This window comes from Streptomyces sp. NPDC090077 (assembly GCF_044747545.1).
GTDB lineage: Bacteria > Actinomycetota > Actinomycetes > Streptomycetales > Streptomycetaceae > Streptomyces.
On the sequence record NZ_JBIVEG010000003.1, the window covers coordinates 287,059 to 400,242 of the forward strand.

Consider the following 113,184-nt stretch of genomic DNA (forward strand, 5'->3'; position numbering starts at 1 on the left):
CGGCCAGCGTGTCGCGCAGGGCGGCGGGCAGTTCCGGATGGGCGGCCAGTGCTTCCCGGACGTCCTCGTCGGGGTCGGCGGCGAGTTCCGCCGCGGTGTCCGGTGCCAGGTGGAGGAAGGGGACGATCCGGCTGCGGACGGCCGGGTCGGCGAACAGCACGCGGTGCAGGTCGTCCGGCGGCCGGTGGCGGCGGCAGGCGGTGGCCCGCACCTCGGCGTCGGGGTCGGTCAGGAGCGTCCGCAGGACGTCCTCCTCCGGTGTCTGCCGCCGCTGCGCCAGCGTCTGGCGCACCGTCCGGTCGCCGTCCGCCGCCAGTACGGCGGCCTGCTCCGGGGCGAGCCGGGGGTTGTCGGCGAGGCCGATGCGGACGGCGGGCTCCGGGTCACGGGCGAACAGCGCGTGCCGCCCGGCTTTCGGCCCTTCCTCCTGCGCCCGCCGGGCCCGGACCTCCGGATCGGGGTGCGCCGCCAGCCGCGCGGCGATCCCGTCCGGGAGCACGGGTGCGTGGGCCAGCTCCAGGGCCCTGCCATCGGCCAGGAACGCCTCGCACAGCGTCGTGCCCGGCCCGGTGCCGGCGCGCAGGACGAGCCGGATGGCGGACATCAGGTGGGGGAGCAGGTCCACGGCCAGGTCCTGGCCCAGGGCGGGGTTCCCGCTGAGGCCTCTGAGTACCGACCTGAGGTGGCGGATCGGCGGGAGCGGTACGACATCCATGCGGCGCAGCCTAGACGGCCGTGCCAACTCCCCTGCAGAGGCGGTGATTTGGACACGGCTGGATAACAGCGGCGGCAACCTCTTGTCAGTACAATTTCACATTACTATGTTACCGGTCACATCCTAAAGCGCGGCCCTTCACTGGAGTGACCCATGACCAAGCGCACCCAGCTCACCCTCGCCACCGCCCTGGTGGCGACGCTCGTACTCGGCGCCTCGGGCTGCTCCGACCCCAAGAAGGGCCCCGCCGCCGGCGGCGCCTCCAACCCCGCCGCCGCCAACGACGGGAAGGTCCTCGGCGGCACCCCGGCCAGGGGCGGCACCCTCACCGTCCTGTCCAACCAGGACTTCGCCCACCTCGACCCGGCCCGCAACTGGACGCTGCCGACCATCGACTTCGGCACCCGGCTGCTCTACCGCACGCTCGTCACCTTCAAGGCCGAGCCCGGCAAGGCCGGCAGCGAACTGGTCCCCGACCTCGCCACCGACCTCGGCACCTCCTCCAACGGCGGCCGCACCTGGACCTTCACCCTCAAGGAGGGCCTCAAGTACGAGGACGGCAGCCCCATCAGGGCCCAGGACGTCAAGTACAACGTCGAGCGCTCCTTCGCGCCCGACCTCACCGGCGGCCCCGACTACGCCGCCCAGTACCTGGCCGGCGCCGACGGCTACAAGGGCCCCCTCCAGGGGCAGCACCTCGACTCCGTCAAGACCCCAGACGACCGGACGATCGTCTTCGAACTCAAGCGCCCCGTCGCCGAGTTCTCCGCGACCGCCACCCTGCCGACCTTCGCGCCCGTCCCGCAGTCCCAGGAGAAGGGCACCCAGTACGACGCCCGCCCCTTCTCCTCCGGCCCCTACAAGATCGAGACGTACGACCGCGACAAGAAGCTCGTCCTCGTCCGCAACGAGCACTGGGACCCGAAGACCGACACCGTCCGCAAGGCCTACCCGGACCGGTTCGTGGTCGTCATGGGCCTCAAGGGCGGCCAGGTCGACGACCGGATCATCGCCTCCGACGGCGCCGACGCCTCCGCCGTCGAGTACCAGGACATGCGCCCCGAGAGCGCCCCCAAGGTGCTGCCCAAGCCCGACATCAAGGCACGCCTGCTCGCCGAGTCCCAGGGCTGTACCGAGATGCTCCACCTCAACAACTCCCGCGCCCCCTTCGACGACCCCAAGGTCCGCGAGGCCATGCAGTACGCCGTCGACAAGGAGGCCGTGGTCACCGCCGGCGGCGGACCCGCCCTCAACGAGGTCGCCACCGCCTACCTGCCCCCGGCCCTGACGGGCGGCAAGCAGGCCGACACCCTGGGGATCGCCCCGTCCGGCGACCCCGCCAAGGCCAGGGAACTCCTCAAGGCCGCCGGCAAGGAGAACCTGAAGGTCTCCCTGTCCGTCTCCACCGGCGACAAGGGCAAGGCCGAGGCCGTCCAGCAGGGCCTGTCCCGCGCCGGAGTGCAGGTCGTCATCGACACCGTCGACCCCGGCGCCTACTACGACGTCATCGGCGACCTCTCCACCACGCCCGACATGACTCTCACCGGCTGGTGCCCCGACTACCCCTCCGGATCCACCTGGATCCCCTTCGTCTTCGACGGACGCACCATCAAGGACAAGGGCAACCAGGGCAACTATTCCCAGTTCCGCGACGAGGCCACCATGAAGCGGATCGACGAGATCAACGCCATGGCCGACGCCAAGCAGGCCAACCAGGCCTGGATCGACCTCGACGCCGAGATCATGAAGAAGTCCCCCTCCGTCCCGGTCCTGCTGGAGCGCAAGCCGCTGCTCATCGGCACCAACATCGCCGGCGCCTACGGCCACCCCGTCTGGACCGGCACCATCGACTACGGGACGGTCGGCCTCAAGGACCCGTCGAAGAGCCAGGGCTGAGGAAGCCCGGGGCCCCGACACCATGACCACCACCGCACCGGGCGCCGCCCCCGCGCCCGCCGCCGCGCCCGAACCGCCCGCGGCGGCCCCCGGCAGCAGCCCCTGGCAGCTCGCCCGGCGGGAACTGCGCCGCCGCCCCGCCGTCCGCGTCAGCGCCGCCGTCGTCCTCCTCTTCGTCCTGATGGCCGCCACCGCCCCCTGGCTCGGCGCCCTCGGCGGCTGGTCCCCCGAGGAGTTCGACAAGAGCGCCGTCGACCCCTACCTCGGCGGCCTCCCGCTCGGCCCCCTCGGCGGGATCGGCCCCGAGCACTGGCTCGGCGTCGAACCCGTCACCGGCCGCGACCTGTTCGCCCGCGTCGTCCACGGAGCCCAGGTCTCCCTGCTCATCGCCTTCGCCGCCACCGCCATCGTCGTCCTCGCCGGAACCGCCGCCGGCATCGCGGCCGGCTACTTCGGCGGGCGCACCGACGCCGTCCTGTCCCGGCTGATGGACCTCACCATGTCCTTTCCCTCGCTGATCTTCATGATCGCGATGCTGTCCGTGGCCAAGGACGTCAACCGCATCCTCCTGATGACCGCCGTCATCGGCCTCTTCGGCTGGCCCGGCGTCGCCCGCGTCGTCCGCGGCCAGACCCTCTCCCTCAAGCACCGCGAGTACGTCGACGCCGCCCGCGTCGGCGGGGCGAGCGCCTGGCGCATCCTGACCCGCGACATCCTCCCGGGCGTCTCCGGCCCGGTCATCGCCTACACCACCCTGCTCATCCCCGGCATGATCAGCACCGAGGCCGCCCTCAGCTACCTCGGCGTCGGGGTCCGCCCGCCCACCCCGTCCTGGGGCCAGATGATCGCCGAGTCCGTGGCCTTCTACGAGACCGACCCCATGTACTTCGTCATCCCGAGCGTCTTCCTCTTCCTCGCCGTCCTCGCCTTCACCCTCCTCGGCGACGCCCTGCGCGACATCCTCGACCCGAGGGGCGGCCGCAGTTGATCCTCTACCTGCTGCGCCGCCTGCTCGCCCTGGCCGGCGTGCTCCTCGCCATCGCGGCCGTCACCTTCCTCATCTTCTACGTCCTGCCCACCGACCCGGCCGCCGCGGCCTGCGGCAAGACCTGCAGCGCCGAACGGCTGGCCGACGTACGCGCCTACCTCGGCCTCGACCAGCCCCTGTGGCGGCAGTTCACCGACTTCCTCACCGGCATCTTCACCGGCCGCACCCTCGGCTCCGGCCAGTACGCCGTCCAGTGCGACTTCCCCTGCCTGGGCTACTCGTACGAGAACTCCCTGCCCGTCTGGGACCTGCTGATGGACCGGCTCCCCGTCTCCGCCTCCCTCGCCGTCGGCGCCGCCGCCCTCTGGCTCCTGCTGGGCCTCGGCGCCGGAGTCACCGCCGCCCTGCGCAAGGACACCGCCACCGACAAGGCCCTCATGGTCGGCGCCGTCGCCGCCGCCTCCCTGCCCGTCTACTTCACCTCCGTCATGCTCATCTACGGAGTCATCCGCACCGCCGGACTGCTGCCCTACCCCAGCTACCGGGCCCTCACCGACGACCCCCTCGGCTGGGCCTCCAACCTGCTCCTGCCCTGGACCGCGCTCGCCCTGCTCTACGCCGCCATGTACGCGCGCCAGAGCCGCGGCTCCATGATCGAGGCGATGGCCGAGCCGTACATCCGCACCGCCCGCGCCAAGGGCATGCCCGAACGGACCGTCGTCGTCAAACACGGGCTCCGCTCCGGCATGACCCCCATCCTCACCATCTTCGGCATGGACCTCGGCGGACTGCTCGCCGGCGCCGTCATCACCGAGTCCATCTTCGGACTCCCCGGCATCGGCAGGCTCTTCTACGGAGCCCTCGTCAGCTCCGACCAGCCCGTGGTCCTCGGGGTCACCCTGCTCGCCGCCTTCTTCATCGTCGTCGCGAACCTCGCCGTCGACCTCCTCTACGCCGTCATCGACCCGAGGGTGAGGTACTGATGACCACCCCGCTGCTCGAAGTGCGCGACCTGCACGTCACGTTCAGCACCCCGCGCGGGACCGTACGCGCCGTCGACTCCCTCGGCTTCACCGTCGAAGCGGGCCGCACCCTCGGCATCGTCGGCGAATCCGGATCCGGGAAGTCCGTCACCTCCCTCGCCGTCATGGGCCTGCACCGCACCGGCGCCGAGGTCACCGGCTCCGTCACCCTCGCCGGACAGGAACTGAACGGCCTGCCCGAGAAGGAACTCGCCAAGGTCCGCGGCCGCAGGATGGCCATGATCTTCCAGGACCCGCTGTCCAGCCTCCACCCCTACTACACCGTCGGCGAGCAGATCGCCGAGCACTACCGGGTGCACTTCCGGGCCGGCCGCGCCGCCGCCCGCAAACGCGCCGTCGACATGCTCGGCGAGGTCGGCATCCCCGAACCGGCCCGCCGGGCGGGGGAGTACCCCCACCAGTTCTCCGGCGGCATGCGCCAGCGCGCCATGATCGCCATGGCCCTCGCCTGCGAACCCGACCTGCTCATCGCCGACGAGCCCACCACCGCCCTCGACGTCACCGTCCAGGCCCAGATCCTCGAACTGATCGCCCGCCTCCAGGAGGAACGCGGACTCGGCGTCGTGATGATCACCCACGACCTGGGGGTGGTGGCCCGCGTCGCCCACGAGGTCCTCGTCATGTACGGCGGCCGCGCCGCCGAACAGGCCCCCGCAGACGCCCTGTTCACCGACCCCGCCCACCCCTACACCCGGGGCCTGCTCGACTCCCTGCCCCGCCTCGACACCGCCGACGACGTCCCGCTGCCCTCCATCCCCGGCTCCCCGCCCTCCCTGCTGAACCGGGCCCCGGGCTGCGCCTTCGCCCCCCGCTGCCCGCACGCCGCCACCGGCCCCGGGCCGGACCGGGAGCGCTGCACCGGCGAACGGCCCGAACTGCGCCCGTACGGCTCCCCGGACCGGACCGCCGCCTGCCACTTCCCCGGCCCCGCCCCCGCCCCCGTCACCGTCCCGACCCCGGAGGTGTCCCGATGACCGCCCCGGCCACCCGCCAGGACCGGGCCGCCCGGCCGGAGGCCCCGGCCGGGCCCCTGCTCTCCGTACGCGACCTGACCATGACCTTCCCCGGCAAGCGGTCGCTGACCGGGCGCCGGGCCGCGCCCGTCCGGGCCGTCGACGGGATCTCCTTCGACCTGGAACCCGGCCGCACCCTCGGCCTCGTCGGCGAGTCCGGCTGCGGCAAGTCCACCACCGGCCGGATGCTGGTCAGGCTGCTGGAACCCACCTCCGGCAGCATCACGTTCGACGGCCGGGACATCAGCCGGCTGTCCCAGGGGGCGCTGCGCCCCCTGCGCCGCGACATCCAGATGGTCTTCCAGGACCCGCACTCCTCCCTCAACCCCCGCCAGACGGTCGCCCGGATCATCTCCGACCCGCTGCTGGTGCAGGGCTGGACCGCGGCGGACGCCCGCCGCCGGGCCGCCGAGCTGATGGAGCTGACCGGGCTGATCCCCGAGCACATCGACCGCTACCCGCACGAGTTCTCCGGCGGCCAGGCCCAGCGCATCGGCATCGCCCGCTCGCTGGCCACCAGCCCCCGGCTGGTGATCGCCGACGAGCCGGTCTCCGCCCTCGACGTGTCCGTCCAGGCGCAGATCGTCAACCTGATGGAGCGGCTGCGCGCCGAACTGGGCCTGGCCTACGTGTTCATCGCCCACGACCTCTCGGTGGTCAAGCGGGTCAGCGACCGCGTGGCCGTCATGTACCTCGGCCGGATCGTCGAGACCGGGGACAAGAAGTCCCTCTACGAGAACCCGCAGCACCCCTACACCAAGGCGCTGCTGTCCGCCGTACCGCTGCCCGACCCGGCGGCGGAGCGGCGGCGGGAGCGGATCGTGCTGCTCGGCGACCCGCCGAGCCCGGCCGCCCCGCCTCCGGGCTGCACCTTCCACCCGCGCTGCCCCTTGGCGCAGGAGGTCTGCCGCACCGAGCGGCCGCTGCTGCGGCCCGTCGCCTCGCGGGAGGTGGCCTGTCACTTCCCGGGTGACTGACGGGGATCACGGGAAGCAGGGAGGGCCTCGCGGACGACGGTGTCCGCGAGGCCCTCCCGCCGTGCGGGGGTGTCAGAGGCCCAGCTCGCGGCGGAAGAACTCCAGCTCCAGCGCCATGACCTTCTCCCGGGTCCCGCCCGGGGTCATGTGCGTGACCCCGGGCAGCGCCAGCAGCTGGTGCGGGCGGCCCGCGTCGGTGAGGGCCTGCGACAGCCGCAGGGTGTGGGAGGGGTGGACGTTGTCGTCGGCCAGGCCCGTGACCAGCAGCAGCGGCCGGGTCAGCCGGGGCGCGTCCGGGATCAGCGAGTCCCGCTCGTACACCTCGGGGTGCTCCCCGGGGAGCCCGAGGTAGCGCTCGGTGTACGCGGTGTCGTAGTGCCGGAAGTCGGTCGGCGCGGCCCCGGCGGCCGCGGCGTGGAAGACGTCCGGCCGGCGCAGCACCGCCATCGCGGACAGGTAGCCGCCGTAGGACCAGCCGCGGATCCCGACCCGGCCGAGGTCGAGGTCGCGGTGGCGTTCGCCGAGCGCCCGCAGGGCCGCGACCTGGTCCTCCAGGGTGACCTCGGAGAAGCCCCGGTACACGGCGTGGGTGAAGGCGGGCGAGACGTAAGGGGTGCCCCGGTTGTCGACAGTCACCACGGCGAAACCCTGGTCGGCCCACCACTGGCGGGGCTGCCAGCGGCGCGGCTCGGCGGACACGTCCTGGAAGCCGGGGCCGCCGTAGCAGTCCATCAGCACCGGCAGCCGCCGCCCCGGTACGTGCCCGCGCGGCAGCACCACGGAGGTGGGGATCCCGAGCTCGGTGACCCGTTCCAGGACCGGCTCCACGCGGTACGGCAGCGGGGCGGACAGGTCGGCGGGGCTGAACGCGCGGCCGTCCGGGGTGCGTACGGTACGCCGGATCCCGTCGGCGTCGGCGCTGGTCAGCAGCAGGGTCCCGGCCGATGCCGACACGCCGTGCACCCCGGGCCCGTCGGCGAGCGGGGTCAGCCCACCGCTGTCGGGGTCCAGCAGCAGCACCTGCTGCTCCGCGGGGTCGCGCCGTCCGGCCTCGACGAGCAGCCGGCCCTCGTGGAGGCCGGCCACCCGGCGGACCTGTATCCCCTCGCCGGTGAGGGGCTTCCCGTCGAGGGCGAGGCCGCGCGCGGTGCCGTGCGGGGTGTCGGCGGCGGTGAGCATCCGCCCGTCGGGCAGCCGTGCCGGGGTTCCGGGCAGGAGGGGGTCCACCCACTGGGGGTGGCTGGTGCGGGACAGCTCCTCGGTGCGGCCGGTGACCGGGTCGGCGCCGAGCAGGAGCACGTTCCGCTGGAGCCGGTCCTGGACGGTCAGCAGGATCTCCGTCGCGGACTCCCAGCCGGCGTCGGAGACGTAGGGGTAGGCCCCGGCGTCCCAGTCGAGCCGTACCCGGCCGCCGTCCGGCCCGAGCACCCACAGCTGCACGTCGGCGTTGGGGCCGCCCGCCTCGGGGTACGCGAAGTCCTCGGCCGGGAGCTCCGGGTGCGCCGGGTCGGCGAAGTGGCGGCGCGGGAGGGCGCTCTCGTCGACGCGGGCTGCGAGCAGGGTGACCCCGTCGGGGGACCACCAGTGGCCCCGGGCGCGGCCGAGTTCCTCGGCGGCGGCGAACTCCGCGAGGCCCCAGCGGGCTCCGTCGGCGGGGCTGATCCGGCCGCCGGGGTGGACGTACAGGGCGTCGTCGCAGACGTAGGCGGTGCGCGAGCCGTCGCTGTTGGGGCGCGGGTCCAGGGCCGGGCCGACGGCCGGGAGCTCCTCGGGCACGCCGGTGCTGTCGCAGGTGACCGCGTACAGCCTCCCGTAGAGCGGGAAGACGGCGCTGCGGCCGTCGCCGGAGAGGGCGTACGAGCCGATCCCGGCGGCGACGAGCCGGGTGCGCTCGCGCAGCCGGCGCTCGGCGGCGGGGAGTTCGCCGGGTTCGGGGGAGAGCGCGCGCGGGTCGGCGAGCCGGGTCTCGGTGCCGGTGGCGGTGTCGAGGACCCAGAGGCTTTCGAGGGCGTCGGTGGGCCCCGTGGAGCGCAGGAACCACAGGAGGCGTCCGTCGTCGCCGAACGAGAAGGCCCTGGGCGAGCCGTGGGTGAACCGGGCCGTGGCGGCGGAGAGTCCGAGGAATTCGTCCATGATCTTATTGTGGCATGTGCAATATCACATAGCATAGGCCATTCGAGTGGTGCCCTCCGGTCCGCGGGCTTAGCGTCGACTGGTGGACCCGAACGCACTGCCGCACGACAACGGGACCGACGGCAAGGTCCGCGGGAGCGGAAACGGGCTGGCCCTGTTCGTGATCGCCTCCTGCCAGCTCATGGTGGTACTCGACATCACCATCGTGAACATCGCGCTACCACACATCCAGACGGACCTCGACTTCTCCACCGAGAGCCTGTCCTGGGTGGTCAACGCCTACACCCTGACCTTCGGCGGCCTGCTCCTGCTCGGCGGCCGCACCGGCGACATCCTCGGCCGCAAGCGCGTCTTCATCTTCGGCGTCCTGCTCTTCGGCCTGGCCTCCCTGCTCGGCGGACTCGCCCAGAACGCGGGCCAGCTGATGGCCGCCCGGGCCCTCCAGGGCGTCGGCGGAGCCATCGCCTCCCCGACCTCGCTCGCGCTGATCACCACCACCTTCCGCGAAGGCCCGGCCCGCAACCGGGCCTTCGGCGTGTTCGCCGCCGTCTCCGCCGGCGGCGGTGCGATCGGACTCCTCGCGGGCGGCGTACTGGTCGAATGGCTCGACTGGCGCTGGGTGCTCTTCGTCAACGTCCCGATCGCCCTGCTGATCGCCGTACTGGCCGCCCGGGTCCTGCACGAGTCCGAACGCCACCCCGGACACTTCGACCTGGCCGGCGCGCTGCTGGGCACCTGCGGCATGGTCGCCCTCGTCTACGGCTTCATCCGCGCCTCCCAGGAGGGCTGGCGCGACGGGATCACCCTCGGCTCCTTCGCCGCCGCCGTGGTCCTGCTGGTCCTGTTCGTCCTCAACGAGCGGCGCTCGCCGCAGCCCATCACACCGCTCCACATGTTCGCCGACCGCAACCGCGCCGGAACCTACGGGATCATGCTCTTCCTCGCCTGCGCGATCTTCGGCATGTTCTTCTTCCTGACCCTGTTCGTGCAGAACGTCCTCGGCTTCAGCCCGCTGCGGGCCGGACTCGCCTTCCTGCCGGTCAGCGTGATGGTCGCGCTGGCCGCCGGCGCCACCTCGCAACTGCTGCCGAGGTACGGGCCCAAGCCCTTCATGGTGACCGGCGCACTGTGCTGCGCGGCCGGGCTGGGCTGGCTGACCCTGATCGACGTCCACTCCACCTACCTCGGGAGCGTCCTCGGCCCGATCATGGTGTTCGCCACCGGCATGGGACTCCAGTTCGTCTCCCTCACCCTGATGGCGCTGTCCGACGTCGCCGACCGGGAGTCCGGCGCCGCCTCCGGGCTGCTCAACACCATGCAGCAGATCGGCGGATCGCTCGGACTCTCGATCCTGGTCACCGTCTTCGGTACGGCCAGCCGCAACGAGGCCAAGGAGCAGGTGCCGGCCTTCCTCGGCTCGGCGAGCCCCGTGCAGAAGGCCCTCTTCGCCCGTACCGGAGAACTCCCCAAACCCTGGGCCGACCAGGTGCTGACCTCCGGGGTCGGCGCGGCCTTCGTCGCGGCCTCGCTGTTCACCCTCGTCGGCGCGGTCATCGCGGTCTTCGCGATCCAGGTCCGGCCCTCCGACCTGGAACGACTGAAGGGCAACCACACCCCTGCGGGCGTTCCCGGCGAGGGCGGCGGGTAGGCTCTGGCGATCATCGCAAACCGGGGGGAAATTCCGATGTTCCGATCGACCCTGCGCACGGCCGCCGCCGCAGCGCTGACCGTGGGCCTCGCGGCCTTCACCGTCTCCTGCGGGAGCGGCACCGAGCCGAAGCCCAAGGCCCCGTCGCCCGCCGCGCCCGCCACCTCCGCGCCGGTCCCCGGCACCGCCGCGTCCCCGAGCGCGGGCACCACCGCCACGGGCGCGCCCACGCCGGCCGCGACGCCGACCGGCCGGCCTCCGGTGAGCGCCCAGCCCTCCGCGAGCGGCCTGCCCTCGACCCCGCCCGAGCTGGTCCGGGACGCCTTCGCCGGACTCCAGGCCACCCTGAACGACTCCTGCACCCCGGGGAACTGCGCCTACTTCCTCGGCCGGGTGTACGACGAGCTCCACCGCCTGGACCGCGCGATGAAGGCCGACGCGAAGGGCCCCGGCCACTTCCCGGAGCCGATCGCCCTCATCGCCAAGCTCGACAAGGAACTCGGCGGCGACCGCACCTTCGAGAACCTGAAGAAGCACCAGAGCGCGCTCATCGGCACCCGGGACCAGATCAACACCTGGATGCAGGACCACCCGGACGACTACCGCTGACGCGGGACGGGACGCTAACCCTCCAGGCGGCGGATCCGGCAGCGCGCCGGGCCCTCCGCCCGCAGGGTGATCCCGGCACTCACCGGCACCTCCAGGTCCACGGCCTCGAACTCGTAAGCCCGCAGCAGCATCGCCAACGCGATCACGGACTCCAGCATCGAGAAGTGCTGCCCGATGCAGGCGCGCGGGCCGCCGCCGAAGGGGAACCACGCGTAGCGGTGCCGGCCGGCCTCGGCCTCCGGCGTGAACCGGTCGGGGTGGAAGCGCTCCGGGTCCTCCCAGTACCGGGGGTGGCGGTGCGTGACCCAGGGGGCCACGATCACGTCGGCGCCCGCCGGTACGGTGTGGCCCCCGATCTCGGTGGCGGCGACGGCCTTGCGCCCGATCACCGGGGCCGCGGGGTACAGCCGCATCGCCTCCTTGAGCACCCGGGTGAGGTACGGGAGGCGCTCCAGGTCACCGGCCCCGGGCACCCGCCCGCCCAGCACGCTCCGCACCTCCTCGCGGGCCCGGGCCTGTTCCGCGGGGTGGCGGCCGAGCAGGTGCAGGGCGAAGGCCAGCGAGGTGGCGGTCGTCTCGTGCCCGGCGAGCAGGAACACCAGCACCTGGTCGCGCAGTTCGGCGGGGTCGAAGGCGGCGCCGTCCTCGCCCCGCGCACCGGCGAGCAGCGTCAGCAGGTCCTCGCCCTCCGCCTGCCCGGGGGAGGCCCCGAGCCGCTGGGCGATGATCGTGTCGCAGACGGCGTACAGCTCGTCCAGGGCCCCGGCGGCCCGCCGGTTGCCGGGGGTCGGCCAGCTGCGCGGAAGGTTGGCGGGGGAGTAGCCGCGGCGCAGCACGTAATCCGTGATGACCGGAAAGCACCGGTCGACCACACCCGCGGTGGCGTCGACGTCGGCACCGAACAGGATCCGGGACACCGCGCGCAGGGCCAGGTGCGTCATCTCGGCGCAGACGTCGACGATCCCGTCCCGGGCCTCCTCCCACGCGGCGAGGGTGTCCCCGGTCTCGGCGGCGACGGCCCCGGCGTAGCCGTCCACCCGCTTGCGGGTGAACAGCGGCTGGACCAGCCGGCGCTGGCGCAGGTAGTCGGCGTCCTGGCTGGTCAGCAGGCCGTTGCCGAAGGAGTCGCGGACCTCCTGGTAGAAGGCGTTGTCCTTGCGGAAGTTCGCCGCCCCGGAGGCCAGCACCTGCTGGGCCCCCTCCGCGGAGAACACGCAGTACAGCTCGGCCCGCAGCCCGGGCGGACCGGCGCTGATCCGCACGACGTCCCCGTGCCGCTGCCGGGCCCGCGCGTAGGTCCCGAGGGAGTCCGCCTTCAGCTCGAAGAGCGACCCGAACAACGGAACCCCCTCCAGCCCCGGAACCGCCGTCACGTCGGCCATGCGCCCGTTCCCCCGCCTCTGGACACCGTCGGACGAGGGCGATTCTGCCTGCCGACCCCACCCGGATCGACCCCTGCCAGGCCATCCGGCCGAATATCGCCGTCAGCTTCGCCGGGGCTCCACCATCACGGCCCTTCCCACGCGCTTGCCCTGCGCGTCGAAGACACCGATCCGGACCGCGTCCGCGGCGCGCTGGGGCCACTGCGCGTACGCCTCCCCGATCGCCCGGGCCTGCAGGTCGGCTTCGTCCTTCTCCGGGGTCAGATCGGTGTGGACGTAGGCGTACGCGGCTTCCCCCTCCACGACGCGCTGCACCGCCTTCACGTGGCTCACGACGGCCCAGTCCGGGTTGCTCGCGGAGCCCGCCCAGGACTTGAAGGCCTCGCCGTCCCTGGCCTCGTCCTGGAGGTAGAACCCGTGGGGCTGGGGCGTGAGGCGGTCGGGCAGGGAGAGGTCTCCCTTGGGTTGCTCCTCCAGCGAGCATCCGGTCAGGGCAAGGAGGGATGCGGTCAGCAGCAGACGGCGTGTGATCAAGGCGGGCTCCTCGGGCGCAGCGACGGGAGAGCCCCCACACCGTAGTCAGTGCGGGGGCTCGGGAGACAGCGGGGTCTACATGGTCAGTTCGTCGGCCTTGTCGCCCCAGTTCCCGCCGTACGGGTATCCGTAGCTGTGCAGGTTTCCGAGGCATCCGCCGAGTGCGGTGATGATGGACGGGTCCGGCATCCCGGTGCGCCAGTCGTAGAGCGACATGCCGCCGATCTCGTCGTTGTTGCAGGTGGACGACGCCTGGTCGCGGAAGGAGTAGTCGCCCAGGTTCTTCGAGCCGTCGCTGTAGAAGGTGAGCTGGCGGCCGTAGTACCAGATGTCGGCCCAGATGCGGGTGGCACCGAACGGGGCGTAGGCGGTGCCGTCACCGTCGACCGCGACGGCCAGAGAGCCGGACTTGTTCGGTGCGCCCTTCTTCACCGTCAGGTCGGATCTGCCTTCCGGCGCCTCGGGGATCGCGTGCTTGGTCCCCTTCTTGGCCTTCTTGTAGGAACTGGTGGCAGCCTTTTCCTCGTCTTCGGTGTCGAAGCACTTGACGGTGAGGTCGGGGAATTCGGCGCAGTTCTTGGCGGTGCCCCAGCCGTCCTTGGTCAGGTTGATCTTCTTGCCCTTGTACGTGGCGAAGACGTCACCGCTCTTGTTGGTACCGGCCCGGTCCGCCTGCTCCTTGGCCTGTTCTGCGGCGGGGTCGACGGTGTCGGCATGGGCGACCTGGGCTCCGGTGAGCACGAGCAGCGCGACGGCGAAGGGCATGGCGAGCTTTCGGGTCTTCAACACGTCTCCTCGAATTCTGGTCGAGTGGGATGAACTCGCCACGTTACTAAGCGAGTTCGGGGTCGCCAAGGAGATTCCACAGGCTGGACGGGAGCGGAATTGGACCCACCAGTACAGGGATGGAAAGACCGAAGCCCCGCCACCCTCTGTTAGGGGTGACGGGGCCTTGGGCCGTGCGTTCGGGTGACCGGCGAGGCGTCGGGAGGAGCATCACCGAATGAACGACGTCAGCACCGACATGTGCCCGATACCGAACCAGAACGGCACCGTGTGCGACAGCCACGTCGTGTGGGAGGTGACCCCCGCCGAGGGGGCCGTGTACGTGTCCTGCGGGCACCACATCACCGCCCCGCTGTACCGCGACAAGGAAAAGGGGCTGACGGCCTTCTTCGCGCGGCCGGTGAACAGCTGACGGACACGACACTGCCCCGCTCTCCGGTGCTGCTGGAGGGCGGGGCGGTGTCGCTCAGGTTCGGCGGTGCCGACCGGTGCCTGGGGCCATGGGGCTGCCCGGATGTACGGGTCGCGACGGAGGAGCCGGTGGAGGCGGGTTGAGCAGCCGCAGAGCGGCGGTGTAGTTCTCGACGGTGGAGAGCGGCTGCCAGGCGTAGCCGTCCCATTCGAGGATCAGCCGCGGGGCGTCCGGGTCGACGTGCGCAGCGCGCTGCTGGCCGGAGCCGAGGGTTACGACTTTCTTCTCTCCCACCGGTCGTAGCCTCTTCTCACGGCGGGCCGCCCAGTGCTCCAAGGGCTCGTCCATGCTCCTGCCTCCGTCCAGAGAGGGCAGCACCTTACAGGCCCCGGGTAAGTGGTGCGGCGGACTGGACGATCGAGGGCAGCGCGCCCGAGGGCCAGTGGCCGAGCCAGAACGCGGCGGCCGAGGGGTCGTCTTCGCCCTCGGTCGAGCCGTCGTGCAGCAGGTACTCGGTGGGGGCCAGGTAGCCCTGCCCGAGGTACACGGCGTCCGGGTCGCCGAGTGGCAGAGCCATGTCTTCGAGCGCGGCGCCCTCCTCGAACGGCAGCCGGACGATTTCCACCAGCGTGCTGTCGCGGGGTCTGCGGGGCGCGGTGACCGACTTGACGTCCACCTCGGTCATGGGCCGCCACTGCCCGGCGGCGATGACCGCGCCGGGCTCATAGGTGCTCTCGTCCTCGCGGGTGGTGCGGACGGCGGCGACCTCGCAGCGGGTGCGGAGTGCGGCCTGGTCGCCGTACGCGATGTGCAGGGGCATTGAGGGCTCCCGGTCAGTCGTCTTCCAGGGTGATGTCGAGGTCGGCCACGAGGGCTTCGGCGAGATCGGCCCGCTGGACGGAGTTGATGAGGATCTTCGAGAGGTTGGCGACGCCGCGGATTCCGGAGAGGTCGTTCCCGCGCAGGTCCGTGTTACCGGCCGGCTCCGAACTCGGTGAGGCGCAGCGTGCACTCGGAGAACACGACGTCGGCCAGGTCGCAGTCGGTGAACGTGGCCTCGGTGAAGGCGCAGCCGGTGAAGGCGACTGGGCCGGTGGCGCGGACCTTCTCGAAGGTGGCGTAGTCGAACTTGCAGTTCTCGAAGAGGACGTCATCGAGCACCAGGCCGTCCAGGGCGGCGCCCATCAGCTTGCAGTCGCGGATGTGGACGCGGGTCAGCTTGCTCTCGGTCCAGCGGGCTGCGCCGAGGTCGCTTCCGGTGATCTCCACGCGGTGCAGGTTGAGGGCCTCGAACTCGGCCCGCTTGGTGTGCACGCCGGTGATGCGGCCGGTGACGAGCCGGGCGTCCGAGAGGTCGAGCGAGCGCAGGTCCGCGTCCCCGTAGGTGAACTCCTGGACGGTGCCGCGGGGGCTGTCGAGGGTGTCGACGTGGGAGAGGTAGAGGCCGTGATCGTCCAGTTCGGGCAGGGTGATGGTGGCGTGGCCGAAGGTGCGTGTGGACATGTGGTACTCCTCGCGGTCAGGACAAATCGCGGTGGTACTCGATCATGTCGTTCTGTGCCCCGATCCCGGTGAACCCAGCTTTGGCCAGCACGCGGCCGGAGGCGGGGTTACCGGGGTGGTGCTTCGCGCCGAGCGAGGCGAAGCCCGCCGCCGCCGCGAAGTCGGCCAGCAGGAGCACGGCAGCTGTGGCGTATCCGAGCCCCCAGACGTCTTCCCTCAGGATGTAGCTCACTCTCCCGTGCCCCTGGGGGCGGCGGCCGAGCTTGACGACGCCGACCAGGTCGCCGACCACGTCCACGCCAAGGATGTACTGCTGGGCCGGTTCGGAGGCCGCCCACTCCGCGACCTGAAGGACATACTGCTCTGCCTCCGGCAGGGTCATCTCCGAGCGCCCGAGGTAGGTCACGGCGGCTCCGCTGTAGATGCAGCGGACGGCAGAGGCGTCGTTGGCTGCGAGGCTGCGCAGGGTCAGCATGAGGCGAGGGCCTCGGCGGAGGGGCGGCTGGCCGGGTCGGGGTGGAGGCAGGCGGCGATGAGGCCCTCGAACTCGGGGAAGGCCCAGGGGCGTACGCCGCTGAGCGGGATGGTGACGCCCTTGGCGATGGCGCGCAACTTGTCCTCTCGCGGGGTGTCGTCCTCGTAGGCGACGGGCCGGTGACCCGTCCAGCACCAGAACAGGGACGCGCCCAGCCCCCACGCGTCGGCGGCCGGCGTGGCGGTGATGTGGATGTCGTCGCCGGTGGTGAGGAGGGCGTGGGCGATCTCGGGTGCGGTGGTGTGGGTGATCGCTCCCCGGTAGGGCACGCGCGGGGTGTGGTCGGGGTGGCAGGCCAGGGCGTAGTCGATGAGTTCGGCGGGGCCGTCGTTGGTGATCAGCGTGTTGGTGGGCTGGACGTCGGCGTGGGCCCATCCGGTGGCGTGCATCCGGGCCAGACGCTCAGCCCAGGTGCGGGCGATGCCCAGGATCCGCGGGCGGACCGACGGACGGTCTCCCTCAGGGCCACGGGCAAGAGCAAACGCCCGCCACACGGGGGCGCCGTCGACCCAGCGAACGGCCAGCCACCGGCCGCCCTCCCAGGCTCCCGCGCCGATCCGGTATCCGGGTGTCAGGGCGCCCGCGTCAGTGAGGCGGCGAAGGTGGTCGTCTTCCTGGGCCATCTCGGCGGCTTTGTCGCGGACGGTGTCAGCATCGGGATTGTTGGCCTTGAGGGCGACCGCTCCGTCGGGCCCGGTGACCTTCCAGGCGCGGGAGCCGCGGCGGTCGCTCAGGAGCTTCGTGGTGCGGGGAGTGCCGAGGCTGGCGGCGAGGTGGTGGAGGGCTTCGCCGGGGGGAGGAAGCGCTTCGTCCATGTGCGGATCTCCGTCCAGTCGTGAGGGAGGTGCTCGAAGACGTCGCGGCCGTCGTCGTCGGCCACGGCGAGCGCGGCGGCCAGGTCTGGGGTCGCGTGGAGGAACTGGGGGTCGCGCCGTCGTACGCCGGCCCGCACGGGGAGGAACGAGACGGGGGAGGCAGGGATGCGTTCGCCGGTCCTACTGAACTCCTCCTCGCTCGCGTAGAACTTACCGATCATGATCCCGACAGGGCCGTAGAGGTTCTTCAACGCCCAGTGCGGCCACGCCATCAGGCTTCGGTGCGTGGCCCCTGGGACGGCGCCCAGGAGGACGATGTTCTCGCAGACGAGGGAGCCGTGTGGGCGCCGGGTGAGAGGGCGTATCCACTCGGCCGCCGTGGCACCGGCGAAGAACAGCTCGGCTTCCACCGCGCTCGCGTCGCCCTCGGCCCGGTACACGGTCCACGTGGTCAGCCCCCGATCGATAGAGGGGGCCAGGTAGGGGCAGAAGGCCGTCATCCGCTGCACGTACGCGTCGATGGCGACGCTCGTCGGCCGGGTGGTGCTGGCCTCAACGAGGCGCAGCGCCCCAGCGGTGGGCCGGGGCGCTGCCGTTGTGCGGGTGGTGGTCACGCGAGGTCGGTCTCCGGGGCGAGGTCGTCGCCGTCGCCACCGGCGGGGCCGCAGTCCCACTCGGCCACCACGCGGCCAGTCTCGCGGTAGCGGGCCAGGCCCTCCTCGTCCACGTTGCCTTCGGCGTCGGTGAACCAGATCTCGGGCAGCGGCCCGTACGCCTCCTCGTAGGCGGCGACCCAGGCGATCGGGCCGAAGCCGTTGTTCTCGACGTGCCGGATGGGCTGGCCGGCGGTCTCCTCGCAGAGGGCCGCGTACTCGGGGGTGCCGAGCATCTCGTGCCAGGCGGCATCGATGGCGCCGGAGAACATCTCGGGTGCGGTGTCGCCGTCCTTGAAGCGCTGGCCGGTGATGGTGAGGAACCGGCCCAGCTCGATCGTTGCGGTGCTCATGGTGGTGCTCCTCTCGATCGTGTTCGGGGGTGGGCGCCGGAGCCTCTGCGGTGGCCCCGGCGCCCTATCCGTCCGTGCCGACTGCCTGGGAAGGTACGGACGGAAGTGCGTGGGTGTCAGCCCCGTTCGAGGCTGGAAGGGTCCTTCAGGACCCATTCTTTGTCCGCACGGCGCACCAACTTCTCCCAGCCGCCGGCCGCGCGGACGTGCAGGGCCCGGCTCGGCGACCCGGGGGCGGGGTCCTGTATGGCGAGGGTGCGCCCGCTGGTTCCGGGCTTGCGGCGCGGCAGGGAGGGGCCATGGCCTTGCTCCTCTCCGACGGGGGACGCAGCGGACCGTAGGACGGCGCGAGGATGGGGCATGCGGCCCGCTGCCGGGGGAGCACTTCCCGGAGCCGGTGGAGCGGTCCGGGGTGCAAGAACACCGTATGAAGGGCCGCTGGTTGGCCTCAACGAAGTTGCGGCGAATTGCGGAATCTCACCCAAGAGCGTTGATCGCGGTACCGATCAGGGCGCGCGCGTGATCGCCGAAGACAGCCAGGTCCCGCAGCATGTTGAACCCCTTGAGGTAGTCAGCGATCTCGCCGGGCTGACTGACGTCGATCTCGGCGGTGAGCGTCTCGACCACGACCAAGCGGTCGTCGTATGCGTAGTACGCCTCCAGAGGCCACATGGTGCGCCGGGCGGTGAAGGGGATGACGCCCAGCGAAAGCGAGGCAAGCGGCATCACGTTGAGCAGGTGCCGCAGTTGGGCCGCCATGGTCTCGCCGTCACCCTGGATGTACCGCAGAACGCACTCCTCGATGAGGACGACAAAGCGGTGGCCGCCCTCGTACAGGTAGCGGGAGCGGGCGACACGGGCCGCGACGGCTTCGCTGACGTCGTTGGGGGTGCCCTGGAAGTCGGTGATGGACTGCATCAGGGCGGTGGCGTACGCGGGGGTCTGGAGGAAGCCGGGTACGACGTTGGACACGTAGACGCGGCACACCTGTGCCTGGGCGTGCCGGACGTTGAAGTCCTCCTGCGTGCGCCGCATTCCGTCGCGGTGCCGTCGTCGCCATTCGACATACATCGAGTCGACCGCGCGGGCGGTGGCGATGAGGTCGGCCGCCTGGTCCTCGGCGTCGCAGGCGGAGCACCAGGCCCTGATGTCCGTGTCCGAGGGCGCGGCCTCGCCCTTCTGGATGCGGGTGGTCTTCGCGGGGTGCCAGCCGCAGCGGGAGGAGAGTTCCTTGCCGCTGAGGCCGGCGTCCCGGCGCAGGTGCGTCAGCCGCACAGCGAGGGCTTCGCGTGCGGCTTGGGCACTGGAGGAAGGTGATGCGGGCATAAGGCGGTGGGTGGGCGGTCAGACGGCGTACAGGTCGTGGGGGGTGGCGCGCTCCCACACCGTCTCGAACGCGTCGGAGACCATCTTGACCACGGCGGGCTCCTCGGTGAACTCATGACCGGCCCAGTCACCGTCACCGGTCCACCAGTGGAACATCACCAACCGGCGGTCGATCAGCCACAAGTCGTTGCCGGGCAGCGCGATGTCCGACGCCTTCCGGCGGGGTAGCCACCGCACCAGTTCTCCGGCGCCGATGTTCATCGGGGTGACCGCGTGTTCCCACTTGATGTAGTCGGTGACCGGTTCCGAAACGATCCGGGCCCGCCGCATGACCACGCCGCGGCCGACGGTGTCACGGACGATGCCGAGCCACTCCGGCCACCACCGGGCGGTGGGGTCGAGGTCGACGTGGCCGGTGCGCTTGAACTCCGCGAACTCCTCGGCTTCGTCGCCGACTCCGTAGCTGTCGCGCATCTCCAGGTGGACCGCGCTGTGCTCAGCCTTCCTCATCAGCGCGGCGAAGTCCGGAGCGTTCTGCGACATCACATGCCTCCCTCAAGATCGGAATGAACCGGAACGGCACACGTACCGGGGTTTCGCCCTTGGGGATGCCGACGGTGTGTCCGGCGACCCACTCCGTTGACGCGACCTCGGCAGTACGGGCGGGGTCGAGGTCCCACCCCTGGATCACGATTTCCTGTTGCTCCTCGTCGACCCAGACGGTTGGCGACCCACCGCCGCCGGTGTTGGGGTCTATCCCGACGAACCGTAGCGCCATGACGATCTCCCCTGTCCGGCCAGTTGCGGGTACTTGCGGATGACGCTGGTCGACCGCGTCGTGACGGTCAAGGTCGCGGGCGAGGATCGGCCCGATCCGGTGCTTCGGAAACAGAGAAGCCCCCGCGGGCCGGCGGTGTGCCGGGGCGGGGGCTGTCTGCTGTGGTCAGGTGTGCCTCTTCACAGACGGGTACACCTCGTGGAGAGGTGTCGGAAGGTGTTTCCGCAGGTCAGTGGCCATTGTTGACGGGTGTCCACAACACCTGTTTGGTCACGTTATGCCCGACTGCCTAGATGTCCCGGAAGATCTCGATCTGGGCGCCGACCGAGTTGAGGCGTTCGGCGAGTTCCTCGTAGCCGCGGTTGATGACGTAGACGTTGCGCAGGACCGAGGTGCCCTCGGCCGCCATCATGGCGAGGAGGACGACCACCGCCGGGCGGAGGGCCGGGGGGCACATCATTTCGGCCGCGCGCCAGCGGGTGGGGCCCTCGACCAGGACGCGGTGGGGGTCCAGGAGCTGGAGGCGGCCGCCGAGGCGGTTGAGGTCGGTCAGGTAGATGGCCCGGTTGTCGTACACCCAGTCGTGGATCAGGGTCTTGCCCTGGGCGACGGCGGCGATGGCGGCGAAGAACGGGACGTTGTCGATGTTCAGCCCGGGGAAGGGCATCGGGTGGATCTTGTCGATCGGGGCTTCGAGCTTGGACGGGCGGACCGTGAGGTCGACCAGGCGGGTGCGGCCGTTGTCGGCGGTGTACTCCGGCGAGCGGTCGTGGTCGAGGCCCATCTCCTCCAGGACCGCGAGCTCGATCTCCATGAACTCGACCGGGACGCGGCGGATGGTGAGCTCGGACTCCGTCACCACGGCGGCGGCCAGGAGGCTCATCGCCTCGACCGGGTCCTCGGAGGGGGAGTAGTCCACGTCGACGTCGATGACGGGCACGCCGTGGACGGTCAGCGTGGTGGTGCCGATGCCCTCGACCTTGACGCCCAGCGCCTCCAGGAAGAAGCAGAGGTCCTGGACCATGTAGTTGGAGGAGGCGTTGCGGATGACGGTCACGCCGTCGTGGCGGGCCGCGGCCAGCAGGGCGTTCTCGGTGACCGTGTCCCCGCGCTCGGTCAGTACGATCGGGCGGTCGGGGGAGACCCCCGCCTCGACCTTCGCGTGGTAGATGCCCTCGGTCGCGGTGATGGCCAGGCCGAAGCGGCGCAGGGCGATCATGTGCGGCTCGATGGTGCGGGTGCCGAGGTCGCAGCCGCCGGCGTACGGCAGGCGGAACTGGTCGAGGCGGTGCAGCAGCGGGCCCAGGAACATGATGATGCTGCGGGTGCGGACGGCCGCCTCCGCGTCGATGGCGTCCATGTCGAGCTGGGCCGGCGGGACGATCTCCAGGTCCACGCCGTCGTTGATCCAGCGGGTGCGCACGCCGATGGAGTTCAGGACCTCCAGGAGCCGGTAGACCTCCTCGATGCGGGCCACCCGGCGCAGGACCGTGCGGCCCTTGTTGAGCAGGGAGGCGCAGAGCAGCGCCACGCACGCGTTCTTGCTCGTCTTGACGTCGATGGAGCCGGACAGGCGGCGGCCGCCGACGACGCGGAGGTGCATCGGGCCGGCGTAGCCCAGGGAGACGATTTCGCTGTCGAGCGCTTCACCGATTCGGGCGATCATCTCAAGGCTGATGTTCTGGTTGCCGCGCTCGATGCGGTTCACGGCGCTCTGGCTGGTGCCGAGGGCGTCGGCGAGCTGACTCTGCGTCCAGCCCCGGTGCTGCCGGGCGTCACGGATGAGCTTGCCGATGCGTGCGAGGTAGTCGTCTGCCATGGGTGCACCGTATCTCAGATATGAGATGTGGATCGCCCGGGGTGTGGCGGACGGGTGTTATCGGTCCGTCAGATTCCCCGTACGGCCCAACAGGGCTTGCGCTGCAGGCGAGTCCTGCCCGCGCGGACTCGGCGGACTCGCGCAGATATCGGCGTCGACTCCCCATTGTCCGGGTGTGGGGATCTTTCGGGGATACATTGCGACTCATCCCTTTTCGGCGTGGCGCCGGGCCGACCCCGAATGCGCCCGCCACCCCCCTCCGGCCGGCGTCCGGGCATGCCTGAGCGGCCGCCCGGTGGGCGGCTCCGGCGGGCCGCGAGGTGCGCGCCTCGTCCCCGGACCCCGACATGTACTAGAGTTATCTCGACATCGAGATAACTGCCGAAGGCGTACCGCAGCCGCCCCCGCTGGTAAGGGTTACCTAACTTAGCCTTACCTTAGCGGATTGGCCAGAGGGCGTGGCGGCAGGATTGCGGTTATACGCGCGAGATCATGCATGAAGGAGACTGTCGTGTCGGCGAACAGCTTCGACGCCCGCAGCACGCTGCAGGTGGGCGACGAGTCGTACGAGATCTTCCGGCTGGACAAGGTTGAGGGCGCCGCCCGCCTTCCCTACAGCCTGAAGGTCCTGCTGGAGAACCTGCTCCGCACCGAGGACGGCGCGAACATCACCGCCGACCACATCCGGGCGCTCGGCGGCTGGGACTCCCAGGCGCAGCCCAGCCAGGAGATCCAGTTCACGCCCGCCCGCGTGATCATGCAGGACTTCACCGGCGTCCCCTGCGTCGTGGACCTCGCCACCATGCGCGAGGCCGTGAAGGAGCTCGGCGGCGACCCGGCGAAGATCAACCCGCTCTCGCCCGCCGAGATGGTCATCGACCACTCGGTCATCGCCGACAAGTTCGGCACGAAGGACGCCTTCGCGCAGAACGTCGAGCTCGAGTACGGCCGCAACAAGGAGCGCTACCAGTTCCTGCGCTGGGGCCAGACCGCCTTCGACGACTTCAAGGTCGTCCCCCCGGGCACCGGCATCGTCCACCAGGTCAACATCGAGCACCTGGCCCGCACGGTCATGGTCCGCAACGGCCAGGCGTACCCCGACACCCTCGTCGGCACCGACTCGCACACCACCATGGTCAACGGCCTCGGCGTGCTGGGCTGGGGCGTCGGCGGCATCGAGGCCGAGGCCGCGATGCTCGGCCAGCCGGTCTCCATGCTGATCCCGCGCGTCGTGGGCTTCAAGCTCACCGGCGAGCTGCCCACCGGCACCACCGCCACCGACCTGGTGCTCACCATCACCGAGATGCTGCGCAAGCACGGCGTCGTCGGCAAGTTCGTCGAGTTCTACGGTGAGGGCGTCGCCGCCACCTCCCTCGCGAACCGCGCCACCATCGGCAACATGTCGCCGGAGTTCGGCTCCACCGCCGCGATCTTCCCGATCGACGGCGAGACCCTGAAGTACCTCAAGCTCACCGGCCGCTCCGAGCAGCAGGTCGCGCTCGTCGAGGCGTACGCCAAGGAGCAGGGCCTGTGGCTGGACCCGGCCGCCGAGCCGGACTTCTCCGAGAAGCTGGAGCTCGACCTCTCCACGGTCGTCCCCTCCATCGCCGGCCCGAAGCGCCCGCAGGACCGCATCGTCCTGGCCAACGCCGCCCAGCAGTTCGCGGTGGACGTCCTGAACTACGTGGACGACGCCGACGAGGCGGGCAAGGAGTCCTTCCCGGCCTCCGACGCCCCGGCCGCCACCAACGGCGTGCCGACCCGCCCGACCCAGGTCACCCTGGCCGACGGCACCTCCTTCGAGATCGACCACGGCGCCGTCACCGTCGCCGCGATCACCTCCTGCACCAACACCTCGAACCCCTACGTCATGGTCGCCGCGGCGCTCGTGGCCAAGAAGGCGGTCGAGAAGGGCCTGACCCGCAAGCCGTGGGTCAAGACCACCCTGGCCCCGGGCTCGAAGGTCGTCACCGACTACTTCGACAAGGCCGGCCTGACCCCGTACCTCGACAAGATGGGCTTCAACCTCGTCGGGTACGGCTGCACCACCTGCATCGGCAACTCCGGTCCGCTGGACGAGGAGATCTCGAAGGCGATCAACGAGCACGACCTCGCGGTCACCTCGGTCCTCTCGGGCAACCGCAACTTCGAGGGCCGCATCAACCCCGACGTCAAGATGAACTACCTGGCCTCCCCGCCGCTGGTCGTCGCGTACGCCATCGCGGGCTCCATGAAGGTGGACATCACGACGGAGGCCATCGGCACCGACGCCGAGGGCAACCCGGTCTTCCTCAAGGACATCTGGCCCTCCGAGGCCGAGGTCAACGACGTCGTGGCGAACGCCATCGGCGAGGACATGTTCTCGAAGTCCTACGAGGACGTCTTCGCGGGCGACGCCCAGTGGCAGGCGCTGTCGATCCCGACCGGCAACACCTTCGAGTGGGACCCGCAGTCCACCTACGTCCGCAAGCCCCCCTACTTCGAGGGCATGACGATGGAGACCACCCCGGTCTCCGACATCGCCGGCGCCCGCGTGCTGGCGAAGCTGGGCGACTCGGTCACCACCGACCACATCTCCCCGGCCGGTGCGATCAAGGCCGACACCCCGGCCGGCAAGTACCTCACGGAGCACGGCGTCGAGCGCCGCGACTTCAACTCGTACGGTTCCCGCCGCGGCAACCACGAGGTCATGATCCGCGGTACGTTCGCCAACATCCGCCTGCGCAACCAGATCGCGCCGGGCACCGAGGGCGGCTTCACCCGCGACTTCACCGTCGAGGGCGCGCCGGTCTCCTTCATCTACGACGCCTCCCAGAACTACCAGGCCGCCGGCATCCCGCTGGTGATCCTGGCGGGCAAGGAGTACGGCTCCGGCTCCTCCCGCGACTGGGCGGCCAAGGGCACCGCGCTGCTCGGCGTCAAGGCCGTCATCGCCGAGTCCTACGAGCGCATCCACCGCTCGAACCTGATCGGCATGGGCGTCCTGCCCCTGCAGTTCCCCGAGGGCGTCACCGCGGCCTCCCTGGGCCTCACCGGCGAGGAGACCTTCTCCTTCACCGGTGTGGAGGAGCTGAACGACGGCACCACCCCGCGCACGGTCAAGGTCACCACCGACTCCGGTGTCTCCTTCGACGCGGTCGTCCGCATCGACACGCCGGGTGAGGCCGACTACTACCGCAACGGCGGCATCATGCAGTACGTCCTGCGGAACCTCATCCGCGGCTAAGGGCGCGCCAGGCGGAGCGATCCGCCGTCTGTCGGCACCATAGGGCCGTACCCCCGTTAAGGGGGTGCGGCCCTTCCGCTTTTTTCGCGGTGGCGGTCCCAGGTGACGGACAGGTCTCAACTCGGAAAAGCCGGGAACGATCCTTGTGCACGATCTTGCTCAGCCGAGCGGAAGTGGACTATACCTGTGCCCGTCCGGGCCACCGCGCGACGAGCGGCCCCGGGCCGGGGGAAGCCGGGGGACCTGCGGTGATGCCCGCATGCACGGTAACTGCCGTGATTTCCGGCCTCCTTCACACATCTGACGAAGGCGAGGACATGAGCATGGGATCCACTGGTGAGGGCCTCGGCCGCCGTGATCTGATCAAGCGTTCCGCAGCGCTCGGACTGATCAGCGTGCCGACGATGAGCTTCTTGTCCGCCTGCGCCTCCGGCGGTGAGGACACCACGAAGGGCCCCGACAAGGGGGCCGTGTCCAAGGAGAACCCCTTCGGGCTCGCCAAGGGCGGCAAGCTCGACGTGGTCATCTTCAAGGGCGGCTTCGGCGACGACTACGCGAAGGCCTGGGAGGCCGCGTTCGACAAGAAGTGGGGCACCACCAGCTCCCACCTGGCCACCCAGGAGATCGCGGCCAAGCTCCAGCCCCGGTTCAACGCCGGCAACCCGCCGGACGTCCTCAACGACTCCGGCGCCCAGATGATCAAGATCGACGTCCTGGCCAAGGGCGGCCAGCTCGCCGACCTGACCGCGCTCCTCGACTCGCCCTCGCTCGACGATCCGGGCAAGAAGGTCCGCGACACCCTGATCGCCGGCACGGTCGAACAGGGTTCCCAGGGGGGCAAGTTCGTCGCCCTGAACTACGTCTACACCGTCTTCGGCCTCTGGTACTCCGGCAAGCTCTTCAAGGAGAAGGGCTGGACCGAGCCGAAGACCTGGGACGAGTTCCTGGCCGTCTGCGCCAAGGCCAAGGAGGCCGGCATCGGAGGCCTGGCCCACCAGGGGAAGTACCCGTACTACATCAACGTCGTCATCATGGACCTGATCGCCAAGAAGGGCGGTCTGGAGGCCATGAAGGCCATCGACAACCTCGCCCCGAACGCCTTCGAGGGCAACCCCGCGGCCCTGGCCGCGGTCGAGGCGGTCTACGAGGTGGTCGAGAAGGGCTACCTCATGCCCGGCACCAACGGCCTGACCCACACCGAGTCCCAGACCGCCTGGAACCAGTACAAGGCCGCCTTCATCCCCTCCGGCTCCTGGCTGGAGAACGAGCAGCTCAAGCAGACCCCGGAGGACTTCGACATGAAGTTCCTGCCGGTGCCGGTGCTCGCCGACAGCAAGCTGCCCTTCACCGCCATCCGGGCCGGGGCCAACGAGGCCTTCGTCGTCCCGGAGAAGGCCGCCAACAAGGCCGGCGGCCTGGAGTTCCTGCGCTCCATGCTCTCCCGCGAATGGTCCACGCTCTTCGCCCAGCAGGCCAACTCGCTCACCGTCGTCAAGGACGGCGTCGACCCGGGCGTCAAGCTCCGGCCGGGCACCCAGTCCGCGGTCGCCGCGGTCAAGGCCGCCGGGGCGGACACCTTCAACTACCTCTACCCCGACTGGTACAGCGAGATGGATTCCGAGATCCAGAACGCGTCCAATGAGCTGATGGCCCAGCGGATCCAGCCAAAGGAGTGGATCAAGCGGGCCCAGGCTGCGGTAGACAAGGCTGCCAAGGACCCCAACGCCAAGAACAACCACCGCAGCTGACCCCACGTCCACCGGCAGCGTCACAGGGACGGACACCATGAGCCAAGTAGCCCGGCGCAGGGGAAGGACCACCGGCTTCATCGCCGGCTTCCTCGTCCTGCCGCTCGCGCTGTACCTGACCTTCGTCATCTGGCCGTACGTTCAGACGTTCGGCTACTCCTTCACCAACTGGTCGGGCCAGTCGCCGACGTTCGACTTCGTCGGCCTGGAGAACTACTCCGCCCTGATGGACGACGAGGTTTTCCGCGGCGCCCTCTGGCACAACCTGCTGCTCCTGGTGTTCGTCCCGGTGATCACCATCCTGCTCGCCCTCTTCTTCGCCTTCATGGTGAACGCGGGAGGGCGCAGCGGGGCCGGCGGGGTGCGGGGCGTCCGCGGATCGGCCTTCTACAAGATCGTCTACTTCTTCCCGCAGGTCCTCTCCCTCGCCATCCTCGCGGTGCTCTTCGGAGCGGTGTACCGCAGCGACGAGGGCGGCCTGCTCAACGGGGTCCTCTCCTGGGCCGGCCTCGTCGACCCGGCCCACCCCGTCGAATGGCTCAACGACCCCGACCTCGTCCTGTGGTGCCTGCTGCTGGTGGTGGTCTGGCACGGGGTCGGCTTCTACCTCGTCCTCTTCTCCGCGGCCATGCAGTCCGTGCCCAAGGACATCTACGAGGCCGCGCTGCTCGACGGCGCCGGGCGCGCCCAGACCTTCTTCCGGGTCACGCTGCCCCTGCTGTGGGACTCTGTGCAGACCTCCGCGGTCTACCTGGGCATCGCCGCGATGGACATGTTCGTCCTCGTGTCGACCATGACATCCGGCCAGTTCGGCGGCGGACCCGACCACCACAGCGAGGTCATGGCCACCGTGCTGATGCGCAACTTCCTGTACTTCGGGAAGAGCGGGTACGCCTGTGCCATGGGCGTGGTCATGCTCGTCCTGACCATGATCCTCTCCATCGTCACGCTGCGCGCCACCCGCCGCGAGCGCATCGAGTTCTGAGAGGAGTTCCACGATGACCACAGTGATCAAGGCGCCCGGCGAGTCCTCGGCCGAGCGGTCCGGCGGCGCCGGAGGTGCCGACGGGGGCAGCGGGGGCCGCAGTTCCGACGGCATGGCGCTCAACGTCTTCTCCCACGGCTTCCTCGCCGTCTGGGCGGTGCTGATCGTCCTGCCGCTGGTCTGGCTGGCGCTCGGTTCCTTCAAGACCGACACCCAGATCGGCTCCTCGGCCCTCAGCTGGCCCTCCAACTGGCACTTCGACGCCTTCGGCCGGGCCTGGGACAAGGGCATCGGCGGCTACTTCGGCCACACCCTGATCGTGATGGCCTTCTCCGTCCCGCTGACGATGCTGCTCGGCTCCATGGCGGCGTACGTACTGGCCCGCTACCCCTTCCGGGGGAACCGGATCATCTACTACTTCTTCGTCAGCGGGGCGATGTTCCCCGTCTTCCTGGCGCTCGTACCGCTCTTCTTCATGGTCAAGCGCCTGGACATGCTGAACACGTACCAGGGGCTGATCCTGGTCTACGTCGCCTACTCGATGCCCTTCACCGTCTTCTTCATGCACTCCTTCTTCCGCACCCTGCCGACGGCGGTGCACGAGGCGGCGGTGATCGACGGGGCCTCGGACACCCGGATCTTCTTCCAGGTGATGCTGCCGATGGCCAAGCCCGGCCTGATCAGCGTGGGGATATTCAATGTCCTGGGCCAGTGGAACCAGTACATCCTGCCCTCGGTGCTGATGCAGCCGCAGAGCGGGTCCGACCCGGAGCGCTACATGCTCACCCAGGGCCTGATCCAGCTCCAGTACCAGATGGGCTACGAGACGGACCTGCCGGTGCTGTTCGCCGGCGTGACCATCGCGATGATCCCGATGCTGGTGGTCTACCTGTCCTTCCAGCGCCAGATCCAGGCGGGCCTCACCTCGGCGACCCTGAAGTAGCCCTCCGCAGCTGGTACAGCCTCCCGGAGCCGGGACCCCCGACGTTCTGGTGGAGCCTGGGCGACCGCGCGGTGCCGCCGACGCCCCACGCCGGCCAGCCGCACCCCGGTACGTCCAGGCGGACCCGCTGGGACCAGGGGTCCCGGCCGGGCTCGTACGACCAGGTGCCGGTGCCCGAGCAGCCCGGCGGGGTACGGCCCGAGGTGTCGCCGGGGGAGTGCTCGGCGACACCGGAGGCGGTGACCCCGCCGTCCGCGGTGAAGGTCAGGGTGTTGCCCGTGCGGTCGGCCCAGGTGCCCGCCAGTGCCGCCGGGCCGAGCACCGGGGGCGCGTACGGCGGCAGCACTCCGGTGACCAGCCCGAGGGCGCCGCACAGGGCCGTTCCCGCCACCAGGGCCCCGCCCCACAGCGCCACCCGGCGGAAGAGCCCCTCGCCCCGGGGCCGGGCGAGCAGGGCGCCCGCCGACAGCGAGGCCGTCGCCGAGGCCCAGAAGAGCAGGGCGGACCGGGCCGGGGCGTCGTTGTACGCGGCGAAGGCCCAGACCGGCGGCGCCAGCAGGGCGGCCACCAGCAGCGGCACGCAGCACCACGCCGCACGCCCGCCGAGCCGGCGGCCGAGGAGGTCGGACAGCGCGACCGCCGGCAGCACGAAGAGCAGCGACAGCAGGAACGCGACGACGCCGACGACGCCCGTGAGGGAGACGAGGCCCGCCCCGATCCAGCTCCAGTCGGGCGGCGTGTCGGGAGGCGGCTGCGTCCGCACGTACAGCAGGGCGACCACGACGGCGAGCAGCACCTCCAGGTACCCCACCAGGACCGAGACCAGCAGGACCCTTCCGTACGACCGTTCCTGACGCATGCCCGCCCCCCCCGGTTGCCGTCCAGGGTCCATACTGCCAGCCGCGCTGAACGCGTTCAATTCATCGTGCGGGCACCACCGACCAGCTGACGGCCGAGACCGACGGGTCGAGCGAGAGGCTGCTCACCGCCTCCTCCAGCGTCCGGCCCTTCTCGCCCTCGGCGGTCAGCAGCGCCGACACCGTCACCCGCCCCGGCAGCGGCCCGTCCTGGCTGCGGATCTCCCGCAGCTGGTAGTCCGGCCGGGCCAGGGCGTCGACCAGCCGGTGGCGGATGTGGGCCTCCTCCGCCTCCAGGCACACGGCCTCGAAGTGGTAGTCGACGGCCACCTCCGCCCCGCCGCCCGGCTCGCGGTCCAGGCGCCGGCCCAGCGGGCGCAGCAGGAGGTTGGCCCCCACCACGCCCGCCGTGCCGAAGGCGGCGAGGACGAACAGGCCCACCCCGGCCAGGCAGCCCACGGCCGCCGAACACCACAGGGTCGCGGCCGTGTTCAGGCCCCGGACGCTCAGCCCGTCCCGCATGATCACCCCGGCGCCGAGGAAGCCGATCCCCGAGACGATCTGGGCGGCGACCCGCGAGCCGTCGTAGTGCACCTCGGAGACCGCGCTCAGGAACCCGTACTGCGAGAGCAGCACGAACAGTGCCGCCCCGCCCGCCACCAGGGCGTTGGTGCGCAGCCCCGCCATCCGGGCGCGCCACTGGCGCTCCAGGCCGATGACCGACCCGAAGCCGAGGGCCGCGGCCAGGTGCGCGGCCATCTGTCCTTGCGTGAGGAGGGTCATCGGCCTTCCCCCTTCCCTTCTTTCCGTCCGGCGGACGCGCCGGCTAGAGCCAGGTGCCGAAGCGGCGGATGTACCAGGTCTTCACGAGCTGGGTGAGCGTGCAGTACGCGAGCAGTACGCCGATCAGCCACGGGAAGTACGACGCCGGCAGGGCGGTGAACCCCAGCGGTGCGGCCAGCGGGGAGAAGGGCAGCCAGAGCCCGGTCAGCACCGCGAGGACGGTCATCGTCATCACCGGCCAGGAGGCGCGGGACTGGACGAAGGGGATCTTGCGGGTGCGGATCATGTGGACGATCAGGGTCTGCGAGAGCAGGCCCTCGACGAACCAGCCGGACTGGAAGAGCGACTGCTCGGCCGCCGTGTTCGCCGCGAAGACGTTCCACATGATCACGAACATCGCGATGTCGAAGATCGAGCTGATGGGGCCGATGGTCACCATGAAGCGGAAGATGCCCTTGGCGTCCCAGTTGCGGGGCTTGCGCAGGTACTCCTCGTCCATCCGGTCCCAGGGCGTGGCCAGCTGGGAGATGTCGTAGACCAGGTTCTGCACCAGCAGCATGATCGCGAGCATCGGCTGGAAGGGGATGAACGCGCTCGCCACCAGCACCGAGAAGACGTTGCCGAAGTTCGACGAGGCCGTCATCTTGATGTACTTGATCGTGTTGCCGAAGGTGGTCCGGCCCTGGACCACGCCCTGTTCCAGGACGGTCAGGTCCTTCTCCAGCAGGATGATGTCCGCCGACTCCTTGGCGATGTCCACGGCGGTGTCCACCGAGATGCCGACGTCGGCGTCGCGCAGCGCGGCCGCGTCGTTGATCCCGTCGCCGAGGAAGCCGACGGTGTGCCCCTCGGCCTGCAGGGCCCGGACGATCCGGGCCTTCTGGACCGGGTTGGCCTTGGCGAAGACCGTCGTACGGGCCGCCAGTTCGCGCAGCGCGGCGTCGTCGAGGGCGTCCACCTCGGCGCCCGAGACCACGTGGCCCACCTCGATGCCGACGTCGGCGCAGACCCGGGCGGCGACGAGCTCGTTGTCGCCGGTGACCACCTTCACCGCGATGCCCTTGTCCGCCAGGCCCCGCAGGGCCGCGGCCGCGGAGGCCTTCGGCGGGTCGAGGAAGGCGAGGAAGCCGACCAGGGTCAGCCCGTCCTCGTCCGCGACGGTGTAGGTCGCGCGCGGCTCGGCGACGGTACGGGTGGCCACCGCGAGGACCCGCAGGCCCTGCCGGTTGTTCTCCTCGGCGATCCGGGTGGCGCGCAGCCGCAGCGCGTCGGTCAGCTCGACCCTCGCGCCGCGGTCGGTCAGGTGCGTGCAGAGGGCCAGGACCTCTTCGACGGCACCCTTGGTGATCATGACGTGCTCGGGCCGTCCGGCGGTCGCCGCCATGCTGTTGCGGTTGAGGACCACGGACATCCGGCGCCGGGCGAAGTCGAAGGGGATCTCGTCGACCATCGAGAACCGTGCGTCGACGACAACCTCCTCGGCCTCGTTGACGCGGTCGATGACCGCCTGGTCCATCAGGTTCTTCAGTCCGGTCTGGAAGTGGGCGTTGAGGTACCCGTACTCCAGCACCTCGCCGTCCTCGGCGCCGTGCACGTCCAGGTAGCGGTCCAGGACGATCCGGTCCTCGGTGAGGGTGCCGGTCTTGTCCGTGCAGAGCACGTCCATCGCGCCCAGGTTCTGGATCGCGTTCAGCCGCTTGACGACGACCTTGCGCCGGGACATGGCGACCGCGCCGCGGGCCAGGTTGGCGGAAACGACCATCGGCAGCATCTCGGGGGTCAGGCCCACCGCGACCGCGATGCCGAAGAGGAAGGCCTCGTCCCAGTCGCCCTTGGTCAGGCCGTTGACCATGAAGACGACGGGGACCATCACCAGCATGAAGCGGATCAGCAGGAAGCTGACCTTGCGCACGCCGGTGTCGAAGTTGGTCTGCGGGCGCTCGCCCACCAGGGTGCCGGCCATCGAACCGAAGTAGGTGCCGGCCCCGGTGGCGACGACCACGCCGGTGGCGGTCCCGGAGGTCACCGACGTGCCCATCAGGCAGAGGTTGTCGGCCTCCACCGGGTCGGTGGTCGCGTCCTGGCCGAGGTCCTCGGCTCGGGTGTCGGCCTTGGCGACCGGCAACGACTCGCCGGACAGCGCCGCCTGGCCGACCATCAGGTCCTTGGAGGTGATCAGCCGCAGGTCGGCCGGGATGAGGTCGCCGGCGGCCAGCTTGACCAGGTCGCCCGGGACCACCCGGTCCATCGGCACCTCGAAGGTGGTGGGCGCCGCCCCGCTGCCCGAACGGCGCTGCACCGCGCACGTGGTGGTGACGAGCTCCTTCAGGGCGTCGGCGGCCCGGCCCGAGCGGTACTCCTGCCAGAACCGGAGCAGTCCGCTGACCGCCACCATCACGGAGAGGATGACGACCCCGGGATCCGCCGGGTCCTGCCAGAACATGACGGCGGCCAGGAAGACCAGGACGCCGATGAAGGGGTTGCAGAAGGCCTTGGCGAGCTGGGTGAACCAGTGCGGGGTGCGCTCCTGGGCGACGATGTTGGGGCCGTGCCGCTCCAGCCGCAGCGCGGCCTCGGCGTGGGTGAGGCCGTTGCGCGAGGTGTCGGCGTCCTGGAGGACCCGGACGGCCGGGCGGGCGCTGATCGCGGCCAGGCGCTCGCCCGCCAGGCGGGTGGCGGCTTCGAGTTCGGCGGCCTTGCGCTCGCGGCGGCCGCGGCCCGGCGGCGCGAGCTTCACCGGGGTACGAGGGGTGAGCATGGTCATGGCGAATACCTCCCTCCACGGCGTCCGGGCAGCGCGCAGCCGCACGGTGACGTGGAGTGATCGATGTACGGCGCGGGGTGGCGGGGGACGCCACGGGGTGCGCCGCGGACATGGATGACGTATGCCTGACAGGAGAGTCAGGGCATGCGAAAGGAGAGGGGGAACAGGGTCCCGCAGGGGAACCGGCGCGGGCGCGGCAAGGAGACGGCGCGGGGCCGTCGCCGTGGACGCACGCGGAAGGTCAGCCGATCAGCGGGGCGGTGGCCCGGACGGTCGGCGGCTCAGCCGGAGCAGGCGCGGCGAGGACTTCGATCGGGACTCATCCCGAACACCTCCTCGCGTAGCGCCGTCATGACAGGGCGCGCGGTCCGGCCGGAAAGGCCGCAGAGGACCGGCGCCTCAGCGACCGTAACACGATCCCGGCGGCCCTTGTTCATACTTTCGGGCCATGTGTCCGGTTCGCTCTGTCTCAGGCTCTTGACGACAGAGGGGGCAAAGGCTCGACTTAAGGTTCACAAGTTGGAGAGACGCCGGGGTCTCGGAACGCAGAACCGCGACACCGGCCGGGGGGCGACGGATGGCCGTCGCTTATGGGCAGGAGTGGATGAGTCGTGCAGACTCCCGGATCGCAGTCCTCACTGCATCGCGCGAACCTGGAGAGGGTCGTGCGGGCCGTGCGCCTCGCGGGTTCGCTGACCCAGGCGGAGATCGCCCGCACCACCGGACTGTCGGCGGCCACGGTCTCCAACATCGTCCGTGAACTGAAGGAGAGCGGGACCGTCGAGGTCACCGACACCTCGGCCGGCGGCCGCCGGGCCCGCAGCGTCTCGCTCAGCGGGGACGCGGGCATCGTGATCGGGGTGGACTTCGGCCACACCCACCTGAGGGTGGCCGTGGGCAACCTGGCGCACCAGGTGCTCGCCGAGGAGGCCGAGCCGCTGGACGTGGACGCCTCCTGGGTGGACGGCTTCGACCGGGCGGAAGCCCTGGTCGGACGGCTGGTCCAGGGCATCGGGGTGGCCCGCGACAAGGTCATCGGCGTGGGGCTCGGCGTCCCGGGCCCCATCGACGTGGAGTCCGGCACGCTCGGCTCGACCGCGATCCTGCCGGGCTGGGCGGGGATCAACCCGCGCCAGGAGCTCTCGCAGCGCCTCGGCGTACCCGTCTACGTGGACAACGACGCGAACCTCGGCGCGCTGGGCGAGCTGGTCTGGGGCAGCGGACGCGGGGTCCGCGACCTGGCCTACATCAAGGTCGCCAGCGGCGTGGGCGCGGGTCTGGTCATCAACGGCCAGATCTACCGGGGGCCGGGCGGCACCGCGGGGGAGATCGGGCACATCACCCTGGACGAATCGGGCCCCGTCTGCCGCTGCGGCAACCGCGGCTGCCTGGAGACCTTCGCCGCCGCGCGCTACGTGCTGCCGCTGCTCCAGGGCACGCACGGCCCCGAGTTGACCATGGAGAAGGTGGTCGAGCTGGCCCGGGGCGGGGACCCGGGGTGCCGTCGGGTCATCACCGACGTGGGCCGGCACATCGGCAGCGGCGTGGCCAGCCTCTGCAACCTCCTGAACCCGAGCCGGATCGTGCTCGGCGGCTCGCTGGCGGAGGCCGGGGAGCTGGTGCTGGCGCCGATCCGGGAGTCCGTCGGGCGGTACGCCATCCCCAGCGCGGCCCGCCAGTTGTCGGTCCTCACGGGGTCGTTGGGCGGCCGTGCGGAAGTACTCGGAGCGCTGGCCCTCGTACTCAGCGAGATGGGCGATTCGACGCTTTTGGCGGAAAATGGCATTGGGGTGCGAGTACCCGCCGCCATGCCTTCAGGTAGATAACGGATGGCACCGTTGTCATCTCGTTAAGGATTCACTCCTTGACGGCAAACCGCGGCCGGGGTTGACTCACGTCCACCTCGGCCGCAGCGTTGCGGCCTCGTCAGGGAGGTTCAACGAATGAACACGCGTATGCGTAGAGCCGCCGTTGCCGTCGCCGCCGGCGCCATGGCCGTTTCGCTGGCCGCTTGTGGCAGTGCCAAGGAAGCGGACGGCGAGAAGAAGCCCTCCGGGCCCGCCGCCGCCGGTGACGCGATCAAGGTCGGCCTGCTCCTGCCGGAGAACCAGACCGCGCGCTACGAGAAGTTCGACAAGCCGCTGATCGAGAAGAAGATCGCCGATCTCACCGGCGGCAAGGCCGAGGTGGTCTACGCCAACGCCAAGCAGGACGCGACCACGCAGAACTCCCAGGTCGACACGATGATCACCAACAAGGTGAACGTCCTGATCGTGGACGCGGTCGACGCCAAGGCCATCGCCGGCTCGGTCAAGAAGGCCAAGGACGCCGGCATCCCGGTCGTCGCCTACGACCGCCTGGCCGAGGGCCCGATCGACGCCTACACCTCCTTCGACAACGAAGAGGTCGGCAAGGTCCAGGGCAAGGCCCTGCTGGAGGCCCTGGGCGACAAGGCCAAGGACGGCCAGATCGTCATGATGAACGGCTCCGTGACCGACCCGAACGCCGCGCTGTTCAAGAAGGGCGCCCACTCCGTCCTCGACGGCAAGGTGACCATCGGCAAGGAGTACGACACCAAGGAGTGGAAGCCGGAGAACGCCAACACCAACATGGCGGGTGCGCTGACCGCGCTCGGCAAGGACAAGGTGGTCGGCGTCTACTCCGCCAACGACGGCATGGCCGGCGGCATCATCACCGCCCTCAAGGCGGCCGGCCTGTCCCCCCTGCCCCCGGTCACCGGCCAGGACGCCGAACTCGCCGGTGTGCAGCGGATCGTGGCGGGCGAGCAGTTCATGAGCGTCTACAAGCCGTACGCCCCCGAGGCCGCGGCCGCCGCCGAGATGGCCGTCGCCCTCGCCAAGGGCGAGAAGATCGACGGGATCATCAACAACAAGGTCGACAGCCCGACCGCCAAGGGCGTTCCGTCCGTGCTGATCCCGGTCGTCTCGCTCACCAAGGCCAACATCAAGGACACCGTCGTCAAGGACGGCGTCTACACGGTCGAAGAGATCTGCACCGACAAGTTCGCGGCGGCCTGCGCCACCATCGGCCTCAAGTAAGGCCCTCGACGGCTCCGCACCGCGGCCCGTCGGCCCCCCTGCCCTGCCCGGCGCCCCGCCCCTCATACCCCGCCAACCGCGGGGCGCCGGGCAGAAACGATTCACCTTTCGCTCGTCGTATCCCATCCGCCCCGCTCCTGCTCTTTTGCACGACATCCCCGCCGGTCAGGCGGCGAAGGAGATGGTTCATGTGTCCGCTGCGCCCGTGCTGGCGTTGCGAGGGGTCTCGAAGCGGTTCGGCGCCGTCCAGGCCCTGACCGACGTAGACCTCGAGATCCACTCCGGTGAGGTGGTCGCCCTGGTCGGCGACAACGGCGCCGGCAAGTCCACGCTGGTCAAGACGATCGCCGGCGTGCACCCCATCGATGACGGAGTCATCGAGTGGGAGGGCCGCCCGGTCTCCATCGGCAAGCCCCACGACGCCCAGAACCTCGGCATCGCGACCGTCTACCAGGACCTCGCGCTGTGCGACAACATCGACGTCGTCGGCAACCTCTTCCTCGGGCGCGAGCTCAAGCGCTTCGGCGTCCTCGACGAGGTGGAGATGGAGCGCCGCGCCCGCGAGCTCCTGACCACCCTGTCGATCCGGATCCCCAGTGTCCGGATCCCCATCGCCTCGCTCTCCGGCGGCCAGCGCCAGACCGTGGCGATCGCCCGCTCGATGCTGGGCGAGCCCAAGCTCGTCATCCTCGACGAGCCCACAGCGGCCCTCGGCGTCGAGCAGACCGCGCAGGTGCTCGACCTCGTGGAGCGCCTGCGCGAGCGCGGCCACGCCGTCATCCTCATCAGCCACAACATGGCCGACGTGAAGGCGGTCGCCGACAAGGTGGCGGTGCTGCGGCTGGGCCGCAACAACGGTGTCTTCAACGTCGCCGACACCTCGCAGGAAGAGATCATCTCCGCCATCACCGGGGCCACGGACAACGCCGTGACCCGCCGGGCGGCCCGCACCGGGGAGGCCCGCAAGTGAGCACCGAACACCACACCGCGGCGGAAGAGGTGGCCAAGCTGGCCAACCCCGCCGCCCCGGCGGACGCCATTCCGGCGGTCGACCCCCGCCTGCTCGTGCGCGAGCAGGGGCTGTCCGGCTACCTGAACGAGTTCGGCCGCAAGATGAAGGCCGGCGACCTGGGCTCGATCCCGGTCGTCCTCGGCCTGATCATCATCTGGAGCATCTTCCAGGGGCTGAACTCGAACTTCCTCTCCCCGGAGAACCTCTCCAACATCGCGATCACCATGGTCGCCACCGGCATGATGGCCGTCGGCATCATCTTCGTGCTGCTGCTCGGCGAGATCGACCTCTCGGTCGGCTCGGTCAGCGGCGTCTCGGGCGCGATCGTCGCCGTCCTCGCCGTCACCCACGGCGTCAACGAGTGGGTCGCGATCCTCGCCGCCGTCGGCGGCGGCGCCCTGATCGGCGCGATCCACGGCTTCTTCTTCGCCAAGATCGGCGCCCCCGCCTTCGCCGTCACCCTGTCCGGCCTGCTGTTCTGGTCCGGCGCCATGCTCCAGATCCTGGGCAGCAACGGCACCATCAACCTCGACTCCGAGGGCGTGGTCGGGAAGCTCACCACGTACTACTTCTCGGACGTGGCCGCCGGCTACGGCCTCGCCGCCGTCGCCACCCTGGCGTACTTCCTCGCCACCTTCACCGACAACCGGCGCCGCGAGGCCGCCGGGGTCCCCTCGCGGCCGCTCGGCGAGATCCTGCTGCGCACCGGCCTGCTGGCGGTCTTCACCTTCGGCCCCGCCGTCGTGTTCAACCAGTACAAGGGCCTGCCGCTGGCGGTCGTGCTCTTCGTGCTGGCGCTGGTCGGCACGGACTTCCTGCTGCGCCGCACCACCTTCGGCCGCAACGTCTTCGCCCTCGGCGGCAGCGTCGAGGCCTCCCGCCGCGCGGGCGTCAACGTCACCGGGATCCGCATCGCGGTCTTCGCGATCGCGGGCACCTTCGCGGCCATCGGCGGCCTCTTCTGGGCCTCCAAGATCGCGGCGGCCAACCAGAGCGCCGGCGGCGGCGACCTGCTGATGAACGTGATCGCGGCGGCCGTCATCGGCGGCACCAGCCTCTTCGGCGGCCGCGGCCGGACCTGGAACGCCCTCCTCGGTGTGATGGTCATCACCAGCATCCAGTACGGTCTGGCACTGGAGGGGATCGCGACTCCGATCCAGTACATGATCACCGGTGCCGTACTGCTGGCCACGGTGGTCATCGACTCGGTGACCCGCAAGACCCAGAAGTCGGCCGGCCGCGCATGACCGCGTGACCTGGGCCGATCCCAGGCGGCAGGACCCGTCGCAGTGCCCGGTGCCACTCCGTGTGGCGCCGGGCACCTGTGCGTACACACGTGCGTACGGGTGTGCGGGCTTCCGCCCGTTTGGGATGTGTGATGCCGCGACCAGGTGTACAGGTATGACCAGGGCGTGACCCGCCAGGTACCGCCCGATGACCGCCCTCGCGAGCGGAACATTAGACTCGACAGACCAGCAAGCAACTGCAAGGAGGCACGGGTGCTGCTGACCCGCATCAAGGGACCGCGCGATCTGGACCGGCTCAGCCAGGAGGAGCTCAACCAGCTCGCGGCAGAGATCAGGTCCTTCCTCGTCGACGCCGTCTCGAAGACCGGCGGGCACCTCGGCCCCAACCTCGGCGTGGTCGAACTGACGATCGCCCTGCACCGGGTCTTCGAATCGCCCAAGGACAAGGTCCTTTTCGACACCGGCCACCAGGCCTACGTCCACAAGCTGCTCACCGGCCGCCAGGACTTCTCGGACCTGCGCGCCAAGGGCGGCCTGTCCGGCTACCCCTCGCGGGCCGAGTCCGACCACGACGTGATCGAGAACTCGCACGCCTCCACGGTGCTGGGCTGGGCCGACGGCCTCGCCAAGGCCAACGAGGTGCTCGGCCGCGAGGACCACCACGTCGCCGCCGTCATCGGCGACGGCGCGCTGACCGGCGGCATGGCCTGGGAGGCGCTGAACAACATCGCCGCCGCCAAGGACCGCCCGCTCGTCATCGTCGTCAACGACAACGAGCGCTCCTACGGCCCCACCATCGGCGGCCTCGCCAACCACCTGGCCACCCTGCGCACCACGGACGGCTACGAGCGCTTCCTCGCCCGCGGCAAGGAGCTCCTGGAGCGCACCCCCGTCGTCGGGAAGCCGCTCTTCGAGACCCTGCACGGCGCCAAGAAGGGCCTGAAGGACTTCATCGCCCCCCAGGGCATGTTCGAGGACCTGGGCCTGAAGTACATCGGCCCCATCGACGGCCACGACATCGAGGCCCTGGAGTCCGCGCTCCAGCGCGCCAAGCGCTTCAGCGGCCCGGTCATCGTGCACTGCCTCACGCAGAAGGGCCGCGGCTACACCCCGGCCCTGGAGCACGAGGCGGACCGTTTCCACGCCGTCGGCGTGATCCACCCCGACACCGGTCTCCCGGTCAAGACCGCCGCGGCCAGCTGGACCTCCGTCTTCTCCGACGAGATGGTCAAGATCGGCCACGAGCGCCCGGACGTCGTCGGCATCACCGCGGCCATGCTCCACCCGGTCGGCCTCAACAAGTTCGCCGAGGCCTTCCCGGACCGCATCTACGACGTCGGCATCGCCGAGCAGCACGGCGCGACCTCCGCGGCCGGCCTCGCCACCGGCGGCGTCCACCCCGTCTTCGCGGTGTACGCGACCTTCCTCAACCGCGCCTTCGACCAGGTCCTCATGGACGTCGCCCTGCACAAGTGCGGCGTCACCTTCGTCTTGGACCGTGCCGGGGTCACCGGCGACGACGGCGCCTCCCACAACGGCATGTGGGACATGTCCATCCTCCAGGTCGTCCCCGGCCTGCGGCTCGCCGCACCGCGCGACGCCGAGCAGCTGCGCGCGCAGCTCCGCGAGGCCGTCGAGGTCAAGGACGCCCCGACCGTGGTGCGCTTCTCCAAGGGCGTCGTCGGCCCCGCCGTCCCGGCCGCCGGCCGGATCGGCGGCATGGACGTGCTGCGCGCCCCGGCCCCCGAGGTCACCCGACCGGACGTACTCCTCGTCTCCGTCGGCGCCCTCGCCCCGATGTGCCTGGAGATCGCCGACCTGCTCGACAAGCAGGGCATCTCCTCCACCGTGGTCGACCCCCGCTGGGTCAAGCCCGTGGACGAGGCCATGGCCCCGCTCGCCGACCGGCACCGGGTCGTCGTCACCGTCGAGGACAACGGTCGCGCCGGCGGTGTGGGCTCCGCCGTCGCGCAGGCCCTGCGCGACGCGGGCGTCGACGTACCGCTGCGTGACTTCGGCATCCCGCAGCGCTTCCTCGACCACGCCCAGCGCAAGGAGATCCTGGCCGAGATCGGCCTGACCGCCCCGGACATCGCCCGGCAGGTCACCGGCCTGGTCGCCAAGCTGGACGGCCGCTTCGAGAGCGAGCCGGCCGCCACGGTCGACTAGCCCGACCGGCCGGATCGCGCGGTTGCACGTCACGGGCCGGGAGATCACCCTTGAAGGGTGGGCCTCCCGGCCCGTTCGCGTACTTCTTGGGAGGTGCGTCGGTGAGCACGGATCCGAACAGCCCGTTCCGCACCAAGACGGTGGAACAGTCCATCCGTGACACGGAGGAGCCGGAGCACGCGCTCCGCAAATCTCTCTCCGCCTGGGACCTGACGGTCTTCGGTGTCGGCGTCATCATCGGTACCGGCATCTTCGTCCTCACGGGCATCGCGGCCCGCAACAACGCCGGCCCCGCCACCGCGCTCTCCTTCGTGGTGTCGGGCGTCGTCTGCGCCCTCGCGGCCCTCTGCTACGCCGAGTTCGCGTCCACCGTCCCGGTGGCCGGATCGGCGTACACCTTCGCGTACGCCTCGATCGGCGAGCTGCCCGCCTGGATCATCGGCTGGGACCTGGTGCTCGAATTCGCCCTCGGCACTGCCGTGGTCGCGGTCGGCTGGTCCGGGTACGTACGCCACCTCATGCACACGAACCTCGGCTGGGACCTGCCCGTCGCGCTGTCCGGACCGGATGCGGGCGGCACCTTCGACCTGATGGCCTTCCTGCTGGTCCTGGTCCTGACCGCGGTCCTCGTCGTCGGCACGAAGCTGTCGGCCCGGATCACCGCGGTCGTCGTGGCCATCAAGGTCTTCGTGGTGCTGCTCGTCATCGTCGCGGGCCTGTTCTTCATCAAGGCCGACAACTACTCGCCGTTCATCCCCCCGGCGCAGCCGCAGGAGGGCGGCAGCGGCTGGACGGCACCACTGGTCCAGCTGCTGTTCGGGTACGAGCCCACCAACTTCGGCGTCATGGGCATCTTCACGGCGGCCTCCCTGGTCTTCTTCGCCTTCATCGGCTTCGACGTCGTGGCCACCGCGGCCGAGGAGACCAAGAACCCGCAACGGGACATGCCGCGCGGCATCCTCGGCTCGCTGCTGATCTGCACACTGCTCTACGTCGCCGTGACCATCGTGGTCACCGGCATGCAGTACTACGCGGAGATGTCGCCGACCGCGCCGCTCGCCGAAGCCTTCAAGTCCGTGAACCAGCCGTTCTTCTCCGGTGCCATCAGCCTCGGGGCGGCCGTCGGCCTGATCACGGTCAGCATGATCCTGCTGCTGGGCCAGACCCGGGTGTTCTTCGCGATGAGCCGTGACGGACTGCTGCCGCGCGTCTTCTCCGTCACCCACCCCAAGTACCGCACCCCGTACCGGGCCACGCTGCTCCTCGGCGGGATCATCGCGATCATCGCGGGGTTCACCAGCCTCGCGAAGCTCGCGGAACTGGTCAACATCGGCACCCTGTTCGCCTTCGTCATCGTGGCGCTCGGCGTGATCATCCTGCGCAAGACCCGGCCCGACCTGCACCGGTCCTTCCGCACCCCGTGGGTGCCGGTGGTACCGATCCTGTCGATGGCGGCCTCGCTCTGGCTGATGCTCAACCTGCCGGCCGAGACCTGGCTGCGCTTCGGGGTCTGGATGGCGATCGGCATCGTCGTCTACTTCCTGTACGGCAAGCGCAAGAGCCGTCTCGCGCAGCTCGGCCAGGACGCGAAGTACTAGGAGTCAGGAGGACGGTGACGGCCCGGGCGCGGGGGACTTGGCGCCCGGGCCGCCGCCGCCCTTGGCGGGGGAGTCCTTCGCCGAGGCGGGCACCTTCCGGTCGTTGCGCAGGGCCTCCCACAGCTGGGAGGCCTTCTCCTCGGCGACCACGACCCGGTTCGGGTCCACCTTGTCGTACGCCACCGGCAGCATGATGGTCTCCATGGTGGACGGGTCCACGCCCTGCATGCTCCGCGCGAAGTCGGACAGCGCGGTGAGCGAGGCCAGATCGGAGTCGGTGGTCAGCGACTTGGTGCCGGCGTCCGCGAGCCGGTAGAGCCGCGCCGGGTTGCCGAGGGCGTCCTGCTTCTTGATCTCGGACAGCATGGCCAGCAGGAACTGCTGCTGGAGCCCTATGCGTCCGAGGTCGCTGCCGTCCCCGTAGCCGTAGCGGGTCCGTACGAACTTCAGCGAGGCGGTGCCGTCGAGGCGGTGCGTCCCCGCGTCCAGTTTGAGGCCGCCCTTCGCGCCCGTCATCGGCCGGTCGAGGGTGACGGTGACCCCGCCGAGGGCATCGACCAGCCCCTTGAAGCCGGCGAAGTCCACCTCGACGAAGTGGTCCACGCGGATCCCGGACAGCTGCTCCACCGTCTTGACCACGCAGGCCGGACCGGCCAGCGAGTAGACCGAGTTGAACATGACCCGGCCGGCCCCCGGGACGGTCCCGCCGTCCCGGTCCTTGCACTCGGGCCGGGTGATCAGGGTGTCGCGCGGAATGCTCACCGCGGTGGCCCTGGCCCGGCCCTCGGGTATGTGCACCAGCATCGCCGTGTCGGAGCGGGCCCCGCTGACGTCGCCGTGATCGAGCTCGCCGTTGGCCCCGGCCCGGGAGTCGGAGCCGAGCACCAGCACGTTCTGCGCGTTCTCGACCACCTTCGGCGGCCGGTTGTCCGCGCCGATGGCCCGGTCCAGGTCCACGCTGTCGATGTTCCCGCTGAGGTGACCGTAGACCCACCAGCCGGAACCCGCCGCGCCGAGGACCACCACGGCCGCCGTCCAGGCGAGCCCCCGCCGGATCCGGGAGGCGCGCGAACGGGGTGGCTTCGTGGTGGCGGCGGAGTCTGAAGTCATGCCCGGGAACCGGTCCTTCCGAACGGGTGGGGGGAGATCCGTCGGGGATCTCGGGAGGATCTCGCGGGCTACAACATAGACGCAGGGGGCCGCCCGGGAGCCCCGGGGTATCCTGAATCTGTTCGAACGGCGAAGCGGAAGGGTTGCTGCGGTTCCATGGCGAGGCGATCCCGACGCGGTGCGAACGGATCCCCCGGGCAGCCCTCCGGAGCCTCCGGGGACCCCGCGGGCGCCCGGCACACCGCGGCGGCGGGCCCCCTGACCGGCCGTTGGCTCCTCACCGGCAAGGACGGCCGGCTCACCGCCTACGCGTACGGCGGCGGCGGTCTGCTCCGCTGGACCGAGAGCACCCCCGGCGGCCCCGGCTGGACCGGCCCCGACCTCCTGCCCGCCGAGGGGCTGACCGACCTGGCGGTAGGTCAGGGTCCCGACGGGTACGCCCACTTCGCGGGCCGGCGCCGCACCGGGACGGCGGACGCCGGGACCGTCACGTACCACCACGCGGTGCAGTACCAGAGCGGCCGCCCGCTGGGCCCCTGGGAATCCCTCGGCACCCTCTACCAGCGGCCGGAGACGTCCCACCGCGGCGGCCCGCCCGCCGTGGCCGTGGACGCCCAGGGCGCGCCCCACCTCTTCGTCCGCAACGCCGGCCGCGGCGTCCACGTCCGGCGCCAGGACGGCAAGGGCGGCTGGCAGCCCTGGGAGGACCTGCGGGGCAGCAAGGCCTTCGAGGGCATCGGCGCCGACTCCACCGCCGACGGCCGCGTCTGGCTGGCCGCCCCCGGCGAGAAGGGGCTCTCGCGCTGGACCCAGCGCACGCCCGGCGGTCCGGTGGAGCGGGCCGAGGACCTCCCGTACCTCGCCCGGGACGGCTCGGTGCGCACGCTGGAGACGTCCCCGGGCCGCGTCACCCACTTCTGGCACGCGGCCGACGGGAGCGGGGTGTTCGCCCACCGCGACGGCGCCGGGGTGCTGGCGCTCGGCGGCGGACCCGCGGTCGGCGCGGTCGCGGCCGTCCGCGCGGTCGTCGACGGCTACGACTGCACGGTGCTGGCCCACCGGGGCGCGAACGGGCGCACCGCCCTCGCCGCCTACCCGACGGAGCACGAGGCGGCGGGCCTCTGGTGGACCGAGATAGGCGAGGAGTGCCCCGGTTCCCCGGCGCTCGCCGTCGACGCCCGGGGCCTGCTCGTCATCGCCTGCGTCAGCGCCCGGGGCGAACTGCTGGTCAGCCGGCAGAAGGACGGCTCGGGCCTGTCAATGGGCCGCTGGCAGCGCCTCTGAGGGCTCGGGACGCCGGCGCCCCTGCGGCGGGATCCGCGTCAGGTTGTGCCGGTCCACCGCCAGCGCCGATATCCGCCGCAGGAACTCCACCGACCGCTCGGCGGTGTCCGGGGTGATCCAGGCGTCGTCGATGTCGCACAGCTCCACCCGCACGGGCGAGCCGCCCAGCACGATGGGCAGGGTGTAGGCGATGGTGGAGGCGAAGGTCAGCAGGGACCGCCCGATGGGCTCGGTGAGCGCGGTCAGTTCCAGCGGCAGCTCGGGCTGCACGATCTCCATGCCGGTCAGCCCGGCGATCCGCTCCAGCTTCGGCCCGCTCTCCCTGCGGTGCGCGAAGTAGCGGCCGGCCGCCCGGTGGCGGGCGATCCAGCCCACCGCGTCGATGTACCGGTCCTCGTCGACCACCCCGGTCTCCACCAGGGAGCTGCCCGCCAGATCGGCCCCGGTCCCGGACCGCACCTGCACCGGACCGAACGTGGCCCGGCTCCAGGCGTAGTCGTTGGGCCGCACCTCGGTGCCGGGCGGTGCGGCCACCGGCATGCAGGTGAAGAAGACGGCGCGTTCCAGCTCCGCCCGGGCCAGCCAGCGGTTGACCGGGCCGCCCTTGGCGGAGGGCTTGAGCTCGCCCTGGTGCCAGCGGGTCAGCTGTCCGCCGTACGTCAGCAGGCTGACCAGCTCGGTGGTGGCGGTGCCGTCGTCGACGACGACCACCTCGCGGGCCTTGGAGCGGGGCAGCAGGAGCTGGATCGTACGGGAGAACAGGTCCCCGATCACCAGCCGCCGGGCGGCCGCGACCGCGCGGCCGAGGCGGACCAGCTCCCCGGCCCGCCCCAGGTAGCCCGCGCGGACCTCGTAGCGCCGCCAGACCACCTTGGACTGGGACGCGAACCGGCACAGCCGGCGGACCTGGGCGCGCGAACGCGGGTCCACCGGCTGGAGGACGGCGATGGTGAGGGACGCTGCCTCGCCCGGGTGGACGTACGCCCACTCCAGCACGTTCAGTAGTTGAGCCGGGCTCTCCACCAGGGCGAGGGTGTCGCTCATGCCGAGGCCGTCACGTCCTCGGCGGGGAGGGTGCCCTGGACCCGGCGGAGCTTCTTCATGGGGCCGAGTTCGGAGGCGTAGACGCGCTTGACGCCGTCGCCGAGGGCGGTCTCGATGGTGCGGATGTCGCGGACCAGGCGGGCCAGGCCGCCGGGCTCGACGGAGGCGGCCTGGTCGGAGCCCCACATGGCGCGGTCCAGGGTGATGTGCCGCTCCACGGCGCACGCGCCGAGGGCGACGGCGGCCACGGTGGTCTGCAGGCCCGTCTCGTGGCCGGAGTAGCCGACGGGGACGTTCGGGTACTCCTCCTGGAGCGTGTTGATCACGCGCAGGTTGAGCTCCTCGGCCTTCGCCGGGTACGTCGAGGTGGCGTGCAGCAGGACGACGTTCGCGCTGCCCAGCACCTCGACGGCGTGCCGGATCTGCTGCGGGGTGGACATCCCGGTCGACAGGATGACCGTCTTGCCGGTGGCGCGCAGGGCGAGCAGCAGCTCGTCGTCGGTCAGCGAGGCGGAGGCCACCTTGTGGGCGGGCACGCCGAACTTCTCCAGGAAGGTCACGGCCTCGGTGTCCCACGGGGAGGCGAACCAGTCGATGCCGCGCCCGGCGCAGTGCTCGCCGATGGCCCGGTACTCGTCCTCGCCGAACTCCACGCGGTGGCGGTAGTCGATGTACGTCATCCGCCCCCACGGGGTGTCCCGCTCGATGTCCCACTGGTCGCGCGGGGTGCATATCTCGGGGGTGCGCTTCTGGAACTTGACGGCGTCACAGCCCGCGTCGGCGGCCGCGTCGATCAGCGCCAGGGCGTTGGCGAGCTCACCGTTGTGGTTGATCCCGATCTCACCGATCACATAGGTGGGCCGGCCGGGGCCGACCTCCCGGTTCCCGATCCGGCGGATTCGGCTGCTGTGCACCACTGTTCAGAGTTCCTTTCCGGGGTACTGCGAGGGGTGTTGCGAGGGGTCCGGCGACGGCGCGGCCGCGGCCGGGGTCTGCTGGCGGTCCAGGAGGGGAGCCAGGGCGCGGGCCCGGTCGAGGTCGCCGGGCTCGTCGATCTCGATGGCCCGCTCGGGGGCCGTGCGGACGAGCTGGGTCCGGCCGAAGAAGCGGTGGCCGTGCCGGCGGAAGCCGTCGGCGCGCATCGCGTAGACGGCGCCCGACTCCAGGTACTCGGGGGTGCGGTCCTGGCGGCGCAGGCGTACGGAGCTGTCGTGGTTGACCCCGTGTGCGTGGTGGCCGGCCTCCGTGCCGGCGGGCCCGGTGCCCCAGAGGAAGCCGTGGAAGGGCACGGCGGTGAACGCGGAGTCGGCGCCGTCGCGGACCACGGCCAGGACGGTCTCCTCGACCTCCTCCGGGGTGGTGAAGGGGCTGGTGCACTGGACGAAGACGAGGACGTCCACGGGCTCGCCGTGACGTTCCTCCAGCACGTCCAGCGCGTGCAGCAGCGCGGACTCGCTCGACGCCCGGTCGGAGCCCAGCTCCGCCGGGCGGTCGACGACCTCCGCGCCCGCGGCGCGGGCGGCGCCGGCGATCGCCGCGTCGTCGGTGGAGACCACGACCCGGGTCACGTGCGCGGCGCCCCGGCAGGCCAGGACCGCGCGGGCGACGAGCGGGACCCCGCCGACCTCGGCGGTGTTCTTGCCGGGGATGCCCTTGGAGCCGCCCCGGGCGGGTATGACGGCGGTGACGTTCACGAGGCTTCCCCCTGGGGTGCCGGGACGAGGAGGGCGGTCACACGCCGCCCCACTGCTGGATCTTCGGGGCCACGCGCTGGACCCCGAACTGGTAGGCGATCTTCAGTACCCGGCGGGAGGTGCGCCGCATCGGGCCGCTGGAGCGGGCCGTCGCTCCCGGCCCGGGGGAGCCGTCGGGATTCAGCCCCCGGCGGCGCAGCAGCGTGCCGACGTATTCGGGCGCGCTGTCCGCCGTGTAATAGGGGGAGACGGGCGGCAGCGGGCGGCTGCGCAATTCTAGGATTCGGGCCCGGAGTTCCCCGAAGGGTTCGGTCGACCGGATGCCCTGGTCGACCATCCAGGATTCGTGTGCGAGTGGGGCCGCACCCTCGTCTATCGCGGTCCAGTCGGTGACGCAGCCGGAATCGACGAAATAGTGGTTCCCGTGGACCTCGCGTACACCGAGATCGCTCAGGATGGCGGTCGGCATTCCCCGGTGCATCGATTCGAGCGCGGCCGTGGAACTCACGGTGACGAGCAGGTCGGTGCGGTCGAGGGTTTGTGACATGTTTCCGTAGACGAAATGCAGGTTGGGCGGCAGCGGCTCTTCCATCTGGTTCGCGAGCACCTGATAGTGGTGCGCTTCCACATGGGTGGTCGCCTCACCGGGCTTGCTGCGGAGTTTGACGAGGACGTCGCGCCCCGGGCGCAGCCGTGCGTGGGATATCGCGCGGCGCAGCAGATAGAGGCGGCCGTTCCGGTCGGCGGGTACCGAGGGCTGGACGGCGAAGCACACCGTATACGGGTGGGTGGCGTGGGTGCGATTCGGGTCGTAGGGCCGGTGGTCCAGGAAGGGGAGGGCGGTCTGGACTATGCAGGACCGGGGGATTCCCAGGGGTTCGTAGACCTCGGTGAAACGCCGCCGGTCGAAAGGGCTGTTGGCGAGCACGATGTCGGCGCCGGCGCGCAGCAGCAGGCCGTCCGCCATCTTCTCGTAGACGACGCCGACGTAGCCGGTCATCAGGATCGGCCGGTGCGGGGCGCCCGCGAAGCGGTGGGCCAGTGCGTGCAGGGCCGCGTGGGTGGAGCCGCCGACCGTGCCGAGGATGATCAGATCCGCTCCGTCGAGCCCGGGTGACGTCGCGAACTCGGCGAGGGTGGCCTCGGTGATGGAGGCGGGGGTGATGCCGACCTCCGCCAACTGCCGTGCGGTCGGCGTGCTCCGGCCGCGGAGCATGTGCGCGTGGACCTCGCTGCCCGGCGCCAGGCCCACCGCCAGCCCCGCACCCCATTTCCAGCGGGTGTCGGAGTCTGCGAGCACGTGGATGCGCACTGGTGGTTTCCCGGTCGGTCGGCGAAGCCCAACTGTCCTCGGCGGGAGTGCGGCTGGGGCTGGGCACGGAGGGGCTCGCCGCGCGGCCCGTTAGACCTTACATGCTCACCTGATCCTTATGTGTCACGAATAGGCCTCGACCGTCAGGGGAGTTGTACGTCACACCCGAAGCCTGCTACGGGCCCGCCGGGCGGTTCTGTCATCATGGTGTGTCGGTGAATGGGGAGAAGGTGAGTGCTTCCGGTGGTGACCCTTTCGGTAATCGTCGCGATGTGTGACGTCAGGGACTTCTGCCGGACGGCGCTCAAGTCGCTGGCGTTGAATGCCAGGGAGGATTTCGAGTTCATCGTCGTGGACGACTGCTCCGTCGACGGCACGTCGGAGATCCTGCGGGAGATGGTGCCGGGCATTCCCGGAGCCGTACTCATCCGCAACGAGCGCAATCTGGGAATATCGGCCACCCGCAACATCGGCCTCGCCGCCGCCCGCGGCCGCTTCTTCACGTTCCTCGACGGCGACGACTGGTACGCCCCCGGATATCTCGCGCAACTGGTCGGCTGGATGAGCCAGTCCGGCGTGGATTTCCTGCGCACCGGCCACGTCCGGGTGTACGGCAGGAAACGGAAGATCGTCATGGCGCCGCTCGCGCCGCGGGCCCTCCCGCTGGACCCCGCCGAATACATCGGCCCCGTCGACGCCTCCACCTTCATGGACTACCCGCAGTCCTGGGCTGGCATCTACGACCGCGAGCGCCTGCGCGAGGCCGACGCGCTGTTCTTCGACGAGAGCCTGCGCACCGCCGAGGACCGCCCCTGGTTCTACAAGCTGCACCTCCGGATGCGTTCCTTCGGGGTGGTCGACCTGCACGGCGTCTTCTACCGCCGCGACGTCTCGACTTCCCTCACCAAGGTTCCCGACGAACGGCAGCTGGACTTCCTCCCCGCCTTCCGGATGATTTTCGACGAGCTCTCCCACCACCCGCGCGGATATGAACTGTCGTTCAAGGCCATGCGGACCCTGTGCGCCCTCGTCGTCATCCACCTGGGCCGCGAGGAGCAGTACGAGGAACTCACCCGGGAACTGCTGCGCGAGCGCAGCGCGCAGATCCTCTTCGACCTCCCCCAGGACGTCCTCGAAGGAACCCTGGCGGGAATGGACTCCGCACGCGTGACCAAGCTCAGGGAGCTCATGTCCCAGCACCAGGGCGCCGCCGCCCGATGACCCGGATATTCGCCGCCTCCACCCTCTACGGCGCCATGACCGTGGCGGCCGCCCTCGACGCCGGACAGCTCGGCGGGGACGACCGCGAGCGCATCCTGCTCGTCTGCAACAACGTCGACGTCCCCGAAGTCGCCACCCCGCTGCACCGCATGCCCGGCGCCGCCGCCGTCCTCGCGCGCTTCCACCGGGTCGTCTACTGGAACGACCTCATCTACCCCTTCCACCCCTCGGTGTGGGCCCCCCGCGACGAGGACGCCCCCCTCTGGCGCACCGTCATGGGGGAGAAGATGGGCATCCGGCCCGGCCCCCTGGAACTCGTCGTCGAGTCGATCCAGGTCAAGCCCGCCCAGACGCTCTGCGCCATCTTCTCCGACGCCACCCTCGCCGTGTACGCGGACGGGGTCATGAGCTACGGCCCCACCCGCAACGACCTGCCCCGGCCCGTCCACGGCCGGATCGGCCAGGTCCTCTACCTCGACCTCGTCCCCGGCCTGCTGCCCATGCTCCTCACCGAGCACGGGATCCCCTCGCAGCCCGTGCACACCGGCGCCGTCCTCGAACTGATGGCGGAGCTCACCGAGGAGTGCCGTCCGATCCTCGACCGGGTGATCCCGCGGCAGCTCGCCGAGCGCGGCCCGCAGACCGCACTCCTCCTCGGCCAGTACCTCTCCCCCCTCGGCATCCTCACCGAGGAGGAGGAAGAGGACCTGCACCGGCGCATGTTCGAGCACGCGGTGCGCCTCGGCCACACCTCCGTCGTCTTCAAACCGCACCCCAGCGCCCCCTCCAGCCTCTCCGACGCCCTCGCCGGGGCGGCCCGCGAGGCGGGCGTCCCCTTCCTCGTGCTGGACGTCCCGGTGCTCGCCGAGACCGTCTTCGCGTACCTGGCACCCGGCCGGGTGATCGGCTGCTTCTCCACCGGCCTGTTCACCGCCCGCGCCCTGTACGGGATCCCCGTCGCCCAGATCGGCGCGCTGGAGGTCGTCCGCCGCATGCGGCCGTACGCTAACAGCAACCGCATCCCCGCCACCCTCACCCACGCCCTGGTCCCCGACCTGGAGGACCCCGAGGCGGCCCCGGCCGACCGGATCCTGGACGCCGAACACGTCCGGACCGAGGTCACCCCGTACGTCCAGGCCGTCGGCTACTGCATGCAGCCCAAGCGGTTCGCCTTCCTGCGCCCGGTGGCCGAGGCGTACACCGCCGCGGCCGTCGACCGGTGGGAGGAGCGCCCCGAGCTGTCCATGCACTTCAACGAGCGCACCCGCACCCGCCTGGAGCTCCCCGGCCCGCGCACCTGGAAGTGGCGGCGCGGCCTGGGCTGGACCCTGCGCAGCACGGGGGAACGGCGCGAGCCGGACGAGGTGCCCGTCACCGACGTCTCGATGAGCGGGTTCGCCTCGCTCGTCGAGGCCAAGGACGACCACGGCGTCCTGGAGGTCGGCGCGCGCCTGCTCGCCGAACAGGAGAACCTCGACCTGCTCCTCGGCATGGCCCAGGCCCACGTCCGCCGCAAGGAGACCGACCGGGCCCGGCAGCTCGTCGAGCGGGCCGCCGTCATCTCCGCCGACACCGGGCGGGCCATGGTGTGGCTGCGGATCGCGGAGACGGCCGCCAAGCTGGGCAAGCGCGGCGACGACCTGCGGCTGAGGGCGGGGCAGCGGGCGCTCAGCATCAACCCGGACTCGCCGGCCGCCCAGCGCCTGGTCAGGACCGGCCGGCTCGGCCGCAGGTAGGGGGCGTACGCGGAAGGGCCCGCCCGCACGGAGTGCGGACGGGCCCTTCGTTCTTGCTCGCGGTGTTACGCCGGGACGCTGGCGACACCCGGGGCGAGGAACTTCTTGCCGTTCACCCGCTCCGAGACGCCCTCACGGTCCAGGTACGGGGTGATGCCGCCCAGGTGGAAGGGCCAGCCCGCACCGGTGATGAGGCAGAGGTCGATGTCCTGGGCCTCGGCCACGACACCCTCCTCCAGCATCAGGCCGATCTCCTGCGCCACCGCGTCCAGGACGCGGTCGCGGACCTGCTCCTCCGTCAGGACGGAGTCGCCCTGCACCAGGAGGGCGGCGACCTCGGGGTCCAGCTCCGGCTTGAAGCCGTTCTCCGCGTTGTAGACGTAGAAGCCGCGCTTGCCGGCCTTGACGACCGCCGCGAGGTTCGGGGAGACGGTGAAGCGCTCCGGGAAGGAGCGGTTCAGGGTCTCGGAGACGTGCAGGCCGATCGCCGGGCCCACGAGCTCCAGCAGCACCAGCGGGGACATCGGCAGGCCGAGCGGCTCGATGGCCTTCTCCGCCGTGGCCACCGGGGTGCCCTCGTCGATGACGTTCTGGATCTCGCCCATGAAGCGGGTCAGGATGCGGTTCACGACGAACGCCGGGGCGTCCTTGGTGAGGACCGCGGTCTTCTTCAGCTTCTTGGCGACGCCGAAGGCCGTGGCCAGCGAGGCGTCGTCGGTCAGCTCACCGCGGACGATCTCCAGCAGCGGGAGGATCGCGACCGGGTTGAAGAAGTGGAAGCCGACCACGCGCTCGGGGTGCTTGAGCTTCGAGGCCATCTCCGACACCGACAGCGAGGAGGTGTTGGTGGCGAGGATCGCGTGCGCCGGGGCGACCGCCTCGACCTCCGCGAACACCTTCTGCTTGACGGACATCTCCTCGAACACGGCCTCGATGATGAAGTCCGCGTCCGCGAAGCCCTCGGCCTTGTCCAGGACGCCGGTCACCAGGGCGGTCAGGCGGTTGGCCTTGTCCTGGTTGATGCGGCCCTTGCCGAGCAGCTTCTGGATCTCGGCGTGGACGTAGCCCACGCCCTTGTCCACGCGCTCCTGGTCGATGTCGGTGAGGACCACCGGCACCTCCAGGCGGCGCAGGAACAGCAGCGCCAGCTGCGAGGCCATCAGGCCCGCGCCGACGACGCCGACCTTGGTGACCGGACGGGCCAGGGACTTGTCCGGGGCACCGGCCGGGCGCTTGCCGCGCTTCTGCACCAGGTTGAAGGCGTAGATGCCCGAGCGCAGCTCGCCGCCCATGATGAGGTCGGCCAGGGCCTGGTCCTCGGCGTCGAAGCCGGCCTGGAGGTCGCCGTCCTTGGCCGCGGCGATGATGTCCAGCGCGCGGTAGGCGGCCGGAGCGGCGCCGTGCACCTTGGAGTCCGCGATGAAGCGGCCCTTGGCGACGGCCGCGTCCCAGGCCTCGCCGCGGTCGATCTCCGCACGGACGACCTCGGTGGTGCCGTTCAGGACGTTCGCGGTCCACAGGAGCGACTGCTCCAGGAAGTCCGCGCCCTCGAAGATCGCGTCGGCGATGCCGAGCTCGAAGACCTGCTTGCCCTTGAGCTGGCGGTTCTGGTTCAGCGAGTTCTCGATGATGACCGAGACCGCGCGCTCCGCGCCGATCAGGTTCGGGAGGATGGCGCAGCCGCCCCAGCCCGGAACCAGGCCGAGGAAGACCTCGGGCAGCGAGAAGGCCGGGATGGCCTTGGAGACGGTGCGGTAGGAGCAGTGCAGACCGACCTCGACACCGCCGCCCATCGCCGCACCGTTGTAGTACGCGAAGGTCGGGACGGCCAGCGCGGACAGGCGCTTGAAGACGTCGTGGCCGCCCTTGCCGATGGCGAGCGCCTCGTCGTGCTTCTTCAGCAGCTCGACGCCCTTGAGGTCGGCGCCGACGGCGAAGATGAACGGCTTGCCGGTGATGCCCGCGCCGACGATGGAGCCGGCCGCGGCCTCCTGCTCGACCTGGTCGATCGCCGCGTTCAGGTTGGCGAGGGACTGCGGGCCGAAGGTGGTCGGCTTGGTGTGGTCGAAGCCGTTGTCCAGCGTGATGAGCGCGAAGCGCCCGGCGCCGAACGGCAGGTCCAGGTGACGGACGTGCGCGGACGTGACGACCTCGTCCGGGAACAGCTCGGCCGCGCCCTTCAGGAGCTCAGCGGTGGTGCTCACTTGGCGTCTCCCTCGGCGGTGAAGTGCGGGTTCTCCCAGATGACCGTGGCGCCCATGCCGAAGCCGACGCACATGGTGGTCAGGCCGTAGCGGACGTGCGGCTGCTCCTCGAACTGGCGGGCCAGCTGCGTCATCAGGCGGACGCCGGAGGAGGCGAGCGGGTGGCCGAAGGCGATGGCGCCGCCGTACTGGTTCACCCGGGCGTCGTCGTCGGCGATGCCGTAGTGCTCCAGGAAGGCGAGGACCTGGACCGCGAAGGCCTCGTTGACCTCGAAGAGGCCTATGTCGTCGATCGTCAGGCCGGCCTGGGCCAGGGCCTTCTCGGTCGCCGGGATCGGGCCGTAGCCCATGACCTCCGGCTCGACACCCGCGAAGGAGTACGAGACGAGGCGCATCTTGACCGGGAGGTTGTTCTCGCGGGCGAAGTCCTCGGACGCGATGATCGCGGCGGTGGCACCGTCGTTGAGACCGGCGGCGTTGCCCGCGGTGACCCGGCCGTGCGTACGGAACGGGGTCTTCAGGCCGGCCAGGTTCTCCAGCGTGGTGCCCGGGCGCATCGGCTCGTCGGTGGTGACCAGGCCCCAGCCCGTCTCGCCCGCGGCCTCGTTGGTGTTGCGGACCGAGATCGGGACCAGGTCCTGCTGGATCTTGCCGTCGGCGTACGCCTTGGCGGCCTTCTCCTGCGAGCGCACGGCGTACTGGTCGGCGCGGAGCTTGGTGATCGTCGGGTACCGGTCGTGCAGGTTCTCGGCGGTCATGCCCATGAACAGGGCGGACTCGTCGACCAGCTTCTCGGAGACGAAGCGCGGGTTCGGGTCCACGCCCTCGCCCATGGGGTGGCGGCCCATGTGCTCGACACCGCCGGCGAGGGCGACGTCGTACGCACCGAAGGCCACACCGCCCGCGACGGCGGTCACGGCGGTCAGCGCGCCGGCGCACATGCGGTCGATCGAGTAGCCCGGAACGGACTGCGGGAGGCCCGCGAGGATGCCGGCCGTGCGGCCCAGCGTCAGGCCCTGGTCGCCGATCTGCGTGGTCGCGGCGATGGCGACCTCGTCGATCTTCTTGGGGTCCAGGTCCGGGTTGCGGCGCAGCAGCTCCCGGATCGCCTTCACGACGAGGTCGTCGGCGCGGGTCTCGTGGTAGATGCCCTTCGGGCCCGCCTTGCCGAACGGGGTGCGGACGCCGTCGACGAAGACGACGTCCCTGACGGTACGAGGCACGTTGGCTCTCCTCCAGGTACGGGATGGCGCTGCTGCGCGGGGGCGGCCCGGCCGGTGTGGCTGAGCGCCCGCTCACCCGGCCCATGCTACTTGCGGGTAACCAATGTGCACACCCCCTCCCCGAGGAGCGGCGAAGGTCACACTCCCGCGCGGCGCGCACCGGCAGCGCGAAAGCCCCCGGCCGGGGGCCGGGGGCTTTCGTCGGGTCGGGCTCAGGCGGTCGCGGCCAGGGCCGTGACCAGCACCGGGGTCACCTGCTCGATCTGCCAGGGACGGGCGCCGTGGGCGGCCAGGGCCTGCGCCACGGTGTCCGGGTCGAGCCGCTTGGGCGGCTCCCAGCACAGCCGGCGCACGGTGTCCGGGGTGATCAGGTTCTCCTGCGGCAGGTTCAGCCGCTCGGCCAGCGCGGAGACGGCCGCACGGGCCGCCGAGAGCCGGGCCGCTGCGACCGGGTCCTTGTCCGCCCAGGAGCGCGGCGGGGGCGGGCCGGAGGGGGAGGCGCCGGGCTGCGGCAGCTCGTTCTCGGGCAGGGCCTTCGCCCGGTCGACGGCGGCCATCCACTGGTCCAGCTGGCGCCGGCCCATCCGCTGCCCGTAGCCGGGCAGGGAGGACAGGGCGTGCACGTTCGCGGGGAGGGCGAGGGCCGCCTCCACGATCGCGGCGTCACCCAGCACCTTGCCGGGGGAGACGTCCCGGCGCTGCGCGATGCGGTCGCGGGACTCCCACAGCTCCCGGACGACCGCCATCTGCCGGCGGCGGCGCACCTTGTGCATGCCGGAGGTGCGGCGCCACGGGTCCTTGCGGGGCGGGGCGGGCGGGGCCGAGGCGATGGCGTCGAACTCCTGGCGGGCCCACTCCAGCTTGCCCTGCCGGTCCAGTTCCTTCTCCAGGGCGTCCCTGAGGTCCACGAGCAGCTCCACGTCGAGGGCGGCGTAGCGCAGCCAGGGCTCGGGGAGCGGCCGGGTGGACCAGTCGACGGCGGAGTGCCCCTTCTCCAGCGCGTAGCCGAGGACGCTCTCGACCATCGCGCCGAGTCCGACCCGGGGGAAGCCCGCCAGGCGGCCGGCCAGCTCGGTGTCGAAGAGCGAGGTGGGCACCATGCCTATTTCCCGCAGGCACGGCAGGTCCTGGGTGGCGGCGTGCAGGATCCATTCGGTCCCGGAGAGGGCCTCGCCCAGCGCGGACAGGTCCGGGCAGCCGACCGGGTCGACGAGCGCGGAGCCCGCGCCCTCCCGGCGCAGCTGTACGAGGTAGGCGCGCTGGCCGTACCGGTAGCCGGAGGCGCGCTCGGCGTCGACGGCCACGGGCCCGGTGCCGGCGGCGAAGGCCGCGACGACCCGGGCGAGGGCGTCGGCGTCGGCGACGACCGGGGGAATGCCCTCACGGGGCTCCAGCAAGGGGATCGGCGTCGGCTGCCCATCGGACGGAACCTCGGCGTCCGGGGGGCCGCCCCCGGTGGTGGTGCGCAGGTGTGCTGCGGTCTCTTGGGCGTCGGTCACCGGTAAAGGGTATCCGTGTATGTGACGCGCCCGTCGCCGGAACGTTCCGTCGACGGGCGCGAAGGGGAGAACGGCGGCCGGTTCCCGGGGTCTCCCGGCAGTTCGCCCGGGAGCCTCGGGACGGATCAGTGGATGATCCCCGTCCGCAGGGCGACGGCGACCATCCCGGCCCGGTCGCCGGTGCCCAGCTTGCGGGCGATCCGGGCGAGGTGGGACTTGACGGTCAGGGCGGACAGGCCCATCGAGACGCCGATGGCCTTGTTGGACTGGCCCTCCGCGACGAGGCGCAGGACCTCGACCTCGCGGCCGGAGAGCTCTCGGTAGCCGCCCGGGTGGCTCGGGGCACCCGGGGGGCGGCGGTGCATACGGGCGGCGGCGGCACCGATGGGGGCGGCGCCGGGCCGGGTGGGGAGCCCGATGTTGGTCCGCGTACCCGTGACGACGTAGCCCTTCACCCCGCCCGCGAGGGCGTTGCGCACGGCACCGATGTCATCGGCGGCGGACAGGGCCAGGCCGTTCGGCCAGCCCGCGGCACGGGTCTCGGAGAGCAGGGTGAGACCGGAGCCGTCGGGCAGGTGTACGTCGGCCACGCAGATGTCGCGCGGGCTGCCGACGCGGGGGCGGGCCTCCGCGATGGACGACGCCTCGATCACGTCGCGGACTCCGAGGGCCCACAGATGGCGGGTCACCGTGGAACGGACGCGCGGGTCGGCCACGACGACCATGGCCGTCGGCTTGTTCGGGCGGTAGGCGACCAGGCTTGCGGGCTGCTCGAGAAGAACGGACACCTAGGCCTCCTGGGGGAGTGGCGGGACGGGCCGGCTCGGGGAAGGAAGCCGGTTCGCACCGTGCGGATGGTCACTGACTCCTTCGGCACGTCACCCACCCGGCTTTAGGGAATGATCACGATTTGGTGAGTAACAATTCGGGCAATTCGGACGCACGATCGATCAAGGGATGATCAGAAGGCCGCCCGGTGCACGACGTTCTGACGCACCGTTATGACAACGAGCGGTCGTCACGGGTGGACGCGGGGAAGCCGGAGGGGGCCGTACGGGTCCGCACGGCCCCCTCCGGCCGCCCGGCTACGGGTGGTGCGGACCGCGCCGCTGTGGCAGGGACACCACGCCCGTGGCGTTGTCCGTCGGCCCCACCGGAGGCAGCCCCGCGATCTGGCACAGCAGCTCGCACCAGGCCGCCAGGTGCCCGGTCGTGTCCGGCACCCCGCCCACCCCCTCGCGCGGCGTCCACGAGGCCCTGATCTCGATCTGGGTCGCCGGACGCCGCTCCGCGAGCCCGCCGAAGTAGTGCGAGGCCGCCATCGTCACCGTGCCGCTCGGCTCCCCGTACGAGAGCCCGCGCGCCTCCAGCGCCCCCGTCAGCCACGACCAGCACACCTCGGCCAGCAGCGGGTCCGCCGCCATCTCCGGCTCCAGCTCCGCCCGTACCAGCGTCACCATCCGGAAGGTGCCCTGCCAGGCGTCGTGCCCGGCCGGATCGTGGAGCAGGATCAGCCGGCCGTCCGCCAGGTCGTCCTCCCCCTCGACGACCGCCGCCTCCAGCGCGTAGGCGTACGGCGCCAGCCGCTGGGGCGGCTTCGTCGGCTCCACCTCGATCCCGGGCCGCAGCCGCGCCTTGCGCAGTCCGTCGACCGCCCGCCGGAACGGGAGCGGGACCGAACTCTCCTTCGCGCTGTCCGTACCCTCGGCGCCATCTGAAAATCGTCCCTGAGCCGCAGCCATGCCGGGAAGACTAGGCGGAACGAGCGCCCGTACGGCGCAGGGACACCCGCGCCGGGCCGGGCACTTCTTCATACGTGCGAAGATTTGGGTCGTGAGCGCCAACGATCGCCCCCAGGGCCCGCCGAGCCAGACGTACGATTCCGCCTTCCTGAAGGCGTGCCGGCGGGAGCCGGTACCGCACACTCCGGTGTGGTTCATGAGGCAGGCGGGCCGCTCACTCCCCGAGTACCGCAAGGTGCGCGAGGGCACGGCCATGCTGGAGTCCTGCATGCGCCCCGACCTGGTCACCGAGATCACGATGCAGCCCGTGCGGCGGCACGACGTGGACGCGGCGATCTTCTTCTCCGACATCGTGGTCCCGCTGAAGGCCATCGGCGTCGACCTGGACATCAAGCCGGGCATCGGCCCGGTCGTCGCCCAGCCGATCCGCCGCCGCGAGGACCTCGCACAGCTGCGCGACCTCACCCCGGAGGACGTCCCCTACGTCACCGAGGCGATCGGCATGCTCACGGGTGAACTGGGCGGCACGCCGTTGATCGGCTTCGCCGGCGCGCCCTTCACCCTCGCGAGCTACCTCGTCGAGGGCGGCCCGTCCAAGAACCACGAGCACACCAAGGCCCTGATGTACGGGGACCCGGAGCTGTGGGCCGACCTGCTCGACCGCCTCGCCGAGATCACCTCCGCCTTCCTGAAGGTCCAGATCGAGGCCGGCGCCTCCGCGATCCAGCTCTTCGACTCCTGGGTCGGCGCCCTGGCCCCGGCGGACTACCGCCGCTCGGTCATGCCGGCCTCCGCGAAGGTCCTGGAGTCCGTCGCCTCCTACGGCGTCCCGCGCATCCACTTCGGCGTGGGCACCGGCGAGCTGCTCGGCCTGATGGGCGAGGCCGGCGCGGACGTCATGGGCGTCGACTACCGGGTCTCGCTGGACGAGGCCGTCCGCCGCGTCGGCCCCGGCAAGGCGCTCCAGGGCAACCTGGACCCGGCCGTCCTCTTCTCCACCCCGGAGGCCGTCCAGGCCAAGACGGACGAGGTCCTGGCGGCCGCGGCCGGCCTGGAGGGCCACGTCTTCAACCTCGGCCACGGCGTCCTCCCGACGACGGACCCGGACGCCCTGACCCGCCTGGTGGACTACGTCCACACCCGGACGCAGCGCTAGCCGTAGGGGGGCGGGGCGGGGGCGGTGCCTGCGGCGCTGTTCCCCGCCCCGCCCCCTCTCCGTTTCCCGGGCTCTGCCCGGACCCGCGCCTCGAACGCCGGCGGGGCCGGAAGGGAGCGGCTCCGCGCAGCGGCCCGTCAGACCCCCGCGGAACGCACGGCGGTGACGGCCTTGCGGGCCGCGACCAGTACCGGGTCCCACACGGGAGAGAACGGCGGGGCGTAGCCCAGGTCCAGGGAGACCACCTGCTCCACCGTCATCCCGGCCGTCAGGGCGACCGCCGCGACGTCCACCCGCTTCGCGGCCCCCGCACCGCCGACGATCTGCACGCCGAGCAGCCGGCCCGTGCGCCGCTCCGCCAGCATCTTGACGGTCATCTCCTGCGCGCCCGGGTAGTAGCCCGCCGTGTTCGTCGAGCGGATGGAGGCCGTCACGAACCGCAGGCCCGCCTCCCGGGCGTCCTTCTCGCGCAGCCCCGTGCGGGCGATCTCCAGGTCGCAGACCTTGCTGACCGCCGTGCCCACCACCCCGGGGAACGTCGCGTAGCCGCCGCCCGCGTTCGAGCCGATCACCTGGCCGTGCTTGTTGGCGTGCGTGCCCAGCGGGATGTGCCGGGTCCGGCCCGCCACCAGGTCCAGGACCTCCACGCAGTCACCGCCGGCCCAGACGTCCTCGTGGCCCCGGACCCGCATCGACAGGTCCGTCAGCAGGCCCCCCGACTCGCCGAGCGGCAGCCCCGCGGCACGGGCGAGCGCCGTGCGCGGCTCCACGCCGATGCCGAGCACGACCACGTCCGCCGGGAACTCCCGCCCGTCCGCCGTGGCCACCGCGCGGGCCCGGCCCTCCTCGTCGGTGAGGATCTTCGCCACGTCGGCGTCGGCGACCGTCACGATGCCCATGGCGTTCATCGCCGCGTGCACCAGGCCGCCCATGTCCGGGTCCAGGGTGGACATGGGCTGCGGGCCCCGGTGCAGGACGGTCACCTCGAAGCCCCGGTTCACCAGGGCCTCGGCCATCTCCACGCCGATGTAGCCCGCGCCGGCCACGACCGCCCGGCGGCCCGGCGTCCGCTCCAGGTCGTCCACCAGGCGCTGGCCGTCGTCCAGGGACTGGACCCCGTGCACCCCGTGCGCGCCGATCCCCGGCAGCTTCGGCCGGACCGGGCGGGCGCCGGTCGCCAGGACCAGCTTGTCGTAGCCCGTCCAGGACTCGGCGCCGCTGTCCAGGTCCCGGGAGCGGACCCGGCGGCCCGCCACGTCGAGCTCCACGACCTCCGTGCGCGTGCGCAGGTCGATGCCCCGGGCACGGTGCTCCTCGGGGGTCCGGGCGATCAGCTCGTCCCGCCCGCCGACCTGACCGCCGACCCAGTACGGGATCCCGCACGCGGAGTACGAGGTGAAGTGCCCGCGCTCGAACGCGACGATCTCCAGCTCCGCCGGGCCCTTCAGCCGCCGCGCCTGCGACGCGGCGGACATCCCCGCCGCGTCGCCGCCGACCACCACCAGTCGTTCCACCGCCATCGTCCGCCCCGCCTCCGTGCCGCAGCCTGCGCCTACGGGGACACGCTACGGGCGGACCCGGCGTCAGTCCTGGAGATCCGCTCCAGGGGCGTCGGACCGCCCGGGCTGCGGGGCGGGCGCCTGCCGGGGCACCAGGGTGCGGGCCGGGCCCGTCTTCGGCTTCGCCGGGCGGATCCTGCGGTAGGCCTTGAACCCGAGGACCAGCAGGGCGGCGGCGACCCCGAAGGGCAGCACCGCCGCGAGCGCGAGGGCCAGGTAGCGCACCAGCGTCACGAACAGGCTCCAGCCGCCGGCCAGCGCGTCGCCGAGGCCCGGCTCCTCCTCCTTGCGCTCCTCCGGGACGGCCGCCGGCTCCGAGACGGACACCGTGATCGTGCCCATCGCCGTCTGGTCCTTCAGCGCGTTCTGCTGGGCCAGCAGGGACTCCAGGTCGGACTGGCGCCGGCTCAGCTCGCCCTCCAGCATCACCACGTCGCTCAGCGCCGAGGCCTTCTCCATCATCTCCCGCACCCGGGCCACGCTGGCCTGCTGCGACTTCACCCGGCTGTCGACGTCGGCGACCTTCTCGGTCACGTCCTGCGCCTCGACCTTCCGGTTCAGCAGCTTCCCGCTGCCCTCCAGCGCGCCGATCACCGCGTCGAACCGCTCGCCCGGCACCCGCAGCGTCAGCGTCGAGGTCAGCCGGCCGTCCCGGCCGCGCTCGGTGGACTCGTTGCCGACGTACCCGCCCGCGCCCTCGGCCGCCGTACGGGCCGCGGCGAGGGCCTTCTGCGGCTCGGCCGTCTCGATGCCGAGCGTCCCCGTGCGGATGACGTGCGGGCGCACCGGCGCCTGCGTCCCGGTCTTGGCGTCCGGGGCCGCCGCCGAGGGTGCGGCCGCCCCGGCCCCGGGCTTGCCCTGGGCGGGCGCGCCCTCCCGGGGCCCGGCGACCGCCGCCCGGTCCGAGGAGGCCTTCGCGCCGTCCTCGGCCGAGCAGCCCGTGAGCGCGAGGGCCCCCGCGAGCGAGAGGCCGGCCAGCGCCACGGCGCCGCGGTGTCGGTGGAGCGTGTGCATCGTCAGTACCCCCGGGGATCGGCTGATGTCCCCGTTTCGACGTCCGCAGGGCCCCGGCGGGTTTCGCCCGCCAGGTCCCGACCCGGTCCCGATGCGGTCACGTTCGGGCCTCACCACCCGGTCTGAGACGATGTGTTCATGCACGAAGCGGACACACGTACGGAGCGGCGGCCGGGGCCCCAGCGGCACGCCGTCGTCATCGGCGGCGGCATCTCCGGCCTCGCGGCCGCCCACCGGCTGCTCGCCGACGGGGTCCGCGTCACCCTCCTGGAGGCCGGCCCGCGCCTCGGCGGCAAGCTGTACGCCGGAGAGCTCGCGGGCCTCCCCGTCGACCTCGGCGCCGAATCCGTGCTCGCCCGCCGCCCCGAGGCCCTGGAGCTGGCCCGCGCCGTCGGCCTCGGCGACGCGCTCCAGCCCCCGGCGACCGCCACCGCCCGGCTGTGGACCCGCGGCGCGCTGCGCGACATGCCCAAGGGGCACGTCATGGGCGTCCCCGGCGACACCGCCCCGCTCGCCGCCTCCGGCGTCCTGTCCGCCGAGGGCCTCGCCCGCGTCGCCGACGACACCGGGCTCCCGCCCACCGAGGTCGGCGAGGACGTCGCCGTCGGCGCGTACGTGGCCGCCCGCATGGGCCGCGAGGTCGTCGACCGGCTCGTCGAACCGCTGCTCGGCGGGGTCTACGCGGGCGACGCCTACCGCATCTCGATGCGCGCCGCCGTCCCCGCCCTCTTCCAGGCCGTCCGCACCCACCCCACGCTCACCGAGAGCGTCCGCTCCCTCCAGAGCGGCGCCGCGGCCCGCGCGGCCGCCGAGCGGACCACCGTCACCGGCGCGGCCGCCTCCGGAGCCTTCTTCGCCGGGATCGCCGGCGGCATCGGCCGCCTCCCGCTCGCCGTCGCCGACGCCTGCCGGGCCGCCGGGGCGCGGATCCTCACCGGCACCCCCGTGCGCGGGATCGCCCGTACACCCTCGGGCTGGCGGATCACCACCGGCGGGGAGGTCCTCGACGCCGACGCCGTGGTCCTCGCCACCCCCGCGGGACCCGCCGCCGACCTGCTCGCCGGTCTCGCACCGGCCGCCGCCGCCGGACTGCGCGAGGCCGAGTACGCCTCCATGGCCCTGGTCACCATGGCCTTCCGGCGCTCCGACCTGCCCGCCGCGATCGCCGACGGCGGCGCCAGCGGGTTCCTCGTACCGCCGGTGGACGGCCGCACCATCAAGGCGTCCACCTTCTCCAGCAACAAGTGGTCCTGGTCCGGGGCCGACCCCGAGCTCTTCCTGCTGCGCACCTCCATCGGCCGCCACGGCGACGAGGGCGACCTCAAGCGGGAGGACTCCGAGCTGGTCGACGTCTCCCTCGCCGACCTCGGCGAGGCCGTCGGCCTGGCCGCCCGGCCGGTGGCCGCCACCGTCACCCGCTGGGACGGCGGACTGCCCCAGTACCCGGTCGGGCACCTCGCCCGGGTCGAGCGCATCCGGGCCGCCGTGGCCGTCCTGCCGGGCCTCGCGGTCTGCGGGGCCCTCTACGACGGGGTCGGCATCCCGGCCTGCATCGCGAGCGCCGGGAAGGCGGCCGACGCGGTGATCGCCGCTTTGGCCACCCCTGGGACAGACCACTGATCAGCACACGGGACAATGGACACATGACTGCACCAGAGAAGATTCCCAACGCGGGGAAGAAGGCGAAGGACCTCAACGAGGTCATCCGCTACACCCTGTGGTCCGTCTTCAAGCTGAAGGACGTCCTGCCCGAGGACCGCGCCGGCTTCGCCGACGAGGTCCAGGAGCTGTTCGACCAGCTGGCAGCCAAGGACATCACCGTCCGCGGCACCTACGACGTCTCCGGCCTGCGCGCCGACGCGGACATCATGATCTGGTGGCACGCCGAGACCGCCGACGAGCTGCAGACCGCCTACAACCTGTTCCGCCGCACCAAGCTGGGCCGTGCCCTGGAGCCGGTGTGGTCGAACATGGCCCTGCACCGCCCGGCCGAGTTCAACAAGTCGCACATCCCGGCCTTCCTGGCCGACGAGGTCGCCCGCGACTACGTCAGCGTCTACCCCTTCGTGCGCAGCTACGACTGGTACCTGCTGCCCGACGAGGACCGCCGCCGCATGCTCGCCGACCACGGCAAGATGGCCCGCGGCTACCCCGACGTGCGCGCCAACACCGTCGCCTCCTTCTCGCTGGGCGACTACGAGTGGCTGCTGGCCTTCGAGGCCGACGAGCTCTACCGCATCGTCGACCTCATGCGCCACCTGCGCGCCTCCGAGGCCCGCATGCACGTGCGCGAGGAGGTGCCCTTCTACACCGGGCGCCGCAAGTCCGTCGCCGACCTGGTGGCCGGGCTCGCCTGATACCTCCCCTGGGGGGAAGGACCGGAGGGACACCCGTGACCAGGGTGGCCTCCGGGGATCGGGAGGCCCTGCCCCCGAAACGACGCAGCCGGAGATCCCGCCCGGAAGTTCAGACGGCCGGAGGCAGCAGCGCCCTGGAGGCGCCCGCTGCCCGGTCGTCCAGCGACACCGGTGCGGGCTCCGGATGCGGCGCACACGTGACGCGCCACCCCGGGGTGGCCCCCGTCAGCAAGTACCGCTCCACATGCCGGTCCACGCACGCGTTGCGTCCGCCGGCCACCCCGTGGGAGCCCGCCCGCCGCTCCGTGACCAGCGAGGCCCCGGCGCCGAGCCGCCCCTGGAGTTCCAGCGCGCCCCCGTGGGGCGTCGCCCCGTCCCGCTCCGCCGCGACGATCAGCGTCCCCGGCAGCCGGCCCGGCTGCGCCCCCACGTCCACCGGCCACTGCCGCCCGGACACCGGCCAGGAGGCGCAGGGCAGGTTCAGGAAGGCGTTGGCCCAGGTCTCGAAGGGGGCCCGGCGGGCCAGTTCGGTGTTGTCGCGGTCCCAGGTCCGCCAGTCGCCGGGCCAGGGGGCGTCGTTGCACAGCACCGCCGTGTAGACGGCGGTCGCGTTGGCCGCCCGTTCCGCCGTCGCGGGGTCGCGGGCCGCCTGCCGCACGAGCGGTTCCGGGTCCCCGCGCAGGTACGCCGCCAGGGCCGCGGCCCGGTCCGGCCAGACGTCGTCGTAGTACGCGGTCTGGAGGTACGCCGCGTGCAGTTCGCCCGTCCCGACCACGCCGCCCGCCGGGGTGCGGGCCACGGCCGTGCGGACCTTCTCGTAGCTCTCCCGCACGGCCCGCGCCGTGCTGCCGAGCCCGTACACCGCGTGGTGGCGGGCGGCCCAGGCGCGGAAGTCGGCCCAGCGGCGTTCGAAGGCCGGGGCCTGGGCGAGGTTGGCGGCGTACCAGATGCCGCGCGGGTCCGGGTCGACCGCAGAGTCGAAGACCATGCGGCGCACGCGCCCGGGGTGGCGGGTGGCGTAGACGGCCCCCAGGTAGGTGCCGTACGAGGCCCCCATGAAGGTCAGCCGCGGCTCGCCGAGGGCGGCCCGCAGCACGTCCAGGTCGCGGGCGTTGTTCAGGGTCGTGTAGGACCCGAGCGCCGGGCCGGCGTGCCGTGCGCACCCCTCGGCGTACGCCCGGGCGGCGGCCAGCCGCTCCCGCTTGTACGCGGCGGAGGGCGCGGCGGGAACCTGCGTCGGCCCCTGCGGCAGCTCGGCCGGGTCCTGGCAGGTCAGCGGTGCGGAATGGCCGACCCCGCGCGGGGCGTAGCCGACGAGGTCGTAGGCGGCGGCGACACGGGCCCACGCGGGCCGGCCGGCGAGCAGCGGGAAGGCCATCCCGGAGGCGCCCGGCCCGCCGGGGTTGAACACGAGCGCGCCCTGCCGGGCGGCGCCGCCGCGGCCGGTGGCGGGGACCCGGCTGACGGTGAGGGAGATCTGCGGGCCGTCGGGCCGGGCGTAGTCGAGCGGAACCCACAGGGTGGCGCAGCGCACCGGATCGGGCAGCTGCTCGACGGCGGGACAGGGCCGGAACTCCAGCCGCCCGCTCCCGGCGGCGGGCGGCCGGGCCACGGGCCTGGTCCCCGCGGCCGGGGGCCCGGCCGCCCCGACCACCGGCCGCAGCGCGGCGGCAGCGGCGGCCCGCCGGGCGACCAGCTCCGCCCCGGCGTCCTCGGCCGCGGTCCGCACGTCCCCGCCGGCACCGCCCGGCGCGGGCCCGCTCGCCCGGGCCGGCGCCGGGGCGCACAGGGCGAGGCAGAGCGCCGCCGCGGCGACCCCCTGCCGCGTGAGCGTCGTCGTCCGGCACGTCCGCATGGCGACCCCTTCATCTCATCGTCCGGTCCGATGAAATGCCAGGCCCGTACGCGTCCCCGGGTGAACCGCCGGAACGCCGGGCGCGGTACGCCCGGTTGACGGAGTCCGGGGTGCCGGACGGGGCGCGGTGGAGCCGCCGGCGGCGTCCGGGCGGCGTCCGGCGGATCGGGCCGATCCGGGCGTCGGCCGGGCAGCGCCTGCCCCGCGACGCCCGGCACGCGCTCTCGCCGGACACCCGGATCGGGCCGGGGCCCGGGAGCACCAGGGCGGATCGGGCCGATCCGGGCGTCGGCCGGGCAGCGCCTGCCCCGCGACGCCCGGCACGCGCTCTCGCCGGACACCCCTAGGCGCGTCCCAGCGCCGCCCGCAGGTCCGGGTCGTGCACCGCGCTCAGGCCCCGGACGGCCACCGCGGCCAGGGGGTCGCCGGTGCCGCGTTCGCGGTCCAGGGCCACGAGCAGCCGCTGCCCGGCCGGGGAGGCCCAGGGGGAGGGGGCGGGGCCGGCGGTGGCCAGGGCGCACACCGAGAGGAGCATCGGCAGGGCGAACCAGTACAGCACCTTCGACACGTCCGCCCCGTCCTCCGGGAGGACCAGCGAGGCCGCCGCCATGGCCGCCACCAGTACGGCGGCCCACCGCACCGACCGGACCCCGTCCGCCACCGCGTCCCGCACCCCGCACGGCACCGCCAGGCCCGCCGCGTCCAGCCGGTCCGCGAGGGCCCGTACGGCCGGGTGCGCGGCGGCGGCCCGCCGCAGCGCTGACACCGGGGACTGGCCGTCGGGGCCGAACGCGGCCAGCACCGCCCGCTCGTGCGCGTCCCGGGCGACCGGGTCGAGCACGGTGGCCCAGCCCGTGCGGGTCAGCAGCAGCCGGTGCCGGCGCTCCATCGACAGCAGGGTCAGCACGGCGACCCGCTCCGGACCGCCGGACAGGTACGCGGCCTCGTACAGGTTCAGCGCGCCCGGCGGCCGGCCGGCGGCGGGGCGCGGCGCCGGCTCGGCGGCCTCGGTGGAGGCCCGCAGCAGGCGGGCGGCCGAGGTCAGCACCCCGGCCCACGCCAGCAGCAGGAACAAGATCCAGAACATGGCCGATTTCTACAGCCGCCGGAGCCGCTTTCCGGCGGCCGGTGCCCAAGCGTGAGCAGCTCGTGATGCGCTGGTGATGGTCGGTCAGGAACTGCTGGAGCAGCTGGAACCGGAGGAACTGCTGCAACTCGAACTGCTGGAGCAGCTGGAACCGGAACTGCCGGAGCAGCTGGAACCGGAACCACCCGAGCAGCCCGAACCGGAGCCACCGGAACAGCTGCTTCCAGAGGATCCGCAGCCACCGGACCCGGAGGACCCGACCCCGCCGTCACCGCCCGCGCACCACAGCACCGGAAGCAGCTCCGAGGACGCCGACCCGAATGTGTCCGAGGAGCCGTGCCCGCGCCCCCGGGACTGGGCCGCCGCCAGCCGCGTGCCCCGGGCCGCCGGCACCAGCTGCTCGCGCAGGTACGGGTCACGGAGCCCGCGCAGCCCGAACAGCGCGGTCTGCACCCGCGGCGCCGGATCGGCCGCGTACCGGGCCCGGAACCGGGCCAGCGCCCGCCGCCCCGCCGGGGTGATCCGCAGCCGCGCCCGCCGCGCGCACACCACGCCCGCCACGAGGCCGCCCAGCAGCGCCGGGAGCACCTTGAGGATGAACGGCACCTGGGGCTCCGGGTACAGCGCCCAGAACACGAAGGTGAGCGGCAGCGTCACCGGCACCAGGGCCACGCACACCACCGCCTGCACCAGCCCCCAGCGCCGCGCCCCGCGCCCCGCTCCCGGGGCCGAGAGCAGCCCGCGGGCGGCCAGGGCGTCCCCGGTCTCCTGGACGGCCGGCTCGCGCATGGCGGCGTACCGCACCTGGTACAGCCACCCGGACGGGGCCTGGGCGAGCGCCAGCAGCACGGCCCGCTCGGCGGGGTCCGCGCCCCGCGCGCCGGGCCGGGCCTGCACGATCCCCGGGCCGCCGACGGCCAGCCGGCCGTCCCCGAGCAGCGAGACGAGCGCGCTGTCGACCACGGTTCCGGGACCGCCCGCGAGGAACGCGGCCTCGGACAGGTCGTGCAGCTCCGGCGCGGGACCGGACAGCGGCGGGCGGGCGCGGCGCACGGCGCGCAGCAGCAGGACGGTGGAGAGGGCGACGGCCGCCCACACGGCGACGGCCAGCGCGTTCACGGGGTCCGTCCCAGCAGGGCGCGGGCCCAGCGCACGGCCCTGTTCCGCGGCCGCGCTCCCGCCCGCTCCCGCCACCAGGCGGTGAGGCGGCGCCGGGCGGCCGGGTCGGCCGGCAGGTCCCGCACGAGGAGGTGCTCGGCGAAGTCCAGCGCGTCGCGGCGGTACCCGGCCGTCATGGGGCGGCCGCGGGCGTAGCCGAGGAACGCCTCGCGGTAGGCGGCGCGGCCGCCCAGGAGCTCCGGCAGCTCCGGCGCGACCTTCGCGACCACCGAGGCCCGCTTGGCGGCCAGCGCCCGCGCCTGTACCCGGACGCGCTGCCGGTCGAAGCCCTCCGGTACGGGCGTCCCGGCCACCAGGGCCGACAGCAGGGCCGCCTGCCCCAGCGCCAGCCGGGTCCGCGCGGCCTCACCGGCCGGGCCGGGGGCCTCCTCGCGCAGGGCCACCCGGTCCCGTACGGTCCCCGGCGGCCCGCCCGCGTCCACCACCGCGCGGATCCGCGCCACTTCGGAGGCCAGCTCCGCCTCGGGCGGGAAGTCGTCGTCCCGCTCCAGCAGGACCCCGGGCGGGTCCACCCGCTCGCGCAGCCGGGCCAGGACGTCGAGCACCACCGGCGGCACGGGGTGCGCGTGGGTGTCGTGCCAGACGCCGTCGCGCTCCACGCCCCCGGCCACGTGCACGTACGCCAGTGCCTCCAGCGGGACCGCGTCCAGCACGGCGGCCGGGTCCTCGCCGCGGTTGACCCGGTTGGTGTGCAGGTTCGCCACGTCGATCAGCAGCCGCACCCCGGTCCGCTCGACCAGCTCCGTCAGGAACTGCCCCTCCGTCAGCTCCTCCCCGGGCCAGGACACCAGCGCCGCGATGTTCTCCAGCGCCAGCGGCACGGGCAGCGCGTCCTGCGCGATCCGCACGTTCTCGCACAGCACGGCCAGCGCGTCCCGGGTCCGGGGCACCGGCAGCAGGTGCCCGGCCTCCAGCAGCGGCGAGGACGTGCGCACGAAGGCGATGTGCTCGGTGACCAGCGGCGCCCCGAGGGCCACGGCCCGCTCGCCGAGCGCCGCCAGCTTCGCCGGATCGGGGCGGTCGGCCCCGCCCAGGCCCAGCGAGACCCCGTGCGGCACGACGCGGACCCCCCGCTCGCGCAGCCGCAGCAGGGACTCGGGGAGGTGGCCCGGACAGATGTTCTCCGCCACCACCTCGACCCAGTCCAGGCCGTCCAGCCGCTCGACCGCGTCCGCGATCTCCGGCCGCCAGCCGATGCCCACCCCCAGGCGTTCCATGGGCTTCATGTCCCCCTCGCCCCCTTTATGCGGACCGTATGCCGAAGTGATGGCCCCGGCAGCGGCCGGCCAACCACCAGGAGGGGACGTTCAGAGCAACATTTGAGGTTCCACGTCCGGCACCGGCGTCTCAGGCCCCACCAGGACGGAACCGCCACGCCGGTGCGGAGCCGGACGGACCGGTCCAGCGCCGGGCGGAACGCATCAGAGCCGGGCGCGTAGCGCCGGGTGGTCCGAGACCACCGTGCAGGAACCCGGGGCGATCTCGGTGAAGCCCGCGTCGCGGACCACCGGCAGGCCGCTGCCGCTCAGCTCCGCCCACCGCTCGCGCGGGGCCGTGCGCACCGCCAGCCGGAAGCCGGACGCCTGCCACAGGGCGCGTTCGGCGGCCGTCAGCTCCCACCAGGCCAGCTGCGCCGCGTGCCCCGCCTGGGCCATGGCCTTGCCCGCCGACATGTCGAGGTCCGGGTTCAGCCACAGCACCGGGATCCCCGGCTCGACCGGGCCGGCCGGCTCCGGGTCGTCGAGGTCGGTGCCCGACACCTGGAGCTTGGCCAGCTCCTTGGGCCAGCCGTCCAGGGGGACCGGCGGGAAGACCCGGACCTCCGAGGCCCGCCCCTCCACCGTCACGCCCGGCAGGGTCCCCGCCTTGCGCCACTCCGCACCGCGCGCCCGCCGGACCACCTTGCGGATCCGCGCGTCCTGCCAGTCGCGCACCGCCCGCGCCCACTCGCCCTCGCCGTGCGCGCGCTCGTCCGTCAGCAGCACCAGCACCGCACGGGCCGCCGTCTCCAGCGCGTCGGTCCGGGCCGGCGGCTCGGCCTTCTCGATCCGCACCACCAGCGGCAGGACGAACTGCGGGGCCTCGTCGCGCAGGGCGTGCTCGCGCCGGAAGGGGCTGTCCGCGCCGACCGCGGGTACGTCTGTGGTCTCGTTCACGTGCTGGCTGCTCATCCTCACAAGGATGCCAGCCTCCGTCTTCAGGATGATGTCCCGGGTCGTTGGCGCGGGCGAGGATCTTCTCCATGAAGAGCGACCTTTTCGCGAGCGAGAACCTCGCCCAGCCCGCCGCCGCGCCCGGCATGACCCTGCAGAACGCCAAGTCCGTCAAGTACGCCGTGAACGGGGAGATGTTCGCCCGCCAGGGCTCCATGGTCGCCTTCCGCGGCAACCTCCAGTTCGAGCGCAAGGGCCAGGGCATAGGCGGCATGCTCAAGCGGGCCGTCACCGGCGAGGGGCTCGCGCTGATGTCCGTACGCGGGCAGGGCGAGGCCTGGTTCGCGCACCAGGCCGGGAACTGCTTCATCATCGACCTGGAGCCCGGCGACGCCCTGACGATCAACGGGCGCAACGTGCTGTGCTTCGACCCGACGCTGTCCTACGAGATCAAGATGGTCAAGGGCGCCGGGATGACCGGCGGCGGCCTCTTCAACAGCCTCTTCACCGGCACCGGCAAGCTCGCCGTCGTCTGCGACGGCAGCCCGATCATCATCCCGGTCACCGCACAGGCGCCGGTGTACGTGGACACGGACGCGGTCGTCGGCTGGAGCGCGGCGCTGGAGACCGGGCTGCACCGTTCCCAGTCCGTCGGCTCCATGATCCGCGGCGGCTCGGGCGAAGCCGTCCAGCTGAAGCTGAGCGGCGAGGGCTTCGTCATCGTCCGGCCCAGCGAGGTCACCGAGACGGCGGCCGCGCACTGAGGCTCACCGGGGTGGGCCACCGCTACGGAAGGCGGCGGCCCTGGGTGCTGCGCGGGATCACCGCCGAGCTGCCGGCCGGCGCCCTGGTCCGGGTCGAAGGCGGCAACGGCGGCGGCAAATCCACCCTGCTGCGCGTCGTCGCCGGCATCGACACGCCGACCGAGGGCCGGATCGAGGGCCGCCCGCCCCGCACCGCCTACGTGCCCGAACGCTTCCCGGCGGCCCTGCCGCTCACGGCCGGCGCCTACCTGACCCACCTGGGACGGGTGCACGGGCTGACGGGCGCGACGGCGGCCCGGCGGGCGGCCGAGGGGCTGGAGCGCTTCGGCGCCGCCGGGTACGCCCGCACCCCGATGGCCGAACTGTCCAAGGGCACCAGCCAGAAGGTGGCCGTCGCCCAGGCACTCCTCGCCGGGCCGGGACTGCTCGTCCTCGACGAGGCCTGGACCGGGCTGGACGCGCCCGCCCGGGCGGAACTGGACCGCGCCGTCGCCGAACGCACCGCAGCCGGGGGCACGGTGGTCTTCGTCGACCACGACCCCGCACGGCTCGCCGGCCTGCCCGACGCCCACTACCGGGTGCGCGGCGGCGCCCTGGAGGCCGCGGACGCGCAGCCCGCCGCGCGCGCCGCCGCCGTACGCATCCACGCGGCCGGCCCGCCCGGCGCCGCCCCGCCCCCGGGCCTGGCCGCCGCGGCCGAACCCGCCCCCGACGGCGGGATCCTGCTGACCGTGGACGCCGCCCGCTCCGACGCCGTCCTGCGCGAGCTGCTCACCGCCGGCCCGCCCTGGCACATCCGCGCCGTGGAGGAACTCCCGTGACCGTGACCGCCCTGCTGCGCTACCAGGGCGCCCTGCTGCTGCGCTCCCAGCACTGGATCGCCCCGCTCGTCGTGTACGCGGCGTTCCTCGCGGTCGGCGTGCGCTCCCACGACCCGGCGCTCGACGCCCTCGGCTACGCGGCCGCCGGCCTGGTGCCGCTGAGCGCCTGGCTGGTCCGGATCTGCGTCACCGCCGAACCCCCGGCCGCCCGGGCCGTCTCCGCCGCCGCGGCCGGTCCGGTACGGGTGCACGCGGCGGCCCTGCTGACCGCGCTGACCGGGACGCTGCTCGCCGGTGCGGCGGGCGCGGCCTACGCCCTGCTGCTCGGCGACCTCGCGCACCGGCCGCCGGCCGCTGCGGTCCTCGCCGGAGCGGTGGCGGTGGCGGTGTGCGCGCTGACGGGGGCGGCCGTGGGCGCGGTGTGCAGCAGGCCGCTGCTCCGCGGGCGGGGGCGGGCCGTCCTCGCCGGGGGCGTGGGTTCGCTGCTGGCCTGGGTCGTGGCCTTCTCCCCGGCCCGCAGCGCGGTGTCCGCCCTGGTCGGGGCGGCACGTGCGGACACCACGCCGCTCCCGCTCGGCGCGCTCGCGGGGGCGCTGCTGCTGGCCGGTGCGGCGGGGGCGGTGGCCTGCCTGGCCGGCAGGCGCCGGAGCTGACTCAGGGGCAGGGGCCGGGACCGGTCCGGTGCCGAGGGGGAAGGAACGTCACTTCCCCATCAGCTCCGACACCTTCACGAATCGGAATCCCCGCTTCCGCAGCTCGGGGACGATCTTCTGGATCGCCTGCTCGGTCACCGGGGCCGCGCTGCGCGTGCAGTGCATGACCACCACCGACCCGGGCTGCACCCCGGCCAGCACCTGCTCCGCCACCGCGTCGGGGTCCTTCGCGAAGGCGTCGCCGCTGACCACGTCCCACTGCACGGCCGTGACCTTCGCGGGGGCCAGGGCCTTCAGCGCCCGGTCGTCGTAGCAGCCGCCGGGGAAGCGGAAGTACGGGACGGTGTTGACCGCACCCGCCTTCCGGAACGCCGCGAAGGCCCGTTCCACGTCGGCCCGCGCGGCCTCGCCGTCCAGCGCGGGGAGCCCGTAGCAGGGGGACTTGAAGGCGTGGTGGCTGTACGAGTGGTTGGCGACCTCGAAGTTCGGGTCCGTGCCGATGGACTTGGCCTGGTCGGGGTACTCCTCGGCCCAGCGCCCGGTCATGAAGACCGTCGAGGGCACCTTCAGCCGGCGCAGGGTCGCGATCAGGTCGGGGTTGTCGAAGTGCTCCCCCGAGGCGGCGCGCGGTCCCTGGTCGGAGGTCATGTCGGCGTCGAAGGTGAGCGCCACCGTCTTCTCGGAGCGCTGCCGGGTCCGCTCGAAGACGGGGGTCAGGCCGTTCGCGCCGGGGGTCAGCACCGGCACCTTGGCGGGGGCACCGGGCAGCGGGGAGGCCGGGGCGGAAGGGGAGGCCGGGGCGGAGGGGGAGGCCTGGGCGGACGCGGTGGCCGGACCGGAGGCGGCGGGACTGGCCAGGCGGGCCTGTCCGGCGCCCTGCGGGGGGCCCGAGGGGGCGCCCCCGCACCCCGCGAGGGCCGCGCCGAGCAGGGCGAAGGCCGCCACTTTGCGTGCAGAAAGGGTCACGCACGCAAAATATATGACTTTCCGATAAGAGAGCCGCACGACAGGCGGGTGAGCGGCGGGGTGTCCGGATCCCGGCGGAGTCAGTCCGAGAGCAGGCGGGCGCGGCACTCCTCCACGTCGAAGTCGCCCGGCGGGTACGCCGGCCCGATCGCCTCCAGGTGCTCCAGCAGCAGCCGGCCGACCGCCCAGTTGCGGTACCACTTGCGGTCCGCGGGGACCACGTACCAGGGCGCCGCCTCCGTGGAGCAGCGCTCCAGCGCCAGCTCGTACGCCTCCCGGTACGCGGGCCACAGCGCCCGGTCCTCGATGTCCCCGGTGCTGAACTTCCAGTGCTTGTCCGGGTCGTCGAGCCGGGCCAGGAGCCGTTCGCGCTGCTCCTCCCGGCCGATGTGCAGGAAGACCTTCACCAGGGTCACGCCGTCGTCGGCGAGGGCCTTCTCGAACGCGTTGATCTGCGCGTAGCGGCGCTCCACCCGGTCGGCCGGCACCAGCTCGCGGACCCGGGCGACGAGGACGTCCTCGTAGTGCGAGCGGTCGAAGACGCCGATCTCGCCGGGCCGGGGGAGCGCCTTCTCGATCCGCCAGAGGAAGGAGTGGGCGCGCTCCTCGCGGGTGGGGGCCTTGAACGCCCTGATCCGGCAGCCGGACGGGTTCAACCGGCCGGCCACGTGCTTGACCGTGCCGCCCTTGCCGCTGGTGTCCATGCCCTGGAGGACGAGCAGCACCCTGCGGCGGTCCCCGGCGGTGCTGGCCGCGTAGAGCCGCTCCTGGAGGGAGGCCAGCGGTGCGGCCGTCCGGGCGGCGTCCTCGATGCCGGCCGCCTTGCCGGACGGTCCGCCCGGGGTGGCGGAGGTGTCCAGGGAGGCGAGGCCGACCCGCTCCCCGGGCGCCACCCGCAGCAGCGGTGCGAGCGCCGGGCCGGGATCCTCGCGGACCGCCTCCGCGCCGCCGTCGCCGTTCGTGCCGCGCTCGCCGTGCTTGTCCTTCTTCGCCACCGCTGTCCACCCCGATCCGGTCGGTTCCGTACGATCGTGCGGCACGTCGGACGCGCGCGCGAGACGGCCGGACCCGGGCCCGGGGTCAGCGCCAGGGGCCGGTCACCGCGAAGGTGGTGCCCGGCGTGTAGGCGTTGACGTACATCGTCCGCGCGTCGGGGGAGAAGGTGACCCCCGCGAACTCCCCCCACTCCGGCGTCCCGGCCGTTCCGATGTCGTCCGCGTTGCGGGCCACCGGGTAGACCGCCCCGGCCGGGGTGACGCCGAAGACGTACTGCTCGCCGCCGCCGTCCTCGCACACCATCAGCCCCCCGTCGGGCGCCAGGCAGATGTTGTCGGGGGAGTCCCCGGGCAGGGCGGTGTCCGCCGCCGGACCGAAGAGCACCTCCAGCCGGACCCGGCCGCGCACCGGGTCGTGGAACCAGACCTGCCCGTGGTGGTCGGCGGCGGCCCCCTCGCGGCCCCGGGCGTAGCTGGAGACGAAGTACACCCCGGTCCCGCCCCAGTAGCAGCCCTCCAGCTTCTGCGCGTGGGTGATCCCGCGCGGCCCGAAGTCCTGGAAGCGGACGGGCGTCACGGCCGCCGACGGGTCCGGTACCGGGACCCACTCCACCGGGAACTCCGCCCCCGGCTCGTCCACCGCCGACAGGTCCGCCACCCCGGGCACCCGCATCGCCTCCAGCACGCCGCCCGACCGCAGCGAGCCCGGACCGCCGAGCGGCCGCGCGGGCAGGAACCGGAAGAAGAGCCCGAAGGGCCGCACGAACGCGTCCTCGGTCTCGTACACCACCCCCCGGTACGGGTCCACGGCGACCGCCTCGTGCGCGAACCGGCCGAGCGCGGTCAGCGGGACGGCGCCGAGCCGGTGCGGGTCGGCGGGGTCCACCTCGAAGACGTACCCGTGGTCCCGGGAGTACCCCGAGTCGCCCGCCCGGTCCTCGGTCTCCTCGCAGCTCAGCCAGGTGTTCCAGGGGGTGCGGCCGCCCGCGCAGTTGACGGCGGTCCCGGCGAGGCCGACCCGTTCGCCGCGCACCGCGCCCGCCGGGTCCAGCTCCAGCACCGTGCACCCGCCCAGCGCCCCGGGGTCGTACGTGAGCCCGTCCACGGCGGGTACGCGCAGCGCGGCGGTGGCGCGGTTCTCGTGGTTGCGGACCAGGCGGACCCCGCCGCCGCCCGCGCCGAAGGCGGCCATGCCGTCGCAGTTGGCCGGTACCGTGCCGCCGCCCGAGCGCAGCGGGTCCCCGGCGCGCGAGAGCACCCGGTACGAGAACCCCGCGGGCAGGTCGAGCAGTCCGGCCGGGTCGGGCAGCAGCGGCCCGTACCCCCGGGCGGAGGCGGGGGCGCGGCCCGGGGCGCAGAGCGCTCCGAGGGCCCCGCTGAAGGCGACCGCGCCGGCCGCGAGCAGGCTGCGTCGGGTGACGGACATCGGCAACTCCCCGGTGGACGGCTGGAGATGTGACCGGCCCGTGGTACCACGGCGCGCCGCACCGGGGGCCGCGACGCGTGCGCCGGGCGCGGCCCGTCACCCCACCGGGCCCCGGCGCGGTGTGCGGGGGCCCGGTGGTGGTGGGAGGATCAGGCGAGCTGGGCGCTCAGGGTGATCGTGGTCCCCGTCAGGGCCTGGCTGACCGGGCAGTTCTTCTTGGCGTCCTCGGCGGCGGCGGTGAAACCGGCCTCGTCCAGACCCGGGACCTCGCCCGTGACGGTCAGGTGGATGCCGGTGATGCCCTCACCCGGCTGGAAGGTGACGTCGGCCTTGGTCTCCAGGCGGGTGGGAGGGGTGCCGGCGCCCGCGAGGCCGTGCGAGAGGGCCATCGAGAAGCAGCTGGAGTGGGCGGCGGCGATCAGCTCCTCGGGGCTGGTCTTGCCGTTCGCGGCCTCGGCGCGGGAGGGCCAGGAGACGTCGAAGGAGCCCTGGCCGGAGGAGTCGAGGGTCACCTGACCCTTGCCCTCCAGCAGGTTGCCTTCCCAGACGGTGTGCGCGTGACGCGTGGTGGCCATGGTGGTCCCTTCGCAGAAGTGGAAACGGCCGGGCCGCGAGGAGCGACCCGGCCGTGCCAAACCTACTGGGACACCAGGGGTTTCGCGTCACGCGCGAGCGCGGTGAGCCGCGATATGGCTCGGAAGTACTTCTTCCGATAACCGCCGTTGAGCATCTCGTCACTGAACAGCCGGTCGAAGGGCACCCCGGAGGCCAGTACCGGGACCTCGCGGTCGTAGAGCCGGTCGGCCAGCACCACCAGGCGCAGCGCGGTCGACTGGTCCGGCACCGGGACGACGTCGGTCAGGCAGACCGCCGCTATCCCGTCGGTCAGCGCCCCGTAGCGGCTCGGGTGGACCTTCGCCAGGTGCTCCAGCAGGCCCGGGAAGTCGTCGAGGCTCGCGCCGGGGGTCGCGTACGCGGCCTTCGCGACCTGCTCGTCGGAGAAGGGCGCGGGGGCCTCGGGCAGGCCGCGGTGGCGGTAGTCCTGGCCGTCGATGCGCAGCGGCCGGAAGTGGGCGGACAGCCCCTGGATCTCGCGCAGGAAGTCGGCGGCGGCGAAGCGGCCCTCGCCGAGCTTGCCGGGCAGCGTGTTGGAGGTGGCGGCCAGCGCCACGCCCTGCTCCACGAGGCGGCTGAGCAGCGAGGAGACCAGCACGGTGTCGCCCGGGTCGTCGAGCTCGAACTCGTCGATGCACAGCAGCCGGTGCCCGCCCAGGGTCTGCACCGTCTGCTGGAAGCCGAGCGCGCCGACCAGGTTGGTGAGCTCCACGAAGGTGCCGAAGGCCTTGAGCGCGGGCTCGGCCGGGGTGGCGTGCCAGAGCGAGGCGAGGAGGTGGGTCTTGCCGACGCCGTAGCCGCCGTCGAGGTAGACCCCGCGCGGGCCGGGGGCCGGGGCGGGGGCCTTCTTCCGGAACCACTTGCGCTTGCCGTCACCGCTGGCGTGGGCCCCGCCCAGGCCTGCGGCGAACGCGCTCAGCACGGAGACGGCCTCGGCCTGGCTCGGCTGCGTGGGGTCGGGGTCGTAGGTGTCGAAGCGCACCGAGTCGAAGCGCGGCGGCGGGACCATCTCGGCCACCAGCCGTTCGGCGGGCACGCGCGGTTCGCGGGCGCACAGGGCGAGTGGGCCCGCGTCGGCTATGGGGGGCTGCCCGGAGGCAGGACCAGAGGTGGAGAGTGATGTTGACACAGCTCTTAACTCTACGGGGCGTGTCACACTGCACCGATGCGACGCCTGTTCCCTGTGACCGATCAGACATCCGCCGCTCCCGGGGGCCCCGCCGACCCCGCGTGGCCGTCCGGCGACCGGGAGTGGTCGCTGGACGAGCTCGCCGACGTCTACGCCTACCCCGAGCTGGCCCCCGGCGCCCACTGGCTGCGGGCCAACATGGTCTCCACCCTGGACGGGGCGGCCCAGCACGACGGGCGCTCCCAGCCGATCTCGGGCGAGACGGACATGCGGATCTTCGGCACCCTGCGGGCCCTGGCCGATGTGGTGGTCGTGGGGGCGGAAACGGTTCGCCAGGAGGGCTACCGCCCGGCGCGGGCCCGGGAGGCCTTCGCCGCCCGCCGCGCGGCCGCGGGGCAGGGTCCCGCGCCCGCCATCGCGGTGGTCAGCGCGAGCCTGGAGCTGGACTTCACGCTGCCCCTGTTCACCTCGCCGCTGGTGCCCACCCTGGTCGTGACCGGGGCCGGGGCCCCCGCCGGCCGGGTGGCCGAGGCCGTCGCGGCCGGGGCCGAGGTCGTGGTGGCGGGCGAGGGGGCCGGAGCGGATCCGGAGCGGACGGTGCGCGAGCTGGCCGCGCGGGGGCTGCGGCGCCAGCTGACCGAGGGCGGGCCGAGGCTGCTGGGCCAGTTCGTGGCCGCCGACGTGCTCGACGAGCTGTGCCTGACGATCTCCCCGACGCTCACCGCCGGCGGGGCCCAGCGGATCTCCGGAGGGCCCTCCGTCACGGTTCCGCACCGGCTCGCGCCCGCCTGCGTACTGGAGGAGGCCGGGTTCCTGTTCACCAGCTACCGTCGGATCTGACACAGAGCGGAATTTCTCGTTCCGCTTTGCTTCCGACGGGCACATACCTGGGCACACATACTCGCGAGGCCCCGCGCGACGGCGGGGCAGGATGGTTTCCGCAGGGGCCGGCCGACCGGCCTCGGCCCATGAAGGAGAGGGCGTCCGTGTTCACGAGCGTATTGATGATCGAGCAGCCGCTGACCACGGTGGACGTGGACTTCGTCACCACCCTGCACGGAGACGACCAGGTCTCCTTCGTCGTCCTCATGCAACCCAGGGGCGACCAGGACCGACTGCTCCGTGCCATCGACGACGTGGCGCTCGGCGAGCTGCCCGAAGCCCTCCACGAGGCCGACGTGCCCGAGGGAGAGGCCGCCCGGGGGCCCGCCGCCAAGGCCCTCGAACACTCCCTGGCGGCCCTGCGCAGGAAGGGTGCCAAGGCCGTCGGGCAGATCATCGAGGCCCATCCCCTCGACCACCTCAAGAGCGTCGTCGACGAGACGGACGCCGACGAGGTGATCGTCCTGACCGCCCCCCACTTCGTCGAGGAGTTCTTCCACCGCGACTGGGCCTCCCGCGCGCGGCACAAGGTCGGGGTTCCGGTGCTCAAGCTCTTCGCCCACAACGAATAGGCTGGGGGCACAGCCCCACCCACTCGATCCTGGAGCGACCTGAATGAAGCCCGGCCTGCCGACCGCGATGGAACGGCCCCACTTCATCGGCATCGGCGGCGCCGGCATGTCCGGCATCGCGAAGATCCTCGCCCAGCGCGGCGCGCAGGTGGCCGGCAGTGACTCCCGTGACTCCGAGACCGCCCAGGCGCTGCGCGCCCACGGGGCCACGGTCCACATCGGGCACGCCGCCGGCCACCTCGCCGCCGACGCCACCTGCGTCGTCGTCTCCAGCGCCATCCGCGCCGACAACCCCGAGCTGGCGCGCGCCGCCGAGCTCGGCATCCCGGTCGTGCACCGCTCGGACGCCCTCGCCTCCGTCATGGACGGCCTGCGCCCGATCGCGGTCGCCGGCACCCACGGCAAGACCACCACCACCTCGATGCTGGCCGTCGCGCTCAGCGCCCTGGGCCTGGACCCCTCGTACGCCATCGGCGGCGACCTGGACGCCCCCGGCTCCAACGCCCACCACGGCGAGGGCGACGTCTTCGTGGCCGAGGCGGACGAGAGCGACCGCAGCTTCCACAAGTACACCCCGCAGGTCGCGATCATCCTCAACGCGGAGCTCGACCACCACGCGAACTACGCGTCGATGGACGAGATCTACGAGTCCTTCGAGACCTTCGTCGGCAAGGTCGTCCCCGGTGGCACCCTCGTCGTCGCCCACGGCCAGGAGGGCGCCGCCGAGATCGCCGGCCGCGTCAGCGGCAACCCCGACCTGATCGTCAAGACGTACGGCGAGGACGAGACCGCCGACGTCTGGATCCGCAAGGTCACCCCCCGCGGCCTGACCAGCGAGGTCGAGGTCGTGATGGACGGGCGCGAGATCGTCTTCACCGTCTCCGTCCCCGGCCGCCACTACGCCCACAACGCCGTCGCAGCCCTCACCGCCGGCGTCGCCCTCGGCATCCCGGCCGACGACCTCGCCGCCGCGCTCGGCAAGTACACCGGCGTCAAGCGCCGCCTCCAGCTCAAGGGCGAGGCCGCCGGGGTCCAGGTCATCGACTCCTACGCGCACCACCCCACCGAGATGACCGCCGACCTGGAGGCCATCCGCGGCGCCGCCGGGGACTCCCGCATCCTGGTCGTCTTCCAGCCCCACCTCTTCTCCCGCACCCAGGAACTGGGCAAGGAGATGGGCCAGGCCCTCGCCCTGGCCGACGCCTCCGTGGTCCTCGACATCTACCCGGCCCGCGAGGACCCGATCCCCGGCATCACCAGCGAGCTGATCATCTCCGCCGCCCGCAGCGCGGGCGCCGACGTCGCCGCCGAACACGACAAGGACGCCGTCGCCGAGGTCGTCGCGGGAATGGCCAAGCCCGGCGATCTCGTTCTCACCATGGGCGCGGGCGACGTCACGGATCTGGGACCGAAGATCCTCGCCCGCCTGTCGAACTGAGGGAGCGGGAGCGTCATGGCGTACGAGGTCCAGAAGACGGACGAGCAGTGGCAGGCGGAGCTGACCCCGTCCGAGTACCAGGTGCTCCGCCTCGCCGGCACCGAGCCCGCCTTCCGCGGTGAGTACACCGACACCAAGACGGAGGGCGTCTACTCCTGCCGGGGCTGCGGCGCCGAGCTCTTCCGCTCGTCGGAGAAGTTCGAGTCGCACTGCGGCTGGCCGTCCTTCTTCGACCCGAAGGACACCGACGCGGTGGAGCTGAAGGCCGACACCTCGCACGGCATGGTCCGCACCGAGGTCCTCTGCGCGACGTGCGGCTCCCACCTCGGCCACGTGTTCGAGGGTGAGGGGTACCCGACCCCCACCGACCAGCGCTACTGCATCAACAGCATCTCCCTGCGGCTCACGCCGGCCGAGAGCTGAGGTAGTCCTCCAGGGTCCGCCGCGGGGTCCACCCCTGCGCGCGGGCCCTGGACAGGTCCAGCACCACCGGGTGCGCCAGCTGGTCCACCGCGTACCGGCTCAGGGCCGGCTCCGTGCCCGTCAGACGGGCCGCCGACTCCGCAGCACGGGCCACCGCCACCGCCACCGGCAGGGGCAGCCGGCGGATCCGCGCCCCCGACCCGTGGGCGCGCAGGACCGCCGCGACCGCCGCGTCCCGCGCGTACGGAGCCCCGTCCGCCACGTTGTACGCGCCCGGCGCCCAGCCCGGCGCCGCCAGGCAGGCGTCCGCCAGGTTCTCCACCGCCGTCAGGCTCAGCTCCACGTCCGGCCCCGGCAGCAGCAGGGTCCCGCCGCGCACCCGCGACAGCAGACGCGGCAGCAGCTGCGTGTCCCCCGGGCCGTAGACCGCCCTCGGCCGCAGCACCACCGCGCCCGCCGCCAGCGCCAGGGCCTCGCCCGCCGCCTTCGTACGGCCGTAGGCGTTCAGGTGGTTCGCCCGCGGATGGTCCTCCGTGACCAGCCCGCGGCCGCGCCGCGGGTCGTAGACGCTCGCACTGCTCACCCACACCACCGGCCGGCCCGCCGCCGCCCGCAGCAGCCGCGCCGTACCGTCCACGTTCACGGCGCGCATCGCCGCCTCCGCCCGCCGGCCCGGCGCCGGATCGCCCACCGCGGCCGCACAGTGCACCACCAGGTCCACCCCCGACAGGTCCGGCCCGGCCGCCGCCGCGTCCCAGAACCGGTGCTCGCCCACCGGACCCGGCCGGCGGCCCAGCCCGACCACCGCGTGCCCGGCCGCCGCCGCGGCACGGGCGACGTGACCGCCGCAGAACCCGCTCGCCCCCGTCACCGCGACCCTCACGTACCCGCCCTCCCCGCCCTCAACGTCAGCACCCGCCACCCCGGCAGGGCCGCCCGCCGGTCCACCCGGGCGCGCACCACCACCGGCCCGTACGGGGCCAGCGCCTCCAGCACGTCCTCCAGCAGCACCGTCGCCAGCCGGGCCCCCGGACACACGTGCGGCCCCGCCCCGAACACCAGCCGCGCCACCCCCGCCCCCGCCGGATCCCGCCCGTCCGGGTCGCGCCGGTGCGCCCCCGCCGCGTGCCGGGCCACCAGCAGCAGCCGGTCCCCGACCCGCACCGGACAGCCCCCGACCGTCCCCGCCCCCGCCGCGACCCGGGGCAGCACCGGCGAGGCCGCCGTGACCCGCAGCAGCTCCCGCGCCAGCAGGGGCCGCAGCCCCGCGTCCGCGGCCTGCCCCCACAGCCCGGCGTCCGCGCACCAGGCGACCGCCCGGGGCACCGCCGCCACGGTGGTGTTCACCGCGGCCACCGCCACCATCGCGTCCAGGGCCTCCCCGCCGCCCAGCAGCACCCGCAGGCGCTCCGCCGCCCGGGCCGCGGCCGCCGCCGCCCCGGGCCGCCGCGGGCCCGGCAGGTGGCCGCGCACCGAGGCCGACGCGGCCTCCGCGGCCGCCTCCGCGAGCGCCCCCGGCCCGGCCGGACAGCCCAGCAGGGCCCCCGCCACCGTCCCGGCCAGCTCCCGCGCCAGCGCCACCACGTCCGCCTCCGCACCCCGGCCCAGCGGCGCGAGCCCCCGCACCAGCAGCGGCCGCCACCGCACCCGCAGCTCCTCCACCCCCGCCGCGCCCAGCCCCTCCGCGAGGGAACGCCGGCCCGTCCGGTGCCCCCCGCCCTCCTGGTCGAACAGCACCCCGCCCGCCCCGCCCAGCGCCTCCCGCGCGGCCCCGCCCGTCGTGCCCGCCGCCGCCCGGTCCAGCGGGATCCCGGTCAGCGCCTCCCGGTAGGCCCCGGCGTCGTGCACCAGCACCGTCCCCCCGACCCGGCGCGCGGCCCGCCCCCGCGTGGCGGCGAGCAGCCCGAACAGCAGCGGATGGCTGCGCAGGTAGACCCGGCGGTCGCGCCGACGGGCCCGGGCCTGGGCGGTGCTCCTCATCGGACGTGGACCTCTTTCGTGTCGGCGGGCCGGTAACGCCGGTCCCAATACCAGAGCAGGGTGCGCCGCGCACCCCACGAACGCAGCCGCCGCAGGCTGCTCTGCACCACCAGGTGCTCGACGCGCACCACCCGCGCACTGTGCTCGCGGGCCCGGTTGAGCAGGGTGACGTCCTCCGACCCCTCCTCCAGCCGCTCCCGCGGCGCCCCGCCGCAGCGCACGTACAACTCGGCCGTGATGCCGAGGTTGTGCCCGTGGCACAGCACGTACGGCGCGAGGTAGCGGGGGTCCCGGTGCGCGGAACGCCGGCGCCCGTACAGCGCCGACAGCCGCACCAGCGCGGGCAGCAGCCGGGCCTCGGCGAACGTCGGCCGCTCGTCGCGGCGCGGCACGCTCCGCCCGCACAGCACCTCCGCGCCCCGGCCGAACTCGGCCCGGGCGACCGCCGTCCAGTCCCGGGCGGGCAGACAGTCCGCGTCCGTACGCAGCAGCAGCCGCGCCCCGCCCCGCACCGCGTGCCGGAAACCCGTGTCCGCGGCGGTCCCCGCCCCCGGCTCGGGCTCGTGGACCAGCTCGACGGGGAAGGGCGCCGAACGCGCGAACTCCCGCACGATCCGCGCCGTCCCGTCGGTGGAGGCGTTGTCGACCACCACCAGACGGAACCCCGTGTCCCGCTGCGCGGCCAGCGCCGCCAGGGTCCCCCCGATCGAGGCCTCCTCGTCGTACGCGGGGACCACCACCCACAGGCTCACGGCCGCCTCCCCGCAGCCGTCACCAGCCGGGCCGCCAGCGCCGACGCCGCCGCCCGGTCCGGTTTGCGCGAGCGCCCCGACAACGGGATCCGCGCGAACAGCAGCGCGTCCGGCCGGGCCGCCCCCATCCGCCGCAGCGGCTCCGACAGCGCGGCGCGCAGGGCCGGCTCGGAGACCCCCGGCTGCGGCTGGACCACCGCCACCAGACGCTCGTCCCCGTCACCCGCCGGAACCCCCACCAGCACGCCCAGCTCCACCCCCGGCACGTGCAGGGCCGGCTCGTACAGGCCCGGGTAGATGTTCTCCGCCCGGCGCAGCACCATGTCCTTGCAACGGCCCTCCAGCACGATCCGGCCGCCCGGGTCCAGACGCGCCCGGTCGCCCGTCGCCACCCACGGGTCGGGCTCCTCGCCCAGGTAGCGGTCCCGGGCCGCGGGCCCGGTCAGCAGCAGCTGGCCGTCCGCGTCCACGGCCGTCCGCACCCCGGGCAGCGGGCTCCCGACCAGGTCCCCGGCCCCCTCGAAGGCGGCCTTCTCCCGCGACTCCACCGCCGCCGCCGGGAACAGCTCGGTCAGCGCGTACACCCCCCACGCCTGCTCCGCACCCGCCTCCCGGACCCGGCCCAGCAGGCCGGCGCCCGCCGGAGCCGAACCCGTCCACACCCGCCCCCCGAAGCGGGCCCCCGCACCGAGCGCGTCCCGCAGCTGCGGCGGCGTCAGATAGGTGTCCCGCGGCCGCAGCCGCGCCAGTTGCCGGGCCAGCGTCGCGGGGGAGCGGGCCGGCAGCGCGACCGGCGCCCCGCGCGTCAGGGACGGCACCAGCACGAAGAAGGTCCCGCCCAGCACGGGCCCGTCGGGAACGCCGTCGAACAGCTCCGACACCGTCCCCATCCCGGAGGCCAGTCCCGCCCGGGTGTGCACCACGGCCCGCGGCCGCGAGGTGGTCCCGGAGGTGAACACGATCACCGCGTCGCCCTCGCCGTCGTACCCGGCGGGCACCCCCGCCCGCGGCGCCCCCCGCTCCAGCGCGGGCGCGCACCCCGGCAGCCGCGGCCCCACCGTGGCCACCGGCCCCAGCGACGCCAGCTCCGGCAGCTCCAGCGCCGCCCGCCGGGCCAGCGGCCGCGCCCACCCCGCCACCGCCTGCGCCGGGCCGTCCGCCAGCACCAGCGCCGGCCGCGCCAGCGCCAGCCGGGCCCGCAGCACCTCCGCCCCGGCCCCTGGGTCCAGCACCGCGCCGCGCAGGCCGAGCCGCCACAGCGCGAGCAGCACCGCCAGGGCGCGCGGCCCGGGCCGCACGGCCACCCCGACGGTGTCCCCGGCACGCAGCCCGCGCGCATGCAGCGCGGCGGCGAAGTCGTCCGCCAGCTCGGCCAGTTCACCCCGGGTGGCGCGCACCCGGGTGCCGCCCGAACGGGTTGCGGAGAGCACGGCGGGCCGCTCGGGCCGGGCCCGTAGCGCCTTGTCGAGTCGGTCCAGCATCAGCGGGGGTCGTCCGTTCCGTGCGTGCCGCTGCCCTGGTCGAGGTACCAGCGGGCGGTCCCGGCGAGGCCGTAGGCGCGCAGCCGGCGCGTGGAGTTCTCCACGACCATGCCCCGGCAGCGGGAGATCCGGTCGGTGTGGCGGCGCACCGCGTTCAGGAACAGCCGGTCCGTCGGCGACGGGCGCCGAGGCATCCCGCCCACGGCCAGGTACAGCTCGGCGGTGATCGCCATGTTGTTCCCCGCGTGCATCCGGTACGGCGCCCGGAACCCGTTCCGGCGGGCGTGCTCCGGCCGCAGCCGCCCGAACAGCGCGGCCACCGCCACCAGCCCCGCGAAACCGGCCCGCCCCAGCGGCCCGTGCTCGTCGCGGCGGGCAGTGACCCGCCCGCACACCAACCCCGGCCGGTCCCGCAGCGCGGCCCGCGCCGCCCCCGTCCAGCCCGGCCGGGGCAGACAGTCCGCGTCCGTCCGCGCCAGCAGCGTCGCGCCCCGCCCGATCGCGTACCGGAACCCGGTGTCCACCGCGGACCCGACCCCCTTCTCCGGCTCCTCGATCACCTCCACCGGGAACGGCGCCCGCGCCGCGAACTCCCGCGCGATCCGGCCCGTCCCGTCCGCCGAGGCGTTGTCCACCACCAGCAGCGTGAAGTCCCGGTCCCGCTGCGCGGCCAGCGCCCCCAGGGTCCCGGACAGCCGCGCCGCCTCCTCGTGCGCGGGCACCACCACCCACATCCGCGTGCTCACGACTTCTCCCAGACCATCGTCATGATGCTGATCCCGCCGCCCAGCCCCACGAACAGCACCCGGTCCCCGGCCGCCAGCTCCGGGAAGACCCGGTCCAGCTGCACCCCGATGCTCGCGCTCGCCACGTTCCCCAGCTCGGGCACCGTCACCACCAGCTTCTCCGCCGGCACCCCGGTCAGCTCCGCGAACCGCTCCAGGTACGGCACCGTCACCTGGTGCACCAGCACCTTCGCGAAGCCGTCCCAGTCCGTGCCCGCCCGGTGCAGCGTCCGGTCGACGACCGCCGTCCCCACCTTCTCGAACACCCCGCGCAGCTCGTGCCCGTCCCCCTGGAAGTACGTGTACGCGTCCCCCCGCGGGTGCCGCGACCCGCCGCCCGGGATGCCCCCGACCTCCCAGTGCTCCGAATGCGTCTCACCGTCCACGTCCAGGATCCCGCCCCGCTCCACCTCCTCCAGCAGGACGGCCGCACCCGCGTCGCCGAAGGTGTAGCCGGCGAAGCCGCTGCGGAACTCCGCGAAGTCCGCCGGGTCCATCCGCACCGCCCGGCTCGGGGTCTCCCCGGTGACCACCAGCGCCCGCCGGGCCCGCCCGGCGAGGACCGCGCTCCGGGCGAGGTCGATCCCGTTCACGAAGCTGTTGCAGGCGTTGGTCACGTCCACCGCATGCGCCCTGGAACCCAGTTCGGCCTGCACGATGTGCGCGGTCGCCGGCTCCACCAGGTCCCGCGAGGCGGAGGCGAAGACCAGCAGGTCCACGTCCATCGGGGTGAGCCCGGCCGAGTCCAGCACCCGGCGCGCGGCACCCGCCGCGAGCGTGGACGCGTACACCCCCGGAGCCGCGACCCGGCGCGAGACGATCCCGGTGGCCTGCGTCAGCAGCCGTCCGGGCAGCGCCAGTCCGGAGCGCCGGGCCACCTCCCGCTGGAGTTCGTCGGAGGACAGCACGTCCTCGGGCAGCAGGCTGCCGACGGCGGTTATGCCGACGCGCGGCCGCGGATCACAAGACTGTGTGGACATGCCCCCACGATGGCGGCCCGGCCGCGCCCGGACCTGAGTACGGATGCTCAGTTCCCTTGTGGGGGCCCTGAGTAGGACCCCCGCCCGGCACCCCGGAGAAGGTGCCGTCGAACCCCGGGACAGCGCGCACCGCTTTCCGTATCGTGGTCCGACCGGCCACCCACGGGGGAGGGAACATGGCGGACGGCAGAGCCTTACCCGGACTCGTCAGCTACGGGGACGACGCCACCAGCCGGCTGCTGAGCGCGGCCGCACACCTGGACGACGAGTTCGCGCACGCGACGGATGCAGAACTGACCGGCGACCGGCTGGCCGCCCTCGGCCCCGCAGTGGGCCTCGACCTGGTGGCCGTGGCCCGGCACGCACGCGCCGCGACCCGCCGCACCCTCCTGCGCGACGCCCTGCTGACGGGCCTCCTCGCGACGCTGGCGTGCGGCGTCGGGCTCCGCGTCTACGCGAGCGCCACCGACCGGCCCGACCTCCTGCTGGGGATCTCCCGCCTCGCGCTCGTCGGCGGGGTGCTCGGCGCCTGGCTGCTGGTGCTGGCCGCCGAACACCGGGCGCGGACCACGGCCCTGCGCGCCGCCAGGGACAAGGGCTACCTCGGCGGGCTGGTTCCCCCGCTCGCCCCGGAGGCCGAGGCCGCGCTGCGCGAGCAGGAGGAGGCCAACGCCCTGCCGTACCACCAGGAGGCCGGGCACGACAGCCCGTTCGTCGGCAGCGGCCGGGCCCTCATGCAGCGGGTCTGGCAGCCCATCGACGTCGGAACGCCCGCCGCCGGCCCCGCGGGCGGACCACCCCCGGGGATCATCCCCTTCGACGTGGCCGAGCTCCATGACTTCGTCGCCGGGCAGATGGGCACCATCGCCGGCCTGGAAGGGCTGCGCACCCAGGACCGGCTGTACGTACTCGGCACCCGGGTCGGCTACACGGGCCCGGAACTGCTGCCCGACCAGCTGCGGCCGCCGCGCCCCGTCGTCCCGCAGGAGCTGGTGCGGGCGGCCCTCGCCCGGCCCGGCGCCGGCATGCGGACGTACCTGAGCATGGAACGCGCCGGCGAGGGCGGCCGGGTCATCGTCTCCATGCACCTCCGGGCCCGGCTCCAGCCCCCCAGCCTCACCTGGGAGGTGGCCGCCTACGTCCTCCCGCCCCTGCGGGAGGAGTTCGACGCGGTCCGCACCCTCAGGCTGGACCCCTTCGGCCGCTGGTCCACCCTGCTCTTCACCGGCACCCGCCGCTTCCCGGGACTCCTGTTCAAGGCCCCCGCCCGGCTGCTGCGCCGGGGCTGGGTACGGGTCCTGCGCCTGTGCCGGCTGCGGTACTGGCGCTGGGGCATCGGCCGGAGGCACATCGAGTTCGACTACGGGGCGACCGGCGGGATCCGGGAACGGGCCGGCGACTGGGCGCGGATGGGGTTCACCGAGCAGACGGACGCACTGGACTGCTTCCAGCGCCTCCAGCAGGGCGTCCTCACCGCGACCGAGCGGTTCCTGAAGGCCCACAACGTCGACACCAGCTCCTTCGACGAGGCCCGGAAGATCATCAACCACCACAACTACACCTTCCAGGGCCCCGTCAACGGGCCGGCCAACTTCGGCGCGGGCGGCACGGTGAACACGTCAGCCCCCGGCCCGTTCCCGGCCCCCGGCGGCCCGGCCCCCGGCGGCCCGGGACCCGCCCCGGCGCCCGCCAAGCCCTGACCCGCGGGCCCCCACCCACGACACCGGACGAGGAGCCCCGCATGGGCACGTACCACTTCCACGGCAACGTCAACGGCCCCGGCAACTACGGCGACCACGGCGTGATCAACACCGGGCGGGAGGAGGACGACGACGCCGCCCGCGTCCTGCGGCTGGCCGCCGAACTCGCCGGCTGGCTCGCGGCCCGGGACGCCGGGCCGGAGCGCATCGACGCGGCGGACGCTCTGCGCGGCGAACTGGAAGAGGCCGGCCGGGAACAGCGCGCCCCCGAACCGGGGCTGGTCCGGCGCAGTCTGGAGACCATCACCCTCGGCCTGGGCGCGGGCAGCGCCGGACTGGCCCTCGCCCAGCAGATCAGCGTCCTGCTCGGGGGATGACCGCCCGCAGGGCGCCGCGCAGCCGGCCGGAGGCGGACGGCCGCCACCAGGCCCGGAACTCCCGCGCCCGGTGGTCGTCGCCGCCGCGGGCCAGCTCCCGGCCGGCCGCCGCCAGGTGCGCGGCCGGCAGCTCCCGGACCAGCGGCCGCAGCACCCCTTCGAGCAGCTCCGTACGCGTGTCCCGCCACAGCGGCCCGGCCTGCGGCTGCGCCGACCAGGCGGCGTAGCAGGAGGCGAGGTAGGCCGGGTCGCCCCGCAGCAGCTCCGCCACGGGGGCGGAGCCGGCCGCCCGCCGGTACGCGGCCAGCAGACCGGGGTCCTCACTGCCCGCCAGGGCCCGCAGCGCCGGCTCCTCGGCCCCGTCCCGCGCGAGCAGCCGCCCGGCCACCGCCGCGTACGCCGCCTCCCGCGCGCCCGGCTCAGGCGACAGGGCCCCCAGCTCCAGGGCCCGGCGCAGCAGTTCCCCGGCCGGGCCGCCCGCGCGCAGGTCCCGGACCAGCTCCCACAGCAGCAGCGCGGGACGCACCCCGTCCGCGAGCTCCGTCCCGAAGTGCCGCAGCACCTCCGGCGCGAGGTCCGCCGCGGCCCCGTCGTCCGCGGGGGCCTGCGCGGCGGACCGGGCGAGCAGCTCCCAGGTGCCGGCGTCCCGGTGCACGCCGGCCCCCGTCGTCGCCAGCAGCAGCCCCGCCTCGGCCGCCTCCGGCGGGTGCCCGGCCCAGACCAGCCGCATCCCGGTGCGCAGCACGAGCGGCTCGGCGTACAGCGAGACCCCGGCCTCCCGGAGCAGGGCGTCCAGCGCGACGACCCGGTCCGCGCCCGGGTCCGCCCCCTCCGCCGCCCGGGCGCACATCCGCAGGTGCGGCAGCGCCTCCGCCGCGCCCAGTCGCAGCCCCGTCCGCTCGAACAGCCGGGCCCCGGCGGCCGGATCGCCCGCTGCGAGCGCGTCCAGCCGGTCGAGGACGAGGGCCCGGAGCACGGGCGACTCCGCCAGCGAGTCCCGCTCCCGCCCCCCGTACGCCCGTTCCGGGTCACTGATCAGCGCCTGCGCCAACCGCCGCGCCACATCGGGCAACGCCTCCCCGGCCCCGGCCTGAGGCCCGGTCCCGCCCCCGCTGCCGCCCCCGGCCGCGGTCCAGGGCCCGGTCCTGCTCTGCGTCCCGGCTCCCACCTCGGCCTCGGGCCCCGACAGGGCCTGGTGCCCGGCCTCGGCCTGGGTCCCGGCCCCGGTCCCGGCCTGGGCTTCGGGCCCTGCCTGGGGGTTGGTCCCGGCCTGGGCCGCGCCCCCGACCGCGGGCCAGGACCCGGCCCCGGTCTGGGCCCCTGCCTCAACCTCGGGCCTGGTCCCGGCTCCACCCTCGGGGTCGGGCCCCGGGACGGCTTCGGGCCCGGGACCGGTCCGGGCCCCGGTCCCGACCCCGGCCCCCGGCACGGGCCCCGGCATCCGGGTGGCATCCGGCCCGGCCGTGCCGTCCCACTCGGCGGCGGCTTCGCGGGCCGCCGGCTCCAGGGGGATCCCGGCGGCCAGTGCCAGCGAGGCCAGCGGGCCCGCCGCGTACGGGTCCGCCGGCAGGCGCCGGACCCGCGCGAACAGTTCGGGCCGCTCCGCCAGCCACACCGCGGCGGCCGTCCGCGCCCACAGGTCCCCGCACTCCCCGGGGACGCCCGCCCCCGCGGCCCCGTACACCCGCCACGGCCCCGGCCGCGACGGCTCGTCGCCGGGCAGCACCCCGACCAGCCGCTGCGGGGCGAGCAGCGGCCGCCGGGCGTAGGTGGTGAAGGTCAGCCACTGTCCCCGCTCGTGCGGCAGCACCCCGCAGGCCAGCATCACCCAGCGGGCCACGGCCGCGCTGTCCTCCTCCACCAGCAGCACGCGCGGGGCGTCCGGCTCCTCCGCGGCCCGCCGCACATCGGCGAAGAACCCCGCGAGCCACGGCCCCCGGGCGGCGACGAAGGCGGCCAGCGCCGCCCGGTCGTGCCGCCCCGGCGCGGGTATCCGCTCCAGCGGCGGGGGCGGCCCGCCCGCCGGGGTCCGCTCCGCCCACTCCGCGGAACCCCAGGCGGTCACCGGCAGCAGCCGCGCGGGGCCCGCCCCGGCGGGCTCGGGCAGGTGCACGGCGTGCGCGTGGAAGCCCTCCCCGGAAACGGACCCGGATTCGGACCCGGAACCGGCGCCGTACCCGGAGTCGAAGTCGAAGCCCGCACCGGTGTGCACCGCACGGGACAGCAGCCGGCTCCCGTCGGAGAGCAGGCTCAGCGACAGCGCCTCGGGGAACCCGGCGGACGGCGCCCGCCGCGGCGGCTCGTACCGCAGCAGCGGCTCCGCCTCGCGCAGCAGCTCCCCGCCCACCCCCGGGGTGACGGAGGTGAAGCCGGAGCCCTCGGGGCCGCCCGCGTAGTGCAGCTGGGGGAGGCTCATGCCCGGCCCCCCGCCCGGCCGGAACCCGCCCCACTCCGAACTGACGTGACGTCAGGGTCTGTTGAGCGGGGCGTGGTTGCCCGTACCGTACCCGCAGCGGAGCGCACGGCACTCCCCTTCACGTCCCCCGCCATCCGTCTGCGCCCCCCGTTGCAGTGTGTGGAGGCCATTCCAGCAGATATCGGGGACGCCCGGGAGCTCCGTCCACAGGGGCTTCCGTTCGCCCGCTGTACGGCCCGACGTCAGACGGGGATCTCCGGCCGGTACCCCGGGACCGCTGTCCTTGGGGCGCCCCTCGATCCCCCCTTACCCCCCTAGAGGTCGTCACCCATGGCTGAACTCAACCGGCGCAGGTTCCTCCAGATCGCCGGCGGCACCGCCGCCGTCACGATGCTGGGCGACAGCATCGCGCGGGCCGCCGCCATCTCGGCGCAGGGCACCACCGGCACGATCCAGGACATCGAGCACATCGTCGTCCTCATGCAGGAGAACCGTTCCTTCGACCACTACTTCGGTTCGATGAAGGGCGTCCGGGGCTTCGGCGACCCGCGGCCGGTCATCCAGGACAACGGCAAGTCGGTCTTCCACCAGTCGAACGGCTCGAAGGACGTCCTGCCCTTCCACCCGCAGGTGGCGGACCTCGGCATGCAGTTCCTCACCGGCCTGGACCACGACTGGGCCGGCGGCCACCAGGCCTACAACAACGGCAAGTACGACAAGTGGGTCCCGGCCAAGACGGCCACGACCATGTCGTACATGACGCGGAACGACATCCCGTTCCACTACGCCCTCGCCGACGCCTTCACGGTCTGCGACGCCTACCACTGCTCCTTCATCGGCGCCACCGACCCCAACCGCTACTACCTGTGGTCGGGCCACACCGGCAACGACGGCACGGGCGGCGGCCCGGTCCTCGGCAACCAGGAGGCCGGCTACGGCTGGAAGACCTACCCCGAGCGCCTGGAGGCCGCCGGAGTCTCCTGGAAGGTCTACCAGGACATAGGCGACGGCCTGGACGCGGCCGGCCACTGGGGCTGGATCAACGACGCCTTCCGCGGCAACTACGGCGACAACTCGCTCCTGTACTTCAACGCCTACCGCAACGCCGCGCCCGGCAGCCCCCTGTACGAGAAGGCCCGTACGGGCACGAACGCCAAGGCGGGCGAAGGCTACTTCGACCGGCTGCGCGCCGACGTGGTGAACGGCACCCTCCCGCAGGTCTCCTGGATCGCCGCCCCCGAGGCCTTCAGCGAGCACGCCAACTGGCCGACGAACTTCGGCGCCTGGTACATCTCGCAGGTGCTGGACTCCCTGACGGCGAACCCGGCCGTGTGGGCGAAGACCGCCCTCTTCATCACCTACGACGAGAACGACGGGTTCTTCGACCACGTCGTCCCGCCGTACCCGCCGGCCTCCTCGGCGTGGGGCCTGTCCACGGCCGACGTCACCCGCGACCTGTACACCGGGGGCGTCTCCGGCTACGCGGCCGGACCCTACGGGCTCGGCCCGCGCGTCCCGATGATCGTGGTCTCGCCGTGGAGCAAGGGCGGCTACGTATGCTCCGAGACCTTCGACCACACCTCGGTGATCCGCTTCATGGAGAAGCGCTTCGGGGTGCAGGAGCCCAACATCTCGCCGTGGCGCCGCGCCGTCTGCGGCGACCTGACCTCGGCGTTCGACTTCACCCTGGCCGACGCCGCGCCCGCCGCGCTGCCCTCCACGGCCGGATACGTCCCGCCGGACAAGAACCGCCACCCGTCCTACACCCCGGCCGTGCCGGCCACGGGCACCCTGCCCAAGCAGGAAGCGGGCTCCAAGCCGGCCCGTGCGCTCGGCTACAGCCCGTACGTGGACGGCGCCCGCACCGTCTCGACGGGCAAGTTCACGCTCACCTTCTCCTCCGGCCCCAAGCTCGGCGCCCACTTCCACAGCACCTCGGGCAACCGCACGGACGGCCCCTGGCCCTACACGGTCGAGGCGGGCAAGACCCTGTCGGACACGTGGAGCACCAGCAGCTCCACCGGCAACAAGATCGACCTCACGGTCTGGGGCCCCAACGGCTTCCTGCGCACCTGGAAGGGCCCGGCCAAGAAGGCGGGCCCCGAGGCCACGGCCCGCCACGTGGACGCCACCGGCAACCTGGCCCTGACCCTGGTCAACGGGGGCACCACCGCGGTGAACCTCACGGTGACCAACACCTACGGCGGCGCAGCCCAGACCTTCCGGGTCAACCCGGGCGCCACCGTCTCCCACACCGTCGACCTGCGCACCTCGGGCCGCTGGTACGACGTCTCCGTGGTCTCGGACGCCGACGCGACCTTCCTGCGCCGCTTCGCGGGGCACGTGGAGACGGGCGCCCCGAGCGTCTCGGACCCGGCGATCAAGACCGTCTGATCCGGTCGTCCGGTGTGCGCAGCAGCCGCCGCTCCAGGACCGCCAGGTCCCCGGGGCGGTGGCTGCGGGCGTGCCGGAGCAGCAGGTCGCGGGCGGTGTCGGGGACGCGGCGGCGCTTGGGGTGGCGGGTGGTGAACTCCTCGCTCGCGAAGAACCGCACCGCCCCCTCCAGCCCCGCCCGGTCCGTCTCCCGCACCGCCCAGGCGAGTTCCTCCGTGCCCACCCCGGCCAGCAGCCGCCAGGGGCCCCGCTCGGCGAGCAGCCACGCCGCGTCGCGGGGCTCGGGGCGCGGGGTGCCGAGCCAGCCGAAGACCACCGCGTACGGCACCCCGTGCGGCGGGGCCGGCTCCTCCTCGCCCCCGGCCAGGGCCCCGGCGTACTCCCGCAGCACCGCGGGCGCGGCCGCGGCCCAGCGGTCCCGGTGCCGGGCGGGGATGCCCTCGGGCGACAGCGGGTCGAGCAGCCGGTTCGACTCGGGGGTGGGGTGCGCGGTGCCGTCGTCGTCCCCGCACGAGCAGAAGACGACGCCCGTGGCGGCCGAGGCGGCGGCACGCTGCCGGCCGATCCGCCGGACGGCCCGGACCTCGCGGATCTCCGCCTGGTCGGTGATCTCGTAGCTCGTGGGGTGGTGCGGGTGGCGGGCCCCGTCGGCCCGCGAGAAGTCGCCCATGGCCAGCGGCCTGCGGGGTGGTTTCGTCGGCACGGTGTGATCGTAGGCCGGATGGGCAGAACGTACGGCGTCGGTTCCCACCACCCCCGTCACCGAGGGAGAACGCATGGCCATCGCCCATCGCCGGATCGGCACCGGACCCGTCCGCGTCATCGTGCTGCACGACTGGTTCGGGACCTCCGCCAACTGGGGCTCCGTGCTCGACTACCTGGACCCGCAGGGGTTCTCGTACGCCTTCCTCGACTACCGCGGCTACGGCGAGCGCCGGGACGTCGCCGGCCGCTACAGCCTGCCCGAGATCGCCGACGACGTCCTCGGCCTCGCCGACCAGCTCGGCTGGGACACCTTCTCCCTCCTCGGCCACTCCATGGGCGGCAAGGCCGCCCAGCAGGTGCTGGCCCGCGCCCCCGAGCGCGTCGAGAAGCTGATCGGGCTCACCCCCGTGCCCGCCGGGCCCTACGCGATGGACGACGCGACCCACGCCCTCTTCTACGGGGCCGCCGAGGACCCCGACAAGCGGCGGGCCATCCTCGACCTCGTCACCGGCAACCGGGCGGGCCGCCACTGGCTGGAGCGCATGGTCCGCCACTCCCTCGACGTCTCCCGCCCCGAGGCCTTCGCCGGCTACCTCGCCGACTGGCAGCCCCGCGACCTGTTCACCGCCGTCAAGGGCAGCACCGTGCCGGTGCTCGTCCTGGTCGGCGAGTACGACCTGGCGCTGACGGCCGAGGTGATGCGGGCCACCTGGCAGGCCACCTACCCGAACTGCAGGATCGTCACGATCCCCGGCGCCGGCCACTACCCGCCCCAGGAGACCCCGGTGGCCTTCGCCACGGAGGTGGAGGCCTTCCTGCGCGGCTGACCCGGCTCCGGACCCGGACCCGGAAAGCCCGTAGGGGGTACGAGGCGAACCTCGTACCCCCTACGGGACCGAAAGGGTGAGTGACGGGACTTGAACCCGCGGCCACCTGGACCACAACCAGGTGCTCTACCAGCTGAGCTACACCCACCACGAAGGGCGGCGGACCGCCCGTTCGTTGTGCATGCACAGCATAGCCGATCCGCGGGGTGCTCCCGCGACGGGTTATCCGGCCGCCCGGCCGCCGACCGCGAGCGCCCCCTCCGCGAGCGCCCCCTCCGCGCGGGCCGCGGCGCGGGCGACCGCCGCGACCGCCAGTGCCCGGATCACCGGATGCGGCCGCGAACCGTCCCCGGAGAGCTCCGGCTGGAACAGGGTCGCCAGGAAGAACGGGTGCCCCGGCAGCTCGGCCGTCCGCACCGCGCCGTCCTCGTCGTGCCCCGACAGCCGCAGCCCGTGCGCGGCGAGCACCGGCAGGTGGCGGGGCGCCGGACCGTAGTGGCAGTGGTAGCGCTCCGTCGACCGCTCCGCCCCGAGCGCCGACTCTGCCAGCGAACCGGGCTCGGCCCGCACCAGCGCCTCGTGCCCGGCCAGCGAACAGGCCAGCGGTGCGATCAGCGGGTCGTCCGCCCCCGGGTCGTTCTCGGCGTGCGCGGCCCCTGCCAGCCCGCACACGTGGCGGGCGTACTCCAGCAGCGCGTGCTGGAAGCCGCCGCACGTCCCGAGGAAGGGGACGCCCTCCTCCCGGGCCACCCGGACCGCTGCCAGCGCCCCCGCCTCGCTCGCGTACGGGCTGCCCGGCAGCACCCACACCGCGTCGAACCCGGCCAGGGTCCCCGCCGCGGCCTCCGCCTCCGCCGCCGCGGTCGGGATCCAGCAGGCGTCCAGCACCAGCCCCTCCCGCTCGGCCAGCGCGTCGAGGAGGAGCGGGATCCGGGTGTGGGACTCCACGTGCGGGGAGCGGTCGCCGACGAGGGCGATCCGGGCGACGGTCATCCGGGCGACGGTCATCCGGGAAGGGGACGGGGCGTGGGCCCGCTGCGAAGTGGTCATGCGGATCATCCTGTGGCCCGGTCCCACTTCAGCACCAACGATTGTTCCCGAATGGTCGATAAGCAGCGCTGATGGGCGGCGATGGCATCCTGCGGGCATGGACCCGCACCTCCTGCGCACCTTCACCGCCGTCGCCCGCCTCGCCTCCTTCTCCGCCGCCGCACGCGAGCTCGGCTACACGCAGTCCGCCGTCTCCCAGCACATCGCCGCCCTGGAAGCCGACCTGCACACCGAGCTGCTCACCCGGCGGCCCGTGGCCCCCACCCCGGCCGGCGCCCGCTTGCTGGAGCACGCCCGGCCGCTGCTGCTGAGGCTCGACGCCGCCCGCGCCGACGTCCTGCGGCTCGCCGCCGCCCCGCCCGGCCGGATCACCCTCGCCGCCTCCCCGCTCGCCGCCGCCGGCCCCCGGCTGCTCGCCGCCCTGCCCGCCACCGGCGTCACCCTGCGCGTCCTGCCCCCGGCCCGGGTGCCGGCCGCCGTCGCCGCCGGGGACTGCGACCTCGGGCTCGTCGACGGGCTCGCCGCCCCGAGCGACCCGCTGCGGCTGCCCGACGTGGCCCCGCTGAGGGTCACCGGCATCGCCGAGGAGGAGCTCGCCGTCCTCTTCCCCGCCGGGCACCCCTTCGCCGCCCGGGACGCCGTCCGGCTCGACGACCTCGCCGACGCGCGCTGGCTCGACGCCCCGGACGTGGGACTCCCGCTCACCACCGGACGCCGCGCCCTGCGCTACGACGGCACCGACCTGCACGCCCTGTGCGCCCTCGCCGCCGCCGGACACGGCCTCGTGCTGCTGCCCCGGCCGGTCGCCGAGACCGCCCGCGCCGGGGTCGCCGTACCGCTCGCCGCACCCCGCCTGGCCCACCGTACGGAGCTGCTCGCCCCCGCCGGCCTGTCCGGCGCGGCCGCTGCGCTCGCCGCACGCCTCGCGGCAGGATCCCCGTATGACCACCACCCCGACGCCTGACCCGGCGGCCCACCCCGAGCCCGAGGCCTTCACCACCGCCGACTACGCCGCCCGGATGGCCGCCGCCGCGCAGAGCGCCGCCGACGCCGGACTCGCCGGACTCCTCATCGCCCCCGGCCCCGACCTCACCCACCTCACGGGCTACCGCCCGACCGCCGAGACCGAACGGCTCACCCTGCTCGTCCTCGCCGCCGGCCAGGACCCCGTGCTGGTCGTGCCCGCCCTGGAGGCCCCCGACGCCGCCGGGGCCCCCGGCGCCGGGGCGCTGACCCTGCGCGACTGGACCGACGGCAAGGACCCCTACCGGGTGGCCGCGCCGCTCCTCGACGTCAGCGGCCGCTTCGGCGTCAGCGACAACACCTGGGCGCTGCACCTGCTCGGCCTGCAGAGGGAACTGCCCACCACCACCTACGCCGCGCTCACCGACGCCCTGCCCATGCTCCGCGCCGTCAAGGACGAACGGGAACTGGCCCGCCTCGCGGCGGCCGGAGCCGCGGCCGACGCCGCCTACGCCCAGATCCTGCACGTCCCCTTCGCCGGCCGCCGCGAGAACGAGGTCGCCGCCGACCTGGCGGGACTGCTGCGCGTGCACGGCCACTCCCAGGTCGACTTCACCGTCGTCGGCTCCGGCCCCAACGGCGCCAACCCGCACCACGAGGCCGGCGAACGCGTCATCCGGCACGGCGACATGGTCGTCCTCGACTTCGGCGGCCTCAAGCACGGCTACGGCTCCGACATCTCCCGCACCGTCCACGTGGGCGAGCCCACCCCCGAGGAACAGCGCGTCCACGACATCGTCCGCGAGGCCCAGCAGGCCGGCTTCGCGACCGTCCGCCCCGGCGCGACCTGCCAGGACGTGGACCGGGCGGCCCGCGCCGTGATCACCGAGTTCGGCTACGGCGAACGCTTCGTCCACCGCACCGGCCACGGGATCGGCGTCACCACCCACGAGCCGCCGTACATGGTCGAGGGCGAGGAGCAGCCCCTCGTCCCCGGCATGTGCTTCTCCGTGGAGCCCGGCGTCTACCTGCCCGGCCGGTTCGGTGTCCGGATCGAGGACATCGTCACCGTCACCGGGGACGGCGGCCGCCGCCTGAACAACGCCCCGCGCGAGATGGCGATCGTCGGCTAGGCCGTCTCTTCCGGGTCAGGCAAGATCCGGAAGAGACGGCCCAGGCCGCGGCTACGGACCGAGCACCACCGCCGACTCGCCCGGTACGTGGATCCGCCCGTCCGGGCCCGGATGCTCCACCGGCTCCCACGACGCCAGCACCCGCACCCCGTTGCGGCCCAGCGCGACCGTCACCGACTCCGTCGAGAGGTTCACCACCACCCGCACCTCGCCCCGCCGGAAGGTCAGCCAGCGGCGCTCCTCGTCGTAGGCGACCCGGACCGCCGCCAGGTCCGGGTCGCGCAGGTCCGGGTGGGTGCGGCGCAGCCGGATCAGGGTCCGGTACCACTCCAGCAGCCAGGCGTGCGACTCCCGCTCCGGTTCCGCCCAGTCCAGGCAGGACCGGTCGCGGGTCGCCGGGTCCTGCGGGTCCGGGACCTCCTCGGCCTTCCAGCCGTGCGCCGCGAACTCCCGCCGCCGGCCGCTGCGGACCGCCTCGGCGAGCTCCGGGTCGGGATGGTCGGTGAAGTACTGCCAGGGCGTGCCCGCCCCCCACTCCTCGCCCATGAACAGCATCGGCACGAACGGACCGGTCAGCGCCAGCGTCGCCGCGCAGGCCAGCAGCCCGGGGGAGCAGGTGGCGGACAGCCGGTCGCCCAGCGCCCGGTTGCCGACCTGGTCGTGGGTCTGGGTGTAGCCGAGGAAGCGGTGCGCGGGGGTGCGCCGGCGGTCCACCGGCCGGCCGTGGGTGCGGCCCCGGAAGGAGGACCAGGTGCCGTCGTGGAAGAACGCCCGGGTCAGGGTCTTGGCGAGGGCGCCGAGCGGGGCCTCGGCGAAGTCGGCGTAGTAGCCCTGCGATTCACCGGTCAGCGCGCAGTGCAGGGCGTGGTGGAAGTCGTCGTTCCACTGCGCGTGCATCCCGAGGCCGCCGCCCGCCCGCGGGGTCGTCAGGCGAGGGTCGCACTGGTCGGACTCGGCGATCAGGAACAGCGGCCGCGTGGTCTCCGCCGCCAGCTCGTCCACGGCGGCCGACAGCTCCTCCAGGAAGGACAGCGCCCGCCCGTCGGCCAGCGCGTGCACCGCGTCCAGCCGCAGGCCGTCGATCCGGTAGTCCCGCAGCCAGGCCAGCGCACTCCCGATCAGGTACGCGCGGACCTCGTCGGAGCCGGGCGCGTCCAGGTTCACCGCCGCACCCCACGGCGTGTGCCGGGTGTCGGTGAAGTACGGGCCGAAGGCGGGCAGGTGGTTGCCGGAGGGGCCCAGGTGGTTGAGGACCACGTCCAGCACCACCCCGAGCCCGGCCGCGTGCGCGGAGTCCACGAAGGCCGCCAGACCCGCCGGGCCCCCGTACGGCTCGTGCACCGCCCACGGCGCGACCCCGTCGTACCCCCAGCCGTGCCGGCCGGGGAAGGGGCACACCGGCATCAGCTCCACGTGCGTGACGCCCAGCCCGGCCAGGTACTCCAGGCGGCCGGCCGCCGCCGCGAAGGTGCCTTCGGGGGTGAAGGTGCCGACGTGCAGCTCGTACAGGACCGCGTCCTGGAGCGGGAGGTGCGGCGCCGGCACGTGCGGGGCGAGGGCCGTCAGGTCGACCACCGCCGACAGCCCCTCCGTGCCGTCCGGCAGCCGCCGGCCGCGCGGATCGGGCCGGACCACCGGATCGTCGCCGAGCCGGAACCCGTACCGGTCGCCGTCGGCCGCCGGGGCCTCGGCCACCCACCAGCCCGCGCGGCCGGGGGCCGGATCGGGGGCCATGTCGTAGGCGGTGTCGTTCAGTCGCATGGCGACCCGACCTGTCAGCGGTGCCCACACCTCGAACTGCACGGACGGTCCCCTCGTCTCCGGCGGTGTCCAGCATGCGTAATCGTGCCCGTATCGTGCCCATCATTCCGGGCCGGGCGGGGGAGTTCTGGACACTCCGCACCCGACGGGCCGACAATCACCCTGTGACGTCGAGTTTCGAGTTCCCCGCCTTCCCCGCCCCGCGGCTCTCCGACGCGGAGCGAGACCTGGCGCTGGGCCAGCTCAGGGAGGGTGCGGCCCTCGGCAAGCTGTCGCAGGACACCTTCCTGCGCCGCATGGAGCTCGCGCTGGTCGCCCGCCGGTCCGAGGACCTCGCCCCCCTCCTCGCCGACCTCCAGACGCGGGAGGGTCCGCTCGGTACCCAACCCCCTTGGACGAGGCGTCTGTTCGGCTGGGTGGGCCGGGCCTCGGCGGTCTCCGCCGGGGTGCGCCGGGCCTGGCAGGTGGAGCGGCTGCCCAAGCTGCTGTTCCCGCACCCGGGCGGCGGCCCGCTGCGGATCGGCCGCGACCCCGGCAACGGCCTGCGGCTCAGCCACGAGACCGTCTCGCGGGCGCACGCCGAGCTGAGCCTGCGGGACGGGACCTGGCTGCTGCGGGACCTCGGATCGACCAACGGGACCACCGTCAACGGGCGCCGGGTGACGGGCGCCGCGGTCGTCCGGCCGGGGGACCAGGTGGGGTTCGGGCGGATGAGCTTCCGGCTCTCGCAGGACTGAGCCGGGCGGGCGGGGGAGCGGAACGCCGAGGAGGCAGGGGAGGCGGAGGAGGCAGAATCGGGGTGTGGACCACCGACCCGATCCAGCCGATCTGTACCCCGACGCGGCGGCGCACGGCAGCCTCGCCGCGATGCTGCGGGCCCTCGCGGAGGAGGGCGGCTCCCCCTTCCCCGTGACCGACACCTCCCGTCCCGAGGAGCTCCTGTACGCCTCCGTGGAGAGCCGGTCGCCGCTCCGCCACCCCCTGTACGTCACTGCGGGGGCGTTCGAGCGGGGGTGGTCGGTCCGAGGCGAGGACTCCTTCCAGGACGCGCCGCTCGTCCAGGGCGAGACCGACGACCCGGAGCAGCTCGCCCGGGCCGCGCGCGGCTGGTACGAGGGGACGCCGCTGGAGGAGATCCGCGACGCGGCGCCGTTCGTGCGGCTGACCGGACGCTTCGAGGTGCCGGACCAGGACCCGGTCCTGATGACCGAGTCCGAGTGGCAGGGCATGAGGGTGGAGGCAGCCGAGAAGGGCGGACCGGGATACCGGGAACTCGTCGAGGCGGCGTACGAGGAGCCGGCCCTGCGGGCCCTCTTCCCGTTCACCAGCCACTGGGTGCTCCGCTTCTCGACCACCACCCGGCCGGCTCTGACCATCGCCGGCCCCTGCGTCCTCACGCACGCGGCCGACCGGTACACCGTCAGCCCCGGCTTCCTGGGCACCGACCCGTACGCCGAGACCACCACGGCCCGGGAAGCGGTGGCGGCCGCGGTACGCCACCTGCCGCCGGGACTGGGACCGGTGACGGTGGGGAGGATCCGGCGGGCGGAGGGGGGCTGAGGCGGGCTGAGGGGGCGGTCGGTCGGTTGGTCGGCCGCGGGCCGGCGTCGGCCTGGGTTGGGCCTGGGTTGGGATCGCCCTGACCTGGGCTTGCCCCGGTCCCGGACGATCCCGGGCCAGGGCGCTGGCCCGTTCCGACCCGCTTCCACCCCGGCCAGGGGCCCGGCAGGATGGTGCTCATGGATCACACCGGCATCGTGCGCCCCGCCCGCCCCGAAGACCTCCCGCGCCTCACCGAGCTCATCCACGAGCACATCGCGTACGAGAAGTCCGAGCCCCGGCCCGCCGGCCTCGGCGAGCGCCTCGGACCCCGGCTGTTCGCCGAGGACGCCCGGCTGTGGGTGCTGCTCGCCGAGACCCCCGGCGGCACCGTGGCCGGATACGCCGCCTGCTCGGAGGAATTCGCGTTCTGGGACGCCCGCCACTACCTCCACATGGACTGCCTCTACCTCGCCGAAGAGGCCAGGGGCCACGGCCTCGGGGCCGCTCTGATGGCGGGCGTGGCCGACCTCGCCCGCCGGCTCGGCCTGGAACACGTCGAGTGGCAGACCCCCGGCTGGAACGAGGGCGCGATCCGCTTCTACGACCGCCTCGGCGCCACGGGCTGCCCCAAGCAGCGCTACGCCTGGCCGGTCTGAAGACACCGGTACGCGGCCAGCACCGTCCGCGACTGGTGCTCCACCTGCGTGGCCACCGGTACCCAACGGGCCTGGAAGCGGGCCGAGAACTCCTCGCACCACCCCGTCACCAGGCGGTCCAGGCCGGGCGCCGCCGGATGCGCCTGGGCCCGCAGGACGCGCAGCAGCATCGCGGCGGCCCGCAGGGTCAGCCGCCGCCCGAAGGCGTCGATGCTGCCGAGGGAGGCCGTCGTGGCCTCGGCGGGCGCCCCGGGGGCCGTCCACTCGGCGGCCACCTGCGGGATCAGCCCCAGCGTCCAGTCCACCGCCCGCAGCAGCGCGGCGGCCCCCGGCCCGCTGCCCGGGACCCCCTCCCGCAGCCCCGCCACCCGCGTCGCCTCGCCGGTCAGCCGCTCCGCCAGCATCCGCAGGGCGCCCCGCGGGTCGGGGTGCGGGGCCGGGTCGTCCACCAGGTCGGAGGCCCACATGGGGACCTCGACGATCGCGGTGGTGCCGCGCCCGCGGTGGCACCAGGTGCTGAGCCGGGTGTCCTCGCTCCCGGCCTGCGGCATCACGAAGATCCCCGGGCCGGGGGAGCCCCAGCCGGCGGCGTCGGAGGCCCCGGTCTCCACCGGGATCCGCAGCTCGGCGGCGGACTTCCCGAAGGGCTCGGCGAGCCCCGGTACGTCGCGCGTCAGCTGAACCCAGGACCCGCCGAGGTCCGTGCCGTGCAGGGAGACCTGCAACGCGGGCCGCAGCTCGTCGAGGAGCGCGGTCAGGGCGCGCGTCTCGGGCGGGAGCCGGTCCGGGGGGAGCAGGGACGGCGCCCACTCGGGCTGCTCCGGCCCGGACGGGCGGTAGAAGTTGCGGTGGTAGTCCAACAGCGAGTACGGGCGCGGGGTGCGGTGCAGGTCGGCGCCGTCCGGGTCGGCACAGAGCAGGAAGTGCCAGCCCGCCCCGCCGCCCCCGGCCCGGACCACCCGCCGGGCGAGGTCCAGCGCGGTCGCCCCGCCGACGGGCTCGTTGGCATGGGCCCCGGCGACGACGAGCACCTCCCGGGGCCCGCCGCGCTGCCCGTCGACGGACAGCAGCCACAGCGGCCGCCCGCCCCGGGAGGCACCTGCCTGCCGCATCCGCACCCGGCCGGGGTGCTCGTCCGCCAGCGCCCGTCCGGCCAGGGCGAGTTCGTGCGGGGTGGGGTAGCGCATGTCACGGAGGAGGGTCACATGGTGTGCCATGCCCGCCACACCGGCCGGCTACCGCTCCCCGCGGCCCGAATGTGTGCCGCGCTGCCGTGTGCGGCGGGCGCCTCCGGAGCGGCGTCAGGGAGGGTTTGGGGGTTTCCCGGCAGTCCATCGTCCTTCCGGTTCGGGCCGGTCCCTCAAGGGCGCTCCCTGCGGTCGCGTCGCTACGCGATCGCCTACGGCGACCCTTGACCGACCGACCCGCCCCGGAAAGCCGAAAGACTGCCGGGAAACCCCCAAATGAACGGTCACGGGGCAGAAGGAACAGGGACGGGCCCGTCAGCGATGAGGCGAGGGGCCGGGGGCCGCCCTGCCGGGCATCGAGCCCCATGTCCGTACCCCCGGGCCAGGGGCGCGGCCAGGACGCAGCAGATCGCTACGCGCTTCTCCCGTCTCAGCGTCCGACGACCGCCTGGGGCTGATACCTGCACCAAAAGTCGATCAGAGCAGGCCAGGTACCCGACAAGCGCGACGGATCGCTACGCGCTCCCCACGGATCGGCGTCCGGGCGCCGTCTTGGGCTCAGAGCCGTCGCTGGGCCGCCTCCAGCAGTCCGCCCACCTGGGAGTTGAACGCGATGGCGGCCTGGGGCGCGTGGCGGGGGATCAGGTTCACGATGAGCTCGAACAGCGGGAGCAGGTGCTCGGACTTGCGGATCCCGCCGCCGACGATCACGACGTTCCACGGCTTCCTGGTCAGCGCGGCGACGAGGGTGGACTCGACCGTTTCGTCGTGGACGATCAGCTCCATGTCCGCGTCGATGCCGTGTTCCCCGAACCGGGCCATCTCCGCGTCGAGCGCGGTCTGGAGTGCCGCCCCGTCGATCCCGGGGATCGCCTGGGGCTCGTAACCGATGACAAGTGTAGAAGGCATGCAACGAACCTAACGAGCCCCTGCTCGGACACGATCGCTTTCCGGACACCCCGGAACCAAGGTTGGAGTCAGCCCCACTTCTGGTGGTCCGAGCGGTCGCAGGGCCGCAGGCGGAGGCCGGTGGGGCCGTCGTCCAGGCACTGGCCGGTGGTGTTGCTCTTCACCTCCACCGAGGCGTCCGGCCACGTGGTGACGGTCCACTTCTGGGACGCGGTGTTGCCGCAGGAGCGGCCGCTGAGGCCTGTGGCGTCGCCGGCCAGGCAGGCGCCCGAGGCGTGGTTCCTGAGCGTGCCGGTTCCGCTGCCGTCCTGGAGGGGGTGCAGGGTCCAGCGCTGGTAGCTCATGCCGTTGGGCGGGAAGGAGCGCAGGCCCTGGTCGAGGCTGTGGTCCAGGCAGTTGCCCGTGGAGCGGTTGACGAAGTTCCGGACCGTGTCGTGCCGGGGCGGAGCCGCCGCGGCTTCGGCGGCCTGCGGACCTGAGCGGGGCTCCCGCCCGGGCAGCGGAACGAACCAGGCGAGCGCGGCGCCGGCCAGCAGCCCGGCGAGGCCGGCGACGGCCGGCCACCTCCACCGGGCCCGCCACCACGGCGGGGCCGGGGGCGGCGGCGGAGCGGGCGGAGCCGCGGGCTGGCTGCGGTCGGCGGCCTCCCACAGGGCCCGGTACTCCGCGGGATCCGCGCCCAGGGCCCGGCACAGGTCCCGGACGGTGTTCCACGGCGGGACGGTGCTGCCGCGCAGGTAGCGGGAGAGCGAGGAGTCGCTGATCATCACCTCGGACTCCAGGGAGCGCAGCGTACGGCCCGACCGCTGCTGCAGAGCCCTCAACGCCCCGCCAAGCCGTTGCCCCGGACTGCGCCCGTCGACGTCCGCCATGCTCGCCCCTGTCCCGGGATGGTCATGTCCCAGCAGGTCAGAAGCGTAGGGATCCCGACTCGGCCGAAGCAAACGGGACACCGTTGCGAGCCCCCGCCGGCCCCCCGCAGACTCGGCACCAGCCGGCTCCCAGTCGAGTGAGCGGCGACCCCATCAGCGCCGGACAGGCGCATTTCCCCTGCCAGAAAACGGAGTACGGGCATGTCCTTGAACCTCACCCGCCGCGTGGCCACCGCCGCGTTGACCACCCTCCTCTCCCTGGGCTCCCTCGCGCTCACCGCGCCGACGGCCCCCGCCGCACCGAACCCCGCGACCGCCTCCGCCGAGGCGGCTCCCCGCATCAGCCGGGCGGAGGTCCTCGCCCGGGCCAAGACCTGGCTGACCGCCAACAACGGCCGTCCGGTGCCCTACTTCCAGAACAAGTACTGGAAGGACGGCTACCGGCAGGACTGCTCCGGCTACGCCTCCATGGCCCTCGGCCTGCGCAAGCCCGGCCCCAACACCGTCTCCCTCAAGAACGACGGCTACACCCGCCGCATCGCGATGAAGGACCTCGCGCCGGGCGACCTGGTCATCAAGGCCGACAGCAACAGCGCCGACTTCCGCCACGTCGTCATCTTCGACGGCTGGGCCAACGGCGCGCACACCGCCTACAAGTCCTACGAACAGGCGGGCGGCGTCGGCACGCGCTGGAAGCAGCACTCCTACGGCGTGAACGGCCGCGACGGCTACCACGCCTACCGCCCCGTCAACATCACCAACTGAGGACCGACATGAGCATCCGCACCACCCTCCTGGCGGGCCTCCTGCTCGCCACCGCCCTGGCACCGGCCGCCACCGCCGAGGCCGACGCGCTCGACAGCGTCCAGACCTTCCGCAACGGCGCCACCTCGGCCTGCCTGGACGACAGCGACGCCGGTGTCCGCACGTACGCCTGCCTGGGCAACGACCACCAGAAGTGGAACGTCCACCAGTGGGCCGACGGCACCCGCGAGCTGAGGAACCGCAAGACCGGCCTCTGCCTCACCGACCACCCGCGCGGCACCGCCTCGGCACAGCCGTGTGACAAGGCCAAGGACGAGAGCTGGTTCGTCCACCGCTACCCCGACGGCGCCGTCGAGTTCAGGAACCAGGCGACCGGCCTGTGCCTGGACGACAGCCCCGAGCACCACCTGCGCACCTTCCCGTGCGGCACCCACGCCCAGAGGAGCCCCTACCAGACCTGGCACTGACCACCCCGCGCCTGGCCTCCCCCCCCCCGGGGAGGCCAGGCCGCCCCATACGGTCAGCCCCGGACGGCCGCCGGACGCCGCGACGGGAGAAGCGCGTAGCGATCTGTCGCGCCGGTCGGGTCCCTGGGCCGCTCTCGTCGACTTTTGGTGCAGGTATCAGCCCCGGGCGGTCGCCGGACGCCAAGCCGGGAGGAGCGCGTAGCGATCTGTCGCGCTCGGGTGCTCCGGAGGCCGCTCTGATCGACCTCTCGTGCAGGCAGCCGGCGCCCGGCCCCTCGCTCGTCGCTGACGGGCCCGTCCCTGTGTCCTTTGCCCGGTGACCGTTTCTTTGGGGGTTTCCCGGCAGTCTTTCGGCTTTCCGGTTCGTGCCGGTCGGTCAAGGGTGGCCGAAGGCCATCGCGTAGCGACGCGACGAAGGAGCGCCCTTGAGGGACCGGTGCGAACCGGAAGGACGATGGACTGACGGGAAACCCCCAACCCTCCCTGAGACCGCCCAGGGGTGTACCGCTCACCCAGCCCCGACCCGCACCAGCACCGCCACCGGCAGCCGCTCCAGCAGCGCCGCCAGCTCCACCCGCCCCTCGTACGCAGGACTCCCCGATCCCCCCGATCCCCCCGATCCCCCCGGACCCCCCACCCTCTCCACCCGCACCCACCGTCCCGGCGGCAGCTCCAGGGCGGTGGCCCGCCAGCCGCCCGCCGCAGTCAGGCGGTGGGAGAGGCGGGTGGCCACCGCGACGAGGCCGGGCGGGCGCGTGAAGGCGATGCAGTGGCCGGCCGCCGGGCCACGGGGGGTCAGTGGGGCGTAACCGGTGAACAGGCCGGGCCGGTCGCGCCGCAGCCGCAGCAGGGCCGCCGTCAGCGCGAGCTTCTCCCGCGCGGGGTCCGGCGGGGCGGCGCCCGCGTCCAGGGCGGCCAGTGCCTCCCGGGGGAACTCGGCGGGGCGGCGGTTGTCGGGGTCGACCAGCGCCCTGTACTCGTACTCGGCGCCCTGGTACACCTCCGGCACCCCCGGCATCGCCAGGTGCAGCAGGGTCATCCCCAGCAGGTTGGCCCGGGCCGCCTCCGCCAGTTCCGGCGGCAGCTCCACCGGCTCCCCGGGCACCAGGTCCGCGATGCCGGCCTCGTACCCCTCGTCGGGGTCGGTCCAGGAGGTGTGCACCCCGGCTTCCCGCGCGGACTTCAGCAGGGCCGCCGCCAGCCGGGACTTCCGCTCGGGCACCCCGCCCAGCCCCAGCGCGCTCTGCCGGGCCACCCACGCCAGCCGCGCATCCGCTGCCGAGCCACCCACCGGGCCCACCGCACCCGCGGCGGTCACCCCCACCACCCCCACCACCCCCATCGCCTCCGGAGCCTGCGACAGCACCGCGATCCGGGCCCGTACGTCGGCGCTGCGCTTCGTGTCGTGCGTGGACAGCACCGTGCCCGTGGCGGGCCAGTCCCGTTCCAGTTCCGCGCAGTACGCGTGGAACTCGGCGACCGGCACCGCCGGGTCCCCGGGCTCACCACCCACCTCGGTGGCCGACAGCAGCGGCGCCCACCGGTAGAAGGCGCGGTCCTCCAGGGACTTGGCGCGCAGGGCCGCCGAGGTCTGGGCGAAGCGTGCCCCGAAGGCGGGGTCGCGGAGCAGCAGGGCCCGTACGCCCTCCACCGCCCGGGTCCCCGCCCCGGCGGCGGCCCGTTCCAGGGTGGCCGGGGACGGCCCCGGGCCGCCCGGGTACGTCCGGTAGACGGGTGAGGCGAGCAGCAACTCCCGTACTCCGCCGGCGAGCGCGGTGCCCGCCCAGCGTTCCAGGAGTCCCAGCTCGGCGGCCAGGTCGACGGTCAGCACCTCCCGTGCCGCCGCCGCGGCGGTCTCCTCCCAGGAGGCGGGTCCGCCGTCGGACTCCCCGTACGCGCGGGCCAGTTGCCCCGCGCCGTCGGGGTCGGTGAACACCCCGTCGATCCGGTGCAGGGCGTCGTAGCCGGTGGTTCCGGCCACCGGCCAGGACGCCGGCAGCCGCTCCCGGCGGGCCAGGATCTTCTCCACGACCACCCAGCAGCCGGACCCGGCCGCGGCCCGCAGCCGCCGCAGGTACTGCTCCGGGTCCGCCAGCCCGTCGACGTGGTCGATCCGCAGGCCGGTGACCACCCCGTCCCTCACCAGCTGGAGCACCTTCGCATGGGTCGCGGCGAACACGGCGGGGTCCTCCACCCTCACCCCGATGAGGTCGGAGATCGTGAAGAAGCGCCGGTAGTTGAGCGCCGTCCGGGCCTCCCGCCACCAGGCGGCCCGGTACCACTGCGCGGCCAGCAGCTCCGGCATCGGCAGTCCGGCCGTCCCGGCCCGCAGGGGCAACTCCACGGCCCCGTACCGGAGCAGCGCCTCCGCGCCGCGCACCACCTCGCCCGTCTCGCCGTCGGAGCCCAGTACCGGCAGCAGGACCTGGCCCCCGCCGCCCTCCCAGTCGATGTCGAACCACCGTGCGTACGGCGACTGCGGCCCCTCGCGCAGCACCTCCCACAGGGGCCGGTTGAGCCGCAGCGGCGACGGCACCGCCATGTGGTTCGGGACGATGTCGAGCACCAGCCCCAGCCCGTGGGCGCGGCCGGTGGCGGCGAGTGCGCGCAGGCCCCGCTCGCCGCCCAGTTCGGCCCGTACCTCCGCGTGGTCGGTGACGTCGTAGCCGTGTTCCGAGCCCGGTACCGCCTCCAGCACCGGGGACAGGTGGAGGTGTGACACGCCGAGCGAGGCGAGGTACGGTACGGCTGCCTCGGCCGCCGCGAACGGGAAGCGCGGGCCCAGCTGGAGACGGTAGGTCGACGCCGGGACGACCGGCATCTGAACGTCGGATTCCGATTGGCTGATTGAATACCCCAGGCTCATGAGAACGTACGTACCCAGCCCGCGCGATTCCGTGCCATTACCCAATGCATCCGGGTGACTGCACCGCGTTAGTGTCGATCAAGTGGTTGGAACCGTCAGCACCTATCGTCACGTCATCGCCCTGACCGGGCCCCTACTCCCGCTCGTCTCCTTCTTCGCCCGACTTCCCGTCGCGATGTCCCAGTTCGGCAGCGTCCTGCTGGTCTCCGAGACCAGCGGCTCGCTCGCCACCGCCGGAATCGTCGGCGGCACCCTCTCCGCGGGCCAGGTGGTCTTCGGGCCCCTCCTTGGCCGCCTCGCCGACCGCCACGGACAGCGGCCCGTCGTCCTCGCCGCGGCGGCCGTCAACGCCCTCGCCACCGCCGCGCTCGTCGCCGGCGCCCTCGGCGGCCTCGCGACCGCCCCGCTCGCCGCGATCGGCGCCGTCACGGGGGCCTCCGTACCCCTGATCGGGCCACTCGCCCGCACCCGCTCGGTCGCGCTCGCGCACCGCGCGAAGGCCGACGAGAAGACCGTCGGCGCCGTGCACTCCCTCGAAGGCACCCTCGACGAGGTCTCCTTCGTCTTCGGCCCGGCCCTCGTGGGCCTCGCCGCGCTCGTCGCGCACCCGGCCGTCGCCCTCGGCGGCGCCGCCGCCCTCGTGGCCGTCTTCGGCACCGCGTACGCCCTGCACCCGACCGCCGCCGTCACGGCCGGGAGCCCCGCCCCGGAGCGCGCCGACGGCGCCCGGAGGGCCCGCCCGCCGCGCGTGGTGCACGCCGTACGCGGCTCCCTCGCCCTCCAGGGCGCCATGTTCGGCGCCTGTCAGGCGGGCATCGCCTCGCTCACCGACCGGCTGGGCGTTCCCGGACAGGCCGGCATCGTGTACGCCGCCATGGGCGTCGTCAGCGCCGCCGTCGGCCTCGCGCTCGGCGCGCTGCCGGCCCGCTTCGGGCTCCGGCTGCGCTGGCGGGTGGCCACCGGCGCCGCGCTGGTGCTCTCCGTGCCGCTGCTGTTCACCGAGACCCTGTGGCCGCTGTACCTGGTCGTCACCGTCCTCGGCGCCGCCTACGCCCCGCACCTGATCACCGCGTTCGCGCTCACCGAGCGGGTCGTCGAGCCCGCCCGGCTGGCCGAGTCGATGGCCTTCGCCGCCAGCTCGCTCGTGGCCGGGCAGGCCGCCGCGCTGGCCGTGTCCGGGCGGCTCGCCGAGTCGTACGGGCCCGCCGGGGCCTTCGCCGTCGCGGTGGGCGCGGCCGCCCTGTGCCTGGTGATCGCCCTCGTGACCCGGGTCCCGTCGGCCCGGCCCGCGGCCCCGGCCCCGATTCCGGCTCCGGCTCCGCCCGCCGTCCCGCTCAAGGCCTTCATCCCGGCCCAGCGCACCACCTCCCCGGAGGACTCGGCGGCCGGCTCCGGCTCCGGCTACGCCGGCCGCTGAAGCACCACCAGACACCGTCCCGTCAGGGCCACCCGGTCCCCGGCCGCGTACTGCGGCCCGGTGCCGGGTGGCAGTACCTCCGCCCGTGCCGTGTCCACGACCAGCCGCCAGTGCGCGCCGTGCCCGGCCGGGACGGTGAAGTCCTGCGGATCGGCGCCCGCGTTGAACATCAGCAGGAACGAGTCGTCGGTGATCCGCTCCCCGCGCGTGCCCGGCTCGGAGATCGCCTCCCCGTTGAGGAACACGGTCAGCGCCCGCGCGTGCTGCGCCTGCCAGTCCCGCGCCCGCATCTCCTCGCCGTGCGGGGTGAACCAGGCGATGTCGGAGAGTTCGTCGTGGGTGCCCTCCACCGGCCGGCCGTGGAAGAACCGGCGCCGCCGGAACACCGGGTGGTCGCGGCGCAGCCACACCATGCGGCGGGTGAACTCCAGCAGGCCGGGCGGGGGTTTGCCCGGCTCGGGCCAGGCCACCCAGGACAGTTCGTTGTCCTGGCAGTAGGCGTTGTTGTTGCCCTCCTGGGAGCGGCCGAACTCGTCGCCGTGGCTGAGCATCGGGACGCCCTGCGAGAGCATGAGGGTGGCGGTGAAGTTCCGCATCTGGCGCTCGCGCAGCTCCAGGACCGCGGGGTCCTCCGTGGGGCCCTCGACCCCGCAGTTCCAGGACCGGTTGTGGGTCTCGCCGTCCCGGTTGCCCTCCCGGTTGGCCTCGTTGTGCTTCTCGTTGTACGAGACCAGGTCGTTCAGGGTGAAGCCGTCGTGGCAGGTGGTGAAGTTGATGGAGGCCAGCGGCCGCCGGCCGTCGTCCTGGTAGAGGTCGGAGGAGCCGGTCAGCCGTCCCGCGAACTCGGCGAGCGTGCGCGGCTGTCCGCGCCACAGGTCCCGCACGGTGTCGCGGTACTTGCCGTTCCACTCGGTCCACAGCGGCGGGAAGTTGCCCACCTGGTAGCCGCCCTCGCCCAGGTCCCAGGGCTCCGCGATCAGCTTCACCTGGCTGACCACCGGATCCTGCTGCACCAGGTCGAAGAACGACGACAGCCGGTCCACCTCGTGGAACTGCCGGGCCAGGGTGGCCGCGAGGTCGAAGCGGAAGCCGTCCACGTGCATCTCGGTCACCCAGTACCGCAGCGAGTCCATGATCAGCTGGAGCACGTGCGGGGAGCGCATCAGCAGCGAGTTCCCCGTACCGGTGGTGTCCGTGTAGTGCCGGGGGTCGTCCCCGAGCCGGTAGTACGAGGAGTTGTCGAGGCCGCGGAAGGACAGCGTCGGGCCCAGGTGGTTGCCCTCGGCGGTGTGGTTGTAGACCACGTCCAGGATCACCTCGATCCCGGCCTCGTGCAGGGCCCGCACCGCCGACTTGAACTCCAGCACCTGCTGGCCCCGGTCCCCGGAGGCGTAGCCGTTGTGCGGGGCGAAGAAGCCGATGGTGTTGTAGCCCCAGTAGTTGCTGAGCCCGTCGTTCACCAGACGGTGGTCGTTGACGTACTGGTGGACGGGCATCAGCTCCAGCGCCGTCACCCCGAGCTTCGCCAGGTGCCCGATCACCGCCGGGTGCGCGAGCGCCCCGTAGGTGCCCCGCAGCTCCTCGGGGAGGTCGGGATGACGCATGGTCAGCCCTTTGACGTGGGCCTCGTACAGCACCGTGTGGTGGTACTCGTGACGCGGCGGCCGGTCGTTGGCCCAGTCGAAGTACGGGTTCACCACGACCGAACTCATCGTGTGCGGGGCCGAGTCCAGGTCGTTGCGCGAGTCGGGCCGGCCGAAGTGGTAGCCGTAGACCT

At 73.1% G+C, this 113,184-nt stretch carries 98 protein-coding genes, 1 tRNA gene and 1 pseudogene (2 of these 100 cut by a window edge); 43 read left to right on the plus strand and 57 right to left on the minus strand.

All coding sequences use genetic code 11. The features are described 5' to 3' along the window. On the minus strand, positions 1-715 hold the 5' end (the start) of the coding sequence (locus ACIPW5_RS08180) for a hypothetical protein (protein WP_401241972.1). 791 nt of this gene lie to the left of the window's left edge; the window shows 715 of its 1,506 coding nt (coding positions 1-715); it begins with the start codon at positions 713-715; its stop codon lies beyond the left edge, outside the window. A 153-nt stretch (positions 716-868) separates the two neighbouring features. Between ACIPW5_RS08180 and ACIPW5_RS08185 the strand changes: the two genes are divergently transcribed. Genes ACIPW5_RS08185 through ACIPW5_RS08205 form a run of 5 tightly spaced genes read left to right on the plus strand, consistent with a single transcriptional unit; the run spans position 869 to position 6,632 of the window. Beyond that, positions 869-2,611: an ABC transporter substrate-binding protein gene (locus ACIPW5_RS08185; RefSeq protein ID WP_401241974.1), complete on the plus strand. Its 1,743-nt coding sequence runs from the start codon at positions 869-871 to the stop codon at positions 2,609-2,611. A gap of 22 nt (positions 2,612-2,633) precedes the next feature. Next, complete coding sequence (locus tag ACIPW5_RS08190) at positions 2,634-3,599, plus strand: ABC transporter permease (RefSeq protein ID WP_401241976.1); 966 nt, start codon at positions 2,634-2,636, stop codon at positions 3,597-3,599. After that, entirely contained in the window at positions 3,596-4,582 is a 987-nt protein-coding gene (locus ACIPW5_RS08195) for an ABC transporter permease (RefSeq protein ID WP_401241979.1), read from the plus strand. The genes ACIPW5_RS08190 and ACIPW5_RS08195 overlap by 4 nt, the downstream gene beginning before the upstream one ends. Beyond that, positions 4,582-5,616 (plus strand): ABC transporter ATP-binding protein, encoded by a 1,035-nt coding sequence (locus ACIPW5_RS08200; protein WP_401241981.1) that lies wholly within the window; start codon positions 4,582-4,584, stop codon positions 5,614-5,616. Before ACIPW5_RS08195 ends, ACIPW5_RS08200 begins: the two co-directional genes overlap by 1 nt. Beyond that, the gene (locus ACIPW5_RS08205; RefSeq protein ID WP_401241984.1) at positions 5,613-6,632 is read left to right on the plus strand and encodes an ABC transporter ATP-binding protein; all 1,020 of its coding nucleotides are present in this window, start codon (positions 5,613-5,615) and stop codon (positions 6,630-6,632) included. Before ACIPW5_RS08200 ends, ACIPW5_RS08205 begins: the two co-directional genes overlap by 4 nt. Positions 6,633-6,704: 72 nt before the next feature. On the opposite strand, the gene ACIPW5_RS08210 is transcribed toward ACIPW5_RS08205, so the two are convergent. Further along, positions 6,705-8,765, minus strand: a complete 2,061-nt coding sequence (locus ACIPW5_RS08210) for a prolyl oligopeptidase family serine peptidase (protein ID WP_401241986.1) — start codon at positions 8,763-8,765, stop codon at positions 6,705-6,707. A gap of 82 nt (positions 8,766-8,847) precedes the next feature. Here ACIPW5_RS08210 and ACIPW5_RS08215 point away from each other — a divergent pair, with 82 nt between their 5' ends. Beyond that, the gene (locus tag ACIPW5_RS08215) at positions 8,848-10,413 is read left to right on the plus strand and encodes an MFS transporter (RefSeq protein ID WP_401241989.1); all 1,566 of its coding nucleotides are present in this window, start codon (positions 8,848-8,850) and stop codon (positions 10,411-10,413) included. Positions 10,414-10,449: 36 nt separating this feature from the next. Next, complete coding sequence (locus tag ACIPW5_RS08220; protein WP_401241991.1) at positions 10,450-11,022, plus strand: hypothetical protein; 573 nt, start codon at positions 10,450-10,452, stop codon at positions 11,020-11,022. A 14-nt stretch (positions 11,023-11,036) separates the two neighbouring features. Here ACIPW5_RS08220 and ACIPW5_RS08225 read toward each other — a convergent pair whose 3' ends face one another. The 3 genes from ACIPW5_RS08225 to ACIPW5_RS08235 all read right to left on the minus strand — a co-directional run bounded on the left by ACIPW5_RS08225 (position 11,037) and on the right by ACIPW5_RS08235 (position 13,724). Then, entirely contained in the window at positions 11,037-12,404 is a 1,368-nt protein-coding gene (locus ACIPW5_RS08225) for a cytochrome P450 (RefSeq protein WP_401241993.1), read from the minus strand. Positions 12,405-12,506: 102 nt separating this feature from the next. After that, entirely contained in the window at positions 12,507-12,938 is a 432-nt protein-coding gene (locus tag ACIPW5_RS08230; RefSeq protein ID WP_401241996.1) for a hypothetical protein, read from the minus strand. Between the two features lie 75 nt (positions 12,939-13,013). Further along, entirely contained in the window at positions 13,014-13,724 is a 711-nt protein-coding gene (locus tag ACIPW5_RS08235) for a hypothetical protein (RefSeq protein ID WP_401241998.1), read from the minus strand. Between the two features lie 217 nt (positions 13,725-13,941). On the opposite strand from ACIPW5_RS08235, the gene ACIPW5_RS08240 reads away from it, so the two are divergent. Continuing rightward, complete coding sequence (locus tag ACIPW5_RS08240; protein ID WP_401242000.1) at positions 13,942-14,136, plus strand: hypothetical protein; 195 nt, start codon at positions 13,942-13,944, stop codon at positions 14,134-14,136. Positions 14,137-14,190: 54 nt separating this feature from the next. Here ACIPW5_RS08240 and ACIPW5_RS08245 read toward each other — a convergent pair whose 3' ends face one another. The 11 genes from ACIPW5_RS08245 to ACIPW5_RS08295 form a co-directional block, all read right to left on the minus strand. Beyond that, positions 14,191-14,484 (minus strand): DUF6087 family protein, encoded by a 294-nt coding sequence (locus ACIPW5_RS08245; RefSeq protein WP_401242003.1) that lies wholly within the window; start codon positions 14,482-14,484, stop codon positions 14,191-14,193. Between the two features lie 31 nt (positions 14,485-14,515). Further along, positions 14,516-14,956 (minus strand): hypothetical protein, encoded by a 441-nt coding sequence (locus ACIPW5_RS08250; RefSeq protein ID WP_401242005.1) that lies wholly within the window; start codon positions 14,954-14,956, stop codon positions 14,516-14,518. A 152-nt stretch (positions 14,957-15,108) separates the two neighbouring features. Next, positions 15,109-15,639, minus strand: coding sequence for a pentapeptide repeat-containing protein (locus ACIPW5_RS08255; protein ID WP_401242007.1), 531 nt, complete (start codon positions 15,637-15,639; stop codon positions 15,109-15,111). Positions 15,640-15,655: 16 nt separating this feature from the next. Further along, the gene (locus ACIPW5_RS08260) at positions 15,656-16,114 is read right to left on the minus strand and encodes a GNAT family N-acetyltransferase (RefSeq protein WP_401242010.1); all 459 of its coding nucleotides are present in this window, start codon (positions 16,112-16,114) and stop codon (positions 15,656-15,658) included. After that, positions 16,108-16,989 (minus strand): hypothetical protein, encoded by an 882-nt coding sequence (locus ACIPW5_RS08265; protein WP_401242013.1) that lies wholly within the window; start codon positions 16,987-16,989, stop codon positions 16,108-16,110. The genes ACIPW5_RS08260 and ACIPW5_RS08265 overlap by 7 nt, the downstream gene beginning before the upstream one ends. Further along, positions 16,905-17,603 carry a DUF6875 domain-containing protein gene (locus ACIPW5_RS08270; RefSeq protein WP_401242015.1) on the minus strand — a complete coding sequence of 233 codons (699 nt, stop codon included), beginning with the start codon at positions 17,601-17,603 and terminating at the stop codon, positions 16,905-16,907. Before ACIPW5_RS08270 ends, ACIPW5_RS08265 begins: the two co-directional genes overlap by 85 nt. After that, entirely contained in the window at positions 17,600-17,995 is a 396-nt protein-coding gene (locus tag ACIPW5_RS08275) for a hypothetical protein (RefSeq protein ID WP_401242018.1), read from the minus strand. The genes ACIPW5_RS08270 and ACIPW5_RS08275 overlap by 4 nt, the downstream gene beginning before the upstream one ends. 477 nt (positions 17,996-18,472) lie before the next feature. Then, entirely contained in the window at positions 18,473-19,321 is an 849-nt protein-coding gene (locus ACIPW5_RS08280) for a helix-turn-helix domain-containing protein (protein ID WP_401242021.1), read from the minus strand. 18 nt (positions 19,322-19,339) lie between these two features. Continuing rightward, complete coding sequence (locus ACIPW5_RS08285; RefSeq protein WP_401242024.1) at positions 19,340-19,864, minus strand: DUF6879 family protein; 525 nt, start codon at positions 19,862-19,864, stop codon at positions 19,340-19,342. Beyond that, complete coding sequence (locus ACIPW5_RS08290; protein ID WP_401242027.1) at positions 19,818-20,099, minus strand: hypothetical protein; 282 nt, start codon at positions 20,097-20,099, stop codon at positions 19,818-19,820. Before ACIPW5_RS08290 ends, ACIPW5_RS08285 begins: the two co-directional genes overlap by 47 nt. Before the next feature lie 289 nt (positions 20,100-20,388). Then, positions 20,389-21,918, minus strand: coding sequence for a helix-turn-helix domain-containing protein (locus tag ACIPW5_RS08295; RefSeq protein ID WP_401242029.1), 1,530 nt, complete (start codon positions 21,916-21,918; stop codon positions 20,389-20,391). 511 nt (positions 21,919-22,429) lie between these two features. Here ACIPW5_RS08295 and acnA point away from each other — a divergent pair. The 4 genes from acnA (at position 22,430) to ACIPW5_RS08315 (ending at position 28,820) form a co-directional block, all read left to right on the plus strand. After that, entirely contained in the window at positions 22,430-25,144 is a 2,715-nt protein-coding gene (gene acnA / locus ACIPW5_RS08300; RefSeq protein ID WP_401242031.1) for an aconitate hydratase AcnA, read from the plus strand. 323 nt (positions 25,145-25,467) lie between these two features. Further along, positions 25,468-26,892, plus strand: coding sequence for an N-acetylglucosamine/diacetylchitobiose ABC transporter substrate-binding protein (gene ngcE, locus ACIPW5_RS08305; RefSeq protein ID WP_401242244.1), 1,425 nt, complete (start codon positions 25,468-25,470; stop codon positions 26,890-26,892). A 37-nt stretch (positions 26,893-26,929) separates the two neighbouring features. Continuing rightward, positions 26,930-27,877, plus strand: coding sequence for a carbohydrate ABC transporter permease (locus ACIPW5_RS08310; RefSeq protein WP_401242034.1), 948 nt, complete (start codon positions 26,930-26,932; stop codon positions 27,875-27,877). Between the two features lie 13 nt (positions 27,878-27,890). Then, positions 27,891-28,820, plus strand: a complete 930-nt coding sequence (locus ACIPW5_RS08315) for a carbohydrate ABC transporter permease (protein ID WP_401242036.1) — start codon at positions 27,891-27,893, stop codon at positions 28,818-28,820. Here ACIPW5_RS08315 and ACIPW5_RS08320 read toward each other — a convergent pair. The 3 genes from ACIPW5_RS08320 to mgtA all read right to left on the minus strand — a co-directional run bounded on the left by ACIPW5_RS08320 (position 28,798) and on the right by mgtA (position 33,224). Next, positions 28,798-29,679 (minus strand): hypothetical protein, encoded by an 882-nt coding sequence (locus tag ACIPW5_RS08320; RefSeq protein WP_401242039.1) that lies wholly within the window; start codon positions 29,677-29,679, stop codon positions 28,798-28,800. The genes ACIPW5_RS08315 and ACIPW5_RS08320 overlap by 23 nt on opposite strands. A 61-nt stretch (positions 29,680-29,740) precedes the next feature. Next, positions 29,741-30,460: an MgtC/SapB family protein gene (locus ACIPW5_RS08325; protein ID WP_401242041.1), complete on the minus strand. Its 720-nt coding sequence runs from the start codon at positions 30,458-30,460 to the stop codon at positions 29,741-29,743. 43 nt (positions 30,461-30,503) lie between these two features. Beyond that, complete coding sequence (mgtA, locus tag ACIPW5_RS08330; RefSeq protein WP_401242044.1) at positions 30,504-33,224, minus strand: magnesium-translocating P-type ATPase; 2,721 nt, start codon at positions 33,222-33,224, stop codon at positions 30,504-30,506. Positions 33,225-33,835: 611 nt separating this feature from the next. On the opposite strand from mgtA, the gene ACIPW5_RS08335 reads away from it, so the two are divergent. The 6 genes from ACIPW5_RS08335 (at position 33,836) to ACIPW5_RS08360 (ending at position 42,309) form a co-directional block, all read left to right on the plus strand. Continuing rightward, positions 33,836-35,050, plus strand: a complete 1,215-nt coding sequence (locus ACIPW5_RS08335; RefSeq protein WP_401242047.1) for an ROK family protein — start codon at positions 33,836-33,838, stop codon at positions 35,048-35,050. Positions 35,051-35,167: 117 nt separating this feature from the next. After that, the gene (locus tag ACIPW5_RS08340; protein WP_401242049.1) at positions 35,168-36,283 is read left to right on the plus strand and encodes a sugar ABC transporter substrate-binding protein; all 1,116 of its coding nucleotides are present in this window, start codon (positions 35,168-35,170) and stop codon (positions 36,281-36,283) included. Between the two features lie 181 nt (positions 36,284-36,464). Continuing rightward, a complete protein-coding gene (locus ACIPW5_RS08345; protein ID WP_401242051.1) occupies positions 36,465-37,253 on the plus strand; it encodes an ATP-binding cassette domain-containing protein in 789 nt (262 codons plus the stop codon). Further along, a complete protein-coding gene (locus ACIPW5_RS08350) occupies positions 37,250-38,542 on the plus strand; it encodes a sugar ABC transporter permease (RefSeq protein WP_401242054.1) in 1,293 nt (430 codons plus the stop codon). Before ACIPW5_RS08345 ends, ACIPW5_RS08350 begins: the two co-directional genes overlap by 4 nt. A gap of 252 nt (positions 38,543-38,794) precedes the next feature. Beyond that, positions 38,795-40,711 (plus strand): 1-deoxy-D-xylulose-5-phosphate synthase, encoded by a 1,917-nt coding sequence (dxs, locus tag ACIPW5_RS08355; protein ID WP_401242056.1) that lies wholly within the window; start codon positions 38,795-38,797, stop codon positions 40,709-40,711. 101 nt (positions 40,712-40,812) lie between these two features. Then, the gene (locus tag ACIPW5_RS08360) at positions 40,813-42,309 is read left to right on the plus strand and encodes an amino acid permease (protein ID WP_401242058.1); all 1,497 of its coding nucleotides are present in this window, start codon (positions 40,813-40,815) and stop codon (positions 42,307-42,309) included. Positions 42,310-42,312: 3 nt separating this feature from the next. On the opposite strand, the gene ACIPW5_RS08365 is transcribed toward ACIPW5_RS08360, so the two are convergent. Then, positions 42,313-43,419 (minus strand): LCP family protein, encoded by a 1,107-nt coding sequence (locus tag ACIPW5_RS08365; RefSeq protein WP_401242060.1) that lies wholly within the window; start codon positions 43,417-43,419, stop codon positions 42,313-42,315. A 156-nt stretch (positions 43,420-43,575) separates the two neighbouring features. On the opposite strand from ACIPW5_RS08365, the gene ACIPW5_RS08370 reads away from it, so the two are divergent. Further along, entirely contained in the window at positions 43,576-44,703 is a 1,128-nt protein-coding gene (locus tag ACIPW5_RS08370) for a hypothetical protein (protein ID WP_401242062.1), read from the plus strand. On the opposite strand, the gene ACIPW5_RS08375 is transcribed toward ACIPW5_RS08370, so the two are convergent. From ACIPW5_RS08375 to ACIPW5_RS08390, 4 genes and pseudogenes are all read right to left on the minus strand, one after another. Next, complete coding sequence (locus ACIPW5_RS08375) at positions 44,677-45,747, minus strand: hypothetical protein (RefSeq protein WP_401242065.1); 1,071 nt, start codon at positions 45,745-45,747, stop codon at positions 44,677-44,679. The two genes, ACIPW5_RS08370 and ACIPW5_RS08375, sit on opposite strands and share 27 nt — an antisense overlap. Beyond that, positions 45,744-46,661 carry an N-acetylneuraminate synthase family protein gene (locus ACIPW5_RS08380; RefSeq protein ID WP_401242068.1) on the minus strand — a complete coding sequence of 306 codons (918 nt, stop codon included), beginning with the start codon at positions 46,659-46,661 and terminating at the stop codon, positions 45,744-45,746. Before ACIPW5_RS08380 ends, ACIPW5_RS08375 begins: the two co-directional genes overlap by 4 nt. Before the next feature lie 51 nt (positions 46,662-46,712). After that, a pseudogene (locus tag ACIPW5_RS08385) lies at positions 46,713-47,441 on the minus strand (cytidylyltransferase domain-containing protein); the annotation flags it as partial. A gap of 37 nt (positions 47,442-47,478) precedes the next feature. Next, positions 47,479-48,753: a DUF6716 putative glycosyltransferase gene (locus ACIPW5_RS08390; RefSeq protein WP_401242071.1), complete on the minus strand. Its 1,275-nt coding sequence runs from the start codon at positions 48,751-48,753 to the stop codon at positions 47,479-47,481. 246 nt (positions 48,754-48,999) lie between these two features. Here ACIPW5_RS08390 and ACIPW5_RS08395 point away from each other — a divergent pair, with 246 nt between their 5' ends. Together ACIPW5_RS08395 and ACIPW5_RS08400 are read left to right on the plus strand one after the other, a co-directional pair. Further along, positions 49,000-49,974 carry a glycosyltransferase family 2 protein gene (locus ACIPW5_RS08395; RefSeq protein WP_401242074.1) on the plus strand — a complete coding sequence of 325 codons (975 nt, stop codon included), beginning with the start codon at positions 49,000-49,002 and terminating at the stop codon, positions 49,972-49,974. Continuing rightward, positions 49,971-51,710: a polysialyltransferase family glycosyltransferase gene (locus ACIPW5_RS08400; RefSeq protein WP_401242077.1), complete on the plus strand. Its 1,740-nt coding sequence runs from the start codon at positions 49,971-49,973 to the stop codon at positions 51,708-51,710. The genes ACIPW5_RS08395 and ACIPW5_RS08400 overlap by 4 nt, the downstream gene beginning before the upstream one ends. Positions 51,711-51,775: 65 nt before the next feature. Here ACIPW5_RS08400 and ACIPW5_RS08405 read toward each other — a convergent pair whose 3' ends face one another. The 5 genes from ACIPW5_RS08405 to ACIPW5_RS08425 all read right to left on the minus strand — a co-directional run bounded on the left by ACIPW5_RS08405 (position 51,776) and on the right by ACIPW5_RS08425 (position 58,378). Further along, complete coding sequence (locus ACIPW5_RS08405; protein WP_401242079.1) at positions 51,776-53,914, minus strand: 3-hydroxyacyl-CoA dehydrogenase NAD-binding domain-containing protein; 2,139 nt, start codon at positions 53,912-53,914, stop codon at positions 51,776-51,778. Beyond that, positions 53,911-55,137, minus strand: coding sequence for a thiolase family protein (locus tag ACIPW5_RS08410; protein ID WP_401242082.1), 1,227 nt, complete (start codon positions 55,135-55,137; stop codon positions 53,911-53,913). The genes ACIPW5_RS08405 and ACIPW5_RS08410 overlap by 4 nt, the downstream gene beginning before the upstream one ends. A 212-nt stretch (positions 55,138-55,349) precedes the next feature. Then, entirely contained in the window at positions 55,350-56,636 is a 1,287-nt protein-coding gene (locus tag ACIPW5_RS08415; protein ID WP_401242084.1) for an HRDC domain-containing protein, read from the minus strand. Positions 56,637-56,761: 125 nt separating this feature from the next. Further along, on the minus strand, positions 56,762-57,424 hold the full coding sequence (locus tag ACIPW5_RS08420; RefSeq protein WP_007267191.1) for a response regulator transcription factor: 663 nt from the start codon (positions 57,422-57,424) through the stop codon (positions 56,762-56,764). A gap of 297 nt (positions 57,425-57,721) precedes the next feature. Then, a complete protein-coding gene (locus ACIPW5_RS08425) occupies positions 57,722-58,378 on the minus strand; it encodes a DUF3000 domain-containing protein (protein ID WP_401242087.1) in 657 nt (218 codons plus the stop codon). Between the two features lie 91 nt (positions 58,379-58,469). On the opposite strand from ACIPW5_RS08425, the gene hemE reads away from it, so the two are divergent. After that, positions 58,470-59,534, plus strand: coding sequence for a uroporphyrinogen decarboxylase (hemE, locus tag ACIPW5_RS08430; RefSeq protein WP_401242090.1), 1,065 nt, complete (start codon positions 58,470-58,472; stop codon positions 59,532-59,534). A gap of 137 nt (positions 59,535-59,671) precedes the next feature. On the opposite strand, the gene ACIPW5_RS08435 is transcribed toward hemE, so the two are convergent. Together ACIPW5_RS08435 and ACIPW5_RS08440 are read right to left on the minus strand one after the other, a co-directional pair. Beyond that, positions 59,672-61,054: an FAD-dependent oxidoreductase gene (locus ACIPW5_RS08435; RefSeq protein WP_401242093.1), complete on the minus strand. Its 1,383-nt coding sequence runs from the start codon at positions 61,052-61,054 to the stop codon at positions 59,672-59,674. Between the two features lie 63 nt (positions 61,055-61,117). Next, positions 61,118-62,107 carry a DUF4349 domain-containing protein gene (locus tag ACIPW5_RS08440; RefSeq protein WP_401242095.1) on the minus strand — a complete coding sequence of 330 codons (990 nt, stop codon included), beginning with the start codon at positions 62,105-62,107 and terminating at the stop codon, positions 61,118-61,120. 138 nt (positions 62,108-62,245) lie between these two features. On the opposite strand from ACIPW5_RS08440, the gene hemG reads away from it, so the two are divergent. Together hemG and hemQ are read left to right on the plus strand one after the other, a co-directional pair. Further along, complete coding sequence (gene hemG, locus ACIPW5_RS08445) at positions 62,246-63,727, plus strand: protoporphyrinogen oxidase (RefSeq protein WP_401242098.1); 1,482 nt, start codon at positions 62,246-62,248, stop codon at positions 63,725-63,727. A gap of 23 nt (positions 63,728-63,750) precedes the next feature. After that, entirely contained in the window at positions 63,751-64,464 is a 714-nt protein-coding gene (gene hemQ, locus ACIPW5_RS08450; RefSeq protein ID WP_030651599.1) for a hydrogen peroxide-dependent heme synthase, read from the plus strand. Positions 64,465-64,573: 109 nt separating this feature from the next. On the opposite strand, the gene ACIPW5_RS08455 is transcribed toward hemQ, so the two are convergent. The 5 genes from ACIPW5_RS08455 to ACIPW5_RS08475 all read right to left on the minus strand — a co-directional run bounded on the left by ACIPW5_RS08455 (position 64,574) and on the right by ACIPW5_RS08475 (position 70,756). Further along, positions 64,574-66,319, minus strand: coding sequence for an alpha/beta fold hydrolase (locus ACIPW5_RS08455; protein ID WP_401242100.1), 1,746 nt, complete (start codon positions 66,317-66,319; stop codon positions 64,574-64,576). 343 nt (positions 66,320-66,662) lie between these two features. Then, entirely contained in the window at positions 66,663-67,406 is a 744-nt protein-coding gene (locus ACIPW5_RS08460) for a TIGR04222 domain-containing membrane protein (protein WP_401242102.1), read from the minus strand. 84 nt (positions 67,407-67,490) lie between these two features. After that, positions 67,491-68,525, minus strand: a complete 1,035-nt coding sequence (locus ACIPW5_RS08465; RefSeq protein ID WP_401242105.1) for a TIGR04222 domain-containing membrane protein — start codon at positions 68,523-68,525, stop codon at positions 67,491-67,493. Then, complete coding sequence (locus tag ACIPW5_RS08470; RefSeq protein ID WP_401242108.1) at positions 68,522-69,811, minus strand: DUF692 domain-containing protein; 1,290 nt, start codon at positions 69,809-69,811, stop codon at positions 68,522-68,524. Before ACIPW5_RS08470 ends, ACIPW5_RS08465 begins: the two co-directional genes overlap by 4 nt. 195 nt (positions 69,812-70,006) lie before the next feature. Beyond that, a complete protein-coding gene (locus ACIPW5_RS08475) occupies positions 70,007-70,756 on the minus strand; it encodes a peptidyl-tRNA hydrolase (protein ID WP_401242111.1) in 750 nt (249 codons plus the stop codon). A gap of 71 nt (positions 70,757-70,827) precedes the next feature. On the opposite strand from ACIPW5_RS08475, the gene ACIPW5_RS08480 reads away from it, so the two are divergent. From ACIPW5_RS08480 to ACIPW5_RS08490, 3 genes are read left to right on the plus strand one after another with little or no spacing between them, the layout of a single operon-like run. Next, entirely contained in the window at positions 70,828-71,502 is a 675-nt protein-coding gene (locus ACIPW5_RS08480; protein WP_401242114.1) for an AIM24 family protein, read from the plus strand. Then, positions 71,499-72,323 (plus strand): ATP-binding cassette domain-containing protein, encoded by an 825-nt coding sequence (locus ACIPW5_RS08485; protein WP_401242246.1) that lies wholly within the window; start codon positions 71,499-71,501, stop codon positions 72,321-72,323. Before ACIPW5_RS08480 ends, ACIPW5_RS08485 begins: the two co-directional genes overlap by 4 nt. Then, positions 72,320-72,976 (plus strand): ABC transporter, encoded by a 657-nt coding sequence (locus tag ACIPW5_RS08490; RefSeq protein ID WP_401242117.1) that lies wholly within the window; start codon positions 72,320-72,322, stop codon positions 72,974-72,976. The genes ACIPW5_RS08485 and ACIPW5_RS08490 overlap by 4 nt, the downstream gene beginning before the upstream one ends. A 48-nt stretch (positions 72,977-73,024) precedes the next feature. Here the strand turns inward: ACIPW5_RS08490 and ACIPW5_RS08495 are convergent, their stop codons facing one another. The 5 genes from ACIPW5_RS08495 to zapE form a co-directional block, all read right to left on the minus strand. Next, positions 73,025-73,942, minus strand: a complete 918-nt coding sequence (locus ACIPW5_RS08495) for a polysaccharide deacetylase family protein (protein ID WP_401242119.1) — start codon at positions 73,940-73,942, stop codon at positions 73,025-73,027. An 80-nt stretch (positions 73,943-74,022) separates the two neighbouring features. After that, complete coding sequence (locus ACIPW5_RS08500; protein ID WP_401242122.1) at positions 74,023-74,937, minus strand: PPK2 family polyphosphate kinase; 915 nt, start codon at positions 74,935-74,937, stop codon at positions 74,023-74,025. 85 nt (positions 74,938-75,022) lie between these two features. Then, positions 75,023-76,363 (minus strand): alkaline phosphatase PhoX, encoded by a 1,341-nt coding sequence (locus ACIPW5_RS08505; RefSeq protein ID WP_401242125.1) that lies wholly within the window; start codon positions 76,361-76,363, stop codon positions 75,023-75,025. A 149-nt stretch (positions 76,364-76,512) separates the two neighbouring features. After that, entirely contained in the window at positions 76,513-76,938 is a 426-nt protein-coding gene (locus ACIPW5_RS08510) for an OsmC family protein (RefSeq protein ID WP_401242128.1), read from the minus strand. A gap of 62 nt (positions 76,939-77,000) precedes the next feature. Further along, positions 77,001-78,107, minus strand: coding sequence for a cell division protein ZapE (zapE, locus tag ACIPW5_RS08515; protein WP_401242132.1), 1,107 nt, complete (start codon positions 78,105-78,107; stop codon positions 77,001-77,003). Positions 78,108-78,143: 36 nt separating this feature from the next. On the opposite strand from zapE, the gene ACIPW5_RS08520 reads away from it, so the two are divergent. The 4 genes from ACIPW5_RS08520 (at position 78,144) to msrB (ending at position 81,422) form a co-directional block, all read left to right on the plus strand. Next, positions 78,144-78,947, plus strand: coding sequence for a pyrimidine reductase family protein (locus tag ACIPW5_RS08520; RefSeq protein WP_401242134.1), 804 nt, complete (start codon positions 78,144-78,146; stop codon positions 78,945-78,947). 146 nt (positions 78,948-79,093) lie between these two features. Further along, positions 79,094-79,561, plus strand: coding sequence for an indole-3-glycerol phosphate synthase (locus ACIPW5_RS08525; protein WP_401242137.1), 468 nt, complete (start codon positions 79,094-79,096; stop codon positions 79,559-79,561). 43 nt (positions 79,562-79,604) lie between these two features. Then, positions 79,605-80,999 (plus strand): UDP-N-acetylmuramate--L-alanine ligase, encoded by a 1,395-nt coding sequence (gene murC / locus ACIPW5_RS08530; protein ID WP_401242139.1) that lies wholly within the window; start codon positions 79,605-79,607, stop codon positions 80,997-80,999. 15 nt (positions 81,000-81,014) lie between these two features. Next, positions 81,015-81,422, plus strand: coding sequence for a peptide-methionine (R)-S-oxide reductase MsrB (gene msrB, locus ACIPW5_RS08535; protein WP_401242142.1), 408 nt, complete (start codon positions 81,015-81,017; stop codon positions 81,420-81,422). Here msrB and ACIPW5_RS08540 read toward each other — a convergent pair. Genes ACIPW5_RS08540 through ACIPW5_RS08565 form a run of 6 tightly spaced genes read right to left on the minus strand, consistent with a single transcriptional unit; the run spans position 81,403 to position 87,400 of the window. Next, positions 81,403-82,305: an NAD-dependent epimerase/dehydratase family protein gene (locus tag ACIPW5_RS08540; RefSeq protein ID WP_401242145.1), complete on the minus strand. Its 903-nt coding sequence runs from the start codon at positions 82,303-82,305 to the stop codon at positions 81,403-81,405. The genes msrB and ACIPW5_RS08540 overlap by 20 nt on opposite strands. Beyond that, on the minus strand, positions 82,302-83,402 hold the full coding sequence (locus ACIPW5_RS08545) for a cytochrome P450 (protein ID WP_401242148.1): 1,101 nt from the start codon (positions 83,400-83,402) through the stop codon (positions 82,302-82,304). The genes ACIPW5_RS08540 and ACIPW5_RS08545 overlap by 4 nt, the downstream gene beginning before the upstream one ends. Further along, the gene (locus tag ACIPW5_RS08550; RefSeq protein WP_401242151.1) at positions 83,399-84,154 is read right to left on the minus strand and encodes a glycosyltransferase family 2 protein; all 756 of its coding nucleotides are present in this window, start codon (positions 84,152-84,154) and stop codon (positions 83,399-83,401) included. The genes ACIPW5_RS08545 and ACIPW5_RS08550 overlap by 4 nt, the downstream gene beginning before the upstream one ends. Beyond that, entirely contained in the window at positions 84,151-85,635 is a 1,485-nt protein-coding gene (locus ACIPW5_RS08555; RefSeq protein ID WP_401242154.1) for a class I adenylate-forming enzyme family protein, read from the minus strand. The genes ACIPW5_RS08550 and ACIPW5_RS08555 overlap by 4 nt, the downstream gene beginning before the upstream one ends. Next, the gene (locus ACIPW5_RS08560; RefSeq protein WP_401242156.1) at positions 85,635-86,381 is read right to left on the minus strand and encodes a glycosyltransferase; all 747 of its coding nucleotides are present in this window, start codon (positions 86,379-86,381) and stop codon (positions 85,635-85,637) included. The genes ACIPW5_RS08555 and ACIPW5_RS08560 overlap by 1 nt, the downstream gene beginning before the upstream one ends. Beyond that, positions 86,378-87,400, minus strand: a complete 1,023-nt coding sequence (locus ACIPW5_RS08565) for a 3-oxoacyl-ACP synthase III family protein (protein ID WP_401242159.1) — start codon at positions 87,398-87,400, stop codon at positions 86,378-86,380. The genes ACIPW5_RS08560 and ACIPW5_RS08565 overlap by 4 nt, the downstream gene beginning before the upstream one ends. Positions 87,401-87,576: 176 nt before the next feature. On the opposite strand from ACIPW5_RS08565, the gene ACIPW5_RS08570 reads away from it, so the two are divergent. Together ACIPW5_RS08570 and ACIPW5_RS08575 are read left to right on the plus strand one after the other, a co-directional pair. After that, a complete protein-coding gene (locus tag ACIPW5_RS08570; protein ID WP_401242162.1) occupies positions 87,577-89,100 on the plus strand; it encodes a hypothetical protein in 1,524 nt (507 codons plus the stop codon). Positions 89,101-89,141: 41 nt separating this feature from the next. Further along, positions 89,142-89,477, plus strand: a complete 336-nt coding sequence (locus tag ACIPW5_RS08575; RefSeq protein WP_401242165.1) for a hypothetical protein — start codon at positions 89,142-89,144, stop codon at positions 89,475-89,477. Here the strand turns inward: ACIPW5_RS08575 and ACIPW5_RS08580 are convergent. Beyond that, a complete protein-coding gene (locus ACIPW5_RS08580; RefSeq protein WP_401242168.1) occupies positions 89,455-91,893 on the minus strand; it encodes a GTPase-associated protein 1-related protein in 2,439 nt (812 codons plus the stop codon). The genes ACIPW5_RS08575 and ACIPW5_RS08580 overlap by 23 nt on opposite strands. Before the next feature lie 330 nt (positions 91,894-92,223). Here ACIPW5_RS08580 and ACIPW5_RS08585 point away from each other — a divergent pair, with 330 nt between their 5' ends. After that, a complete protein-coding gene (locus ACIPW5_RS08585; protein ID WP_401242171.1) occupies positions 92,224-94,287 on the plus strand; it encodes a phosphocholine-specific phospholipase C in 2,064 nt (687 codons plus the stop codon). Here ACIPW5_RS08585 and ACIPW5_RS08590 read toward each other — a convergent pair. Then, complete coding sequence (locus ACIPW5_RS08590) at positions 94,274-94,990, minus strand: hypothetical protein (RefSeq protein WP_401242174.1); 717 nt, start codon at positions 94,988-94,990, stop codon at positions 94,274-94,276. The two genes, ACIPW5_RS08585 and ACIPW5_RS08590, sit on opposite strands and share 14 nt — an antisense overlap. A 73-nt stretch (positions 94,991-95,063) precedes the next feature. On the opposite strand from ACIPW5_RS08590, the gene ACIPW5_RS08595 reads away from it, so the two are divergent. Further along, positions 95,064-95,819: an alpha/beta fold hydrolase gene (locus ACIPW5_RS08595; protein WP_401242177.1), complete on the plus strand. Its 756-nt coding sequence runs from the start codon at positions 95,064-95,066 to the stop codon at positions 95,817-95,819. A 75-nt stretch (positions 95,820-95,894) separates the two neighbouring features. Here the strand turns inward: ACIPW5_RS08595 and ACIPW5_RS08600 are convergent. Both ACIPW5_RS08600 and ACIPW5_RS08605 read right to left on the minus strand, forming a co-directional pair. Continuing rightward, positions 95,895-95,967 (minus strand) — tRNA-His (locus tag ACIPW5_RS08600). Positions 95,968-96,041: 74 nt separating this feature from the next. After that, the gene (locus ACIPW5_RS08605) at positions 96,042-96,812 is read right to left on the minus strand and encodes a hypothetical protein (protein ID WP_401242249.1); all 771 of its coding nucleotides are present in this window, start codon (positions 96,810-96,812) and stop codon (positions 96,042-96,044) included. A gap of 154 nt (positions 96,813-96,966) precedes the next feature. On the opposite strand from ACIPW5_RS08605, the gene ACIPW5_RS08610 reads away from it, so the two are divergent. Then, on the plus strand, positions 96,967-97,833 hold the full coding sequence (locus ACIPW5_RS08610) for a LysR family transcriptional regulator (protein WP_401242180.1): 867 nt from the start codon (positions 96,967-96,969) through the stop codon (positions 97,831-97,833). Next, complete coding sequence (locus ACIPW5_RS08615) at positions 97,811-98,965, plus strand: M24 family metallopeptidase (protein ID WP_401242183.1); 1,155 nt, start codon at positions 97,811-97,813, stop codon at positions 98,963-98,965. Before ACIPW5_RS08610 ends, ACIPW5_RS08615 begins: the two co-directional genes overlap by 23 nt. Positions 98,966-99,016: 51 nt before the next feature. On the opposite strand, the gene treZ is transcribed toward ACIPW5_RS08615, so the two are convergent. Then, positions 99,017-100,768 (minus strand): malto-oligosyltrehalose trehalohydrolase, encoded by a 1,752-nt coding sequence (gene treZ, locus ACIPW5_RS08620; RefSeq protein ID WP_401242185.1) that lies wholly within the window; start codon positions 100,766-100,768, stop codon positions 99,017-99,019. 122 nt (positions 100,769-100,890) lie between these two features. On the opposite strand from treZ, the gene ACIPW5_RS08625 reads away from it, so the two are divergent. The 3 genes from ACIPW5_RS08625 to ACIPW5_RS08635 all read left to right on the plus strand — a co-directional run bounded on the left by ACIPW5_RS08625 (position 100,891) and on the right by ACIPW5_RS08635 (position 102,924). Beyond that, a complete protein-coding gene (locus ACIPW5_RS08625; protein WP_401242188.1) occupies positions 100,891-101,463 on the plus strand; it encodes an FHA domain-containing protein in 573 nt (190 codons plus the stop codon). A 64-nt stretch (positions 101,464-101,527) separates the two neighbouring features. After that, positions 101,528-102,286, plus strand: a complete 759-nt coding sequence (locus ACIPW5_RS08630; protein ID WP_401242191.1) for a DUF6193 family natural product biosynthesis protein — start codon at positions 101,528-101,530, stop codon at positions 102,284-102,286. Positions 102,287-102,465: 179 nt separating this feature from the next. Next, complete coding sequence (locus ACIPW5_RS08635) at positions 102,466-102,924, plus strand: GNAT family N-acetyltransferase (RefSeq protein ID WP_401242194.1); 459 nt, start codon at positions 102,466-102,468, stop codon at positions 102,922-102,924. On the opposite strand, the gene ACIPW5_RS08640 is transcribed toward ACIPW5_RS08635, so the two are convergent. The 3 genes from ACIPW5_RS08640 to ACIPW5_RS08650 form a co-directional block, all read right to left on the minus strand. Further along, the gene (locus ACIPW5_RS08640) at positions 102,906-104,129 is read right to left on the minus strand and encodes a M14 family zinc carboxypeptidase (protein ID WP_401242251.1); all 1,224 of its coding nucleotides are present in this window, start codon (positions 104,127-104,129) and stop codon (positions 102,906-102,908) included. The two genes, ACIPW5_RS08635 and ACIPW5_RS08640, sit on opposite strands and share 19 nt — an antisense overlap. Positions 104,130-104,669: 540 nt before the next feature. Beyond that, a complete protein-coding gene (locus ACIPW5_RS08645) occupies positions 104,670-105,020 on the minus strand; it encodes a hypothetical protein (RefSeq protein WP_401242197.1) in 351 nt (116 codons plus the stop codon). Between the two features lie 68 nt (positions 105,021-105,088). Continuing rightward, a complete protein-coding gene (locus ACIPW5_RS08650; protein ID WP_401242199.1) occupies positions 105,089-105,892 on the minus strand; it encodes a helix-turn-helix domain-containing protein in 804 nt (267 codons plus the stop codon). Positions 105,893-106,093: 201 nt separating this feature from the next. Between ACIPW5_RS08650 and ACIPW5_RS08655 the strand changes: the two genes are divergently transcribed. Further along, positions 106,094-106,657, plus strand: a complete 564-nt coding sequence (locus ACIPW5_RS08655; protein ID WP_401242200.1) for a hypothetical protein — start codon at positions 106,094-106,096, stop codon at positions 106,655-106,657. 8 nt (positions 106,658-106,665) lie between these two features. Then, positions 106,666-107,124: an RICIN domain-containing protein gene (locus ACIPW5_RS08660; RefSeq protein ID WP_401242202.1), complete on the plus strand. Its 459-nt coding sequence runs from the start codon at positions 106,666-106,668 to the stop codon at positions 107,122-107,124. 508 nt (positions 107,125-107,632) lie between these two features. Here ACIPW5_RS08660 and treY read toward each other — a convergent pair. Further along, the gene (gene treY / locus ACIPW5_RS08665; protein WP_401242205.1) at positions 107,633-109,945 is read right to left on the minus strand and encodes a malto-oligosyltrehalose synthase; all 2,313 of its coding nucleotides are present in this window, start codon (positions 109,943-109,945) and stop codon (positions 107,633-107,635) included. Between the two features lie 127 nt (positions 109,946-110,072). Between treY and ACIPW5_RS08670 the strand changes: the two genes are divergently transcribed. Beyond that, on the plus strand, positions 110,073-111,407 hold the full coding sequence (locus ACIPW5_RS08670; RefSeq protein WP_401242206.1) for an MFS transporter: 1,335 nt from the start codon (positions 110,073-110,075) through the stop codon (positions 111,405-111,407). Here ACIPW5_RS08670 and glgX read toward each other — a convergent pair. Next, a protein-coding gene (glgX, locus tag ACIPW5_RS08675) for a glycogen debranching protein GlgX (protein WP_401242209.1) crosses the window boundary here: on the minus strand, positions 111,392-113,184 show its 3' portion. The gene runs 322 nt beyond the window's last position; 1,793 of the gene's 2,115 nt are visible here — the last part of the coding sequence; its start codon lies off the right edge, out of view; it ends in the stop codon at positions 111,392-111,394. The two genes, ACIPW5_RS08670 and glgX, sit on opposite strands and share 16 nt — an antisense overlap.

Excerpts from the sequence above, each read along its gene's own strand:
- ACIPW5_RS08365 (WP_401242060.1), bottom strand. The coding sequence starts at position 43,419 with ATGACTTCAGACTCCGCCGCCACCACGAAGCCACCCCGTTCGCGCGCC.
- ACIPW5_RS08205 (WP_401241984.1), top strand. The coding sequence starts at position 5,613 with ATGACCGCCCCGGCCACCCGCCAGGACCGGGCCGCCCGGCCGGAGGCC.
- ACIPW5_RS08545 (WP_401242148.1), bottom strand. The coding sequence starts at position 83,402 with ATGAGGAGCACCGCCCAGGCCCGGGCCCGTCGGCGCGACCGCCGGGTC.
- ACIPW5_RS08510 (WP_401242128.1), bottom strand. The coding sequence starts at position 76,938 with ATGGCCACCACGCGTCACGCGCACACCGTCTGGGAAGGCAACCTGCTG.
- murC (WP_401242139.1), top strand. The coding sequence starts at position 79,605 with ATGAAGCCCGGCCTGCCGACCGCGATGGAACGGCCCCACTTCATCGGC.
- ACIPW5_RS08280 (WP_401242021.1), bottom strand. The coding sequence starts at position 19,321 with ATGCCCGCATCACCTTCCTCCAGTGCCCAAGCCGCACGCGAAGCCCTC.
- ACIPW5_RS08580 (WP_401242168.1), bottom strand. The coding sequence starts at position 91,893 with ATGAGCCTCCCCCAGCTGCACTACGCGGGCGGCCCCGAGGGCTCCGGC.
- ACIPW5_RS08440 (WP_401242095.1), bottom strand. The coding sequence starts at position 62,107 with ATGCACACGCTCCACCGACACCGCGGCGCCGTGGCGCTGGCCGGCCTC.
- ACIPW5_RS08240 (WP_401242000.1), top strand. The coding sequence starts at position 13,942 with ATGAACGACGTCAGCACCGACATGTGCCCGATACCGAACCAGAACGGC.
- ACIPW5_RS08220 (WP_401241991.1), top strand. The coding sequence starts at position 10,450 with ATGTTCCGATCGACCCTGCGCACGGCCGCCGCCGCAGCGCTGACCGTG.
- ACIPW5_RS08520 (WP_401242134.1), top strand. The coding sequence starts at position 78,144 with ATGCGACGCCTGTTCCCTGTGACCGATCAGACATCCGCCGCTCCCGGG.
- ACIPW5_RS08455 (WP_401242100.1), bottom strand. The coding sequence starts at position 66,319 with ATGCGGACGTGCCGGACGACGACGCTCACGCGGCAGGGGGTCGCCGCG.
- ACIPW5_RS08460 (WP_401242102.1), bottom strand. The coding sequence starts at position 67,406 with ATGTTCTGGATCTTGTTCCTGCTGCTGGCGTGGGCCGGGGTGCTGACC.
- ACIPW5_RS08575 (WP_401242165.1), top strand. The coding sequence starts at position 89,142 with ATGGGCACGTACCACTTCCACGGCAACGTCAACGGCCCCGGCAACTAC.
- ngcE (WP_401242244.1), top strand. The coding sequence starts at position 25,468 with ATGGGATCCACTGGTGAGGGCCTCGGCCGCCGTGATCTGATCAAGCGT.
- ACIPW5_RS08400 (WP_401242077.1), top strand. The coding sequence starts at position 49,971 with ATGACCCGGATATTCGCCGCCTCCACCCTCTACGGCGCCATGACCGTG.
- ACIPW5_RS08480 (WP_401242114.1), top strand. The coding sequence starts at position 70,828 with ATGAAGAGCGACCTTTTCGCGAGCGAGAACCTCGCCCAGCCCGCCGCC.
- msrB (WP_401242142.1), top strand. The coding sequence starts at position 81,015 with ATGGCGTACGAGGTCCAGAAGACGGACGAGCAGTGGCAGGCGGAGCTG.
- hemG (WP_401242098.1), top strand. The coding sequence starts at position 62,246 with ATGCACGAAGCGGACACACGTACGGAGCGGCGGCCGGGGCCCCAGCGG.
- ACIPW5_RS08655 (WP_401242200.1), top strand. The coding sequence starts at position 106,094 with ATGTCCTTGAACCTCACCCGCCGCGTGGCCACCGCCGCGTTGACCACC.
- ACIPW5_RS08470 (WP_401242108.1), bottom strand. The coding sequence starts at position 69,811 with ATGAAGCCCATGGAACGCCTGGGGGTGGGCATCGGCTGGCGGCCGGAG.
- ACIPW5_RS08505 (WP_401242125.1), bottom strand. The coding sequence starts at position 76,363 with ATGTCCGTCACCCGACGCAGCCTGCTCGCGGCCGGCGCGGTCGCCTTC.
- ACIPW5_RS08375 (WP_401242065.1), bottom strand. The coding sequence starts at position 45,747 with ATGAGCGACACCCTCGCCCTGGTGGAGAGCCCGGCTCAACTACTGAAC.
- ACIPW5_RS08340 (WP_401242049.1), top strand. The coding sequence starts at position 35,168 with ATGAACACGCGTATGCGTAGAGCCGCCGTTGCCGTCGCCGCCGGCGCC.
- ACIPW5_RS08265 (WP_401242013.1), bottom strand. The coding sequence starts at position 16,989 with ATGGACGAAGCGCTTCCTCCCCCCGGCGAAGCCCTCCACCACCTCGCC.
- ACIPW5_RS08285 (WP_401242024.1), bottom strand. The coding sequence starts at position 19,864 with ATGTCGCAGAACGCTCCGGACTTCGCCGCGCTGATGAGGAAGGCTGAG.
- ACIPW5_RS08295 (WP_401242029.1), bottom strand. The coding sequence starts at position 21,918 with ATGGCAGACGACTACCTCGCACGCATCGGCAAGCTCATCCGTGACGCC.
- ACIPW5_RS08275 (WP_401242018.1), bottom strand. The coding sequence starts at position 17,995 with ATGAGCACCGCAACGATCGAGCTGGGCCGGTTCCTCACCATCACCGGC.
- ACIPW5_RS08605 (WP_401242249.1), bottom strand. The coding sequence starts at position 96,812 with ATGACCGTCGCCCGGATCGCCCTCGTCGGCGACCGCTCCCCGCACGTG.
- ACIPW5_RS08425 (WP_401242087.1), bottom strand. The coding sequence starts at position 58,378 with ATGGCTGCGGCTCAGGGACGATTTTCAGATGGCGCCGAGGGTACGGAC.
- ACIPW5_RS08320 (WP_401242039.1), bottom strand. The coding sequence starts at position 29,679 with ATGCGTCAGGAACGGTCGTACGGAAGGGTCCTGCTGGTCTCGGTCCTG.
- ACIPW5_RS08260 (WP_401242010.1), bottom strand. The coding sequence starts at position 16,114 with ATGCTGACCCTGCGCAGCCTCGCAGCCAACGACGCCTCTGCCGTCCGC.
- ACIPW5_RS08635 (WP_401242194.1), top strand. The coding sequence starts at position 102,466 with ATGGATCACACCGGCATCGTGCGCCCCGCCCGCCCCGAAGACCTCCCG.
- ACIPW5_RS08225 (WP_401241993.1), bottom strand. The coding sequence starts at position 12,404 with ATGGCCGACGTGACGGCGGTTCCGGGGCTGGAGGGGGTTCCGTTGTTC.
- mgtA (WP_401242044.1), bottom strand. The coding sequence starts at position 33,224 with ATGACCATGCTCACCCCTCGTACCCCGGTGAAGCTCGCGCCGCCGGGC.
- ACIPW5_RS08190 (WP_401241976.1), top strand. The coding sequence starts at position 2,634 with ATGACCACCACCGCACCGGGCGCCGCCCCCGCGCCCGCCGCCGCGCCC.
- ACIPW5_RS08585 (WP_401242171.1), top strand. The coding sequence starts at position 92,224 with ATGGCTGAACTCAACCGGCGCAGGTTCCTCCAGATCGCCGGCGGCACC.
- ACIPW5_RS08310 (WP_401242034.1), top strand. The coding sequence starts at position 26,930 with ATGAGCCAAGTAGCCCGGCGCAGGGGAAGGACCACCGGCTTCATCGCC.
- ACIPW5_RS08570 (WP_401242162.1), top strand. The coding sequence starts at position 87,577 with ATGGCGGACGGCAGAGCCTTACCCGGACTCGTCAGCTACGGGGACGAC.
- ACIPW5_RS08370 (WP_401242062.1), top strand. The coding sequence starts at position 43,576 with ATGGCGAGGCGATCCCGACGCGGTGCGAACGGATCCCCCGGGCAGCCC.
- ACIPW5_RS08345 (WP_401242051.1), top strand. The coding sequence starts at position 36,465 with ATGGTTCATGTGTCCGCTGCGCCCGTGCTGGCGTTGCGAGGGGTCTCG.
- ACIPW5_RS08290 (WP_401242027.1), bottom strand. The coding sequence starts at position 20,099 with ATGGCGCTACGGTTCGTCGGGATAGACCCCAACACCGGCGGCGGTGGG.
- ACIPW5_RS08325 (WP_401242041.1), bottom strand. The coding sequence starts at position 30,460 with ATGACCCTCCTCACGCAAGGACAGATGGCCGCGCACCTGGCCGCGGCC.
- ACIPW5_RS08650 (WP_401242199.1), bottom strand. The coding sequence starts at position 105,892 with ATGGCGGACGTCGACGGGCGCAGTCCGGGGCAACGGCTTGGCGGGGCG.
- treY (WP_401242205.1), bottom strand. The coding sequence starts at position 109,945 with ATGCCGGTCGTCCCGGCGTCGACCTACCGTCTCCAGCTGGGCCCGCGC.
- ACIPW5_RS08615 (WP_401242183.1), top strand. The coding sequence starts at position 97,811 with ATGACCACCACCCCGACGCCTGACCCGGCGGCCCACCCCGAGCCCGAG.
- ACIPW5_RS08255 (WP_401242007.1), bottom strand. The coding sequence starts at position 15,639 with ATGTCCACACGCACCTTCGGCCACGCCACCATCACCCTGCCCGAACTG.
- ACIPW5_RS08660 (WP_401242202.1), top strand. The coding sequence starts at position 106,666 with ATGAGCATCCGCACCACCCTCCTGGCGGGCCTCCTGCTCGCCACCGCC.
- ACIPW5_RS08250 (WP_401242005.1), bottom strand. The coding sequence starts at position 14,956 with ATGCCCCTGCACATCGCGTACGGCGACCAGGCCGCACTCCGCACCCGC.
- ACIPW5_RS08595 (WP_401242177.1), top strand. The coding sequence starts at position 95,064 with ATGGCCATCGCCCATCGCCGGATCGGCACCGGACCCGTCCGCGTCATC.
- ACIPW5_RS08610 (WP_401242180.1), top strand. The coding sequence starts at position 96,967 with ATGGACCCGCACCTCCTGCGCACCTTCACCGCCGTCGCCCGCCTCGCC.
- hemQ (WP_030651599.1), top strand. The coding sequence starts at position 63,751 with ATGACTGCACCAGAGAAGATTCCCAACGCGGGGAAGAAGGCGAAGGAC.
- ACIPW5_RS08315 (WP_401242036.1), top strand. The coding sequence starts at position 27,891 with ATGACCACAGTGATCAAGGCGCCCGGCGAGTCCTCGGCCGAGCGGTCC.
- ACIPW5_RS08210 (WP_401241986.1), bottom strand. The coding sequence starts at position 8,765 with ATGGACGAATTCCTCGGACTCTCCGCCGCCACGGCCCGGTTCACCCAC.
- ACIPW5_RS08200 (WP_401241981.1), top strand. The coding sequence starts at position 4,582 with ATGACCACCCCGCTGCTCGAAGTGCGCGACCTGCACGTCACGTTCAGC.
- ACIPW5_RS08185 (WP_401241974.1), top strand. The coding sequence starts at position 869 with ATGACCAAGCGCACCCAGCTCACCCTCGCCACCGCCCTGGTGGCGACG.
- ACIPW5_RS08645 (WP_401242197.1), bottom strand. The coding sequence starts at position 105,020 with ATGCCTTCTACACTTGTCATCGGTTACGAGCCCCAGGCGATCCCCGGG.
- ACIPW5_RS08435 (WP_401242093.1), bottom strand. The coding sequence starts at position 61,054 with ATGGCGGTGGAACGACTGGTGGTGGTCGGCGGCGACGCGGCGGGGATG.
- ACIPW5_RS08555 (WP_401242154.1), bottom strand. The coding sequence starts at position 85,635 with ATGCTGGACCGACTCGACAAGGCGCTACGGGCCCGGCCCGAGCGGCCC.
- ACIPW5_RS08475 (WP_401242111.1), bottom strand. The coding sequence starts at position 70,756 with ATGAGCAGCCAGCACGTGAACGAGACCACAGACGTACCCGCGGTCGGC.
- ACIPW5_RS08565 (WP_401242159.1), bottom strand. The coding sequence starts at position 87,400 with ATGTCCACACAGTCTTGTGATCCGCGGCCGCGCGTCGGCATAACCGCC.
- ACIPW5_RS08245 (WP_401242003.1), bottom strand. The coding sequence starts at position 14,484 with ATGGACGAGCCCTTGGAGCACTGGGCGGCCCGCCGTGAGAAGAGGCTA.